Raw genomic sequence first — 111,772 nt, forward strand, 5'->3', positions numbered from 1 at the left:
TGCGTGAGATCCTTCGGGATCAGTGACGCTTGTGACCTTTGGCCAGGTTGCTGCCGACGCCGCCGCCCAGGGCGCCACCCAGGCCTGCGCCGATGGTTGAACCGGTCTTGCCACCCAGGCTGTTGCCGATCACCGAACCACCGGCAGCGCCAACGCCACCACCGATGGCAGCGCTGGTACGGTGGCCTTTCTTGGCGGCAACCGCACTGCCGGCTGCGCCAGCGACACCGGCACCAATCGCGGCACCGGTGCTGCCGCCCATGCTCTGGCCAACGACGTTACCCAGTGCGCCACCCAGGCCACCACCAACGGCGGCAGTGCCGTCGCCGGCCATTGCACCTTGAGCAACCAGAAGACCCAGAACCAGAGCAGGCAGTGTGAAACGCATGACAGAAACCTCAAAAAATAGGGATGAAACTCAAAGGGGCGAGATTGAATGCTTTAGAGGAGACAAAGTCCAGACATGCGCGCGCTCAACCTCGTTATAGGCGACGGTTGGACAGCAATTTCGGGAAAGGTTTTATCGCAGGCAAAAAAAAGCCCGCTGGGGAACGGGCAGGGTGTTGCTTCTAACGGATGAGTTGAGCCTACGTAGGGCCTTGTGAAAAGTTTGTGAAAATAATCCAGATTAAATATTCGTTCACATTCAGGGCACAAAAAACCCCGTTCGATGACGGGGTTTGCTCGCGGGTACATTTACTACTGCCTGGCCGACTCCCTTAGCTTGGGCAGGAATTTCCCCTTCAACACTCGACAAGCCTTGGTCTTGATCTTGAGGACCTTGACCTGGTCTTCGCCGAAGCTGGCCACGTACTCCGTCTGGCCGCACTGAACGTAGTTGTTGATCGGATATTCTGCGCCGTCGTCTTCGATATACGGTTCAGTCATCGCTTCACCCCTCTCAAAAGCGGGATCGACACCGGCAAGCCCTTTGCACGAAAAATATCGATCACCAAGGATTTTGAGACTAGCCGGTCATTAACGGACTTGTAGTTCGGATCAGCGAATGCCCGACGAATGGGCAGGAACTTTCACTTCAGTCTGACTGCCGTTCCGGATACAAAAACCACCACCATGCCGCCCTTTCCTGATGGCATGCTGATCTGATAATCGAGCCCCACCACCGCATCCGCCTGCAGTGCCCGCGCTCGCTCCCTGATCTCGTCGGTGACCTGGCTACGTGCCTCTTGCAACGCCCGCTCCAGGGTCTGGGAACGCCCGCCGAAAATATCCCGCATACCGGCAAAAAGGTCGCGGACAAGGTTGACGCCCTGCACCGACTCGGCGCTGACGATGTCCAGGTAGGCGGTGATGTGGCGGCCTTCGATTGTGTGGGTGGTCGTCGTGATCATGGGATGTCCTTGTTGTGCAGGTCGGATCTGGCCGTGCCCCCCCCGGACAGATCGATCGAATAGCGTCAGAGCAACTTCACCAGTACCGCAGTGACGGTGGCTACCGTGCCAATCAGTCCGGTGGCCACCGCCACCGGATACCAAAAGGTTTCACGGGTCATCTTGCCCGCTTCGGCGTTCAGCTTGCGCTGTTCAGCCATCAGCTTGACGATTTCCACATGAACCTTTTCGAGTTCGGCCTGCTTCATGGTGAATTCCTGCATGGCGGGTACCTTTCCATCCTGGAGTGGGCGCGTTGGGTGCGGTCATTTATTTTGCACCCGGAAAACATAAAACCAATACCCTTTTCCAAGACGACCTGTTTCAAGTAGCAAGTCCCTATGAAAGCAGTTATCCACTCGACTCTCCAGCATGACGTCCTACACGCCGAGCTCATTTCCTACGGGAATTTAGGAATTACCTTTGCTCGGTTATCTGTCGCAGTTGCGCGGTGTATATGTAAATGACACGCCCAAAAACACAAAACCCCCGGCTTCTCTCGAAACCAGGGGTTCTGTTTACATCGAATTTGGCGGTGAAGGAGAGATTCGAATTAATCGACCTTTTCGACCAGCAACCGCCGTATTCCGGGGCTTTCAGCGTGCATAGTAGTACAATCGAGTAGTACAATCCGCTGTACCACTCCCCTCCCCGCGGCGCTCACATGGCAGACAACCTCATCCAGAAGGCAGGCGAATCCACTTGGTATGTCCGGCTGCAAGTCCCGGCGGATGTACAGCACAAGCTCGGCGCCAAGGTGTTGATCAAGTCACTGAAGACCGGGCTACGGAAGGTAGCCATGGATGCACGCCTGCCCATCCTCGCTGAATGGAAAGCACAGATTGCAGCGGCACGAGCTGCCAAAGCAGCAGCACGCGAGCAATGGCGTCAGGAAGTTGCTGATAAGAGTACGGCACTGGATGCACGGGTCGACTCCGAGCTGCTCAAAGCGATCAAGAACCCACCGAAAGGTCTTGGTGGTAGTGAATCCGAAATCATGGCTCGAAGTGAGCAATTGGAGCGCGAGAAAGTTGCATTTCTACGGGAGCTTCAAGCGCTTGAAGTGGAAGGTGCGAAAGGGCTGACAGGTGAAGTAATCAAACTGTTCGAGTCAAACCCTCCCGTCTCAATGGTGGATGCGGTACAACGTATCGCCGGGCTTACTCGCAATGTAACCGTGCAACTGGCCGAGCATCGCTATGGCCTCAGTTCTGCTGAGATAGCCGAAGCCAACACCATCACGAGCGAGCCATCCAGCTACAAACCAGCATCGCCCATCACCAATGCACGAGTGAAAGCCTTCCGAGAATTCAGGGAAAGCCGTGGCGGCGCCCCGAAACATGTCGATCAGCAAGTGGTCAAAATGGAGAGGCTGGCGGCCTTCCTGAAGAAAGAGGGGCTACCCCTCAACTTCGACACGGTGGACACATGGCTCAAGTCATTGAATCGCGCCCCAGCGACGCTAAGTCAGCACCTCATGGCGGGCACTGCGTTCTGGAATTGGGCGATGAAATATGACGCGGCATGGCGCGTGGAATACAAAGACAAGGTGAACCCATTCAAAGGGCACGATCTACCACAAGGCGGTGGCTCTGAGATTGCCGGACAAAGCAGGGAAAAGTACACCCGAGACGACACCCTCAAGTTGCATCAAGCCGCTCTGGATAACAAAGACAAGCCGCTGGCAGACCTCATCGCACTTGGCTGGTACACCGGGGCCAGGATCGAAGAACTCTGCAAGCTCAGCAAAGACAGCGTGATCACTGTCGATGGCATCCGGTGCTTCGACTTCCCGAAGAGCAAGAGCAAGGCGAGCAAGCGTGTGGTGCCAATCCATCCGAGTCTGCTATCCACCATTGACCGCCTGTGCGAAGAAACCACTGACACTTTCCTGATCCCCACCAGCTCACACGACCACTACGGCAAACGCTCCCATGCGATATCCAAGGCGTTTGGTAGATTGCGTACAGCAGCAGGCTTCAGCAGGCTCCATGTCTTCCATAGCTTCCGACATACCGTAGTCACGGAACTGGTCAGGGCGGACGTCTCAACCCCCTTGGCAAAGGAATTGGTTGGGCACAGAGAAGGCTCAGTGACGCATGACGTGTATTCGAAGGGTTCAAGTACAGCTCAGAAGCTGGCAGCGATCTCCAAACTCCCATCACTAGACCAACCCCGCGCCAGCACCTCTGACGAACCCCAATGATTACGGGGGAATGACGGTGCACCGCTGCGCTGAATTAGTAGCCTAATATGTATACCGGAGGGGCACCCTCGCACTCAGCGAAGGGTGAACACACAGCGGAGCTGTAGACAGGGATACACGTAGAAGGGATCAACCGAAAGCGCACGCTTTCAATCGTACCCAGCGTAGGACGTAGCACCATCGATCTTCGATCAGACGAACATCCATTAACAATCATCCACAATCCGCTTCGCTTCTGCCTTCTCTTGTCTGGAGTGTGCACACCCGAATGCGTGAGCATTCAACAGGACTACCGGTGAGCGAAGCTCAAGGCAGGATCAACCTTAGGTTGTTGTGATGATGATTAATGAATGTCTTCTCCTACTCAACGTGTTCTGTCGTGAACTCCGTTCACTGGGAATCCAGTCGTTAGCTCACGCTAACCGTGCATACCGCCTACAGCTCACGCTGTACGTGCACCACTCTGCGAGCGATCCCCTACGGTATACATATTAGGTCGTTAATTCTGCGCAAAGGGTGCCCATTTGCACCCCGTGTTTGCTGGACGTTGCACGAGTGCTCGGCGCAGCATTTTGCTCCAGGGCGAAGGTGTGACGTGATGGCAGCCAGCCATTGCAGCCGGTAACATGCCCCATTCACCTAGAAGGAAATCAGCATGAAGGCATGGATTGGGGCGGTTGCACTGGTAGGGCTTCTGGCGAGTGGCTCAGCAACAGCGGCAACAGCGGCAACAGGGAATGAGCTGCTTCAATGGTGCAAGAACGTGCTATCAAACAAAGAGGCGGAATCCACCAGTTACACTGCCGGGTACTGCACCGCAGTCGTAGTGACCGTTGGCGATCTGGTGAAAAGCATTAACCACGACCTAGGGCCAAAACTCCAAATCTGTGTTCCCAGCGGAGTGAGCAATGGGCAAATGGTGCGGGTACTGGTGAAGTATCTGGAAGCGAACCCGGAGAAACTCCACATCAACGCTACCGCGCTAACCATCTTTGCAACCCAACAAGCATTCCCCTGCAAGAGCTGACCAAAACCGCTTTCCCACAGGATTCATGCCGCCCTCCACGGAAACGGCAGGATCGACTATGCCTGCGGCGATCACACCAAGGGCAAGAACTAGCTCCAGGTCAACTGCGTGACGTCATGGCACGGTGCCTATCCACGGGGTAAGCTCTAGTTACTACGGCTACAGCGAAGGACGCGACATGACGAAACGTCAGCTGCAGAAGACTGGGAAGATGCACATTCACATCCACAACGACATCTCCAACACGGCTAACTACCTCAGAACACGTATCGAGGAAAAGGAAGCAATCGGGGACCGTAGCTACATTGCCCTAGACATCACCGCCTGCCTTGTCATGCTGGCGTTCACCTTCGAATCGAGGCTCAACTTCATTGGCGAGCAAAAGGTGGATGGCTTCAAGGAACGACGAGTCTTCGACACGAAGTTGGCGAAGGTGCTGGAGGCACTGGAATTGAAACCGGACTTCTCGATTCGCCCGTACTCTACGATTCAGGAACTGAAGGACTTCCGTGACACCATCGCACACGGCAAGCCTGAAACCGTCGTGATAGATGAACTGGTGGACACTGATCCGGGGGCCGATTTTGACGTTTTCGAGCTTAAAGGGGCGTGGGAAGGTTTTCTAACAACCGACTTCATGCGGCAGTGTTCCGAAGACATCGATTCAATCTGGAAAGAATGGCTGGCAACAGCAAAAATCGATGTGCATCAAACGATCACCCACGGCGAATACAGCATCACACAGCTAGAAGAACCCTCGGTCTTCAGTGGGTGATTGGCAGGCACCTTTTTTTCCACAGAATCCATGCAAGTCAGGCAAATTCGAATCCCTCACGAAACATCCCAGGCCAAACCAGTGACGCGATGGCATCCAGCTATTGCACCCGCTAATATGCCCTCTCACTCAAAAGGAAGACAACATGAAGGCATGGATTAGCGCGCTGGCAGTGTCGGCGACACTGGTGAGCGGTCAGGTAATGGCAGACGGAAACCAGTTACTAAGATCGTGCAAGGCGATGCTTGCAGCAGCAGATAATCCAAGAGTCAGCACTGGGGTGAGTGAACTTGAACTAGGTCAATGTATCGGATTAACGGAAGGTGCCAGAAACACAATGCTTGTTTTGAATCCAAGCCTCAGCCGGGACATGCAGACTTGCTTCCCTGCAACTGGAATTCAAAATGGTCAAGGCATACGGATCGTTATCCAATACCTTGAAGCACACCCCCAGCTACTGAATGAGGACGCCTCCCTCCTTGCCGTACTTGCATACAAAACGGCGTACCCCTGCAAGGGCTGACTGACCACAAGTCTCTTTGCCACAGAATCCATGCCCCGCGCCGCTAGAGCAGTGCAACTCTTGAGGCGATCGAGATTTTCCGGCTGAAAATAATGATGAGGCTCCCCCGGCGTGTCGTACTGCATCCAGCGAAGACGGGCACTGTCCACACCGGGCGAGCAAGGAGATTGTACGAGATTTGCTCAGAAACCGCCGAAGCGCTAAGCAGCGTGCACGCCGCCTCACTGAAAACCCACGAAAAATACAAATAATAACAACTCTCATTTGAAAGCTGTATGAGACGTCATGGGTTGCCTTCTGATTCGCCCGAGATACTTCCATCTGGGTCAAATGTATGACAAACCACCGCAGAACGGACCCTCAAACGACTTACAAAGATGTTTCTTTCGAAGGGAACTCAAGTCCCAGGTTCTTCATCACTCGGCTCACTTGAATTGAAGACCAATTACCACCCCGGCTTGTGGTAATACCCTTGCCATTGAGGCAATCAGCAACCTGCTGAAGTGTGCGACCACCCTTGCGGATACACAGGTCTATCGGATCACGCACCGACTCTTGCCACGAATTCACACGCTGTTGAATAGCCTCGCTAGCCTTGGCCCGGTTGGCCTCGGTACGACCTTTCTCCAGTGCCTCAGTACGGCGGGCAATCTTTTCGGCAGACTGGCTATCACCTTCATCAGCACGCTTCTGGAGAGCTGCTAGAGCTTCCTTGGTTCGGTTGGCGATGAACTCCCGCTCCTGCTGGGCCAGTGCTGCAAACAGATGGAGTTGGAAAGAGTTGGCCGTGGGCATGGTTGCCACTTTGAACTCCGTCTCTTCCATCAGACGGGCAATGTGGTGAACGGAACGAGACAGCCTGTCGAGCTTGGCGACTACCAACAGTGCACCCATCTCCTTGCACGCTGCTAGTGCCCTCTTCCCTTCCGGGCGATCCTCGATTGCCAACTTACCCGACACTACATCCACGAACTCACCAACGATGTTCCAGCCATTCTGCTTGGCTGCACGGTCGATGTACTCACGTTGAGCCTCAAGACCCAAACCCGACTCACCCTGCCCTTGACTGGAAACACGGCAGTAGCTCACTACGTCGATGGTGTTGGTGGTCATGTCTTGACTCCTAGAAGTGCATCTGGGAACCAATATAACAGACTATGATCGGTCGTTCTAGGTTTGTTATACCTGTGTTTCACTTCGACAAAACTTCTACATAGAACGTCCATACACCGATAACGAAGAGAACGATACCGGCGATTTTCGCAACACCTGTATCCCAGAATCCCCACCGCTTCCACCATGGACGTTTGGCTTCCTCTTCCTGCCTCAGAACGTGAGCAGCCTGTACACGCATCAGCTCCACCAAAGGACTTGGCTCAACAACCACTTCATGGACAGCAGCACGAGGAACATGCAGGTCGGTACAAATCTCGTACGACAAAATGGCAGCGTTTCTAGCCAGTTCTTCATGTTGAGCACTCAATTCCGCCATCCGCATCGCATCGGTTAGCACGTTGTTTGGTGATGCGACTGAGCCTGCTGGTTTGCTCGAATCTGAAATCATCGTCATTGCACACCTCCCATGGGGCCAATCCCCGGAAGCCACAGTTGCACACAAACTTTGATCCAGCAAGATAAAAGTGATTGACTATTGCAATGATTCGTGCATTACAAGCATCTACAAGCGCTTACTTGTAGATAAATGGCGTTTGGTTGCTGAAATCAAGCTTGGAACGCAATTTAACCTCCTTGCGTGCGATCACAAGGCCCGACTAAGACCGCTGCCACCATAGAGGCCCGTAGAATGCAGGCTCCAGCCATGGGCACCCTCTTCGCTCCAGGTCATCACTGTGACAGTGCTAGAGGTTTCGGTAAGGTTTCGGGCAGTTAACTGAAGGTTTCCGTGGGCCCTGCTATTCTTGAACCACCACACCCCCCGAGGGCTGAGACATGGACCAGCTTCTGCTCTACATGTTCATCTACCGTACTCTCATCGTATTGGCGGGAATCCTGAGCATCTACTGGGGATACAAGTTGTTCTACGTGATGAAGCTCAAACAGGGAGAGTTCAAAGTTAAAACAGGTGAGAACTATGAAGTGAGTATGAGCGATGTCGCTCCCGGTGTTTTCTTTGCACTATTCGGGGCTGGAATCATCATAGTCTCTCTAATCAACGGAATAACGGTAAAGCCTGCCCATCACAAAGAGGTAGAAGAAGCGGCCTTCATGCAGGAGGTTCCCACCAGCATTGAGACAATTGAAGTGGATGCCCCTCCAGAGCCGGACAGCAACCCTCCAGTGGATAAATGAATCTCAGGGACACCGTGTATGAATGGCTGGCAGCGGCTATGGGTTGTGGTTTGTCTGGTGATATCTGCCTTCACGGCATACCTCACGTACGACAACCTCCCCTCAGAGGAAAAGGTGACGTCGTTCCACACTCTGAGACTTGGTTGGCTGCAAGACGATTTGAAGCGTTTAACCGAGAAAGCGAGCAACAAGCCCGGACCATGGAATAACTTCGGGGAAGAAACAGTCGAGGGTGTCCGAGTGAAAATGCAGGAGGAAGACAATCTCTACAAAAAGGAACTTGCCGAACTTCCCGCTCAAAGACGCGACTACATCACCACCGCTTTCATGTTCTGTTTTGGCTTCAGCGTGAGTCTGTATGTCGCTGGCTGGGTGATTGGGTGGATATACCGAGGCTTTCGCCCTAAACGAGCGTAGCACGCATGGAACTCCGTTCCCCTCACCTTTGTATGTCCACTCAAATTGGCTACAAGCCACGAAATACAAGGGCTGCGGCAATAACGGTTAGTACAACCGTATCTTACCCGGTAAGTTTGTTTCTTTTAGACTGGCAACAGAAAGCCCCACCATTGCTGGCAGGGCTAAGTCGGTTGAATCAGTACGGTGCTGTAGTTGTGTATGTGTGCCCGATGCTATCCGTTCGGATTGCCCACAATGGAATGCTGATTGGCATGTAATCGCCAATGCGTTCAAATCCAAATGGAGTCTCGTGCACGTCCGAATCAACTTCGAGAGTGCGAGTGTTCCGAAGGATTAGACCATCAAACACCCCCTGCACATCTGCTACATCACGACCGTGGAGAAGATCGAACAACGCCTGTTCTTCACCCTCTTCCACATCCCATGATTCCCTGGGCCCCTTAGATTCGTGAACGGCCAGGAATTGGTCAGACAAAGGTTTCAACTCAGGTCGGAACTGTGCATGGCGGTCCAACTCAAGACGTAACACGCCGAAAGACGAGTGAGCCGTTCTTTTGATTCCAAACTCACGCACCAACCTGTGCTCCATCTCAGCACGAAGTTCCTCCAACTGCTTACCCTTCATTGTTTCGATAGCACCGATGTGAACAGCATGCTCCGGGATTGTTGCATCCAAGTTGTCACGCAGCCAAACAAGATTTTTCTGACGGTCTGTTGGCTTGATGTTGGCCAACTTCACAGTAGCAGCAACAACATCTTCACCCAAGTAAGCAATCAGTCGGTCAAGCACTGCACCATCCGGCTCATCTTTATCAACAGAATGGCGAGGATCAATGCTTGTTCGGCTGATGTACTTGCCAGCTCCGTAGTGTTTCACTCCGTGAGCCCTGTTCAACCCCGTAGGACTGATTACCAGATTCTCGGCATGTAACAGACCAAGTGTACGAGCGCCCTTCACAGCGGCAATATGAGACATCTCGAAGTGGTCGACATCGCCATATTGGTTCACACGGAAAGCCTGTTTGTAGAGCTTATTCAACTCAGCAAGGGACTCAGGCATATGACCGTGGAAAATATCGAGTGTCCCTGCCCGCTTACTCTCTTTTACACCCCAGTAGAAGAATGCTGATCGACTTGCATCATTAACATTTTTAGACTTTCGTTTTGCTGCCTTAGCTGCCTTTTGACATTCGGGAGTGCAGAACACTTTCGTAGCACTGGTGGTTCGGAATCGTTCCTTACAATGCCCACATGTTGGGCGGCGCTGTGTCTTAGCAGGTTTCTTTGGTGTTGCTGACTTCATTGTTTGCTCCATCGCGGTTAGCAGGTTGTTTAGGATTGGTTAGTGTGTATGTGTGGCGGCATCGACCAGAGCAGAAGACTTCTAGTTTGACTGCTGCGAATACGTGGCTGCAGTTTCTGCATGTGCAGGTTTTCATCTGTGGTTATCCGTTTGTTGAGATGGCTACATCGCCATTTGGGTGAAAGACGCAGTACCGTTGCTCACCTTCCGAGTTGAAAACCTCTTCAACGACAAGGCGTCTACGTGTACTGCCGATTAGTTCCATTGCTGCTGTAAGGGCTTCGCCCCGTGTGTAATATTCCATTGGCTTCATTGCAGGATTCTCCTGAGTGGGGTATGTCCATGAAAAAACCTCTCTTGCCCTTACGGGCCGTGGCTTAGACGGGAATGCGGTTAGCACAATGCTACCCTAGGGCGATGATGGTGAATGTTGCGTCTAACGGAAGAGTCTCAGCATATGGCTGGACGCTCTTATTCTGACGAACCGTGTAATCACAACTTGTTGCGGTAATGTTGGCTAGCTCGAAACTTGAAGTGTGGTTAGCAGAGATGCCTTCCAGAAACCCCAGGAGCTTCGGTGGCGTAGTTAAACCCTTATCGCCATAGCTGATAGTGCCTCTAGCGTAAGTTGGCCCGTTTGGGGCTTCTATGTCGCCTATTACTGGCACTGTGATTCGGAATAGAATCGGGTTACTGTCAGTGCCAGTTAGAGCATGAAAATAGCCCATCTCGGCAGCTTGAAGTGTGCCGAATCTGGCAAGTGCTCGGTACAGGTCATCGACCGTTACATCTATTACTGTTTCATATGTCATGTGTAATTCCTTGTTTTTAATGTGGTGTTATTTGGTTTCACTGTGTATAGCTTTGCTGACTTCACGTTGAACTGCCGTCATGATGAATGACTTCATCTGTTCTCGCTCATCAGCAAACTGCTGCTGTAACTCGTTGCGGTGCTGTTGCAACAATCGACCGGTGTGATCAGTGGTTTTATCAAAGATGTAGGCGGTCGTAACGAACATGCTGGTGACTTGTATTGCAGCGATAACAACCATCGTTTTAATTAAAGAGCTCACCGACTAGCACCGTAGCTACGCCCTGACTGAACATGTCCGTCTAGGTGAGCTTGAACCAAATCATGGAACAACTTGCGACCTGTACCGCGATACAACAGAGACTCTGTGTAATTCCCGGTCGTCTTGTATTCGGACAAGAAACTAAACGCAATCTCCGTAACCACAAGTGGACCACCCACAGCAAACAGAACACCGCCTTCAACTTTCACCCAAACGGATGTGTATTGAGAGACGCTAGACATCAAACGCATACGCTCCCTGAGAGCCTTGTTGAGCTTGCGTGGGCTGAAGTTACTCGAAGCTGATAGCCGGTATACGCTTCGGTACGGATGTTCATCTAAGCGGCTTAGGTGATGCTGTAGACTCATTACTGTTCTCTCTCTGGCAAGACGAGAACCCAACTATTCGCCGGGAACCCATACATGGTTGCGGGAAGTTGGAAGCTGTACGACATATGCTCTGGATATTCCATGTTGTAAGCCGTGACAGCCTCCGTGATTTGTTTATCTGTGTAATCTGCCGAAGACATCACCAACGTGATCAACTTGCCGTCATCCCTCACTGACTTAGCAATTGGTGCACGAACATCAACTGGTAATTGATTTGCCCACTGCAACAGCGGGTTCGTCGAATCGTATTTTCGCATCAGGATTTCCGTACATCTGTCCAACATTACTTGCCTCCTTTCAGTGCTGCACGAACTTCAGCTTCCAGCTCAGCCTCAAGTGCTTCGTCTGCTGCCCTTGCAGCTTCCTCACGTTCTTTCAACACTTGGGCCTTACGTTGGGCTACGGTGTTGGCAATGAGTGCTTCATTGGATTTTTCAACTCTTGCACGCAGTGCTGCTTCCGCCTCCTTGAACTCTTCTTTCAAATCAGCCTGAATCAATTCATCCGACTTAATGAGGTGCACCACATACACGTTAGATGTGTCGTTATTGATTGCGATGTCACTACGCTTCCAGCCTTGCGACTGTTTTTCGATAACTAGGTCAATCACCGCCTCAACACCGTAGACTTTGAACTCTACCAGTGGACCACGGAAGAACTTTGATGGGACATTGCCGTACTTATCGAACTCGCCAGTGAAGTACGAACCATAATGCTCAGGGCGTGCCATATACTCACGCTCAGCGATGTCTCTTGCTTCTTGCAGGTCAGCTTTCGATACGACTTTCAATACTTGTTGTTTCATGCTTTGTTTCTCCATAGATGTTGTGTTGCCCGAATGATGGGCGATAGGATGCCAAAGCCAGGAATAGGCTGTGATATGGCGATATTGGTTGTTTGGGGCCTTGTATAATGCGGCCTACAGCGGTGCAAAACAGCGACCCTGTACCCTAGGTAGGGGTAGGTGTTTTTACGGGCGTTTAACCCAATGATTCCAAGAACGCTGGTGACACATTCGCCAGCTCACCAACAGACACAAGAGCACCATTGCGGTTATTCCTGCCTGCTAGTTTGAAAAACTTGGTTAGTACCGCGTCGGATACTTTGATGAAGCGGAAGGTGGCACTGTCAGACGATGGCTCTGTTGAGCTGACGACGTTAACAATCAGGGATGATGCTGTGTGAATCACGATGTAGTTTGACATTGGTATTCTCTCTCATGTTGTGGGTTGCCCTCCTTTTGGACGTAGTTGAATGTGTGTTAACGCGACTTACGTGGGTAGTACAGGTCGATAACTCTGATGTGAACGCCCAGAGCGTCGGCAATCTCGCTGGCAGTCATCTTGTGGCAATGCCTGTAGATAAAGGTTCTAATCTGCTCGGCAGTCGCTGCTACACGCTGCTTTTCAACTGATGTCATCTTGTAGTTCCTCCGTTGGTGGTTGTGGGTTGATCGTATTGAGGTTGATTAACTTACGTTTCTTCGAACGGTGATACTCCTTGTTGCATGTCTGCGAACAGTACAACGCTCGCTGGGTCTTACTTGGGAATGGCGTGCAGCAGTGTTTGCACAGCCGAATTACTACGGCCATATGTTCTCCTATGGATGAGTTGTGATTGGGTATGTGGGGTGGAACGGAATTGCGGATAGAAAAAACGGCTAGGAAGATGGGGGTCTTCTAGCCGTCTCAAGTACATCTATGTCTTTGGTTCGAGGTGTTGCGAAGTTGTGCCGCTGGTAGATTAAGCCTTAACACTTGCGGCGTAGCGTCGAGGTACGGCACCACCCGCCTCTACCAAGTTTGTAGCCATGTCACCGGTTGGACACTGGAGCCCTCCACCAAATGGATTAGGGCGGCTGTTCGGTCTGTGGAAACGCCAGTCACCGAACGGAGCGGGGTCGGATCTCTCCAACCACCCCTCCTGCACTAATTATACCACACACTGGCTATGTGTCAAGCACTATTTGCACATTAATGCAACATCTTTTTAGCTATTAGAAGCCAATCTTTGATAGCTAAAATGATGAAACCCATTCCCTGCTTGGCTTGTAGGCGATTCTGGTGTAGCCAACCACCGCACATTACCTGACGAACGGTAGATGCAGGGCAAAGCACAGACCGTGACACGGCTGGGGGCGTGATCGGACTAACGGTAGGGATCTGGGAGATGCTTGGGGTATGCGAGGGAGAAACGGCAACGCCCTTTGGATAACGGAGCGCCGGAAGGCGGGATGTGATGAGTGGTACAACCGAGTGGTACAATCGGAAATGAAAAAGCCCCGCAAACCATTGATTTGCGGGGCTTTTCAGAATGTGGCGGTGAAGGAGAGATTCGAACTCTCGATACAGTTTCCTGTATACACACTTTCCAGGCGTGCTCCTTAAGCCACTCGGACACTTCACCGTATCTCTTCAAACATGTTCTGTCTGTCGAGGCGCGCTAATGTAGTCGAAAGCTTTTCTGTTGGCAAACATTTTTTTGAGAATTTTCATGCGCTTAAGGCGCTTGGGTGTTTTTGGTTGCCCAGGGTAATGGCAAACCGGCCAATCTCCGGCCTGGCACCCCACCTCTATATAGCAGGCGGTACGCGGCAGGCGTGCCGGGTGACGCTGGCCGAGCGGGTAAAGGGTGACTGGCGAGTCAGTCATGGCGCTTTACCTTGCCGATGGCGGTGAGTAACTTCTGCCCTACTTTATTGAAAGGATTAGCGTCATGAGTGAGTTGATTACCTACCACCTCGAAGACGGTATCGCGACCCTGACCTTGAGCAACGGCAAGGTCAATGCCATCTCTCCGGACGTGATTGCGGCGTTCAACGCTGCGCTGGATCAGGCGGTGACTGATCGCGCGGTGGTGATCATTACCGGTCAGCCCGGGATTCTGTCGGGCGGGTACGATCTGAAGGTGATGACCTCCGGCCCCAAGGAAGCGGTGTCGTTGGTGACATCCGGCTCGACGCTGGCCCGTCGCCTGTTGTCGCACCCCTTCCCCGTCGTCGTCGCCTGCCCTGGGCACGCGGTCGCCAAGGGTGCGTTTCTGCTGCTGTCGGCGGATTACCGCCTGGGTGTCGATGGCCCCTTCAGTATTGGCCTGAACGAAGTGCAGATCGGCATGACCATGCACCACGCCGGTATCGAGATTGCCCGCGATCGCCTGGGCAAATCGGCCTTCCAGCGTTCCGTGGTCAACGGTGAGATGTTCAACCCGCAAAGCGCCGTGGCTGCCGGTTACCTGGACGTCGTGGTCGCGGCCGAAGAACTGCAAGGCGCGGCGCTGGCGGCGGCTCGCCAGTTGAAGAAAATCAACATGATTGCCCACAAGAACACCAAGTTGAAAGTGCGCAAGGCGCTGCTGGAAGCGCTGGACAACGCGATCATTCTGGATCAGGAACATATGGGCTGAGCCCGATGTTGCAGTAACCTAGGAGCCCGACCGTTGTGTCGGGCTTTTGCGTTGAAAAACGCTGGGAGCGCTCTAAGACCAGTCTGACCCGTCAGTCGGAAACATGTGCTCAAACATCGTCTATCTCCCGCCTGTATAGTGGCAATTGCCGAAAACAGTGCACATCCGTACACTGCGCCACCTTTTGTCCCGGTGGGGCCTGCAAATGCTCTTTGCTTTACGTATGTCATTGATGGCCCTGCACTTTATCGTGGCGGGTGTGCTGGGCGTGGTGCTTGGCCTGTGTCGCCCGTTCAATCCGGACAACAGCCGCCTGTGCGCGCGCCTCTATGCGTGGCCGGCGATGTGCATCTTGCGCCTGCGGGTAAAAGCCGACGTCGGGCCGTTGATGGACAAACCCGACAGCTGCGTGATCATTGCCAACCATCAGTCCAACTACGATTTGTTCGTGTTTGGCAATGTAGTACCCCGCCGTACCGTGTGCATCGGTAAAAAGAGCCTGAAATGGGTGCCATTGTTCGGTCAGTTGTTCTGGCTGGCCGGCAATGTGCTGATAGACCGTGGCAATGCGCACAAGGCGCGTCAGTCGATGTTGACCACCACCCATACCCTGCAAAACGAAGACACTTCGATCTGGGTTTTCCCGGAGGGCACACGCAATCTGGGCGAAGAGCTGTTGCCGTTCAAAAAAGGCGCTTTCCAGATGGCCATCGCGGCCGGGGTGCCAATCGTCCCAGTGTGTGTCAGCAGTTACGTCAAACACATGCGATTGAACCGCTGGCGCAGTGGGAAAATTCTGATCCGTTCCTTGCCGGCCATTCCTACTGCGGGATTGAGCCTGGATGACATGCCCATGTTGATCGCCCAGTGCCGCGAGCAGATGCGCGAGTGCATCGATTCGATGGATCGGCAGCTGCAGGCTGCTTAATACGCAGTGTGTCTCGACAAACCCATCGACTGGACGGGCGCCTTCGCCGGCAAGCCGGGCTCCTACAAGATTTCACTGACTCCCGGTAGCAGACAAGGCTAAGCTGAACGCTGCCAAGAAGAAGTGAATCAACATCATGGGTAGAGTTGTTGCTGCTGCCGTTTACAGCGCTGGTAAGAAAGTCACCAATATCACCCTCGACGAAGGCGCCGCCTGGGCTGCGAAGCCGGGGCACTTCGTCTGGATCGGCCTCGAAGAGCCGAATGAAGAGGAACTGTACAACCTGCAACGCCAGTTCAACCTGCATGAACTGGCCATTGAAGACGCCCTGGAAAAACACAGCCGCCCGAAGCTGGAAACCTTTGGCGATGCGCTGTTCATCGTCACGTATTCGCCCATCATGGAAGATGGCAAACTCAAATTCATCGAGACGCATATCTTTGCCGGCAACGGCTACATCATTACCGCGCGTAACGGTCATTCGGCGTCCTACGCCTATGTAAGGCAGCGTTGTGAGGCGCGTCCGTTGTTGCTGGAGCACGGGGAAGATTTCGTACTCTATGCCATCCTCGACTTCGTCATTGAAAACTACCAGCCGATGGGCGAAGCCATCCATGCGCAAATCGACGAGCTGGAACGCAACGTCATGTGCAGTTCACTGAACGAGCGCGACATTCAAAAACTCCACAGCCTGCGCCGCGATGTATTGCGCTTGCGCCGGTTCGCGGCGCCGATGGTGGAGATCGGTGAAGAACTGCAAAAGCTGAACTTCCCCTTCATCGACAAGAACATGCGCCCGTACTTTCGCGATGTGCAGATTCATGTGACGCGGCAGATGGAAGACCTGACGACCCTGGCGGACATTGCCAGCCAGACCATCGAGGTCGGGGTCTTGCTCGAGGCCTCACGCCAGAGCGTAGTGCAGCGCAAGTTCGCGGCCTGGGCGGCCATCCTGGCGTTCCCGACGGCGGTGGCGGGGATCTACGGGATGAACTTCCAGAACATGCCGGAGTTGACCTGGCATTACGGATATTTCGGGGTTCTGGGATTTATTGCGGTGGGGTGTGTGGGGTTGTGGGCGAGCTTCAAGAAGTCGGGGTGGTTGTAGGCGAGACCGAGGCGTTCGTGAGAATCGCGGTAGGAGCTGGCTTGCCAGCGAAGGCGACCGGCCTGACACACCGCGTTGCCCGGTTCGCCGGCAAGCCAGGCTCCTACACGGTTTCTGGCTTGTGCGCCACAAAACGCATCATCCACTCGGCGACGGTCGTGCCGTGGTGGTCATGCTCCAGGCTGGCCATGCCTTTGGAATAAATCTGCTCGCCCAGCGCCTGCTGGCGAATTTCCAGCAAGGCCCGGGAATAGTCGTGGATGAATTCCGGATGCCCCTGGAAGCACAGCACCTGATCGTTGATGTGGTAGGCGGCGAACGGACAGAAATCGCTGGAGGCGATGACCGTGGCGTTTTCCGGTAGCGAGGTAACCTGGTCCTGGTGACTGATCAACAGGGTCAGCTCTTCGCGCACCGGGCTCATCCAGGGCGCCTTGGCGGCCAGTTTGTAGTTATGGGTGCCAACGCCCCAGCCCTGGGTCGCACGTTCGCTTTTACCGCCCAGCAGCAGCGCCAGCAACTGGTGGCCGAAGCACACGCCCAGCAGCTTGTCGCCGCGCTCGTAGCGCTTGAGCAAGTAGGCCCTGAGGGTTTCGATCCACGGGTCGGTGCCAAAGGAATCGGCCTTGCTGCCGGTTACAAGGTAGGCGTCGAACGTCAGGTCATCGCCGGGATACTCGCCCTGCATCACGTTATAGACGGTGAAATCGGCGGCGATGGGTTGCTGCGAAAACAGGTGTTTGAACATCTGCCCGTAGCCCTGATATTGGTCAACCAATTCCGGACGCAGGATGTCGGTTTCCAGAATGCAGATGCGTAACGACATAAAAAATACCTGACACATGATGGGAATAATGCACACCCCAGAGCCTGCCTTGAAACACCGTGACAAGGCAAGCCCCGCAGTGTGTCACTTATCCCTAAAACGCCTCCCCTTTGGCGGCTTTCTCCAGCAGCAGCGCGGGCGGTGCAAAGCGCTCGCCGTATTGCCCGGCCAGATACTGGGCGCGGGCGACGAAGTCCTGGACCCCGTACTGATTGATGAACTGCAGTGCACCGCCGGTCCAGGCGGCGAAGCCGATGCCGAAGATCGAGCCGACGTTGGCATCCGCCGTCGAAGTCAGCACGCCCTCCTCCACACAGCGCACGGTCTCGATGGCTTGCACGAACAGCAGGCGATCGCGCACATCCTTTGGCGAAATCTGCCCGTCGGCCTTTTCGAAACGGGTTTTCAGTTCCGGCCATAGATGTTTTTGGCCACCCGCCGGGTATTCATAAAAACCACAACCGGCGGCCTTGCCCGGACGCTTGTACTCGTTGAGCAGCAAGTCGATCACGGCGTAGGCCGGGTGTTCGATCAGCGCCTTGCCTTCTGCCTGCAAGTCTTTGGCGGTTTGCTGGCGGATATGGCTCATGAGGCCGAGGGAAACTTCGTCGGAGATCGCCAGTGGCCCGACCGGCATGCCGGCCTTGCGCGCCTCGGTCTCGATCATCGCCGCGCAAACCCCTTCACCCAGCATGGCAATGCCTTCATTGGTGAAGGTGCCGAACACCCGAGAGGTGAAGAAACCGCGACTGTCGTTGACCACAATCGGGGTTTTCCGGATCTGCAGGACGTAATCGAATCCCCGAGCCAGGGTTTCGTCGCTGGTGCTGGCGCCCTTGATGATTTCCACCAAGGGCATTTTTTCCACGGGGCTGAAGAAATGCAGGCCGATGAACTTGCTCGGGTCCGGCACCGCCGTGGCCAGGCCACTGATCGGCAGGGTCGAAGTGTTGGAGGCAATCACCGCATCCGCACCCACCACTTGTTGCGCGGCCAATGTGACCTTGGCCTTCAACTCACGGTCCTCGAACACCGCTTCGATGATCAGGTCGCAACCCGCCAGTTCGGCATCGTTGTCGCTGGTATGGATACGCGCCAGCACGGCTTCACGTTGCTCGGTGCTGATCTGCCGGCGTGCCACCTTCTTGTCCAGCAACGCCGCTGAGTGCGCCTTGCCCTTCTCGGCCGCCGCCAGGGTGATGTCCTTGAGCACCACATCGATACCGGCCGACGCGCTGACAAACGCGATGCCCGCCCCCATCATCCCGGCGCCGAGCACCCCGACTTTTTTCGTCACATAAGGCGCGAAACCTTGAGGACGCGAACCGCCGGCATTGATTTCGTTGAGCTGGAACCAGAAGGTGCCGATCAGGTTTTTCGACACCTGGCCGGTGGTCAGCTCGGTGAAGTAACGGGTTTCGATCAAGTGCGCCGTGTCGAAATCCACCTGGGCGCCCTCCACCGCGGCGCAGAGGATTTTCTCCGGCGCGGGCAGTGTGCCCTGGGTTTTGCTGCGCAGGATCGACGGCGCAATCGCCAGCATTTGCGCGACTTTCGGGTTCGCCGGTGTGCCACCGGGAATCTGATGGCCCTTCACGTCCCAGGGCTGAACCGCCGCCGGGTTGGCAATGATCCAGCTGCGCGCCTTGCTCAGCAGTGCCTCGCGATCCACCGCCAGTTCATCGATCAAGCCCGCCTGCAAGGCCTGCTGCGGGCGAATCTTCTTACCTTCGAGCAGGTACGGCAGGGCCTTTTCAATGCCCAGCATACGCACCATGCGCACCACCCCGCCGCCACCCGGCAGCAGGCCGAGGGTCACTTCCGGCAGGCCGAGTTGCACCGAGGGATCGTCCAGCGCGATGCGGTGATGGCAGGCCAGGCAGATTTCCCAGCCACCGCCCAACGCCGCGCCATTGATCGCGGCGACCACGGGTTTACCTAGGGTTTCCAGGGTGCGCAGTTGGCCCTTGAGGGTCAGCACCATTTCGTAGAAAGCCTTGGCCTGTGGTTTGCCGACCTTGATCAGCTCATTGAGGTCGCCGCCGGCAAAAAAGGTTTTCTTGGCCGAGGTGATGATCACCCCCGCGATGTCGTCCTTGTCGGCCACCAGGCGGGCGACACACTCGGCCATGGCCTCGCGGTAGACCGCATTCATGGTATTGGCGCTCTGGCCCGGCATGTCGACGGTCAGGACGACGATCCGGTCCTGGCCCTTTTCGTAACGAATGGCTTGGTTCATAGACAGGTTCCTTGAAGTCCGGGCTCAGAGGCGTTCGATGATGGTGGCAATGCCCATGCCGCCGCCGACACACAGGGTCGCCAGGCCATAACGCAGGTGCCGGGCTTGCAGCTCATCGAGCAGCGTGCCGAGAATGGCGCAGCCTGTTGCGCCCAACGGGTGGCCCATGGCAATGGAACCGCCGTTGACATTGACCTTGTCCGGGTCGATGGCCATGTCCTTGATGAACTTCAACACCACCGAGGCAAACGCTTCGTTGACCTCGAACAGGTCAATGTCTTCGACCCGCAGCCCGGCCTTGGCCAACGCCTTGCGGGTGGCCGGCGCGGGGCCGGTGAGCATCAGGGTCGGGTCGGTGCTGGTGACCGCCGTGGCGACGATCCGCGCCCGCGGCTGCAGGCTCAACGCCAGGCCCTTGGCTTCGGAGCCGATCAACATCAACGCCGCGCCATCGACGATTCCGGAACTGTTGCCGGGGGTGTGGACATGATTGATCCGCTCCACCTGGCTGTAGACCCGCAGCGCGGTGGCGTCGAAACCCATTTGTCCGATCATTTCGAAACTAGGCTTGAGCTTGCCCAGGCCTTCCAGGGTCGATTCGGCGCGGATGAATTCATCATGATCGAGCAGGATGATGCCGTTCTGGTCCTGCACCGGCACCAATGACTGTTTGAACGAGCCATCGGCCCGCGCCCGCGCGGCTTTCTGTTGCGAGTGCAGCGCGTAGGCATCGACGTCCTGACGGCTGAAGCCTTCAAGCGTGGCGATCAGATCGGCGCTCACACCCTGGGGAATGAAATGGCCGTGAAGGTTGGTTGCCGGGTCCAGCGCCCACGCCCCGCCGTCGCTGCCCATGGGGACTCGCGACATCGACTCGACGCCGCCGACCACCACCAGGTCTTCGAAACCGGAACGGACTTTCATCGCCCCCAGGTTCACCGCCTCCAGCCCCGAGGCGCAGAAACGATTGATCTGCACACCGGCCACGCTGACGTCCCAATCCGCCACCTGGACCGCGGTCTTGGCGATGTCGGAGCCTTGATCGCCAATGGGCGTCACGCAACCGAGCACCACGTCATCGACCTGGCTGGTATCCAGGTCGGTTCGCTGTTGCAGCGCCGTGAGCAACCCGGCCACCAGGCTCACCGGCTTGACGCCATGCAAGGCACCGTTGGCCTTGCCTTTGCCACGGGGCGTACGTAACGCGTCGAAAATGAAAGCTTGGGTCATGACGTCCTCGAACCGCAATGCAGGTGAGAAAAATACAGCCCTCACTGTTGGCCCATGGCGTCATGGATTCAATGACCGCAGCGCTCACAGGCATTGACGCTCACGCTCAGACGGACGGTCATCCCGCAGCCGGTGAACCGGTTCAGGACACGCAGGTGTCTAGCAAAAGGCCGCCCAAGAAGCTGGCAATAGGCCTCATGCCTTTTTAATAGCATCTTGTGAGAACACCATACTAAATGGATCTAAACCAAGCGTGACGCGGGCTCTAAGGTGAAGGTGTACGAAGTTGTCGTCGGGTTTTGCCGAGGCGCTCGTCCTACAGGAAGTGCAGCGTTTGCCGTCAGGAGATGTGCAGGCAGGCATCAGGAAATAACAAAAAAAAGGCGGTCAGCCATGTTCAAACAATCGAAAGTTCGTCAAGCCGGGCTCATTCTTTTCGCCACCACTCTGTTGTTGATTTTGCCGAACCTGACCAAGGTGATCGGATAGTCGTTCTTTGGAAAACGGCGCAAGATGTTTTATCGCCAAGTAAAAATGTGACTGGCTTCCTTCCCGGGCCAGCGTGGCTGTGCCAACCTTTGCGGCACTTCCACGACAGGGATGGCGATCATTTGAAAACGCTCATTGTGTTCGGGGCCCTGCTGCTCAGTACGCCTCTTCATGCCGCACAGCTGAACCTGGAGCTGGGCGCGAACAGTCGCACGTGGCAAACCGAGGAGCTGCTCAAGCACCCTCAGGTGCAGACCATCAACATCAGCAATGACGTGTCCTACAAGCGTGACATGGCCTACCGCGCCGTGCCGCTGGCCGCGCTATTGACCGACATCAAGCCTGACGACCACCTGCAAGCCGTGGCGCTGGACGGCTTTGCCGCCGAACTGGCGGCCGCCCCGCTGCTCAACACCCAGGGCGCGCGTGCCTGGCTGGCGATCGAAGACCCCGCCAAGCCATGGCCACCGCTGGCGGAAGGCAAGCACAGCGCCGGGCCGTTTTACCTGGTCTGGACCGATCCGCGGGCAGGCAACATCAGCCCGGAACAATGGCCGTTCGAGGTCGCCAGCATCAAGCGCATGGCCCCCGTGGCCGAGCGCTTCCCTGCCCTGCTGCCGGATCCTGCGCTGAAGGCCGATGACCCGGTGAACCAGGGTTTTGCGCTGTTCCAGAAAAACTGCCTGGCGTGCCATCGCTTGAATGGCGCCGGGGATGCGCAGTTCGGCCCGGACCTGAATATTCCCTTCAACCCCACCGAGTATTTCGGCGCGGATTTCCTCAAGCGCTATATCCGCGACCCGCAGAGTTTGCGCCAATGGCCCCAGGCGAAGATGCCGGGGTTCTCGGCCGAGGTGTTGCCGGATGAGGATCTGGGGATGCTGGTGGGGTATTTGCAGCATATGGTCGGGCGCAAGGTAAAACCCTGAACACCTTGTAGGAGCCCGGCTTGCCGGCGAAGGCGTCCGATAGACTGGCGCAATGTTCAAGGACGCCTTCGCCGGCAAGCCGGGCTCCTACAGGAGAAGGCGGCCGATAGTCTGGCGCAATGTTCAAGGACGCCTTCGCCGGCAAGCCGGGCTCCTACAGGAGAAGGCGGCCGATAGTCTGGTGCAATGTTCAAGGACGCCTTCGCCGGCAAGCCGGGCTCCTACAGGAGAAGGCGGCCGATAGTCTGGCGCAATGTTCAAGGACGCCTTCGCTGTAGGAGCTGGCTTGCCAGCGAAGGCGCCCGGAAGACTAGTGCAATGTTTAAGGACGCCTTCGCCGGCAAGCCGGGCTCCTACAGGAGAAGGCGGCCGATAGTCTGGCGCAATGTTCAAGGACGCCTTCGTTGTAGGAGCTGGCTTGCCAGCGAAGGCGCCCGGAAGACCAGTGCAATGTTCAAGGACGCCTTCGCCGGCAAGCCGGGCTCCTACAGGGTGTGCAGCTGATTACTGTTGTTGCACCGAGATGACCGGTGCGGGCATCGGGGATACAAACACCTTCGCATGCATCTGCTCACACCCACCCCCGCGGCGCATGCCGCGCACCGGGCAGGCGTCCAGGTAATCCAGGCCCACCGCCAGTTTCAGGTGCCGCTCCGGTCGCGCCAGTTCATTGGTCACGTCGAAGCTGTACCAGGCGTCATCCAGCCAGGCTTCGGCCCAGGCATGGCTGGCCAGGTGTTCGCTGTTTTCGCTGTACAGGTACCCCGACACATAACGCGACGGGATGCCCAGGCTGCGCGCGCAGGCGAGGAATGCGTGGGTGTGGTCCTGGCACACGCCTGAACGCCCGGCGAAAGCCTGCGCGGCGCTGGTGTCCACTTCGGTGGAGCCCGGTGTGTAGGTCATGTGCTGGTTCAGGCCGTGCATCAAGTCGATCAGCGCCGTACGATCGCGGCGCTGCTTGCATGCCTTGTCGGCGAAGGCGCGCAGTGCCTGGTCGGCCTCGGTCAGCCGGGTGAAACGCAGGAACGGCAAGGCCGACTGGCTCTCGTGCTCAGCCTCGCGCAGCTCGTCGATGTCGACCTGGCCACGGGCGCCGATGATGATCGCCTCGTGGGGCTCGTCCATGGTCAGCACATGCAGGATGTTGCCGAACGGATCAAGTTGCGCGCGCACTGGCCGCGGCAGATCCAGCTGCCAGCTCAGCACGTGCTGGCGCTCGCTGTCGTGGGGGGTCAGCCGCAGGTACTGGATGCTCGCCCGCACCTGATCCTCGTAGTGATAGGTGGTCTCGTGGCTTATGGAAAGTCTCATGCAGCCTCCAGGTAGGAACTGTGAATGGCATTGCCCAGCTGGCGCACCAGCGGGATGAACTCGGTGAGCCAGGCATGCAGGCCTTCGTCGAGAATTTCGCTGATGCCGGTGTAGCGCAATCGCGCATCGATCTCCGCCGCCAGGCGCTGTGCCGGGCGGCCGTTGGCCCCCGGAAGCTGGGCGAGGATCTGGTCTATTTCTTCGGTGCAGGCGCGCAAAGAGCGCGGCACATCGGCGCGCAGCAGCAGCAACTCGGCCACATGCCGCGCACCGGGTGCGTCACGGTAGATCTCTGTGTAGGCCTCGAAAGACGACAAGGCCCGCAACAAGGCGCTCCACTGGTAGTAGGCGTGGGCCGTGCCGTCGCTGACCGCTTCGGCCTGGTCGCCGGCCATTTCATAGCGGGCATCGAGCAGGCGCAGGGTGTTGTCGGCGCGTTCGATGAACGTCCCCAGGCGAATGAAGCGGAACGCGTCATTGCGCATGATGGTGCCGTAGGACGCACCACGGAACAGGTGGGAACGCTCCTTGATCCACTCGCAGAAACGGCTCATGCCGTAGCGGCTCAGGCCCTGTTGGGCAATGCCGCGAATCTCCAGCCAGGTGGCGTTGATGTTTTCCCACATGTCGGCGGTGATGCGCCCACGCACCGCATGGGCACTGGCCCGTGCGGCGCCAAGGCAGCTGTAGATGCTCGCCGGGTTCTCCGCGTCCAGGGCAAAGAAATGCAACAGCCGTTCGGCATGCAGCGCGCCGTGGCGTTCGAGGTAATCATCCAGGGTGCCGGTGATCAGCAGCGGCATGGCCAGTTCGTGCAGGCCGTCGCCGCGGCCATCCTGCGGCATCAGCGACAGCGAATAACTGATGTCGAGCATCCGTGCGAGGTTTTCCGCCCGCTCCAGGTAACGCGACATCCAATACAAATCCGAGGCAGTTCTACTTAACATGTCAGGCTTCCTTCATTCCTCGACCACCCAGGTGTCCTTGGTTCCGCCGCCCTGGGAGGAGTTCACCACCAGGGAGCCTTCGCGCAGGGCGACACGGGTCAAACCGCCGGGTACGACCCGGGTTTCGCGGCCAGACAATACAAACGGACGCAGGTCGATGTGGCGTGGTGCGATGCCGCTTTCGACAAAGGTCGGACAGGTCGACAAAGACAGCGTCGGCTGCGCGATGTAGGCATGGGGCTTGGCGATGATGCGCGCGCGGAAGGCTTCGATTTCCGCTGCGGTGGCCGCCGGCCCCACCAGCATTCCGTAGCCGCCGGAGCCCTGGGTCTCCTTGACCACCAGCTCTGGAAGATTGGCCAGAACGTGGGAAAGTTCAGATGGATTACGACACTGCCACGTGGGCACGTTCTTCAGGATCGGTTCTTCGTCCAGATAGAAACGGATCATGTCGGTGACGAACGGATACACCGATTTGTCGTCCGCCACCCCGGTACCGATGGCGTTCGCCAACACGACATTGCCGGAACGATAGGACGACAACAGCCCCGGCACGCCCAGCATCGAGTCGGGATTGAACGCCAGCGGGTCGAGGAACGCATCGTCGAGTCGGCGGTAGATCACGTCGACGGCTTTCGGTCCGTCGGTGGTGCGCATGAACACCTTGTCGTCACGCACGAACAGATCCGCGCCCTCCACCAGCTCGACGCCCATTTCCCGCGCCAGGAACGCATGCTCGAAGAATGCGCTGTTGAAGCGCCCCGGTGTCAGCACCACGACACTCGGGTTATCGATCGGGCTGGAGCTTTTCAGGGTGTCGAGCAACAGGTTCGGGTAATGGTCGATCGGGGCGATGCGCTGGGCCGCAAACAGCTCGGGGAACAGGCGCATCATCATCTTGCGGTCTTCGAGCATGTAGCTGACGCCGCTGGGTGTACGCAGGTTGTCTTCGAGCACGTAGTAGGTGCCGTCACCGTCGCGCACCAGGTCGACGCCGGAAATGTGCGAATAGATATCCCGGTGCAGGTCGAGCCCCTGCATAGCCAACTGGTATTGCTCGTTGGCCAGCACCTGCTCGGCGGGAATGATCCCGGCCTTGATGATGCGTTGCTCGTGGTAGAGGTCGGCGAGGAACATGTTCAGCGCCTTGACCCGCTGGATGCAGCCGCGCTCGACCACCCGCCATTCACTGGCGGGGATGCTGCGCGGGATGGTGTCGAAGGGAATCAGGCGCTCTGTCCCCTGCTCATCACCGTAGAGCGTGAAGGTAATCCCGGCGCGATGAAACAACAGATCGGCCTCGCGTCGCCGTTGTGCCAGAAGCTCGTCAGGCGTTTCGGCCAGCCAACGGGCAAACTCCCGATAATGCGGGCGGACCTGGCCGCCGGCATCGTACATTTCATCAAAATAGGTGCGGATCATGCCGTACTCCTTGTCACCCGGACATCCAGGCCTTCGCAAGGCCCGTGCCATCGGCAGAAACGCTTAGATTTCAATCGGTTGGATATTCACTACGCGAGCACCGCACCAATCCTGTGCGGCAAATGCCCCAACCTGACTGCCCCCGCTTCATTGCAAGGCGTTGTTGTCGCCCATCACTAGCATATTCTGTAGGAGCCGGCTTGCCGGCGAAGGCGTCATTAGGTCATGCGGCGTTCTTCGGGGACGCCTTCGCCGGCAAGCCGGGCTCCTGCAAAACCGTGTGGAATTTCCATCGGCACAAACGAAAACGGCCAACCCGAAGGTCAGCCGTCATTGCCGAGTGTCACTGTTCATAAGATTATGCGAGTCGCCCTCGTACCTCCTGTTTCACACCCCAGCCTTCGATGATACCGCCCAGAGGCTCTACCACTGCCTCGAAACCCTGTTCGAAATCGCCGATGTCGTCGTAGGTCGCATACATGACCTTGCACAACTCCAGCGCCCAAGCGCCATCGTCGCGCACACTGACTTGCGCATCCAGGGATTCACCACGGTGGAAATGTCCTGCCGCCCTGCGTGCCCGCTCCTCGTCCGGGAAAATGGCGTAGAACTCGATGGGATGGAACCGGGAAAAGTCGAAACCGCCTTCTTTCATGCGGCGCAGCACACTGCTGCTGATGTCTTCTTGATAGGCTGTGCTCATGAAACGTCCTCCTCAAACTGATGGATAGACTTTCCGTACTCCCTGGGTGCGCGACCCAGAGGGTACGCACGAATCGACAACCAGATGTCGATGGGAAACAAGCATGGAGCTGACAAGACCAGACCTTAGCGATCCATTCGCTGATCTCGATTGCAGAGTAGCCCCAAGATAGAGGCGCTGCCAAGGCCTGGTTTTACAGCAGTCAAGGACAAGAAGTGGTTCAGATGGGGGTAATGCTGCGGATTTCGATACTGTTCTGGGTTTTCAGGTTTTTTACGCCTGCATCGCTGGTTCGCCCCTCCAGATCATTCAGATCCAGTTCGGCGGCCACAGGAAGGAGCCGTTCCTTGATGAGTCTGGCGGCCTGCTCGTGATTCGGGCACTCGTCGCACTCGAAGACTTCGTCGATTACTTCACCATGATCATCCACGAAAGTGACTTTCCACTTTTGCATCGGTGCCTCCTCGATAAAACCCATGAATGGGCCTACATCTATCTCGACCTTGGACGCCGGGCAAATGTTCCGGCGAGTGTTCTTTCGTCAGACGCGTACATTTCCTCGCGGCCCTGCGATGGCCCAGATGATCAGGCCCAGAACCGGCAGCAACAGGATCAACAGCACCCAGAAGATCTTCATCCCGGTCTCGGCGCCGCTTTTGAGCACGTTGATGATTGCCCAGATGTCCAAGGCAAGAATGATCAGGCCAACCAGGCTATTGAACGTGGAACCCATGATGACGCTCCCGAAGAGTGGTATGCCCTCATAGGATAGACGGCCCTGACCAGGGTTCCTTTTTTTTGACAGCTTTACCGATTCAGACGTGGATCGCCACTTTCAAGGCTTCCAGCGAGGGGGTGGCGGCGATGCCGACTTCGGCGCACAGCTCCAGTACCCGTGGCACGGCATTGCCGTAGACCAGGACCACTTGCAGTTCATCATCCAGCAACTGGCTGAAGTTCATCAGCGTGTAACCGCCGTTTTCCTTGTTCAGGCTGCTCATCTGCACCTGGATGCGATTGAGCGCGGTCAGGGCTTCGGTCTTGGCCAGCTGCTTGGGTTTGAGATTGAACTCCACCCCCGGGCCGAACGAGGCAACGATCTGGGCAAACAGGTCCATGTAGGTGTCGGCCTGGAACAGCACGGTCTCGGGCAGGCTGCCAACGACCACCCACTCACCCAGCGGGATCGGGAAAGTGTCGTCGTAGTTGATGTCCGGGTTGGCGCTCAGGAAAGCCGCTGGATCAGCGTAGGCCTGGGCCGCTTCGTCAGCGACTTTCTCGATTTCGTCATCGCCCATGCACCCGGAGCTGATGTTGCTGATGAGTTCGATGAGTGCGGCTTTCATGGGGGCGGATCCTGTAGCAAGTAATTTTCTGGGCGCGAAGGATAGCGCATTACGCCCGGCGATGGCGGCGAGCAAACATTGCTCGTGATCTTGACCCACATCAAGCGATCAGCCTACGAGTAGCGGCACAATAATGGCACCTTGCCAAAACTGTTTCCGCTATCAGAGAAGACCTCCATGGGTGCCTGGCTTAGCAACATCTCGTTGAAGTACAAATTCTGGGCGGTCAATGCGGTCGCCTTCGTCACCACGCTCCTGCTGGTGTTTTATGCCGTGCACCTCGAGCAACAGGCCCGCAGCCATGCCGCCCAGGCATCGGCCCAGGCTCAGGCGCGACTGCTCGCAGACTGGCCTGCCGGGCAGCCGCTGCCCAAGGCAGAGCATCTGCTGACTTTCGATCAGGGCCAGGCACCGATGCTCAACGGCCAGCCGCTGCAGGCACTGGCCGATGCCAACGGTTGGGTCGAGCTCAATGCGCTGCCGTATGTCGGTGACAACCTGCCGATCGGCGCCGAAGTCTTCACCCGCGAGGATGGCCAGCGGGTCGCGCTGATTGCCCATGGCCCAAGCCTGGCCCAGGTGTTTGGCGAGCGTTTCGCCAACTATGCGGTGGCGGTGTTCATCCTGATGCTGGCGATGCTTGGCGCCTCACAGTTGTTGATCCGTTTTTTGCTCAGCCAGCTCAATACCTTGAAGGACGTGATGCTGCACGTCGAAAAAACCGGCGACCTGTCGGCCCGCGTCCCGCTGACCTGCAGCGACGAAGTCGGGCAGATGGCCAACGCTTTCAACGCCATGCAGGCCGGTTACCAACGCGTGGTCGGCACCGTCGCCAGCACGGTCCGGCAACTGGACGACGGTGCCGCACGCCTGGCCTCGAGCATGAATGAAGTGCGTCACGGCATGCTGGGCCAGCAGAGCGAAACCGATCAGGCGGCGACGGCCATCAATGAAATGACCGCCACCGTCTATCACATCGCCCAGCACGCCGGTGCCACCCGCGACCTGTCGCAATCGGCCGACACCCTGGCCGGCAGCGGCCAGGAAGTGGTGATGCGCGTGCAGCGATCGATTGCCGGGCTGTCGACCGGGGTGCAGCAGACCGCCGAGATGATCCAGCGCCTGGCCGAGGACAGCCAAAAGATCAACGGGGTGGTCAATGTGATCCACAGCATTGCCGAGCAGACCAATCTGCTGGCGCTGAACGCGGCGATCGAAGCGGCCCGGGCCGGTGAAATGGGCCGTGGATTTGCGGTGGTCGCCGATGAAGTGCGCAACCTGGCCAAGCGCGTGCAAACCTCCACCGATGAAATCACCGTGATGGTGTCTGCTTTGCAATCGGGCACTCGCGATGCGGTGGACTTCATGCAGGAGAGTTCATTCAAGGCCGACGAATGCGTACAGCAGGCGCAGGAGGCCGGGGCCGCGTTGGCGCAGATCACCGGGGCGGTGGCGCAGATGCGTGAAAGCAACACCCAGATCGCCGTGGCGGCCGAGCAACAGAGCCAGGTGGCCGAAGAGATGAACCGCGCGGTGGTGAGCATTCGCGATGTGACCGAGAATACGGTGCGCCAGACTGTCAGTTCGGCAACCACCAGTGACGAGCTGGCGGCGTTGGCCGGTCAGTTGAGCAAGGCGATCGGGCAGCTCAAGCTGTAACGGCCAACATCGAGAATGCCCATGATCGCTATCGCTTCGATAGCCAAGCTTGATTCGCCGCCTGCAATGACCGGGCCTATCCTTGATTCATCAGTTCAACATGGATCGAGGATCAGCATCATGGGTAAACGTCACCCCAACCTTCCCGCCTGGCAATGGCGTGCCTACCCGAACAATCACCAGCACCCGACCAACCTGGTGCTGCACCTGATCGCCGTGCCGTTGTTCATCGTCGCGTTCCTGCTGATCGTCACCGGGGTGTTCGGCCTGAACCTGGCGAACTTCGCCATCGGCATCATCGGCGTGATCGCCGCACTGGGTTTGCAGCGTCACGGCCATACCCTGGAGCTGCAAGCCGCCGAGCCGTTCAGCGATCGTAAGGATGCGGTCTCGCGCCTGCTGGTCGAGCAGTTCCTGACCTTCCCGCGATTTTTTCTCAGCGGCGGCTGGTGGCGCGCCTGGCGGGAGCGCCACCGTCGGCACTGATCAGGCGAATTGATCAGGCGAACACTGTCACCGTCTGCCGGCTCATGGCAATCAACCGCCCCTCCTCGTCCCACAGCTTCGCCGCGGCATGGCCGTAGCCGTCGGCGGCATGTTCGGTTTCAACCAGGTACTTGCACCAGTCCAGAGTGCTAAGCGCCAGTAACGGCTGGACGAATTCGATGGTCCAGGTCAGCGTGCTGCCCATCGCCGGTTGCTTGAGGAACGGCATCAGGGCCGGTGGCCAGGCATCGACCAGCGCGAGGATATGGGCCTCGGTGACCGGCTCCTCCTTCACATCGCCGCGCAAGCGCACCCAGCCGCCCATCTGACGGGATGTACTGCCGGAAAACGGCAGCCCGCCAACACTCCAGCGCATCGCCAGATGCTGCATGAATTGCGGGACCACGCCCTCGATGAAAGGCAGTTCCTGGCAGTCCTCCCAATGCTTCATCTCTGGCGCCGGTTCTGCCTTTACCTTCACTTGCGATGGACGCGAAGCGCCGAAGCTGCCCTGGACCAGGGTCACCACCTGGCCCTTCTGCATCGCCCGGCCCAGCACCTGGCTGACGGCCTTGCCCTCGCGCAGTACATCGACTTCAAAACTGACCGGCACGTCGGGTTCGACCGGACCGACAAAGGTGATCGCCAGCGAGCGCACCGGCCGGTCCGCCGGCACCTGGGCGCGCATGGCTTCGTATTGCAGAGCGGCCACCAGGCCGCCGAAGCTGGCGCGCCCTTGTGCCCATCCGGCCGGGATCGACAGTTCGCGTGGCTGACGGCGGACAGCGTCGAGCAGATCGCAAAAGCGCATGAAGACCTCAAGAAAAGGATAAAGATGAGGGGATCTTAACCAGCTCACGGAGGCTGTACAGTGCCTATTCCGGTCAAATTGACTGACAGATGAGCCGTCTGTGCCCCTGTAGGAGCGAGCTTGCTCGCGATGGACGTTAACGATAACGCGTTCATCCTGAATGTACGCGGTGTCCTTGAGTCCATCGCGAGCAAGCTCGCTCCTACAAAGGGGCCGTGGGGGTTTCAGGATTTGAAGCAGTCGGCGCTGAGCTTGTCCAGGACGCGGTCGGCGCGCTGTTCGGCCTTGGCCATGGTGGTTTGCCAAACGGCGACACAAGGCTGCAGATCCGCCTCCTGCTCGGCCATGGCCAGCCATTGCACACAGTCATGCCAGTCCCCCAGGGCCCCCTGGGCTGCTTTCAAGCGGGGCATGGCGGCCTTGGGCAGGCGATCCAGTTCGGGATAGGCGTCGATGCCGTAACGCACACGCTTGATCAGCAGGCGCAAACGATGACGGTCATGGGCGGGATCGTGCAGGGCGCTGTCGAGTTTCTTCCACTGCTTGTCCAGGCGTTTTTCGATGCGCTTGACGAGCCCCTTGAGCAACCCCTGGCGTTGGGCGGCGCGCAGGAATCGCGGGAAGGCATCGAGGATCATCAGCAGCTGCGCCAGCTCATTACTGGTCGCCACCGCGGGATAAGCCTTGGCCATTTGCGCCATGCGTCGCTGCGCGGCTTGCGGTTGATCGTGCTCCAGCAAGTAGGCCGCCATCACTTCACGATCGCGCAATGGCGTGGTCAAGTCACCAACTGCGGACGCCGCCACTTCCAGCTGCTCGACGCCGGGCAAGCCACGCAAGGGCCGCAACAGGCTGCGCAACCGGCGCATCGTGGTGCGCAAGTCGTGCAAGGCCTCAGGGTCGGTATGGGCACTCAAGCGTGCCTGACAGGCCAGCAGACGAATTTCCAGGCCCAGGACGCGGGCGACCAGCCGGTTGATCATGGGATTTACTCCGTAAACAGCTGCAAGCTGCAAGTTATAAGCTGCAAGCGAACTCACTTGCAGCTTGCAGCTTATAACTTGTAGCTGCTTCTATCGCCCCGCGCGCGATTCACGAATATAGAAACGCGCCTTTTCGGCCTTTTTCGAGCAGCCCTCGAAGCCTTCGAATTGCTGCTGGGTCTTGGCCGCGGTCAGCAGCGACAACGCCTTGGAGTAGCTGACGGTACCGGCGAAGCCTTCGGCCTTGGCCAGGTCCAGCTCTCGCCACGCGGCATCGAGCTGGCTGCCGCAGCTGTCGCGATAGGCGGTTTTGCCGGCACAACCGGCCAGTGCCAGGGCAATCAGTGGCACACAGATCCAGGCTTTCATTTCTTACACCTCAAAGATAGGAAAACAGTCATGCAGGTAGGACGGTCTGGCGGGCAAAAAGTGCCGTCCATCGCCAACGCAAACCCTGCGGCGGGAGAATACCCATCAGCCGCCATGGAGTGTCGAAAAAACGACCCATTCGCGCGACCGAACGACCTGCCGATTGAAGCGGGCCCCTCGAAGGGTGCATTGTTGAACCATTCAAACGAGGGCGATCAATGAAAAAGCGTGTCGCACTGGTGTTGGGCTCGGGTGGAGCCCGGGGCTATGCCCATATCGGCGTTATCCAGGAAATCGAACGGCGTGGCTACGATATCGCCTGTATCGCCGGTTGTTCCATGGGTGCGGTGGTCGGCGGGATCTACGCCGCCGGCAAACTCGATGATTATCGCGACTGGATCGAGAGCCTGGATTATCTCGACGTGCTGCGCCTGGTGGACGTCAGTTTTCGTCTAGGGGCGATCCGCGGGGAAAAGGTCTTCGGGCAGATCCGCAAGATCGTGGGTGAAATCAATATCGAAGACCTGCGCATCCCCTATACGGCGGTGGCCACCGACCTGACCAACCAGCAGGAAATCTGGTTCCAGGAAGGCTGCCTGCACCAGGCCATGCGTGCCTCGGCGGCCATTCCCAGCCTGTTTACGCCGGTGATGCAGGGCAATCGCATGCTGGTCGATGGCGGCATCCTCAACCCGTTGCCGATCGTGCCGGTGGTGTCGAGCCATTGCGACCTGATCATCGCGGTCAACCTCAACTCCACCAACCAGCGTCACTACCAGTTGCCGGTGATCCAGCGCCCGGCCGCGTTCAAGACCCGCTTCGACAGCCTGATCAATTCCCTGGGTTCGAAGATGCCGTTCCGGCGCAAGCAGGCCGAGCAATTGCTGCTGCTGGAGAAGGAAGCGCTGTTGGCCGAAGCGGCGGAGATCAACCCTTGGGTCGAGTCGGCCAAGCCTGACTCGCAACAACCGGCGGCCGCGCCCGAGCAGGACGGCGCGCCGAAATCGGCCACAGGGTCGTTCATCATCGACAACGTGGGGCCGGCGTCCCTGCTGGACTTGATCAACCAGAGTTTCGAGGTGATGCAGACCTCGTTGGCGCAATACAAGATTGCCGGGTATCCGCCGGACATCCTGATCAACGTGCCGAAGCGGGTGTGCCGGTTTTTCGAGTTCTACAAGGCGCCGGAGTTGATCGCGCTGGGGCGGGAGATTGCGCGCGATACTTTGGACCGGTACGAGAATGAGCGGGATTCCTGAGGTTCTTGGGTGAATGTGCGGGCCTCTTCGCTGGCAAGCCAGCTCCTACAGGGATCTCAGCGTCCTCTGTAGGAGCTGGCTTGCCAGCGAAGAGGCCCCCACAGGCAACACAAAATCAGAGACTGCCCTCACTCAATAACCGATACCCCACCCCCGCCTCGGTCACGATGAACCTGGGCTGTGTCGGGTCATCCGCCAGTTTCTGGCGCAGGTGCCCAACCACGATCCGCAGGTAATGCGTGTCTTCGGTATGGGTCGGCCCCCAGATGTCCTTGAGCAATTGCTGCTGGGTGATAACCCGTCCGGGATGCCGTGCCAGTTGCGCCAGCACCGCGTATTCCTTGCGGGTCAGCGCGACTTCGCTGCCATCGAGCAAGACCCGGCGATAGGCCAGGTCCACCATCAGCGGGCCGAAGGACAGCGCCGCTGGCTGGGTTTCGCCCACCGGCGCCTGGCGCAGCAGCGCACGAATCCGCGCCAGGAATTCCTGGATGCCGAACGGCTTGGTCACGTAGTCATTGGCGCCGCCATCCAGCGCCTCGACTTTCTGCCCTTCAGCGGCCCGCACCGAGAGCACCAGCACCGGCACCGTCGACCACTCGCGAAACTCGCGCAACACCTGTTGGCCGTCCATGTCCGGCAAGCCGAGGTCGAGCACCAGCAAGTCCGGCTTGTTCAAGGCCGCCTGTGCCAGGCCTTCGGTGCCGGTGCCGGCCTCCAGTACCTTGTAGCCTTGGGAAACGAGGCTGATGCGCAGGAATTTGCGGATCTGCGGTTCGTCGTCGATGACCAAAATGGTCGCGGTCTGGCTCATGAATTCACGTCAACACAAAGAAGTGGCAAGAGAGTAGCGCACGCACGATCAGGCTTCACCCTCATATCCGGGCTGCGCCTGCAGCGGCAAGTGCAGGGTGATGCAGGTGCCGCGCCCTTCGATGCCGTCGGCGACGCTGATCCGCCCGCCATGGGCACCGACCATGCCCTGACAGATCGCCAGCCCCAGCCCGGTGCCCTGCCCGCCCCGGTCGCCACGGGCGGCGGTGTAGAACATGTCGAAAATCTTCGCCCGCTCGTCCTGCGGAATCCCCGGGCCTTCGTCGCTCACCGAGAAAAACAGCTCGGTGTCGTCCGCCCCGGCACGCAATTGCAGGCGCCCATGGGCGGGGGAAAACCGCGCGGCGTTTTCCAGCACGTTGACCAGCGCCTGTTCGATCAGCGCCGCATGCACGAACAGCAGCGGTAGCTCCCCCGGCACTTCAGTGCTGACCTGCAACGGCGCCAGCACCGCGCGCAGGCGATTGAGCGCACTGCCGACGATGTCCGCCGGTGACACCCAGTCCCGCGCCAGCTTCAACGCGCCGTGACCGAGGCGGGTCATGTCCAGCAGGTTCTGAATGTAGCGATCGAGGCGTTCGGCTTCATCGCGGGTGCCTTCCAGCAGTTCACGGCGATCCTCCAGTGGAATGGCCTCGCCGAGGGCCAGCAGGCTGTCGATGCTGCCGCGCATGGAAGTCAGTGGCGTGCGCAGATCGTGGGACACCGACGCCAGCAAGGCACTGCGCAGTTGTTCGGTTTCGCCGTGCAACCGCGCGGCTTCCAGGTCATCGACCAATTGCGCGCGGGCCAGTGCCTGGGCCAGCGGCTGGCTCAATGCGGTCAACAGACGCCGACGCTGGCCGCTCAAGGTCTGGCCCTCTTTCGCACACACACCGAGCAGCGCCAGCGGACCGTCCTCCACCGACAAGGGCCACCACCACCAACGGCCGAACGGTAAAGTCCCGGTGCCCGCGCCCGCCGGTTGATCGTGCTGCCAGGCCCAATCGGCGGCGGCGCGTTCGGCTTCGGTGAATTCCAGCGGGCCACCGGTCTCGACTTTCCAGCCGCTCTGGCCATCGCGGTTGAGCAGGCACAGTTGCACATCGCTCCAGCCGTTGAGGTGCTGGGTCGCCGCGCTGACCACGGCCTGGCGGTCGGTGGCGGCGGTGAGTTTGCGCGACAGGTCGAGCAGTTCGCTGGTCTCTTCCTGGGTGTCACGCAGGGCCTGCAATTGCCGGCGCTGGCGCGCCGCGAGGTTGCCGGTGAGGGCCGCCATCAGCAGGAAGAACAGCAAGGTCAGGACGTCTTCTTCGCGCTGGATGCTGAAGGAAAAATTCGGCGGAATGAACAAAAAATCGTAGGTCAGGAACGACAACGCCGCACAGGCCAGTGCCGGGCCCAGACTGCTGCGCACCGCCACCAGCAACACGGCGGCGAGGAACACCAGCGAGATGTTCGGCAACGGCAGCACGCTCGCCACCGCCCAGGCCAGGGCAGTGGCCAACACCGTCGCCACCACAGCCAGGGCGTAGTCGAACCAGACCAGCGACTGCATTGAGCGCTGGCGTGGCTGATGCTGTTCATGCTCGGTGTCGAGCACGTTGATTTCCAGCCCGCGGGCGTTGCGCAGCAAGCGCGCCGCCAGGCCGCCACCAAACAGGCGACGGCGCAGGCGCGGCCGCGACTGGGCTACCAGCACCAGGCTCGCGCGGCGTTCGGCGGCGTGCTGGATCAGGGTTTTCGCCACCTCGCCAGCCCGCAGCAGCACCACTTCACCGCCGAGGCGTTCAGCCAGTTGCTGGGCACTTTGCAGGCGCAGGCGCGACTGCTCGTCACGCAGGCTGCCGTTGTCCACATGCACCAGGCTCCACGGCAGATGCCGTCGCTGGGCGACGCGGCTGGCGTGACGCACCAGGCGCTCGGCCTGGGCATCGCCATCGACGCCGACCAGCAAGCGACCACGCACCGTGGGCGCCGCCTGCCCCATCTGGCGATAACCCTGGGTCAGGTCGTTGTCGACCTGGGCGGCGGCCGTTTGCATGGCCAGTTCGCGCAGGGCGGTGAGGTTGGTCTGGGAGAAAAACGCATCGATCGCCGCCCGCGCCTGCTCCGGCACGTAGACCTTGCCGTCGCGCAGGCGCTCGAGTAATTCCCGTGGCGGCAGGTCGATCAGCAGCAGTTCGTAGGCTTCCTGCAACACCCAGTCCGGCAGGGTTTCGCGCACCTGCACGCCGGTGATGCCGCGCACCTGATCATTGAGGCTTTCCAGGTGCTGGACGTTGACCGTGGTGTACACGTCGATGCCGGCGGCGAGCAGTTCCTGAATGTCCTGCCAGCGCTTTTCGTGTCGGCTGCCGGGGGCGTTGGTGTGGGCCAGTTCGTCCACCAGCACCAGCCTTGGCTTGGCCGCGAGCAGACCGTCGAGGTCCATTTCCTCGAGCTCCACGCCACGGTATGACGAGCGCACCAACGGCAGTTGCGGCAAGCCGCCGAGCAACGCTTCGGTCTCGGCGCGGCCATGGGTTTCGACCACGCCAGCAATGACTTTCACGCCCTGGCGCAGTTGGCTGTGGGCGGCTTGCAGCATGGCGTAGGTCTTGCCTACACCGGGCGCGGCGCCGAGGAACACCTTGAGCCGGCCACGGCCATCGCGGGGCAGGTCTGCTAACAGCGCGTCGGCGCGGCCGGAGTCGCTCATTTGTCTTTGCCTTGTTCGATTTGGGATTTGGGTGTGGCCTCAAAAGATCGCAGCCTGCGGCAGCTCCTACAGGGGATCGGCGGACACCTGTAGGAGCTGCCGAAGGCTGCGATCTTTTGATTTAGAGCTTTTCCAGCGCCTGATTCAACTCAAGCACATTCACCACGGGTGGGCCCACCAATGGCCGCTCGATGTGCGCATCCAACAGATTCTGCAGGGTCGCCACCGGCAGATTGCGCGCTGTCGCGACACGCGCCAGTTGATAGGCAATCGCGGCCGGTGGCAAGTGCGGATCGAGGCCGCTGCCAGAGGTGGTGAGCATTGCCAGCGGTACCGGCCCCTGCCCTGGGACCTGGAGTTTGTTGGCATCGTCGATCACCCAGGTGGCCAGGGCCGGGTTGCTCGGCGACAGGTTGCTGGCGCTGCTCGACACGGTGGCAAAGGCACCGGCCGATGGCCGTGGGTGGAACCAGGCGTCGCCGACGAAATCCTGGGCGATCAGCGTTGAGCCGCGAACCTTGCCGTCGGCATCGCGCACCAGGCTGCCATTGGCCTGGTCCGGGAAGGCGACCTGGGCCACGCCGGTGACCACCAGGGGATAGGCGACGCCGGTGATCAGGGTCATCAGGACCAGCAGGCTCAGGGCCGGGCGTATCATTGTGGACATTTCAAAATCCTCGAATTCGGCGAAAAAATACAGCGTCCAGTCAGGTGGACCGTGTCGCATTCTTCGCGAGCAAGCCCGCTCCCACAGGGGAATGCATTTCAAATGTGGGAGCGGGCTTGCTCGCAAAGCGGTGCATCTGGCACCCTGCTAAGGTCAAACCAGATGCAACGCCGTCAACAGCATGTCGATCGCCTTGATCCCCACGAACGGCACCAGAAGCCCGCCCAGCCCATAGATCAGCAGATTGCGTCGCAACAACGCCGCCGCACTCGCCGCCTGCACCCGCACACCACGCAGCGCCAACGGGATCAGCACCACGATGATCAGGGCGTTGAACACGATCGCCGAGAGAATCGCGCTCTGCGGGCTGTGCAGCTGCATGACGTTCAACACGCCCAGTTGCGGGTAGATCGCGGCGAACAGGGCCGGCAGGATGGCGAAGTACTTGGCCACGTCGTTGGCGATGGAAAAGGTCGTCAGCGCGCCGCGGGTCACCAGCAGTTCCTTGCCGATCTGCACCACGTCCAGCAGCTTGGTCGGGTCGCTGTCGAGGTCGACCATGTTCGCCGCTTCGCGCGCCGCCTGGGTGCCGTCGTTCATCGCCATGCCCACGTCCGCCTGGGCCAGGGCCGGGGCGTCGTTGGCACCGTCGCCACACATGGCCACCAGGCGCCCGTCGTTTTGCTCGTGGCGGATGCGCGCCAGTTTTTTCTCCGGCGTGGCTTCGGCCAACACGTCGTCCACGCCCGCTTCAGCGGCAATCGCCGCGGCGGTCAGCGGGTTGTCGCCGGTGACCATGACCGTGCGGATCCCCAGTTTGCGCAGCTCGGCGAAACGCTCGCGGATGCCCGGCTTGACCACGTCCTTGAGGTGGATCGCGCCGAGCAGTTTGCCGTCGGCGCAGACCAGCAACGGGGTGCCGCCGCTCTGGGCGATCTTGTCGATTTCACGGGACAGCGCCGGCGCCAGCTCTGCGCGCTTGAGGCCCACGAACGCCAGCAACGAATCCACCGCACCCTTGCGATACACGCGACCCTGATAGTCGACACCGGACAGGCGGGTTTCGGCGCTGAACGGCACGGCTGTCAGCAGTTCGGCGGACGGCTCGGCCTGCGGATGAAGGCCGCGCAAGTACTCGACGATGGACTTGCCTTCAGCGGTGTCGTCGGCCAGGGACGCGAACAACGCACCCTCGGCCAGTTCCTTGCTACTCACACCCGGCGCGGCATACACCGCCGAGCAACGACGGTTACCGAAGGTGATGGTGCCGGTCTTGTCCAGCAGCAGGACGTGCACGTCCCCCGCCGCCTCCACGGCGCGACCGGACTTGGCGATCACGTTCAGGCGCACCAGGCGGTCCATGCCGGCGATACCGATGGCGGACAACAGGCCGCCGATGGTGGTCGGGATCAGCGTGACCAGCAAGGCCACCAGGAACACCAGCGGCAGGCTGCCATTGGCGAAGTGGGCGAACGGCTGCAGGGTGACCACCACCAGCAGGAAGATCAGGGTCAGGCCGATCAGCAGGATGTCCAGCGCCACTTCGTTCGGGGTTTTCTGGCGCTTGGCGCCTTCGACCAGGGCGATCATGCGATCCAGGGTCGACTCGCCGGGATTGGCGGTGATCTTCACCAGCAGCCAGTCAGACACCAGGCGGGTGTTGCCGGTCACGGCCGAGCGGTCGCCACCGGATTCACGAATCACCGGCGCCGATTCACCGGTGATCGCCGCTTCGTTGACCGCCGCGATGCCTTCGATCACCTCGCCGTCGCCGGGGATCATCTCCCCCGCTTCGACGCGCACCACATCGCCCTTGCGCAGGTTGGCGGCTGGCACTACCTGAAAGCTGCCGTTGCTGGTCCTGCGTCGGGCGCTCAAGCCTTCGCTACCGGCCTTGAGGCTGTCGGCGCGGGCCTTGCCGCGACCTTCGGCCAAGGCCTCGGCGAAGTTGGCGAACAGCACGGTGAACCACAGCCACAGGGCAATTTGCGCGGCGACGAAGGTCGGCACCGCCGTGTCGGGAATGAAGCACAGCACGGTGGTCAGGATCGCCGTCAGTTCGACCACCAGCATCACCGGCGCACGCTGCAATTGCCGTGGGTCGAGCTTGACGAACGCTTGCACCAGCGCCGGGCGCCAGAGAGCCGAGATAGCAGTTTTTGGTTGTTCCGGCGCCTTGACGACGGCGGTTTTGCTTACAGGCATATTCATGATGGATTCCTTAGAAGCCCATGCTCAGATGTTCAGCAATCGGACCCAGCGCCAGCGTCGGCAGGAAGGTCAAACCACCCACCAGCAAGATGGTCACGGTCAGCAAGGTCACGAACAGCGGACCGTGGGTCGGGAAGCTGTTCTGGCCGATCGGTGCGGTCTTCTTCATCGCCAGGCTGCCGGCCAGGGCCAGCACCGGCAGGATGTAGCCGAAGCGACCGATCAACATGCCCAGGCCCAGCATCAGGTTGTGGTACGCCGTATTGGCGCCGAAGCCAGCGAACGCCGAACCGTTGTTGGCACTGGCCGAGGTGTAGGCGTAGAGCAATTGGCTAAACCCATGGGCGCCGGGGTTGCTCACCGAGGCCACGGGCCCTGGCAGGCTGGCGGCAATCGCACCGAGGACCAGCACGCCGATCGGCATGACCAGCAGGGTCACCACCAACAGTTGCACCTCGCGGGCCTGCAGTTTCTTGCCGAGGTATTCCGGGGTCCGGCCGATCATCAGGCCGGCGAGGAACACTGCGATCAGCACGTTGAGCAACATGCCGTAGAGGCCGGCACCGACGCCGCCGAAGATCACTTCGCCGACCATCATGTTGACTAGCGCGACCATGCCGCTGAGCGGGTTGAGGCTGTCATGCATGCCATTGACCGAACCGTTCGAGGCCGCCGTGGTGGTCACCGACCACAGCACCGTGGCGGTGGTGCCGAAACGCGCCTCCTTGCCTTCCAGCGGAGCGGTCTGTTCGACGGCGACGTTGGCCAGGCTCGGGTTGGGCTGGTACTCGGCCCACAGCGAGGTCGCGCCGCCGATCAGGAACAGGGCGAGCATGCAGGCAATGATCGCGCGGCTCTGGCGCAGGTCCTTGACGTAATGGCCGAAGGTGAACACCAGCGCGACCGGAATCAGGATGATCGACGCCACTTCGAACAGGTTGCTCCAGGCCGTCGGGTTCTCGAACGGATGCGCCGAGTTGACGCCGAAGAAGCCACCACCGTTGGTGCCCAGTTGCTTGATCGCAATCTGGCTGGCGGCCGGCCCCAGTGGGATGACCTGATCGACACCCTGCATCGTCAGCGCATTGACGTACTGCGCGAAGGTTTGCGGCACGCCCTGCCAGACCAGGAACAGCGCCAGCAGCAGGCACAGTGGCAGCAGGCCGTAGAGGGTGGCGCGAGTCATGTCGACCCAGAAGTTGCCCAGCGACGCCGTGGATTTGCGACCGATGCCGCGGCACAGCGCTACCAGTACCGCCAGGCCGGTGGCGGCGCTGACGAAGTTCTGCACGGTGAGGCCGACCATCTGGCTCAGGTAGCTCAGGGATGCTTCGCCGCTGTAGCCCTGCCAGTTGGTGTTGGTCATGAAGCTGACGGCGGTGTTGAACGCCAGCGTCCACTCCTGGCCGGGCAGGTTTTGCGGGTTCAGCGGCAAGTGGTCCTGGAACAGCAGGATTGCGAACAGCAACAGGAAACCCGCGAGGTTGAAGGCGAGCAAGGCCAGGGTGTACTTCTGCCAGCTCTGTTCGACCCGGGGATCGACGCCGGCCAGACGATAACAACCGCGTTCCACCGGACCAAGGATGGGCGTCAGCCAGGTGCGCTGGCCTTCCATGACCCTGTAGTAGAACCGCCCCAGGAACGGTGCCGGGACCAAAACCAGCGCGAAAAACGCCAGGATCAGCCAATAGTCATAACTGTGCATAGCCGCTCCTAGTTCCGGTCTGCGCGCAACAGCGCAACCAACAGATAAATGAACAGTCCCACTGCCAGCAGCAGTGACACTCCGTCCAGAACGCTCATGGAAGTTCTCCGTGTTACGGCGTATTGCCGCGTGTGGAGGTATTGTCGGCAGGGAGGCTGTAAAGGAACGAGAGCGAGGGGGCGCGCGGGGTATAAAGAAAGCGTAAAGACTGGGTTTATGGCTTGGTTACTGCGTTGTTCTGGCTGGCCCCTTCGCGAGCAAGCCCGCTCCCACAGGGGGAATGCGTTCACCCAGACACTGCAAAAACCCTGTGGGAGCGAGCTTGCTCGCGATGGCGGCATGACAGGCAACATCGCAGGTGTGAAACAGGCATAGAATGGAACCACTGCGAAATCCAATCGCTCAAAGTGGTATGCACGTTCGGCAAGCGAAACCCTCGCCCGCCGACCGGCTTTCAAGGAGGTCCCATGCCCTGGTATGCCTGGTTGATTCTGATAGTTGCCATTGGCTCTATCGTTGGCGGTCTGATGATGCTGCGTGACACCGCCCACAAGGTTGAGCTGACCGATGAACAGCGCAAACGCGTCGCCGAACGCAATGCGGAAATGGACGCCAAGGAAGCGCAGGACCGCTAGCTGCAAAATCGTCCGAAGTCCTTCGCGGCATTCGGACGATTTTCTGCCGTTACTCCCGGTTCAGGTCAACGAGCAGCGATCGAAGAACCGCTCGCGCCCCAGCGCCATTAACGCTGCGCGCTTGTGTGGAAAGTCGAATTCCTTCTCGCAGTAAAATCCCTGTCCCTGCATGTGCCCGATCATCTTCGCGTTGTCGGCACGGGGCTCGGCGACGACCCGTTGGGTACGTGGATCGTCGAGAAACAGGTAGTGCACCAACGCCGACAGCCAGCTCGCTACCTTGTGCGGCCCACGATGATTTTCTTCCCCCACCAGCATATGAATGCCACGGTCGTGATCACCTGCCTCGTAGAACGGCGCGATGCGGTCTTCCTTGGCCCAATACGCTTCGAAGTAGGCAAAGGGCTGATCGTCGAAACAACCGATCAAGGTCAGGGTATGGGGATCGTCCTGGAGTTTGCCCAGGTACTCTTGATGCTGTTCGAGACTGCCCTGCTCCTGCCAGAAATTCGCCACTCGAGGGCTGTTCTGCCAGCGATTGAAACGCGCAAGATCCTCGTCGATGTCCACTGTACGCAGGGAAATCCAGGCCCCCAGCCTGGCATCGAAACGCCGATACACCTCGCCCCGTGGCTTCGGTGGGCGCAACGGGTGACGCTTGCCGCCGCTGAATACCATCTGCTGTGGGTAACAGCCCGTCAGCGACTGACCCAGCCACGGCTGCGGCAACTGCCAGAACAGCGTGCGTTCGCAACGGAACTGGCCGACCGTTTCGGTAGACACCAGCAATGCGCTGAGCAACGCTTCAGGTGGCGCTTCATCGAGTTGCCAGACCAGTCGCTGGCAAGCAGGGTCACGGGCGAACAACCAGTAACACGCGGCCCAGATGGCCCGGCTGTCGGGGCGTGGAACGCCCTCGTGCAATTGCAGCAGCAACTCGGGCGCGCGGGTCAGGTGTAGCTGGATCAGCGACTGGCCTTCAAGGCTGAGGCTCAGCCCCGTTTCGGTTTCATCGGCTACGAGACGGCTGCCGTTTGGTAAAGGCAGGACATTCGGATTGGACATGGGTCGGGCTCACGATTCGTCGACAGGTCAACGTTTGACGTGAGCCAAGCCGGAAAATTTAAGCGATACACGACTTACGGTGCCCCGCTCAGTTAGCCCGCGCCGGCAAGACCGCAATTTTGTAGGGGTCGAAAATCTTCAGCATCTGGCCATTGTCCCGCAACCCTTGCAGCAACTTGCCGAAGGCCTCCCCGCTGATCGGCGCGGCCGGCCGCAGAATGGCGTAGTGGTGATAGATCTGGTCGACGCGCTCGGATACCAGCAACTCGCTGGCGACATGCTGGTTGCGCAGAAAGTAGTCGCTCAGGTAGGACCGTGTGACCAGGGCGACATCGGCGCGCCCACGCAGCACCATCAGCAGGTTGCTGTCATGGGAGTAAGTCGACGTGGCGTTGTAGTGAGTGGCGAGATACTTGGGGTCGGCATTGAAGTTGGCGAACTCGTAGTGGTAGCCGCTGAACAACGCCAGGCGCTTGCCGCTGAGGTCGCTGAAGTAACTTTGCTGGCGCTCCGGCAAGCGTTGGGCGACGAAGATTTCGGCATCTTCCAGGCCCATGTCGACGCTGGTGTGGGGAATGTCCTTCCAGCCCCAATTGGGGTTTTCGAAGATCGCCATGTCCACCCGGCCTTGCTTGAAATCGCCAAAACGACGGGGAATGGAGGTGGGTACCAGCACGAACCGGTAGTCGCTTTGCAGGGTGTTGAGGGCCTCGACCAGTTGCGGCAACAGGCCGGTGTCGGCCCCGGATTCAGGGCGCACCGTGTAGGGTGGAAAGTGTGCGGCACCGATGCGCACCAGTTGTGCAGCCTGGGTCGGTAGAACCGATAACGCCGCGACCACCGCCAGTAAAAACCGCGAAGCCGTCCGAATTGGCGAAGACATCAAAACAACCCACTCCCGAAGTACTGCATCAATGCATTCAAGCTAGGCGGTTTCGCCCAGTTAGCCAGTTTCCTGCCGACCCGCACACCCGCCTTACTTGCCCTCCAGCACCAGGATCAAGGCCTCCTCCGCCAGTTGATCCAGGCTCATGCTGCCACCGGCACGAAACCAGGTGGTGGTCCAGGACAGCGCCCCGGTCAGGAAGCGCCGGGTGATAAACACATCGCCGCGGATAAAACCGGCGCTCTTGGCTTGACCCAGCACCTGCAGCCAGATGTCTTCATAGATATCGCGCAGCGCCAGGACCTGGGCCTGGCCCTCCTCGGACAGCGATCGCCATTCGTAAACCAGCACGGCCATGGCTTCGCCACTGCCGCCCATGATCGACTGCAATTCGCAGCGGATCAGCGCCAGCACCCGCTCGCGCACGTCGCCCGTCTCGGCGATGGCCGCCCGCATCAACGCGGTGTTGTAGCGAATGGTCTCCTCCATCACCGCCCGCAGGATCTCGTCCTTGCTCTTGAAGTGATGAAAAATGCTCCCCGACTGGATGCCCACGGCACCGGCCAGGTCGCGCACGGTCGTGCGTTCATAGCCTTTGTGGCGAAACAGGTGGGCCGCCACTTGCAGCAACTTGCCACGGGCGCTGTCGGGGTCGGTCAATTGCCCGCTGTCGACCAACTCGCGCATGACGCTCAAGGCTTTTTGCTCATCCACCCGTTCTCTCCTACAGTCGATCAGTCCAATGCCACGCTCCCCGCGAAAACATTGGGGTTGCGCTGGCAATTTAAGCAACTGGCGACGACCAAGCAAGCGCTCGGGAAGAAGATAGTTCAGCCGTTTACAAACCAAGCGCTTGCTTGGTAGTCTCGAAGCAATGTTGCCGGAGGTGGTTATGGAGTTGATTGCGCCAAGAACGATTCGCATCGGCTGCGCCAGCGCCTTCTGGGGCGACACCTCGACCGCCGCCGAGCAACTGGTGGAAGGCGGGCACCTGGACTACCTGGTCTTCGACTACCTGGCCGAAATCACCCTGTCGATCATGGCGGGCGCGCGGATGAAAGATCCCCAGGCCGGATACGCCACTGACTTCGTCGAAGTCCTCGGGCCGCTGCTCTCCCAACTCGCCGAACAAAAGGTCCGCGTGATCAGCAATGCCGGCGGCGTCAATCCCCAAGCCTGTGCCGCGGCCCTGCAAGCGGCCTGCGACAAGGCCGGCGTCACCCTGAAGATCGCCGTCCTGCTGGGCGATGACCTGCAACCGCAATTCAAGCAGCTAGGCAGCCAGGGCATTCATGAAATGTTCAGCGGCGCCCCCCTGCCGCCAATGTGTGTCTCGACCAACGCCTACCTTGGCGCGCCCGGCATCGTCGAAGCCCTGCGCCTGGGCGCAGACATCGTGATCACCGGGCGCGTGGTCGACAGCGCCGTGGTCAGTGCCGCGCTGGTGCATGAGTTCGGCTGGTCGTGGCACGACTACGACAAACTGGCCCAGGCGGCGCTGGCCGGGCACATCATCGAATGCGGCGCGCAATGCACCGGCGGCAATTTCACCGATTGGCGCGATGTGCCCGACTACGAGCACATCGGCTTTCCCATCGTCGAAGTCAGCGCCGACAGCCAGTTCATCGTCAGCAAGCCCGAAGGCAGCGGCGGATTGGTCACGCCCCTGACCGTGGGCGAACAGATGCTCTATGAAATCGGCGACCCACGGGCCTACCTGCTGCCCGACGTGGTCTGCGATTTCACCCAGGTCCGGCTCGTGCAACAAGGCCGAAACGCAGTCCGGGTCCACGGCGCAAAAGGCTTGCCGCCCACCGCCCAGTACAAGGTCAGCGCCACCTACCCGGACGGTTTTCGCTGCACCGCCAGTTGCCTGATCGCCGGCATCGATGCGGTGGACAAGGCCCGGCGTGTCAGTGAAGCGATCATCAACAAGACCTCGCAGATGTTCAGCCAGCGCGGCTGGGCGCCCTACAGCGAGGTGAACATCGAACTGCTTGGCAGCGAAGCCACGTACGGCCCCCACGGCCAGCGCCAGGACAGCCGCGAAGTGGTGATCAAGCTCGCGGTGCGCCATCCGCACAAACAGGCGTTGATCCTGTTCTCCCGGGAAATCGCCCAGGCCGCCACCGGCATGGCGCCGGGGCTGACCGGGATCGTCGGTGGCCGGCCGACGGTGTATCCGCTGATCCGCCTGTTTTCGTTCCTGATCGACAAAACCGCCTGCACGCTGGACATTGATCTCATGGGTCAGCGCCACCCCTGCGCCCTGCCCGCCCTCGATGTGCTCGACAGCGCCGAATTGCCGGTACCGTTCGAACCACCCAGGCCTTCGGGCCCGGCCGACGCCAGCGTCGCCCTGGTCAAGCTCGCGGTCGCCCGCTCCGGTGACAAGGGCAACCACAGCAACATCGGCGTCATGGCCCGCGATCCGCAGTACCTGCCGTGGATCGCCGAAGCCCTGACCCCGGAGGTGATCGTCGACTGGATGAGCCACGTCCTCGACCCGATCCACGGGCGCGTCGAGCGTTGGTACTTGCCCGCCACCCACAGCCTCAATTTCCTCCTGGAAAACGCCTTGGGTGGCGGTGGCGTGACCAGCCTGCGGATCGATCCGCAGGGCAAGGCGTTCGCCCAGCAGTTGCTGGAAATCCAGATTCCGGTGCCCCAGCGCATCGCCGACCAGGTCAACTAGAGGATTGCCGCCATGACCTACGATTCGATTTTCAAAGCCGATGTGTTTGCCGGCCAGACCATCATCGTCACCGGTGGCGGCAGTGGCATCGGCCGCTGCACCGCTCACGAACTGGCGGCCCTCGGCGCCCATGTGCTGCTGGTCGGGCGCAAGGCCGACAAGTTGAAAACCGTCGCCGCCGAAATTGCCGAAGATGGTGGCAGGGCTGACTGGAGCACTTGCGATATCCGCGAGGAAGAAGCGGTCACGCATCTGGTCAGCGAACTGATCCGCAAGCACGGCCCGATTCACGGCCTGGTCAACAACGCCGGCGGCCAGTACCCGTCACCACTGGCCTCGATCAACCTGAAGGGTTTCGAAACGGTGATGCGCACCAATCTGCTGGGCGGCTTCCTGATGGCCCGGGAAGTGTTCAACCAGTCCATGAGCAAGCACGGCGGCGCCATCGTCAACATGCTCGCCGACATGTGGGGCGGCATGCCCGGCATGGGCCACTCGGGCGCGGCGCGCTCGGGCATGGACAACCTGACCAAGACCGCAGCCTTCGAATGGGGCCACGCCGGGGTCCGGGTCAACGCCGTGGCGCCGGGCTGGATCGCGTCCAGCGGCATGGACACCTACGAAGGTGCGTTCAAGGCGGTGATTCCGACCTTGCGTGAACACGTGCCGCTTAAGCGCATCGGCACCGAATCGGAAGTCAGCGCGGCGATCGTGTTCCTGCTCAGCCCGGGCGCGGCGTTCATCAGCGGCAGCACCCTGCGCATCGACGGCGCGGCCAGCCTCGGCGGGCGGGCGTGGCCGATCCACAAGGCGACCCACAGCGAGTCGTACAACGGCTTCCACCGCGCGTACCTGCCTGATGTGCTCAAGGACAAGGAATAAGCCATGCCGGTGATTCAGTCGCAACTCGACCCCCACGGCGAACCGTTCGCCCGCCACCGCGCGGCAATGCTGGTTGCCGTCGAGCAGCTGCGCAGCCTTGAACAGACCCTGCTGGACAAGGCGGCCGAGGCCAGACCCAAGTTCGAAAAACGCGCGCAGTTGCTGCCTCGCGAACGCCTCAACCTGTTGCTCGACCCTGGTGCGCCGTTTCTCGAACTGGCCGGCCTGGCCGGCTACAAGCTGCACGACGACAAGGACGGCAGTGCCGCAGGCGGTGGCCTGATCGCCGGGATCGGTTACGTGTCGGGTGTACGGGTACTGGTGGTGGCGAACAACAGTGCGATCAAGGGCGGCACCATTTCCCCCTCGGGCCTGAAAAAGTCCCTGCGCCTGCAACAGATCGCCATGGAAAACAAACTGCCGGTGATTACCCTCGCCGAGAGCGGTGGCGCCAACCTCAATTACGCGGCGGAGATTTTCGTCGAAGGCGCGCGCAGCTTTGCCAACCAGGCGCGCATGTCGGCCATGGGCCTGCCGCAGATTACCGTGGTCCACGGCTCGGCGACGGCCGGCGGCGCCTATCAGCCGGGGCTGTCGGACTACGTGGTGGTGGTACGCGGCAAGGCCAAGCTGTTTCTGGCCGGCCCGCCGCTGTTGAAAGCGGCTACCGGCGAAGTCGCCACTGACGAAGAACTGGGTGGCGCCGAGATGCACGCGCAAACGGCCGGCACCGCCGAATACCTGGCCGAGAACGATGCCGACGGTGTGCGCCTGGTGCGCGAGATCGTCAGCCTGTTGCCGTGGAATGCGCGCCTGCCGATGTTGCCCGCCAGGCAATGGCAGGAGCCGCTCTACCCCATCGACGAATTGCTCGGCCTGATCCCCGATGATCCGAAAAAGCCCTACGACGTGCGCGAGATCGTCGCCCGCATCGCCGACGGCTCGAACTTCCTCGAATTCAAGGCCGAGTTCGATCAGCAGACCGTCTGCGGCCAACTGAAAATCCAGGGCCACGCCTGCGGGTTCATCGGCAACAACGGGCCGATCACGCCCAAGGGCGCGAGCAAGGCGGCGCAATTTATTCAGCTGTGCGACCAGAGCCAGACGCCGCTGCTGTTTTTCCACAACACCACCGGATTCATGGTCGGCACCGAATCGGAGCAGCAAGGGGTGATCAAGCACGGCGCCAAGATGATCCAGGCGGTGGCCAATGCCCGGGTGCCAAAACTGACCGTCGTGGTGGGCGGTTCCTATGGCGCCGGCAACTACGCGATGTGCGGGCGTGGCCTGGACCCGCGTTTCATCTTCGCCTGGCCCAACAGCCGCACCGCCGTGATGGGCGGCGCCCAGGCCGGCAAAGTGCTGCGCATCGTCACCGAGGCCAAGCAGGCCAAGGACGGCCTGGTGCCCGACCCGAAGATGCTCGACATGCTCGAACAGGTCACTGCGCAGAAACTCGACAGCCAGTCCACGGCGCTGTATGGCAGCGCCAATCTGTGGGACGACGGCCTGATCGACCCTCGGGATACCCGGACCCTGCTCGGTTACTTGCTGGATATCTGTTTTGAGGCCGAGGTGCGGCCGCTGCAAGCCAACAGTTTTGGTGTAGCCCGGTTCTAATCAGGAGAACAACAAGAATGATCTTCACCCAGGAACACGACGCATTGCGTCGCACCGTTCGCCAATTCGTCGATCACGAGATCAATCCCCACGTCGAGGAATGGGAAAAGGCCGGGCGCTTTCCGATCCACGAGATTTTTCGCAAGGCCGGCGACCTGGGGCTGCTGGGCATTTCCAAACCGGAAAAATTCGGTGGCATGGGCCTGGACTACAGCTACTCGATCGTCGCCGCCGAAGAGTTCGGCACCATTCATTGCGGCGGCATTCCCATGTCGATCGGCGTGCAGACCGACATGTGCACCCCGGCCCTGGCGCGCTTCGGTTCCGATGAGTTGCGCAATGAGTTCCTGCGCCCGGCCATCAGTGGAGAGCAGGTTGGCTGTATCGGCGTCTCCGAAGTCGGCGCCGGCTCCGACGTGGCCGGCTTGAAAACCGGCGCGCGCAAGGACGGTAACGATTACGTGATCAACGGCAGCAAGATGTGGATCACCAACTCGCCGAGCGCCGACTTCATCTGCCTGCTGGCCAACACCTCGGACGACAAACCCCACGTCAACAAATCGCTGATCATGGTGCCGATGAACAGCCCCGGCATCAGCCTCAGCTCGCACCTGGACAAACTGGGCATGCGCAGTTCGGAAACCGCCCAGGTGTTTTTCGACAACGTGCGGGTGCCACAGCGCAACCGCATCGGCCATGAAGGCGCCGGGTTCATGATGCAAATGCTGCAGTTCCAGGAGGAGCGCCTGTTCGGTGCGGCCAACATGATCAAGGGCCTGGAGTATTGCGTCGACAGCACCATCGAGTACTGCAAGGAGCGCAAAACCTTCGGCAGTGCGCTGATCGACAACCAGGTCATTCACTTTCGCCTGGCCGAACTGCAAACCGAGATCGAGTGCCTGCGGGCGCTGGTGTATCAAGCCACCGAGCAATACATCAAGGGCCAGGACGTCACGCGCCTGGCGTCGATGGCCAAGCTCAAGGCCGGTCGCCTGGGCCGCGAGGTCAGCGACAGTTGCCTGCAATACTGGGGCGGCATGGGCTTCATGTGGGACAACCCGGTGGCCCGCGCGTATCGCGATGTACGCCTGGTGTCGATCGGCGGCGGCGCGGACGAAATCATGCTGGGGATCATCTGCAAGCTGATGGGCATCCTGCCGGGGAAAAAGCCATGAGCACCCTGCCGGCTTGCCAGACCCTGCTGCTCGAATTGCACAACGGCGTGCTGCACATCACCCTCAATCGACCGGACAGCCGCAATGCCATGAGCCTGCAGATGGTCAGCGAACTGCGTGCGGTGCTGGCGGCGGTGCACGAGGACCGGGGGATTCGGGCCCTGGTGATCGGCGGTGCCGGCGGGCATTTCTGCGCCGGCGGCGACCTCAAGGACATGGCCAAAGCGCGCGCCCAAGGCACGAGCGCGCACCGCGATCTGAATCGGCTGTTCGGTGCGTTGCTGCAAGAAGTGCAGCACGCGCCGCAGGTGGTGATCACGGTGTTGCAAGGCGCGGTGCTTGGTGGCGGTTTCGGCCTGGCCTGTGTCAGCGACATTGCCCTGGCCGATCACCAGGCGCAGTTCGGCCTGCCGGAAACCAGCCTCGGCCTGTTGCCGGCGCAGATTGCGCCGTTCGTGGTCCAGCGCATCGGCCTGACCCAGGCACGCCGCCTGACACTGACGGCGGCACGTTTCGATGGCACCCAGGCGCGGCGGATGGGGCTGGTGCATTTTGTCGAGCACGATGCCCAGGCGTTGGCCGAACGGCTCGATGAGGTGTTGGCGCATGTGTTGTGTTGTGCGCCGGAGGCGAATGCGGCGACCAAGAAATTGTTGCTGGCGAGTGCGGGGCAGCCATCGGATGAACTGCTGGATCAGGCGGCCGAGTGGTTCAGCGAGGCGGTGACCGGGGCTGAAGGCGTCGAGGGGACCCTGGCCTTTGTGCAAAAACGTAAGCCGGGGTGGGCCTCTTAAAAGCTTCGCTGGCAAGCCAGCTCCTACAAGGGTCTGTGAACGCCACCGCCCCCTGTAGGAGCTGGCTTGCCAGCGATGGGGCCGTCACATTCACCGCAAAAACCCAGGGAATAAAACATGCCCGGATTCAACAAAATCCTGATCGCCAACCGCGGTGAAATCGCCTGCCGCATCCAGCGCACCGCCCAGGCCCTGGGCTACCGCACCGTCGCCGTCTTCAGCGATGCCGACGCCGACGCCCTGCACGTGCACATGGCCGACGAAGCGGTGAACATCGGCCCGGCTCCCGTGCAACAGTCCTACCTGAACATCCCGGCGATCATCGACGCGGCCCGACGTACCGGGGCCGACGCCATCCACCCGGGCTACGGTTTCCTCTCGGAAAATGCCGGTTTCGCCCGTGCCTGCCAAAACGCCGGCATCACCTTCATCGGCCCCAGCCCCGAAGCTATCGAGCTGATGGGCAGCAAACGGCTGTCGAAACTCGCCATGCTCGACGCCGGGGTCCCCTGCATCGCCGGCTATCAGGGCGCCGAGCAGGACGATGCGACGCTCAGCCGCGAAGCCGATCGCATCGGCTACCCGCTGATGATCAAGGCCAGCGCCGGCGGTGGCGGTCGCGGCATGCGCCTGGTGCACGATGCCGGCGATTTGTTGGCGCAGATCCGCACCGCACGCTCCGAAGCGCTGCATGGATTCGGCAGCGATGAACTGATCCTCGAACAGGCGTTGATCGACCCGCGTCACGTCGAGGTTCAGCTGTTCGGCGACCAACAGGGCAACCTGATCTACCTCGGCGAGCGCGACTGTTCCATCCAGCGCCGTCACCAGAAAGTCATCGAGGAAGCGCCCTGCCCGGTCATGACCGCCGAACTGCGCCAGGCCATGGGCGAAGCGGCGCTCAAGGCCGGTCGCGCGGTCAACTATGTCGGCGCCGGCACCGTGGAATTCCTCTTGGATGCCCGCGGGCAGTTCTATTTCCTGGAAATGAACACCCGACTGCAGGTAGAGCATCCGGTCACCGAACTGATCACCGGGCTGGATCTGGTGGCCTGGCAACTGCAGGTCGCCGAAGGGCTGCCGCTACCGTTGCGCCAGGAGCAGGTGCAACTCAGCGGTCACGCCATGGAAGTGCGCTTGTACGCCGAAGACCCGGCCCAGGACTTTGTCCCGCAAACCGGGCGCATCGCCCGCTGGGAACCGGCGCTGCAGAGCGGCGTGCGCATCGACCATGGGCTGATGGAAGGACAGCAGGTCAGCCCGTTCTACGATTCGATGCTGGGCAAGATCATTGCCCACGGCGCGACCCGTGAAGAAGCCCGGCGCAAGTTGCTGCGGGCGGTGCAGGACAGCGTCCTGCTGGGCCTGCCGAGCAACCAGCGTTTGCTGGCCGGCCTGCTGGAACATCCGCAGTTCATCAGGGGCGAATTCAGCACCGGGTTCATTACGACGCATTTCGCCGAACACCCTTGCCTTCAGGCCCCTGTACCCCGCGCTGAAGAACTGGCGATTGCCGCGACGCTGTTCCACCACGGGTCGGCACGGATTCATCCCGCCGCGCTGGCCGGTTGGCGTAACAACGCCAGTGTGCCGCTGCACTACCACATCGGCTTGGGGGATCAGGACTGGCCCGTGCAACTCAACGCGGTACCGGGGCAGCCCTACCGGATTCAAATCGCCGCACAGGTGCTCAACCTGACCGTTATCCAGTGCGACGGTCGCTGGGTCACCCTGGACATCGACGGCATCCGCCAGCGTCATGCCTACCTTCTCGAAGGCGAGCAACTCTGGCTATTCACTCGCCCCGGCAGCCTGCAACTGGTGGATCGCACCCAAGCGCCGGTCTGCAGCCAGGCCAGCATCAGCTCCGGCACCCTCAAGGCGCCCATGGACGGTGCGGTCATCGACGTGCTGGTCAGTGAAGGCAGCCAGGTCAGCAAAGGCCAATTGCTGGTGGTGCTGGAAGCCATGAAAATGGAACACCCACTCAAGGCGGGTATCGACGGCGTGCTCAAGCGCTTGCAGGTGCAGGTGGGCGACCAGGTGAAAAACCGGCAGATTCTGCTTGAGGTCGAATAAGTCGCTAGGCGTAACCGCCGGGTTTGGCTACGCTCAAGCCCTATCAGCACGCGGATACCGGGAACCCTGCGATGCCTCACTGGTTGGTCATTGATCTGGAAGCCACCACCGATGAGGGTGGTTGGCCCATAACGGAAATGGAAATCATCGAAATCGGTGCCACCCTGGTGGATCGCAAAGGCCGCGAGCTGGATTCCTTCCAGCGTTTCGTGCGCCCGTTGCGGCGCCCTCTGTTGACGCCGTTTTGCCGGGAGCTGACGCACATCACCCAGGCCAACATCGATGCCGCACAGCCCCTGGCCGAGGTCTGGCCATCGTTCGAGCGCTGGTTGGGCCAACATCACACGCGGCTTGAAGGCTGGGTCAGCTGGGGCGACTACGATCGCAAACAGTTGCTCCAGGAATGGCAGCGCCTGCCTTTCGACAGTGCGTTGAGCAACGTGCCGCACATGAATCTCAAGCAACGCTTCGCCAAGGCCCGGCGCCTGGAACGACCGCTGGGGCTCAACGGCGCCTTGCAACTGGCGGGAATGCAGTTCACCGGCCAGCAACACCGGGCGCTGGAAGACGCGCGCAATACCGCACGCCTGTTGCCGCTTGTCCTGCCGCTCTAGAGAGGTGACGAGTCCTTGGGCCTTGTGCATACTGGCCGGCCCTTTTAAGCCCTTTTCGAGGAATCGCCCATGTTTAAAGTCAACGAGTACTTCGACGGCACCGTCAAGTCGATCGCCTTTGGCACTGCCGAAGGCCCAGCGACCATCGGCGTCATGGCCCCGGGCGAATACGAATTCGGCACCAGCCAGCGTGAAATCATGCACGTGGTCTCCGGCGCCCTGACCGTCAAGCTCCCGGACAGCACCGATTGGGAAACCTTCGCCGCCGGCAGCCAGTTCAACGTGCCCGCCAACAGCAAGTTCCAGCTCAAAGTGGCGGTCGACACTGCCTACCTGTGCGAATACCGCGGCTAAAACCCCGGGTTCACTGCGAAAAGACAATGCCCGTGTCCATCGACACGGGCATTTTTCGTTGAAGGGCGTTTATTCGAGGATGGTGACCGGCATGCCGACTTCGAGCCGGCCATTACCGTCGTTGACCAGATTCTGCCCAAACATCGCACCATCGGCTTCGCTACGGTACTTCTGCAAGGTGGCAAAGGGTTCGCGGCCAGCGTCACGCTCGCCGGTTTGCGGGTCGACGGTTGTCATGATGCAGCGTGAACAGGGCTTGACCACCCGGAACTCGACATCGCCGATGCGCAGGCGCTTCCAGCCATCCTCGGCATACGCCTCGCTGCCCTCGATGACCAGGTTGGGCCGGAAACGCAGCATCTCCAGCGAGCGGCCGACGCGTTGCGACAGGTCATCCAGCGATGCCTGGCCAATCAGCAACAGCGGGAAGCCATCGGCGAAGGCGACCTGATCGTCGTCCTTGCCATAGCCCGAGGCGGTGGTCCGTGCGCGATCCAGTGGCACCTGCACCAGGCGCGTCGGCTTGCCGATGAACCCACTGACCCAGGCGCCGGCCGCGTCGCCGGCATCGGGCACGCGCAAGCTGTCACGCCAGATGGTCACACCGCGCAATTGAGCATCGCTGGTGGGCAAGGCGACATCGATCGGCGAATGGCCGGGGGCGCTGAGGGTCAAGCCACCCTCGGCATTCCACAACGCCGACAGCTGGCTCATCTGCGCGACCGCGCGTTGGGTCAGGAAGCGTCCGCTGGCTTCATCCACCAGCATCCAGCGTCGATCACCGTCCAGCCCCAGCTTGTCGAGGCCGACCTGTTGCAGGATCTCGCCTTTGCCGGATTTCAACGGATAACGATACAGCGCGCTCAGACGCAACATGGCCAGCTCCCTGACGGACAAAAACGCCACCCTATACGAGCTTGATCAGCGAATCAAAGGTCTCCGCCCCTGTAGGAGCTGGCTTGCCAGCGAAGGCGTCCTTGAATATTGCATTGACCTTTCGGGCCTCTTCGCTGGCAAGCCAGCTCCCACAATGTTTAGTGTTGGGCATTCGTCCTCGGATCAGGCCGGCACTGCATCGCGCATCAAACGCTGTCGCACCACATCAACCAGCTTGTCCGGCTGGAATTTGGAGAGGAAGTTGTCACAGCCGACCTTCTTGACCATCGAGTCGTTGAAGCTGCCGGACAGGGACGTGTGCAGCACCACATAAAGGCCGCGCAGTCGCGGATCGTTGCGGATTTCGGTGGTCAGGCGGTAACCGTCCATTTCCGGCATTTCCGCGTCGGTGAAGACCATCAGGAGTTTGTCGGTCATGTTGACGCCGGTGTCCGCCCAGGCCTTGAGCATGTTCAGGGCCTTCAAGCCATCGCTGGCAATGTGCATCTTCACACCCAACTGCCCCAGGGTATCGCGCAGTTGCGTCAGGGCCACATTCGAGTCATCCACCAGCAACACTTCGCGGCCACGGGCGCGTTCCAGCACCGGATCCTCGAGTTTTTCCCGGGAGACCTTGGCGTTGTAAGGCACGATTTCGGCGAGGACTTTCTCGACGTCGATGATCTCCACCAACTGGTCATCGACCTTGCTGATCGCGGTCAGGTAATGCTGCCGGCCGGCACTGCTGGGCGGTGGCAGGATCGCTTCCCAGTTCATGTTGACGATGCGGTCCACCCCTCCGACCAGGAAGGCCTGCACCGAGCGGTTGTACTCCGTGACGATGATCGTGCTGCCAGGGCCTGGCACCAGCGCACGCATGCCGATGGCCTGGGACAGGTCGATGACCGGCAGGGTCTGGCCGCGCAGATTGACCACGCCGCACACGAACGGATGCCGCTGGGGCATCAGGGTCAGCTTCGGCAGTTGCAGGACTTCCTGCACCTTGAACACGTTGATCGCGAACAATTGCCGCCCGGCAAGCCGGAACATGAGAATTTCCAGGCGATTCTCACCCACAAGTTGCGTACGCTGGTCTACCGTATCGAGAATGCCGGCCATCTATGACTCCTGGGGCTTTTGCGGATGAATTCACTGGATAGAGGGTTATCGGCTGTTTTCGCCGGACCTTGACCCCTTGGCAAATGCCACGCGCGGGGATTGATGTCACATTAACATCATGCTTTACTGATCCTGTAATTTCATCTATTGCATGCTTTTCGCCGCGACCATCATTTGCGCGATTGGTTCCGCCCTGTAAGGGATTCCCCTAGCAACAATCAGGTGCAACCTGATATTCGCAATATCCAATAGCCATTAATGTGACGCCATTCTCATTGCATGAATGGAGTCGGGCATTTGTCTGCGATCGCAAACCAGTGGCCAATCAACCTTTCAAGCGTTCAGCCCGCACTTGAGCCGTCCAGAGCGCGAACTCAAGACACCCTCCTCATTTGACATGACGTTGTGGAGACAAGCATGCCGAACAATCGTAAAGAGTGGGCAAAGCGCATTCCCGAGTTTCTCGTCGAGGCTGAAACACTCCTGGCCAGGACCGAGGAGTGCCTGAGTCATCTGCAATTGATCAGCAATGACCCGGACGCCATTGACTGCATGCTCAGCACCCTGCTCAAACTGGCGTGCAAGGCAGATGCCCTCGCCCTCGCGGCCGTGTCAGAGTTTTCATTGCACATTCATGGCCTGCTCAATCACGCACACAACCACATGGCACTGCACGATGAGGCCCTGGATGCGCTCAAGGACTGCCTGACGCTGATCGCCTGGCAACTTGAACTGATCGACCAGAAAACCGGGCAGCTCAGCCTCGATGAAACTGAACAGGCCTCCCTGATCGAAGCCTTCGCGTTCCAGGTCGGCCAGAGTCAGTTTCGCCCCCCGGTTGATTCCAGGCCGTACACACTCGTTTCTTATTCGCAGCGCCAGGCTTAACTTTGCGCAAGTACGTCAAGCTGCGAATAGATGACTGCATCACAACTTGTGCGGACTCATGTCGCAATTGAATACTTCATATCTGCTAACGACACCTCGAAACAAGTAACTATTGCTTGTACAAGTATTCGTCTGTCTGCGCCGATTTTTATTGGATCCAAATAATCGTGGCCTAAACGGTGTTCCCACCTTCCTGGGCGCTTTCTCCTGTCCTCCTGGACATCTAATCACAAGCGCGACCAACGGTATTCGAAGTGCTATTATGCCGCCCATTAGTTGACGTCAATTAACGGCAACGCGATTGCAGACAACTCAGCTAAAAAATTCAGGTCTGATTTCTTATACAAGACCGTGGTTTTCTTATACAAAAAACCGTTGAAGTCGAAAGCTGACATAAAAAAATCATCGATCTGTCAGCGAACGTGACCGATCGGCCCGCAGCGAACATCCATTGGCTCCATCCGCTATGTACGCCAGCCTCAATTCAATCGCCAAATGGCCACCCTCCCCAGATAACGCACGCCGGTTCACGCTGTTTCTATGCGCCGGCTCGACACTCGGCAGCCTGCTGGTCTACGGCCTGTCCACGCGTTTGCCGCTGGGTCTGCTGGCGCTCGATCTTGCTGCGCTGGGCTGCGTCTGGATGCAATACCGCCTGTCACGCAAGTCGATCAAGTTCCAACCTCAGGAGCTGGCCGAACGGATGCTGCAAGTCCAGGAAAACGAACGCCATCGCCTCAGTCGGGAATTGCACGACGACATCGGCCAGTTGCTGACCGCGGCAAAACTTCAGAGTGACTGGCTCAAGCGCAGGATGCCCGAAGACCTGCAGGGGCAATGCTCGGCGCTGTGCGACACGCTGGATGAAACCCTCGCCAAGGTTCGCGATGTATCGGCCATCCTCAACCCCCGACAACTGGCCAGCCTTGGGCTGGAAGCCAGCCTGCGGGCGCATTTGCTCAAGACGCTGAGCAACACCCCGGTGCACTGGAGCCTGGAGTGCCAGCAACGACTGACCGGCATCCCGGAAGAAATGGCAGTGGCGGCCTTTCGCATCACCCAGGAGGCCGTCACCAACATGCTGCGCCATGCCGATGCGCAAAACCTGCTGGTCTGCCTGCAGCGTTTGCCCCAAGGCCTGGCATTGCTGATCAGTGACGATGGCCTCGGTTTCGCGCCGGCCACCGATCCGGGGCGTGAAGGACAACGCGGCATGGCCGGGATGTCGGAACGGATCAAACAACTGGGCGGCACGCTGACCGTGACCAGCCAGCCAGGCAAAGGCACCCAAATCGAAGCCCTCTTCCCATGGGCACCCCGTGAGTTCGAACGGGCCAATACGAATAAGGTTATGCATTGACTTGTAACTTGCTTCTGGTGGATGACCACTCGCTGATCAGGGCTGGCGTGCGCGCCCTGGTGCTGGACCTTCCTGGCTATGCGGTTGTCGGCGAGGCCAACGATGGCTCGCAGCTGCTCGAAATGGCCCAGCGACTGTCGCCGGATATCGTGCTGCTGGATATTTCCATGAAGCAGACCGGTGGCCTCGAAGCCTTGCAACTGCTCAAGCGGGTCCGTCCGCACAGCAAGGTGCTGATCCTGTCGATGCACACCGACCCGGCACTCATCATGCAAGCCCTGGAATCCGGGGCCCATGGCTATTTACTCAAGGACACCACGGCCACCGAACTGGAACAAGCGCTGGAAGCCTTGCGTAACAATGAGCGCTACCTGAGCCCGGCCATCGCCCATACCGTGATCACCCAGGCGTTGAACCGGACCCAGAACAGCCCGGCGGCCCCGGCAGACTCGCACAACCTGACAGCCCGTCAGCTGGAAATCCTGCGGTTGATCGTGCGTGGCAAATCCACCCGGGAAATCGCCAACGGCCTGGGCCTGAGCGTCAAGACCGTGGAAACCCATCGCTCGCAAGTCATGAAGCGCTTGCAGATATTTGACGTGGCCGGCCTTGTCTTGTTCGCCGTGCGCGAGCAGATCATCAGTCTGGACGACTGACAGCTCCAGCCCTGCTCAACAAGGGTGACTGCTCGGGCAAATGCACCCGCAGCGCCGCCGGCCGAGCCGAGAACCGCAGGCTGTCACCCTCGAGCGGTTCGCCGTCAAGGTTGATGTAGAGGCCCTCAGAGGCCTTGATCTCAACCCATGGCAGGCGGGCGCGGACGAACATGCTATCGAGTCCGAAACCATCGGCCAGCAGGTTCTTCAAGGTGCCGACCAGCTCCTGCGGTGCCGGCAGAATGCTGATGTCGAGCAGCCCGTCGTCCGCCAAAGCCTCTGGGCAGAGCACATGCCCACCACCCGCCTGTCGACCGTTACCGATCCCCAGCGCCAGCAACTCGCCACTCCAGTGAAAATCAGGCCCCTGCAATTCACCATACGCCGCATGCAGCTCACTGAAACGCGTCAAGCCGGTGAACAGATACGCCGCACCACCGAGGACTTTCTTCAGTTCTTCGGAGGTATTGGCCGTGACCTGGCTGCCAAAACCACCGGTGGCCATATTCAGGAACACCTGGCCACCGACTTCCCCCAGGTCGATGGCGCTGGGGGCAACGTCCAGCAGCGCCAGTGCCTGATCCGGCTCCAGCGGCACACCGGCAGCACGGGCAAAATCGTTGGCGGTGCCCAGCGGCATCAGCACCAGGCTGGCCTCCGGCGACTGGCCGGCCATGGCTTCGGCAATATCGCGCAAGGTGCCGTCGCCGCCACCGGCAATGATCCGCCGATAACCCGCCTCCAGCGCTTCGCCCACCAGCCGTTGCGCATCCCCGGCTTCCCAGGTCAGGCGCACAGCCAGGTCCCAGCCTTGTTCACGCTTTTCCTCGACGGCGGCCCGAACCGCTTCGTTGAGCGCCTGCTTGCCATGCAGAATCAACAGTGCCTTGCGTTCGCTCATTGTCGTCACTCCCCATCATTGAAGGCGTATGGGACATGTGACCTCACCACCATCCTGAAAAGTCGCAAAAAAATGAATTATTTACGCTTGAGTCCAATAAGGAGAATTTTCTTACAAAACGTGAGGAATCGGCTCAATTGACCAGAAATGGCGATTGGTACACTTTTGTGTCAGCGGTTTTCAGTCATCAGCAGGACAGACACAAGGATGTGCAATGCAACGACATGACATCAGGTCACCGGTGATGCCGGTGGTGCGGCTCGCAATGAAACGGGCCGATCATCCAGCTGAACTCGTCAGCAGTGCAAAATCCAGTGGAGAAGTTCCTATGCAACCTCGCGTCAACGAGCTTGAGACACACCTCGAAACCCTGCGAGGCGATCTGGAAAGGATTCGCAGTGACGTCAGGTCAATCAGGCTCAGGCTTGCCTATTCGGTGGGCGGAACAGTCGTTGTCCTGGGGCTGCTGGGCTGGATCGCCAACAGCCGTTTCGACCAGGTCGTCTCACTGCTGCTGGCTCATTGATCTACCATGGACGCAAAACCCGGCTCAATCGACCGGGCTTGCGTCACCGCGTGGCCCAGATCAGCTCAATACTTCGCTCAGCGGAATGAAGTAGACGCTGTCACCTGCCACCAGCGTGCGCTCCTCCATGACCTCGACCAATCCATCGGCCCACGCGGCGCTGCGCAGCACACCGGAACTCTGATTGCGGTAGATGATGGCCTGGCCGTTCTCCAGGCGACCGCGCAGGTACTCGCGTCGATTGCCGGCCTTAGTCCAGTCGAACCCTGCAGGCACTTGCACCTTCAGCGGCTCCACCTCCTGCACACCCATGCGGCGCAGCAGGTAAGGCCTTGCCAGCAAGGCAAAGGTCACCAGGGTCGAGGCTGGATTGCCCGGCAGGCCGATCACCGGCACGCTACGAAAATGGCCGAAGGTCAGGGGTTTTCCGGGCTTGATGGCCAGTTTCCACAGCGCCAGCTCGCCCTCTTCTCGCAGGGCCATGCCCAGGAAGTCGGCCTCCCCCACCGATACGCCACCCGTCGAGAGAATCAGGTCGACATTCCCCAGCTCGCCCAGGCGCGCGCGCGTGGTGTCCAGGTCATCCGGCAGGATCCCGGCGTCGATCACCTCGCAACCCAGGCGCTGCAACCAGCTGCAGAGCAACACACGGTTGCTGTTGTAGATCTGCCCCGGCCCCAGCGGCTGACCCGGCTCGATCAGTTCATCCCCGGTGGACAGCACCGCTACGCGAACCTTGCGGATCACCGCAAGCTCGGCACACCCCAGCGAGGCGGCCAGACCTTGCTCGATCGGCCCCAGCCGCGTGCCCGCCGGCAGGATCAGTTCACCAACGGTGGTTTCCTGCCCTTGTGGACGAATGTTCTGCCCGATGGCCAGGGACTCGGTGAAACGGACACGTCCATCCGCCTGGACTTCGGCGTTCTCCTGCATCTCGACGCAATCGGCACCCGGCGGCACAGGTGCGCCGGTAAAGATTCGCGCGCAGGTGCCCGGCGTCAAGGCAACAGGGGCCTGGCCGGCAAAGACTTTCTGACTGACCACCAGCGGCTCTGCGTTCCAGTCAGCCACGCGCAAGGCATAACCATCCATCGCGCTATTGGGCCACGGCGGCAGATCGAGGGACGACAGCAGATCCTCGGCCAGTACCCGCCCCTCGACCTGCGCCAACGGCAAACGCTCGCGCTCTACAATCCGTGAGGCGTCGGCCATTTCCAGCAGACGCGCCAGGGCTACCTCGACCGGCATCAGGGTCCCGGTCTTGCCCGGCTTACCCGCGGGATTCACAGGGTGCCGCCTGTTTCAGGTGAGTCACGAAATTGCACGGGCGATGGCGCGAATCCAGCTGCTCGCCAAGAATGCCATCCCAACCGGTGCGCACCGCATTGGTCGACCCCGGCAGGCAGCACACCAGCGTGCCGTTGGCCAGGCCGGCCAAGGCGCGGGACTGGACGGTCGATGTGCCGATGTCCGCCACCGATATCTGGCGGAACAGTTCACCAAAACCATCGACTTGTTTGTCGAGCAGGCAGCTCACTGCTTCCGGCGTGCTGTCACGACCGGTGAAACCGGTGCCGCCGGTGATCAGCACCACCTGTACGACCTCGTCGGCGATCCAGTTGGCAACTTGCGCGCGAATCTTGTAGAGGTCATCTTTTAGCAAGACCCGGCAGGCCAGGTTGTGTCCGGCAGCCGTCAGGCGGTCAACGAACAGCTGGCCTGAGGTATCGGTTTCCAGGGTACGGGTATCGCTGACCGTCAGCACCGCGATGTTGAGCGGCGCGAAAGGTACATCAGCCTTGGCTTTCATAGGCTCGTCCAGTTGTAGGAGAAACAGCCCGGTGTTATATCACAGCGACCTCATTTTTCGCCGCCCCCATGGAGGCCTGCCATGACTTCGAACCCAGCGTTGCCACCCTGCTCCATTTTGCTCCTGGCAGGCGGCCGCGGCCAGCGCATGGGCGGCCAGGACAAGGGATTGCTGGAATGGCACGGCGAGCCGTTGATTGCACATCTGCATCGCAAGACACGTGCGCTGAGCGATGACCTGATCATCTCGTGCAACCGGAACCTGGAAAAGTACGCGCCCTACGCCGATCAATTGGTCCATGACGACGAAGGCGATTTTCCGGGGCCATTGGCGGGCATTCGTGCCGGTCTCAGAGCGGCCCGTCACAATCATCTGCTAGTCTTGCCATGTGATGTCCCGCGCATTGACCAGGCACTGCTCAGCAGCATGCGCGAAGCCGCCAGCCAGCATCCGGACAAACCCTTGATGCTGCGCCATGACGGCCACTGGGAGCCGTTGCTGTGCATTATTCCAGTGGCACTGCGCGCTGATTTCGAAACGGCCTGGAAGGAGGGTGAACGTAGCCCGGGTCGACTGATGCGCCAGCTGGGTGCTACTGCGTTGCAGTGCCCCGACAACGATCCGCGCCTGGCAAACCTCAACACGCCCGAACTGTTAAGTACGTCAGACACTGTGTCAGACTGAGTACCAAGGAACTTGCGCGCGCTGTTTACGTCTCAAGCCCAGCAACCAAAAGAATTCATTTTTTCGGAGACACTTCCATGACTCAACGGACCCTGGCCACTTTCATGCTTGCACTGGGCCTCGCTACCCTCGCCGGTTGCGCATCGCCCACTGTGATCACCTTGAATGACGGTCGCGAAATCCAGGCCGTCGACACGCCAAACTACGACCAGGATTCGGGCTTCTACGAATTCGAACAGCTGGATGGCAAGCAGACCCGCATCAACAAGGATCAGGTTCGTACCGTCAAAGAGTTGTAATCTTCGCGGCGACTACCGGATACATGAAAATGCCCCGACTGGTCGGGGCATTTTTATTCGCCTCTGGAAAACCCTCGCTAAGGGTTCGGCTCATTGTTCAGTTTATCCACGCGTGCCAGTGCCTGCGTGGCCTCGGTGATGCATTTCTTGTCGTCGTTGGCGGCCCGGGCCGATTCAGCGCTGGCCTGCATCCGCTTGATTTCCATGGTGGTGTTTTCGGACGTGGCCGGCAGGCTGGTGACCTTGTCCTTGAGCTCCTGGAGCTTGATGGTGCACAGGTCGCTGTCTGCGGCGAATACGGGAGAGGCCAACAGGGCGGCGCAAATCAACATTCCGGCGAAAACCGTGCGTTTCATGAATATCTCCTTGCATGGGAGGTATCGAACGCCACAGGCGTGGCGCCTGATCAAAAGACTGCAGGCCTGGGCATAAATTCGATTTTTTTGAATGCCCTGCTCACCACAGCAACGTGATTGCGCTCTCGAACTCCCGGCCCTCACCCGTCACCGGGTCTACAAATTTCAGCCCCTGGGCCAGCAGTTTCAGCGGGTTGGCATAGTCATCTTCCACGTCCTTGAGCACCCGGGGATAAAACGGGTCGTTGCAAATGCTGGCGCCCAGGGCGGTCATGTGCACCCGCAACTGATGTTTCTTGCCCGTCACCGGATAAAGCCCATAGCGCCAGAGGTCGCCGTTCTTTTCCCGGACTTCCACAGCCGTCTCGGTGTTGCTGGCGCCCGGCCCTTCCTGCATGCGAAAGAACGGCTCGCCATCGATGAGTCGGCTCTTGTGCACCAGTGGAAACGTCAGGTCAGGTAATGCCCGGGCGATAGCCTCGTAGCGCTTTTCGATCTGCCGCGAAGGAAACAGCGACTGATACGCCGAACGGCTCTGCGGGTTGGCGGAAAACAGCACCAGACCCGCGGTATGCCGGTCGATGCGATGCAAGGGCACCAGGTGCGGGTTGTCCAGGCGACGGATAAGGCGACGCAACAAGGTCTGTTCGACGTACTCACCCGCCGGGGTTACGGGTAGAAAATGCGGCTTGTCCGCCACCACCAGATGCTCATCTGCGTACAGGATCGACTCGACCACCGGGATCGGTTTTTCGTCAGGCACTTCGCGAAAATAGTGAATCCGCAAGCCTTCCCTGTAAGGCAGGTCAAGGGCAATGGGCGCGCCCTGCCCATCGAGGACGCGACCGCGAGCGATTCTGTCCAGCCATTGTTCACGACTGATGGCGCTGAAGTGCTCGCACAGGCAATCGAAAACGGTCTGCCACGGGCCAGGCGGCAGGTACAGCGTGCTGGCCTGGCTGTGTGCAGCAGAAAATGCTGAAGTGGACATACAAAAGCTCTTACCTTGAATGCAGAGCGGCATTATCCAACAGCAGCGCAAACGAACCTAGCGCAGAATCCTCACGCCGGTATCTGCGCCGCCTCGGTGTACTCCTTGAGCCAGCGCAGCACGTCGACCGCCTCCCAGCGACCCGGGTCATACAGTGCATACAACAAACCCTGATAACCCACGACATCCAGCTGGCGGTGAAAGCCCGCGCGCTGGAACAAGGCTTCGATTTCGGCAAAGCAGGTATTGAAATGCAGCTTGTTGAAGGGCGTTTTTCCTTCCGTCACCAGGCCGTCCAGGCGCAATTCGGCGACGGCTTCGCGTACCACATCCACCGACATGCGATTAACGCTGCTTTTCAATTGTTCGACATTGACCACGACTCATCCCCCCTCACGCCCGGAGTTGCCCCGCTCAACGCCAAAAATCAACGGCAGCAGGACAGCAATCCGGATAACTGTATGCGCATACAGTATCCGAATAGCGTCGATTAAGCCAAGGGGATCGGCTCTAAAGTTCGACGGGCGGAACCTGTCCACCCACAAATCCGTTTAACCCAGGAAGGCAACCACTTCGTCGGCACTGAAGGGCCAACCCAGTTCCGCGCCGGTATCGACCCGACGCAACACCGGGATGCGCAGGCTGTAGGCGGCGAACCAGGATTCGTCGTCAGCGATGTCCACCAGTTCCACCAGCAGGCCACGCTCGACAAACTCCATCAACATGGCTTCGGCCACTTCACAGAGATGACACCCGAGAGTGCCGAACAGCTGACATTCAGGAAGCATGAGCGCTCTACCAAGAAATTGAGTGCTTATTCTAGGCCCGCCCTGAAATGTCGTCGAGCCAATGAACCACGGCTAATCCTGGCTGACGGCGCCGATCTTGTGCACCGACAAGTCCGCGCCGTAATACTCTTCTTCCTGGCTCAGGCGCAAACCATGGAATGCCTTGATCACGCCATACACCGCAAAACCACCGGCCAGCGCCACCACCACACCCAGTGCCGTGCCGATCAACTGGCTGACGATGCTCACACCACCCAACCCGCCCAAGGCCGCCTGGCCGAAGATACCGCAGGCTATCCCGCCCCAGACGCCACACAGACCATGCAGCGGCCACACGCCCAGCACGTCATCGATATGCCATTTGCCTTGTGCGGCCGTAAAGCACCAGACAAACAGCGCCCCGGCAATGGCACCGGTGACCAGCGCACCCACCGGATGCATCAGGTCGGAGCCAGCACAGATTGCCACCAGACCGGCCAGCGGCCCGTTGTGCAGAAAGCCCGGGTCATTGCGCCCGACGATCAGCGCCGCCATCGTGCCGCCGACCATGGCCATCAACGAGTTCACCGCAACCAGCCCGCTGACCCCTTGCAGGGTTTGCGCACTCATCACGTTGAAGCCGAACCAGCCGACAATGAGAATCCACGAGCCCAACGCCAGGAACGGAATGCTCGACGGCGCGAACGCCACCAGCCGCCCTTCGCGATAACGCCCATCGCGTGGCCCAAGCAACAGCACCGCCGCCAGCGCCAGCCAACCGCCCATGGCGTGAACGACAACGGAACCGGCGAAATCATGGAAGCTGGCGCCAAAGCGCTCCAGCAGCCAGGCCTGCAGACCCAGGTTGCCGTTCCAGATCATGCCCTCGAAGAAGGGATAGATGAACGCCACAATCAACGCTGTCGCGCACAATTGCGGAACGAACCGGGCACGCTCGGCGATGCCCCCGGAAATGATCGCCGGGATCGCCGCGGCAAAGGTCAGCAGGAAGAAAAACTTCACCAGGCCATAGCCGTGATCGGCGTTGATCACGGCCGCCGGTTGCATAAAGGTGACGCCGTAGGAAATCCAATAGCCTATAAAGAAGTAAGCCAGTGTGGAAACGGCGAAGTCGCTGAGGATTTTCGACAGGGCATTGACCTGGTTTTTTTGCCGGACCGTCCCGACTTCCAGGAACGCGAAGCCGGCGTGCATGGCCAACACCATGACCGCACCGATCAGGATGAACAATGTATTGGAGCTATGGACCAGGGTGTCCACAGCGCTTTGCAGATTTTCCATGGATTTGGCAGACCTTAAGGCTGAAAAAAAGCACCAAAGCAGTTCGCGCGGGCAATCCATGCACCAAGTTGAGACTTGTCGAATCGAACAGGTCTCTCCCGATGAACCGTTTTGAAGCACAGGGTTCATCAAGGCCAATCACGACCGGGACATTTGCGCGGGTTTTGATTGTTTGAGTTAAGGTTTTACTGGAATCTTGCCCAGCAACAGCGCAACGGCGCGAGCCGACGCACCACGACACAGCAAAAGTTGTACCAGTCATTTGTACTGAACCTTCGCACAAGGCTCATACTCGAACGATTCAGACGCCACTTATGGAGATCACCAATGGCCAGCATCAAGGCAAAGACTGCTCAAGAAATCCTGATGAGCGATTTTCAGACACTGGTCAGCGATACCGAACGGTTGCTGGAACACACCGCCTCCCTGGCCGGTGACCAGGCCGATGAATTGCGCGACCAGATCCACGACAGTCTGCTGCGTGCAAGGGAAACCCTGAAACTGACCGAAGACTCCCTGCGCGAACGCGGCAAGGCTGCCGTGACCGCCACCGAGGACTATGTCCAGGCCAACCCATGGCAATCGGTCGGTATTGCCGCCGGCGTGGGTTTCCTCATTGGCTTGCTGGCAACCCGGCGCTGATCATGGCGATCGATGAAATCGGCTCGTCCGGGACGGGCGCCAGTTCCTCACCGCGACGCCTCGGCGCCGCCGTTCTTGGGTTGCTGCACAGTCACGTCGAACTGTTCGGTATCGAATTGCAGGAGCAAAAGGCCCGCACCGTAAGCCTGTTGCTGTTTGCCGGCCTGGCACTGGTGTTCGCGTTATTGTTGTTGGTTGGGCTGTCGACACTGGTGTTGATCGTGTTCTGGGACACCTATCGCCTGCCCGCCATCATCTCACTGTGCGTGTTCTACACCCTTGCCTGCGTGTTCTGCGGGATACGCCTGAGAGCGGCAATCTTCGATGAATCCTCGCCCTTCCATGGCACTCTGGAAGAACTGGCCAATGATCGGGAGCGCCTGCTGCCATGAACCTGCCTGAACTGCCTCGAAACAGCTCACGCACGGAAATGCGCAAGGCACTGATCCGCCTGCGCATGGAAATGCATCGCCAGGAAATCCGCCACGAATCCGGGCAACTGCTGCAACCCCTGCATCGGCTGCGTGGCATGGGCCAGAACCTGCACGATGGGTTCGGCATCAAGCATGCACCGCTGTGGGGCGTGGCGGCCGTCACCCTGCTGGGCTTCCTGACCGGCAAGGGTACCCGCAGCGGCGCAGGCCTCGGCAGCCTGACCCGGCTGATCCGCCTCGGCACCACGCTGGGGCCTCTGGTCAAGCTGGTCATGCAAGGCTCTTCGCGTAAACACTGACCCTGTCAGTATCTGGCTACATTCTTGCAGTAACCGCAGGATCGAACCTCTCTATCGAGGGGTTCGATCCTGCGCGCCTACCCGGTGACCAGGCTTTATCCAACAACAAGATCCATCCAAGGAGGCCTTGTGATCGACGGGCAACCGCTCGCCTGCTTTCAGCCGTTCATCGATACCGCCACCGGCCGTATCGCCGGCGTGGAAGCCCTGGGTCGACTGCGTCAGGCCGACGGCCAACTCGCCTCGGTGGGGCCGCTGTTCGCCGACCCCCGCACCAACGCCGTCGCCCTGCGTCGCCTCGACCGTCAGCTGCGCGATAACGCCCTGAGTCGCCTGCACGAAGCGCCTGGCGACTGGTTTCTCAGCCTGAACATTTCCCCCCGCTGGATCAGCCGCCTGCGCCCGGACCAACCCTTGCCAAGTCTTGGTCAGCTGCAAAAGCACGGAATAGATCCGCAGCGCATCGTTTTCGAAATTACCGAACTGGGTGGCGACATCCAGCGCCTGGCACAGGTAGTGGCGCGTTACCGGCAAGCCGGCGCACGCATTGCCATCGATGATTTCGGCGCCGGCTACTCCCAGCTCGATCGGGTACTGGCGCTGCAGCCAGACATCCTCAAACTCGACATGCGCCTGTTCCAGGCAGCCGCGTTGGGCGGCCCCAGCAGTGACGTGGTCAAGGCGCTGGCACAAATGGCGGAAAAAACCGGGTGCTGGATCATTGCCGAAGGCGTGGAAACCGAAGCGCAACTGAATTTTGCCCTGGAGTGCGGCTCACGTTATGTCCAGGGGTTTCTGTTTGCCCGGGCACAAGCGGATTTCTTTGCCGCCGATGCCTTCGTCGAGCGCTTTGCCCACCTGCGCCAGCGCTATGTGCAGCAGAAGTTGGCCGAACGCGGTCGCCTGATGATCATGCGCCAACAACTGGGCGAACTGATGGCGATCCTGCAGCACTGGGCACAGACTTGCGCGCCCCTGAGTGCCCTGCCACAACTGGATGCCTTTCCCTGGCTGCTGCGTTTCTATCAGTGCGACCGTCACGGCACGCAGTTGACGCCCAACCTGGAATGGCGCAACAACGGCTGGGTCGCCGACAACCGCTACCTGGGCCATAACTGGTCCTGGCGCCCGTATTTCTATCACCTGCTGGCGCAGGGTTGTGAGGAGCCGCAGCTGACCCTCTCCAACACCTACCGCGACGCCACCAGCAATCAGTACTGCCTCACCGCCGGACAATTTTTCGACAACGGCGAACGCCTGCTGCTCATCGATATCGACGCGGTCGGGCTGTAGTGACGCTTGCAGGCAGCGTTGCGAACCGGGAAGCTAGCCGATCAGTCCCCTGACGGAGCGAACCAGCCTTGGATTGGCCTACCCTGCTTACCCGCGAACGCCTCGGAAAGCCCCTGCACAGCCCGGAAGAACTCGGCCGCAGTCCTTTTCACAAAGACCATGACCGCATCATTTTCTCGGGGGCGTTCCGCCGTCTGGGGCGCAAGACCCAGGTTCATCCCGTGCACAGCAACGACCATATCCACACGCGCCTGACCCATTCGCTGGAAGTCAGTTGCGTCGGCCGCTCACTGGGCATGCGCGTCGGCGAAACCATCCGCGGCGCCCTGCCCGACTGGTGTGATCCCAGTGACCTGGGGATGGTGGTGCAATCGGCCTGCCTGGCCCATGACATTGGCAATCCACCCTTCGGCCATTCCGGCGAAGACGCGATCCGGCACTGGTTCCAGCAGGCCGCGGGGCGCGGCTGGCTGGACGCGATGAGCGAAGCGCAACGCAATGACTTCCTCAACTTCGAAGGCAACGCCCAGGGCTTTCGGGTCCTGACCCAGCTTGAATATCACCAGTTCGACGGCGGAACCCGGCTGACCTATGCCACCCTGGGCACTTACCTGAAGTATCCATGGACGGCCAGGCACGCCGACTCGCTGGGGTACAAGAAACACAAGTTCGGTTGCTACCAGAGCGAACTGCCGCTGCTGGAGCAGATCGCGCAAAAACTTGGCCTGCCGCAACTGGAGGAGCAGCGCTGGGCGCGCCATCCGCTGGTGTACCTGATGGAGGCCGCCGATGACATCTGCTACGCCTTGATCGACCTCGAAGACGGCCTGGAAATGGACTTGCTGGAGTATGCCGAAGTCGAGTCGCTGTTACTGGACCTGGTGGGCGACGATCTGCCGCAAACCTATCGCCTGCTCGGCCCGCAGGATTCGCGGCGGCGCAAACTGGCGATCCTGCGCGGCAAGGCCATCGAACACCTGACCAATGCCGCGGCCCGCGCCTTTGTCGAGCAGCAGGATGCGCTGTTGGCCGGCACCCTGGCGGGTGACCTGGTGGAGCACATGCACGGCCCGGCCAAACGCTGCGTGCTCAATGCCAAGGACATGGCGCGGCAGAAGATCTTCCAGGACAAGCGCAAGACCCTGCATGAGATCGGTGCCTATACCACCCTGGAAATTCTGCTCAATGCTTTCTGCGGTGCGGCACTGGAGCAGCACAACGGTCGAACGCCGTCCTTCAAGAGCCGGCGGGTGCTCGACCTGCTGGGCAACAATGCACCCGATCCGAACGGCCCTCTGCACAACTCGTTCCTGCGCATGATTGATTTCATCGCCGGCATGACCGACAGCTACGCCAGCCACATGGCCCTGGAAATGACCGGTCGTTCCAGCCACTGACGACAAGCGATAGATCAGCCATTACCCCCTCGGTAATGGCCGATCAGTCCTGAAAATCCAAAAACATTCAAGCAACACCGAATCCCCCTACAACGCCTGTCGAGTGCACTGATCGAATGCGCGGCGGCTGTCGGGAAACAATCACGCCTATCGTTCCGACAGAAGAAGCGTGAACACCATGATCAACGACAATCTGCGCATCATGCTGGTGGAGGACCATCCGTTTCAGCTCAGGGCCACCCAATGTCTGCTCGAGAGTTACGGCTTCACCCACTTGACCACCAGCGATTGTGCCAGGAGCGCCTTGCACCACATGCTCAGCGCCGAGCAGCCCTTCGACATCCTGTTATGCGACCAATGCCTGCCCGACGTTTGCGGCATCGACCTGATATCAATCGCCAGCCACCAGGGGCTGATCAAGCAGGCCATACTTTTAAGCAGCCTGACATCCAATGAACTGGGCGAACTTGAAAATCTGGCCCTCGTCAATGGACTGCCATTACTTGGCTGCTTGATCAAACCATTAAAACAGTGCGAGCTGAGATACTTATTGAAACTGATACCGTCACCCTGCAACCAAGCGCCTTTAAAAAGTGTGTAACCCCCATATCACCACCCTGCTCCCAATAACTAAACAGCAACATCTTTTGTGGCAACTTACCAAAAAATACCGGTTGACACGTAATCCATTTCCTTTTCGCATGTAGGAACATTCCTATATTGCTACGACAGACCCGTCAGTTCATACGTCCCCCTAACTATCTGAGCTAAGGTGCGCGCTTTATCCGAGCTCGCAGGGATTTGATTATGAACTCCGTTTTTATTGTCGACGATCATCCTGTCATCCGCCTTGCCGTTCGCATGTTGCTGGAACACGAGGGCTACAAGGTCGTCGGTGAAACCGATAATGGTGTCGATGCCATGCAGATGGTGCGTGAATGCATGCCTGACCTGGTCATCCTCGATATCAGCATTCCCAAACTGGATGGCCTGGAAGTGCTTGCCCGTTTCAACGCAATGAGTACACCCCTGAGAATCCTGGTATTGACTGCACAATGCCCGACATTATTCGGTATCCGCTGCATGCAATCCGGTGCCTCGGGTTATGTATGCAAACAGGAAGATCTAAGTGAGCTGGTGAGCGCCATCAAAGCGGTACTGTCCGGTTATAACTACTTTCCCAGTGAAGCCTTGAACCCTGCCCGTGGTGACGAAGCGCGGTGCGCCGAACTTGAACTGTTCAAGTCAGTCAATGACCGGGAACTCATGGTATTGCAACTTTTTGCCCAGGGTCGCAGTAACAAGGAAATCGCCAAAGGCATGTTCCTGAGTAACAAGACCGTCAGCACTTATAAAAAACGACTCATGCAGAAACTCAAGGCCAAATCCCTGGTTGAACTCATCGAGATGGCAAAACGTAACGCGTTAGTGTGAGGCACAGAATGCCCAGCCGCTTGAAGGACTATCTGCTGATCATGTCCACGGGCTTGTGCCTGTGCACCGAGCTGTACGCCGCGCAGGAGCATGAACAATACGCCTTGCTCAGTCGTTCAGCGCCCCTGCACCTGGAAGTCCAGCTGGATCAATCACAACGACAATGGGTCGAGGGTAAACGTGAGCTGATCCTCGGCACCTCGGCACCCGACTACCCCCCTTTCGACCTGACCAGCAGCGGCCGTGAATATGAAGGGTTTACCGCCGACTACGCGGGCATACTCGGCGAGGCCCTCGGCCTGCCCGTCAAGGTTCAACGCTTCGCCTCCCGGGGAGCGGCGATCGAAGCGCTCGAAAAAGGCGAGGTCGACCTGCTGGGCACCGCCAACGGATTCGAAGCGAACAATGACGACATCGCGCTTTCCACACCCTATGCGGTCGATCAACCGGTGCTGGTGACACGTGAAGGCGAAACCCGGCCGCTCAATGATGGCCTGGCCGGTTTGCGGCTCAGCATGGTGTATCACTACCTGCCCCTGGAGGAGGTCAAGGCCCTTTACCCGCAGGCAATCATCGACGCCTACCCGTCCTACCAGAACGCGATCAATGCAGTGGCTTTCGGCCAGGCCGATGTTTTTCTCGGCGACACCATTTCAACCCATTACATGATCAACAAGGGTTATCTGAACAACATTCGCATGGCCAGTTTCGGCAAGCACGAAGCCCATGGTTTCAGCTTTGCCGTGCACAGGAACAATCCTCAACTGCTCGCCATCATCAATACGACGCTCATGGCCATCCCCGCCAGCGAACGGGAAAACATCGCCAAACGCTGGAGCGCCGGGAGCGATATCCTGCTCACCGATCAAAAACTGCAGCTCAGTTACAGTGAGGAGCGCTGGCTGGCGCAACATCCAGTGGTCCGGGTGGTCGTCAATGAGGCCTATGCGCCGCTGACGTTTTTTGACAGTGCCGGTAACTTTCGCGGGATTGCCGCGGATTTGCTTGAGCTGATCAGATTGCGCACCGGCCTGCGCTTCGACATTCAGCGCAGCCGTAGCGACAGCGACATGATCAAGCGAATCAACACCGATCAAGCCGATCTGATCGCCGCGATGCTCCCTAGTGCACAACGGGATACCTTGCTGAACTTTACCCGCCCGTACCTGCAGAACTCCTATGTCCTGCTGACACGCAAGGCGCACGACAGTCCGACAAACCTTGCACAGCTCAAGAACAAAAGCCTGGCCATTGCCAGCGGCAACCCGCTTATGGACTATCTGCGCAGCGAGTTCCCGCAGATCAGGTTGATCCAGACCCCGGACGCGTTCAGCGCCGTGGAAATGCTCGCCGAAGGCCGGGTTGAAGGAGCGGTGAATTCACTGGTGATCGCCAACTACTTCATCGCCTCGCAACTGTTCGAAACCGAGTTGCAAATCAGCACCACCATAGGCACCCAGCAGGCGGCGTTCTCCCTGGCAACGGGGCGCGAGGCCAAGGAACTCAATGACATCCTCAACAAGGCACTGTTGAGCATCGCGCCGCAGGAGCTGGGCGTCATCAACAGTCGCTGGCGCGGCTATTCGGCCTCCTCGCAAAACACCTGGCGCCAATATCAGCGGGTGTTCTATCAGATCGTGATCGGCGCCGGCTTGCTGTTGCTGATCTCCGTGACCTGGAACGCCTACATGCGGCGCCAGATCAACCAGCGCAAGGCGGCCGAACGAGCGCTGAACGATCAGTTCGAGTTCATGCGTTCACTGGTCAACGGCACACCTCACCCGATCTATGTGCGTGATCGTCAAGGACTGCTGCAAAGTTGCAACGACAGCTACCTGCGCGCCTTTAACGCAAAACGCGAAGACGTGATCGGCAAAAGCGTGATCCAGGGCACCATGAGCAACGCCTTCGAAGCGCGCGAGTACCAGGCCGATTACCAGCGTGTGGTGGCCGAAGGCACGCCGATGATCCTTGACCGTGCGCTGCACATTGGTGGTCGCCGATTGACCATCTATCACTGGATTCTTCCCTACCGCGACTCGAGCGGTGAGGTGCAAGGCATCATTGGCGGCTGGATCGATATCAGCGAACGGCGGCAGTTGTTCGATGACCTGCGGTGCGCCAAAGAGCGCGCCGACGAAGCCAACCGGGCCAAAAGCACGTTCCTGGCCACCATGAGTCATGAAATCCGCACCCCGATGAATGCCGTCATCGGCATGCTCGAACTGACGCTCAAGCGCATCGAACAACACCACCCGGATCGTCCCGCCATTGATGTGGCGTACCACTCGGCAAAGGACCTGCTGGAACTGATCGGGGACATTCTCGATATTGCCCGCATCGAGTCCGGGCACCTGAGCCTGAACCCGGAACGGGTCAACCCGGAGGAAATCGTGGCGTCGGTGGCGCGTATCTTCGATGGGCTGGCCCGGCAAAAGGGACTCGAGTTGCAACTGCAATTCAACCCGGCCAATCCGGCTATCGACGTGTTGCTCGATCCCCTGCGCTTCAAGCAGGTGTTGTCGAACCTGGTCAGCAATGCCATCAAGTTTACCGAGCACGGCCAGGTCAGGATTATTGTGACCCTGGACCTGAGCAACGAGGCTGACCGGGCGCACATGCTGTTGCTGGTCGAAGACAGCGGCCCGGGGATCAGTCATGAGGATCAGCAACGCCTGTTCGAACCTTTCGCTCAAGCCGCCAATACCGGGCAGTCGGCACGGGGCGGTGCCGGGCTTGGACTGGTGATCAGTCGCAGCCTGTGCGAAATGATGAACGGCAGCCTGCAGTTGAGCAGCCAGCCGGGCGTCGGTACCCGGGTAAGGATTTCGTTGCCGTTATCCACACTGCCTCGCGACTCCAGGGCGCAAACCGCCGAGCCTCCCATCTACTGCGCCACAATCCCTTTGAATGTGCTGGTGGTCGACGACCACGCGGCCAATCGCTTGCTGATGTGCCAGCAGCTTGAGTTCCTGGGTCATCGATTCAGCGTCGCGGCGGACGGCCAGGCTGGATTGGACGCATGGAAATCCGCCGCCTTCGACCTGGTGGTCGCCGATTGCAACATGCCAGTCATGAATGGGTATGAACTGGCCCAGGCCATTCGTCGACACGAACGACACACTCAACAGCCGCGCTGCACCCTCCTGGGCTTTACCGCCAACGCTCAGCCGGAAGAAGTTCAACGCTGCAAACAGGCCGGGATGGACGACTGCCTGTTCAAGCCCCTGTCCCTGGCCGCCTTGAGTCAATGGGTCACGGGCATCAAGGGAATAAAGGAAATCAAGCCCAGGGTCGTGGCCCCGGCCTTCAGCCTGCAAGGCTTGCATTTGTTGACGGGGGGTGACCCGGCGCTGGACCTGCGCCTGCTGACCGAACTGTTGAACAGCAACCGCCTGGATCGACAGGAACTGCTGGCACTGTCCGACACCCCGGACCCGCAGGCCTTTCTCGACATAGCCCATAAAATCAAGGGCGCCGCCCGAATCGTTCAGGCCACCCGGTTGATCGACAGCTGCGAGGCGCTCGAAGCCACCTGCCATGAGCGCTTCTCCCCTGAGAACGTTGCCAAATACTGCGACGCCGTGGAGCGTGCCCTGCTCGAACTGGAACAGGCATTGCTGCAACAAATCGGACAAAACGACAAAGGCACAATACCCGAGCCTTAACTATGCTTGGACCCGGAGCAGTGTGTTAACCATCACGGAGTGACCTGCATGCCCAGCCCACTGCGCCCGGATCAACGGCGATTTCCCCTGCACGTTCATATCAGCGTGATGTTCACTTTGCTGCTGTTGCTGACCGGGGTCGTGCTGGGCATTTTCCACTACCGGCAAACCACTCAGATCATTCTTTCGAGCAGCGAAAAGCTGTTCAGTCGAATCGAGCAGGATGTGCGCCTGGACCTGCACGCCACCTATGAGCCGATTCGGCATCTGTTGAGCCTGTTGCGGCACAACCCCGCAGCCCAGGCCCTCGACCTGCAACAGCGCCTTGCGCTGCTCCAGCCTTTCAGCCAGTCGCTCAAGGACAACCCCGACCTGGCTTCGTTGTACCTGGGATACGACAACGGTGACTTTTTCATGGTTCGCCCGCTGCGCACGCCAGACCTGAAAGCGCTGCTCAAGGCCCCGGATACCGCGGCCTACCAGGTATGGAGCATCGAGCGAAACAGCAGCGGCCAGGTGCATTCGCAATCCTTGTTTTTCGATCAGGACCTGACGCTCCTCGGTCGTCAGGACAATCTCGACGAAACCTATGATCCGCGTAGCCGGGCCTGGTTCACCAGTGCCAGCCAGGATGTCGACCAGATCACCACCGAACCCTACGTCTTTTTCTCGACCCACCATGTCGGCACCACCTTGGCACGGCGCAGCGGCGAGCATGCGGTGATCGCTGCCGACCTGACCCTGGCCGAGCTCTCGGCCACCTTGGCCAAACATGTGGTGACACCGGCGACCGAGATCGTCCTGTTCGATGCCCAGGGCAATGCCATCGCTTATCCCGACAGTCGTCGCCTGATCGTCGACGATCAAACCGCCCGCCTGGCCAAGGCCGCCGACCTGAGTCCCGCGCTGAAAACACTGCTCGACAGCCCCGGGGCCGGCAATCGCCTGACGGCCATGGGTCGTAGCTGGATCGTTGCCCGCAGCAGCATGCAGGAAGGCGGCCCCCAGGGGCTGCAACTGGCGACGCTGGTACCGGAAGATGAATTGCTCGCCGACGCCTATCGCATGCGCTGGCAAGGCGCGCTGATTACCCTGGCGACCCTGTTGTTGTGCGTGCCATTGGGATGGCTGACGTCCAGGATCCTGGTCAAGCCCCTGCGCGCCCTGGTGCAGGAGGCGGATGCCATTCGCAGCTTCGATTTCAATTTTCCCGCCGCCCGCCGCTCTCCGGTGCTCGAGGTCGACCAGTTGAGCCTGTCCATGGCGCGCATGAAAGACACCCTGGCGAGCTTCTTCCAGATCACCGACAGCCTGAGCGCCGAGACCCGGTTTGCCCCATTGCTGCAGCGGGTGCTGTTTGAAACGGTCAGGATTGGCCAGGCCCAGGCCGGCCTGATCTACCTGCGCGAAGGGGATGGCGATCTTATGGAACCCCAGGGCCTGGTGATCAACGACACGGCACAAGCCCTGTCTGCATTCCAGCTCAGCGCGCACGGACTTCATGATGCGCACAGCCCCGCCTGGCTGCAGCAGCTATCGACGGCCGATAACGTCGTCTCCCACCTGGGCTTCGAACAGGCGGGCGACCTGCAGAAAGTCCTGCTGGCAATGGCCTGTCCCCGGGTTCACCTGATCGGCATCCGCTTGCACAATCGTCACAACGAAACCGTGGGCCTGCTGGTGTTTCTGCTGGCCGACAGCGGCAACCAGAGCGACCTGGACAAACTGCGTCCCGACCGCATCGCGTTCCTGCAGGCGGTATCCGGTGCGGCCGCCGTGAGTATCGAAAGCCAGCGCTTGCAAGACCGGCAAAAACAGCTGCTGGACGCCTTCATCAAACTGCTGGCCGGCGCGATCGATGCCAAGAGCCCCTACACCGGTGGCCATTGCCAGCGAGTCCCGGCCCTGACACTGATGCTCGCCCAGGCCGCGGCCGCCAGCCAGGACCCGGCCTTTCGCGGCTATCAGCCCACGGACGATGAGTGGGAGGCGCTGCACATCGCCGCCTGGCTGCATGACTGCGGCAAGGTGACGACGCCTGAATACGTGGTCGACAAAGCCACCAAACTGGAAACCCTGAACGACCGTATCCACGAAATACGCACTCGCTTCGAAGTGCTCAAGCGCGATGCCTGGATCGACTATTGGCAAGCCATCGCCCAAGGTGGCGACGAGCAACAGCTGGCGCAACAGCGCGATGCCAGCCTTAGGGCGCTCGATGAGGATTTCGCCTTCATCGCCCACTGCAACCTGGGCGGCGAGGCAATGGCCGAAGCTGACCTGCAGCGTTTGCGCAGCATCGCGCAGCGCACCTGGACGCGAACCCTGGATGACCGGCTGGGTGTTTCCTGGGAAGAAAACCAGCGCCAGGCGCGTACGCCGGCACCCACGCTGCCGGTCCGCGAGGCGTTGCTGGCGGACCGGCCTGAGCACCTGTTCGAACGCGCCGAAGCCGAATTGATTGCCGAGGACAACCCCTGGGGTTTCAAGCTCGATGTCCCGCGCTACAAGTACAACCGCGGCGAGCTCTACAACCTGAGCATAACCCGAGGCACCTTGACCTCTGAGGAGCGCTACATCATCAACCACCACATGGTGCAGACGATCCTGATGCTCAGCCAACTGCCCTTCCCCGAACACCTGGGCAATGTCGCGGAGATCGCCGGCGGCCACCACGAAAAAATGGACGGCACGGGTTATCCGAAACGCTTGAAGCGTGAGCAGATGAGCCTGCCGGCGCGGATGATGGCGATTGCCGATATCTTCGAGGCGCTGACCGCCGCCGACCGCCCCTACAAGAAAGCCAAGACCCTGAGCGAAGCGCTGGGCATCATGGCCAACATGTGCCGGGATGCGCACATCGACCCGCAGTTGTTCGAGCTGTTCATCAACGCACAGATCTATCTGCAGTACGCCCGGCGCTTCCTCGATCCAGGGCAGATCGATGCCGTGGATACCTCAAGCCTGCTGGTCAAGGCAGGCTTGAAAGGCTGATCAGCAGTCGGTCAGGCGCATGAAGATAGCCGCCAGCTGCTCGATACCGGCCTGATCCTGCGCGGTGAAACGCGCCAGTTGCGGGCTGTCGAGGTCGAGTACGCCGATCAGGCGACCGTCCTTGACCAGGGGCACCACCAGTTCGCTGTTCGATGCACTGTCGCAGGCGATATGCCCGGCAAACGCGTGCACGTCTTCGACGCGCTGGGTCTGCAAGGTCGCCGCCGCCGTGCCGCACACACCCCGACCGAACGGAATCCGCACGCAGGCGATCTGCCCTTGAAACGGGCCCAGCACCAGCTCTTCGTTACGATTGAGGTAGAAGCCGGCCCAGTTCAAGCCCTCGAGCTGATTGAACAGGAACGCCGAAAACTGCGCGGCGTTGGCAATGAAATCGCGCTCGTCCGCCAGCAAGGATTCCAGCTGCGCGTGCAGCATGCCGTAGCCCTCGAGGCCCTGGCCGCTGTTTTGTAAATCGATCATGCCTTGTGCTCCAACAGTTTGAGCCCCACCCAATAGCGGGCAAATTGATACGCGCAACGTCCGTTGCGATTGCCCCGCCCGGTGGCCCAGCGCACCGCGAGGATGTCCAGCTCTTCGGTGCGTTGCCACGGCAGGCCGGCCTTGTCGGCCAACTGGCCGATCCAGTGCTCGACCACGTTCAGGAAGTGCTCCTGGGTGAACGGATAGAACGACAGCCACAGGCCGAAACGGTCCGACAGGGCGATCTTGTCTTCCACCGCCTCGCTGGGGTGCAATTCGCCATCGACGCGTTTCCAGTTTTCGTTATCGCTTTCCTTTTCCGGCACCAGGTGGCGACGGTTGGACGTGGCGTAGAGCAACACGTTGTCCGGCGCCTGTTCGAGCGAACCGTCGAGTACGCTCTTGAGTACGCGATAATCGCCTTCGCCCGACTCGAAAGACAGGTCATCGCAGAACAGCACGAAACGCTGCGGCAGCCTGGCGATCTGCTCGACCACCCGCGGCAAGTCCGCCAGGTGATCGCGCTCGATTTCAATAAGGCGCAGACCGGCCTGGGCGTGCTCGGCCAGCAAGGCGCGCACCAGCGACGATTTACCGGTGCCGCGCGAACCCCAGAGCAGCGCATGGTTGGCCGGCATACCATCGAGGAACTGGCGGGTATTACGCCCCAGTTGCTCAACCTGGCGATCGACGCCGATCAGGTCGCTCAGGCGCATGTCCAGGCTGACCTGCAGCGGCAGCAGAAAACCGCTGCGCCCCTCGCGCTGCCAGCGCGCAGCCAGGCAATGGGTCCAGTCGATGGCTTGCCGAGGGGTGGGCAGCAGCGGTTCGATACGGGCCAGAACGGCATCGGCACGTTCAAGAAAAGCATTCAATCGGGAATCCACGTCTTCTCCTCGGGCACGTTCACAGTAATGATGGCGATACAGACACGACATATAGCGTTCGATGAACGGTCAACCGCCCTATGGCAGGGCTCATGGGAACACCCTGCATGATCGACTATGCTTGAGCAGCGAAGGAAAACGGAAGTGATTCAGCACCCCATGGATATCAAGTTCACCAACCGCCTGTCTTACAAACAGGCGCGGCTCACCGTGCTGGTCGGTTTCGTCCTGGGTATGCTGCTCAGCGTGCTGCAAATAGGCATCGATTATGCCAGTGAAGACGCCTCCATCAACCGTGAAATACTGTCTCTGCTCGAAATCAGCCACAACCCCGCCTCGCGCATCGCCTACAACATCGACGCCGAACTCGCCCAGGAACTGACCCTGGGCCTGTTGCGCTCGCCCGCGATCATTGGTGCGAAACTGACCGACAACAACGGCAATATCCTGGCCAACGTCAAGCGTCCCGGCCTGCAAAGCGGCTATCGGGTATTGAGTGACCTGCTATTCGGGGCCAATCGGCAGTTCGAAGACCGCCTGTACCTGGATCATTTGCCCGACGAATCCCTGGGCACCCTGCAACTGGACGTCGACACTTACTCATTCGGTTACCGCTTCCTGCGCCGGGCCGAGGTCACCCTGATCAACGGTTTCGCCCGCAGCCTGCTGCTGAGTGGCATCCTCCTGGCGTTGTTCTACGTGATGCTGACCAAGCCGTTGGTGCGGGTCATCCGCGAACTCAGCGGCCGCGATCCGCGCAGTTCGGAGCCGACTTCCCTGGAATGCCCGGCGGGACACGCCAACGATGAAATCGGCGTGCTGGTGAAAGTTGCCAACCAGCAATTCGAAAACATCGCCACCGAAATCCAGCAGCGACGTAACGCCGAAAACCGCCTGACCGACTATCTTGCCCAGCTGGAAAACATCGTGTCGGCGCGCACGACCGAGCTCAAGGCCATCAATGCCCGGCTCAGTCAATCCAATCAGGAGCTGGAGGTCGCTCGCAGCACCGCCCTGGACATGGCCGAAGCGCGCTCGGTGTTCCTGGCCAACATGAGCCACGAAATCCGCACGCCCCTCAATGGCCTGCTGGGCATGATCGCGCTGTCGCTGGACGGCCCGCTGAATGCCGAGCAACAGCAACAGCTGGCCATCGCCCATGACTCGGGCAAAGTCCTGGTGGAGTTGCTCAACGATATCCTCGACCTGTCGAAATTCGACGCCGGCCAACTCGAACTCGAACACATCCCGTTCGACCTGGGCTCGCTGGTCGAAGACACCGCCAACCTGCTGTCGCAGAACGCCGCGCCGAGTGTCGAACTGACCTGCCTGATCGACCCGGACTTTCCTGCGCTGGTGCTCGGCGATCCGACACGGGTGCGGCAGATCGTCAGCAACCTGCTGTCCAATGCGCTCAAGTTCACCCGTTTCGGCCGGGTCGATGTGCGCCTGTCGACCTATAAGGATGGCGTCAGCATCGAAGTCTGCGACACGGGCATCGGCATCCCGCGGGAGGCTCAGGTCAAGATCTTCCAGCCCTTTACCCAGGCGGGTGCCGGGATCACCCGACAATTCGGCGGCACCGGCTTGGGCCTGGCCCTGACCTATAACCTGTGCGAAGCCATGCAAGGTCGCCTCACCATCAGTTCTGAAGCCGGTTTCGGCAGCCAGTTCTGCGCGCAACTGCCGCTGCCCAGTCATACCCGGGCACTGGCCCCGCCCCCCCTGCAGGGCAAAATCGTGGCAATTACCGCCGCCGGCAGCGGCCTGGCGGAACTGCTGAAAAGTGTATTGCCTGGTTGGGGGCTCGATTATCAACAGCGCACGATCGATGACTCATTGCTCGGACTGGACCCCGATGTGCTGATCACCGATTGCCCCGAGTGCCTGTTCAACCTGCGCCCCACCATCCGCGCGCCGATCCTGCTGGTGACCGCTTACGGCAGCTTCCTGCCCAGCGAAGAGGCCAGCGCCCTCGCCCCCTTGCAGCAGCAGGCCCGTCCTTTGGCACGCAATGCGCTACACCAGACCTTGCAGCGAATCCTCCTGGTGCAAACCGACACCCCCAGCGATACCCGGGTCGATGCCACCCTCGCGCAGCGCCGGGCGCGGGTGCTGCTGGTCGAGGACAACCCGGTCAACCAGTTGGTGGCCAAGGGCATGCTGGGCAAACTCGGTTGCGACGTGATCGTCGCCGCGCACGGCGCCGAAGCGCTGGATCAACTGGAGAGCCGCGATTTCGATCTGGTGCTGATGGACTGCAACATGCCGGTCATGGATGGCTATGAGGCCAGTCGGCAAATCCGTCGCAGCGGTCGCTGGCCGCAGTTACCCATCGTCGCCCTGACCGCCAACGCCATGTCCGAAGAGCGCGAACGCTGCCGTGCGGCGGGCATGAGCGACTACCTGGCCAAACCTTTTCGTCGAGAAGAGCTGGCCGCCCTGCTGGATGTGTGGATACCGGCTACGACAGCGCCTTGATCTGCCCCAACAAGTGATCCAGGCCGTCGCGCAGCTCATTCAGGCGATCCAGGTCCACGCCGCTGTCGCACAACAGGCGGGCCTTGAGCGGGCCGACCTGATCACGCAGCGCCGTGCCCTGGGGCGACAGGCTCAGGTGCACCTCCCGCTCATCCCGCGCCGAGCGCTGGCGCTGAACCAGCTGCAATTGCTCAAGACGCTTGAGCAACGGCGTCAGCGTGCCGGAATCCAGCGCCAGGCGTTCGCCCAGGGCCTTGACCGTGGGCTGCTCCGGGGCTGTTGCCTGCCATTCCCACAACACCAGCATCGCCAGGTACTGCGGGTAAGTCAGGCCCAACTGATCGAGCATCGGCTTGTAGGCGCGAATCACCGCCCGGGACGCGGCATACAGTTTGAAGCAGAGCTGGCTGTCGAGGCTCAGCGAATCAACGGACAAGGTGTTCATTTGAGCAGGGCTTCGATCTCGCTGCTCAAGTCCTGCGGCTTGGTCGCCGGCGCGAAGCGCTTGACCAACTGGCCGTCCTTGCCGATCAGGAACTTGGTGAAGTTCCACTTGATACCCTGGGAACCGAGCACACCCGGTGCACGCTTTTTCAACTGCACGAACAGTGGATGAGCGCCGTCGCCATTGACTTCGATTTTCTTGAACAGCGGGAAACTGACTCCGTAGTTGAGCTCGCAGAACTCGCTGATCGCCCCTTCGTTACCCGGCTCCTGCTTGCCGAACTGATTGCAGGGAAAGCCCAGCACCACCAGGCCCTGGTCCTTGTAGGTCTGCCACAGCTCTTCAAGGCCTTTGTATTGCGGGGTGAAGCCGCATTTGCTGGCGGTGTTGACCACCAGTACGGCTTTGCCAGCGTAATCCGCCAGGGTTTTCTGTTCGCCCTTGATGGTGGTGCAAGGGATGCTGAGGAGATTGTCGCTCATGATTGGGGTGCTCTAAATGGGGGGTGATTTGACAAACATAGCGAGCAATTGAATTGTGTGCAATGTAATTAATCGAGCGCCAAACCTGTAGGAGCCGGCTTGCTGGCGATCGGCACGCCGCGGTGTGTCAAATCCACCGCTATCGCCAGCAAGCCGGCTCCTACAGAGAATCGAGGTGATTTTATTCGCGGGGTACCAGGTCCAGGCACACGGAGTTAATGCAATAACGCAACCCGGTCGGCGGCGGGCCATCGGGGAATACGTGGCCCAAATGCGCGTCACACTTGGCGCAGACCACTTCGGTACGGATCATGCCGTGACTGACATCACGGATCTCGACCATCGCACTGTCACCGATCGGCGCGTAGAAACTCGGCCAGCCGCAGCCGGAATCGAACTTGGTCCTGGAGTCGAACAACGGCTCGTTGCAACAGATGCAATGATAGACACCATCGGTCTTGGTGCCGTTGTACTTGCCGGAAAACGGGCGCTCGGTGCCCTTGAGCCGGCAAACGTTGTACTGCTCGGGATCGAGCATGGCCTTCCATTCTTCCAGGGATTTTTCCAACTTTTCCATCATCACACCTCAGCAGCTGAAAAAGCCCGATCTGTACCTTTTCCACGGATCGGTCGGCACGTATGATTGCGCCTCGTCAAACGCCAGTCTGGCAGCCAGACCACGCGCATTCAAACGGATTTATGGGTGCTGCCTCTCAAGGCGCCAGGCCTGTGTGATAACGCAGGTTTCCCAGCACGGTTGTCCACACGCCGCCTGGATCGTTCATTTTCGGGAACACATCGCCATGCAGGTCAGCAAATCGAACAAGCTCGCCAACGTCTGCTATGACATTCGCGGCCCAGTGCTCAAGCACGCCAAACGCCTGGAAGAGGAAGGCCATCGCATCCTCAAGCTGAACATCGGCAACCCGGCGCCCTTTGGTTTCGAAGCGCCGGACGAAATCCTCCAGGACGTGATCCGCAACCTGCCGACCGCCCAGGGCTACAGCGACTCCAAGGGCCTGTTCAGCGCGCGCAAGGCCGTCATGCAGTACTACCAGCAAAAGCAGGTGGAAGGTGTCGGCATCGAGGACATCTACCTGGGCAACGGCGTTTCCGAGCTGATCGTGATGTCGATGCAGGCCCTGCTCAACAACGGCGACGAAGTGCTGGTACCGGCTCCCGACTACCCGTTGTGGACCGCCGCGGTGAGCCTGTCGGGCGGTAACCCGGTGCATTATCTGTGCGACGAGCAGGCCAACTGGTGGCCGGACCTGGCCGACATCAAGGCCAAGATCACCCCGAACACCAAGGCCCTGGTGATCATCAACCCGAACAACCCGACCGGTGCGGTGTATTCGAAAGAAGTACTGCTGGGCATGCTGGAACTGGCCCGCCAGCACAACCTGGTGGTGTTTTCCGACGAGATCTACGACAAGATCCTCTACGACGATGCTGTGCACATCTGCACCGCTTCGCTGGCGCCGGACCTGCTGTGCCTGACCTTCAACGGCCTGTCCAAGTCCTATCGAGTGGCCGGTTTCCGTTCCGGCTGGATCGCCATTTCCGGACCGAAACAACACGCCCAGAGCTACATCGAAGGCATCGACATGCTGGCCAACATGCGCCTGTGCGCCAACGTGCCGAGCCAGCACGCGATCCAGACCGCGCTGGGTGGCTACCAGAGCATCAACGATCTGGTGCTGCCGCAAGGGCGCCTGCTGGAACAGCGTAACCGCACCTGGGAACTGCTCAACGACATTCCCGGGGTGAGCTGCGTCAAGCCAATGGGCGCGCTATATGCCTTCCCGCGGATCGACCCGAAGGTCTGCCCGATCCACAACGACGAAAAGTTCGTCCTCGACCTGCTGCTCTCCGAGAAGCTGCTGGTGGTGCAAGGCACAGCCTTCAACTGGCCATGGCCCGACCACTTCCGCGTCGTGACCCTGCCGCGCGTCGATGACCTGGACATGGCCATCGGACGCATCGGCAATTTCCTCAAGTCCTACCGCCAGTAAGCGGCCTGTCACCGTGCGATGGCGGAAACATCGCACGGTGATTCATTCTGCAACACATGATTACGTCCTACCCATGACTGCTGCCTCGATGCCTGCGCAATGACACATTGCCTGGTCACGTCGAGTAACCACGGGCACCCAGCCGTCGGTGGCCTGACAAACAACTTCGCCGTCCCACGTCGGAAATGCCCTGCAACCAGCTACGCTTTTGCTGTAGGACACAGTTTGAAATAGTCACTTGGTTGAATACCCCGGTGCAGCACCTTATATACCCCGCAGTACGCTACATCTTTAGCATGAGGAGATTTCTACAACCATGATGCGCATCCTGCTGTTCTTGGCCACTAACCTGGCGGTCGTGCTGATTGCCAGCATCACCCTGAGCCTTTTCGGCTTCAACGGGTTCATGGCGGCCAATGGGGTTGATCTCAACCTCAATCAGCTGCTGATTTTCTGTGCGGTCTTCGGTTTCGCCGGTTCCCTGTTCTCGCTGTTCATCTCCAAGTGGATGGCGAAGATGAGCACCAGCACCCAAATCATCAGCCAGCCGCGCACGCGTCACGAGCAATGGCTGCTGCAAACGGTCGAGCAACTGTCCCGCGAAGCCGGGATCAAGATGCCCGAAGTCGGGATCTTCCCGGCCTATGAGGCGAACGCCTTTGCCACCGGCTGGAACAAGAACGACGCACTGGTCGCCGTCAGCCAGGGCCTGCTGGAACGTTTCTCGCCGGATGAAGTGAAAGCCGTCCTGGCCCACGAAATCGGCCACGTGGCCAATGGCGACATGGTCACCCTGGCGTTGATCCAGGGCGTGGTGAACACCTTCGTGATGTTCTTCGCACGGATCATCGGCAACTTTGTCGACAAGGTGATCTTCAAGAACGAAGAAGGCCAGGGCATTGCCTACTACGTGGCGACCATCTTCGCCGAACTGGTCCTGGGTATCCTGGCCAGCGCCATCGTCATGTGGTTCTCGCGCAAACGCGAATTCCGTGCCGACGAAGCCGGTGCCAACCTGGCCGGCACCGCCGCGATGATTGGCGCGCTGCAACGCCTGCGTGCGGAACAGGGCCTGCCGGTGCACATGCCTGACACCTTGAACGCCTTCGGCATCAACGGTGGCATCAAACAGGGCTTCGCCCGCATGTTCATGAGCCACCCGCCGCTGGAAGAGCGCATCGACGCACTGGCCCGTCGTCGCGGTTGAGCGTTTGCGAAGTAAACAAGAAGGCCCGCAGTGATGCGGGCCTTTTTTTGTCTGCTGATTTATGCGGTGCTATCAGGGCCCCTTCGCGAGCAAGCCCGCTCCCACAGTTGACCGAGTCATCAAGATGAATGAGGTCTCCTGTGGGAGCGGGCTTGCTCGCGAAGGGGCCGGCACTGGCGATACAACCTATCAGCTGGAAACCCGATACACCCGCTCCTCAAGCCGCGTAACGCCTGCCTCCAGAAACTTCCCGCTCTCGCTCAGCACATCCTGGTCTTCGAGGATTTTTAGTGTCCACGCAGCACCGAACAACCGCTGCACCTCTTCATCGAGCACGGCAAACGGCGGACCGGGCATCTGCGCCTGGTCGTAATCCAGCGTGATCAACAACCCAAGCGCATCCTTCGGCACAATCCGCGTCAGGTGCGCGGCGTATTGCTCACGCATGGGCGGCGGCAGCGCAATCAGCGCGGCGCGGTCGTAAACAGCGGCGCAATCGGCCACATCACCAGCCGTCAGGTCGAAAAAGTCACCGCACCACAGCTCGATCGAGCCTGCCCGATAGACCTTGAACGGGCCCTGCTCACTGACATCAGGGTCGAAATGGTGCTCATTGAAGAAGTCCTCGATGGCCTTCTCCGACAACTCGATGCCCAACACCTCATGGCCTTCGCGGGCGAGCCACAACAAATCCAGGCTCTTGCCGCACAACGGCACCAGCACGCGAGCGCCGTCCTCCACACCCAACTGCGGCCAAAACCGTTGCAGATAAGGATTAACTTGCGGCAAGTGAAAGCCGATCTGATTCGACGCCCACTTCTTGTGCCAAAACTCCGGCTGCATAAATAACCCCGAAAATTCGATCAAAACACCCTAAAACTTATATTAGATTTAGATCAATGATCTGACAGAAGATGACGCCATCTTAACTCCCAGGAGCTCATCCATGTTCCCCAGCCTGTACATATCCCATGGTTCGCCGATGCTGGCCCTGGAACCGGGCGCCAGCGGACCGGCCCTGGCTCGCCTGGCCGCAGAGATGCCCAGGCCGGATGCCATCGTGATTGTCTCCGCACACTGGGAAAGCGATGAACTGCTGGTGGGCGGCAACCCGCAGCCGGACACCTGGCATGACTTCGGCGGTTTTCCAAAGGCTTTGTTCGAGGTGCAATATCCGGCTCCTGGTAACCCCGGGCTGGCCGAACAGGTGGTCGAACTGTTGCGCGCCAGTGCCCTTCCCGCCCGCATCGACAGCACACGACCGTTCGACCATGGCGTCTGGGTGCCGCTGTCGTTGATGTATCCCCAGGCCGACATCCCGATTGTCCAGGTTTCACTGCCTACTCGAGGCGGCCCGGCCTTGCAGGCCCGTGTGGGCCAGGCGTTGGCCGGCTTGCGCGAACAGGGTGTGCTGTTGATCGGTTCCGGCAGCATCACCCACAACCTGCGAGAGCTGGACTGGCATGCCGGCCCGGAGAGTGTCGAACCCTGGGCCCGGGAATTTCGCGACTGGATGATCGACAAGCTCGCGGCAAAGGATGAGGCCGCCCTGCACGACTATCGCCGGCAGGCACCGAACGCCGTGCGCAACCATCCCAGCGATGAACACTTGCTGCCGTTGTACTTTGCCCGCAGTGCCGGCGGCCAATTCAGCATTGCCCACCAGGGGTTCACCCTGGGCGCGCTGGGCATGGACATCTACCGTTTCGGATAGGCCCGCAGTGACCTGGGTCAGGCCACATCAACCCCGACATGAATCGCATCATGGCGCCAGAACTCCAGGTCACAATCGATCAGCCGCCCGTGCTGGTCGTAATTGACCCGGGCGATGCGCAATCCGGGACTGCCCACCGACACCCTTAAAGCGGCCGCCGCGTCTGCCGACAATGCCGTCGGCACGATCTCGAAGCGCACCCGCCCGTAGTGCAGGTCGTAGTGCCGCGCATACAGCTCGGTGATCGACTGATTCAGGTCGAAATCCAGAATCCCCGGAAAATACTGCGGATTCAGATAGTGCTCCACGTACAGCACCAGTCGCCCATCAATACGCCGCGAACGACAGACCTGAATCACGCTCGACAACGCCGGCAGCTGTAACCAGGCACAGATCGCCGCCGATGCCGGCAACAATCGCGCCGAAATGACCTCGGTGGACGGCACCCGCCCCTGGGCGCTGACCATGGCGTGGAAGTGACTGCGCTGCATCAGGTTGTAGGCCAGGCGCGGCGGCGACACGAACCAGCCACGACGCTCCTCGCGATAGATCTGGCCTTGGGCTTCGAGCTGCAACAATGCCTCGCGCACGGTAATGCGCGTGGTCCCGAACAACTCACTGAGCTTGCGTTCGGCTGGCAACTTGCTCCCGGGCGCCAACAGCCCCTTATCGAGCTGCTCCTGGAGCACCTGGCCTATGGCTGTCACCGCTTTTGTTGCCTCATCGCGCATCAACGTTACCTATCTGGACTAGACCAGCACTCTTTGGGGGCGCAACCGCTGGAAAAAACGGTTCTTTCAAGATCCTGCAAGCGTAGGCAATGCAGATGACCGAGAGATGACACAGCCGCCCGACGGTCATCCCGACAACGTGCAAGACATCGGCCAAGTCCCTTGTGTTATGGGGCTTCGCCCATGGTCTACGCTTACTTGGCACCCGCCGATACCGGGCAAATAAACGTCCGCCGGGGCGACGAACGACATCAAAGTGTCATCGAGCCGCCTTAGATTGGCTCAGGTATTGCTGACCTAGACCAACACAATCGCAATCGCAGCGTTGAAAACGCCCATAGGAGCTTCGGAATGAAACAGCTTTTCCTGGCATCACTGTTAGGCTCGACCATTGCCATGTGCACCGCCGCCATGGCGGCTGATGATTTGAAAACTCTCGAGGCCGCTGCGAAAGCGGAAGGCGCCGTCAACAGCGTCGGCATGCCCGATGACTGGGCCAACTGGAAAGGCACCTGGGAAGACCTGGCCAAGAAGTACGGCCTGAAACACATCGACACCGACATGAGTTCGGCCCAGGAAATCGCCAAGTTCGCCGCCGAGAAAGACAACGCCAGCGCCGACATCGGCGACGTCGGGGCCGCCTTCGGCCCGATCGCGGTCAAGCAAGGCGTGGTGCAACCCTACAAACCCACGACCTGGGATCAGATCCCGGACTGGGCGAAAGACAAGGACGGCAACTGGGCACTGGCCTATACCGGCACCATCGCTTTCATCGTCAACAAAAAGCTGCTGCACGGTTCCGAAGTGCCAACCAAGTGGGCTGACCTCAAGACCGGCAAGTACAAGGTTTCCATTGGTGACGTAAGCACCGCGGCCCAGGCTGCAAACGGCGTTCTGGCCGCGGCACTGGCCAACGGCGGCGACGAGAAAAACCTTGAGCCTGCGCTGTTGCTGTTCGCCGACATCGCCAGGCAAGGTCGCCTGTCGATGTCCAACCCGGTGATTGGCGCCATGGAAAAAGGCGAGATCGAAGTCGGTGTGGTCTGGGACTTCAACGGCCTGAGCTACAAGGCCAAGATGGCCAACCCGGATGATTACGTGGTGCTGATCCCGTCCGACGGCTCGGTGATTTCCGGCTACACCACCATCATCAACAAGTACGCGAAGAACCCTAACGCGGCCAAGCTGACCCGCGAGTACATCTTCAGCGACGCCGGCCAGATCAACCTGGCCAAGGGCAATGCGCGTCCGATCCGCGCCGAACACATCACGCTGCCGGATGACGTAAAAGCCAAGCTGCTGCCGAACGAGCAGTACAAGAAGGTCACGCCGATCAAGGACGCGGATGCCTGGGAAAAAACCTCCAAGGCCCTGCCGCAGAAGTGGAACGAAGAAGTCATCGTCGAAATGAAATGACGCGATAGGTCCCATTTGGGGATCTGATGGAGATCCAAATGTGGGAGCGGGCTTGCTCGCGAAGGCGGTGTGTCAATCGACATCAATGTCGAATGTCAGTCCGCCTTCGCGAGCAAGCCCGCACACAGTGGACCGAGTGAATTTCCAAATACTGTTTCCCGGAGTGTTTGCCCCCATGAAACACAACGTCATCCTGGTCGTGCTCGACGGCCTCAATTACGAAGTCGCGCGTCACGCCATGGGGCACCTGCAGGCTTACGTCGGCGCAGGACGCGCAGCGCTCTACAAACTGGAGTGCGAGTTGCCGGCCCTGTCGCGACCGCTCTACGAATGCATCCTGACCGGCGTCAAGCCGATCGACAGCGGCATCGTTCACAACAACGTCTCGCGCCTGTCCAACCAGCGCAGCATCTATCACTACGCCACCGACGCAGGTCTCAAAACCGCAGCCGCGGCTTATCACTGGGTCAGTGAGCTGTACAACCGCTCGCCCTTCGTAGCGTCCCGGGATCGTCATACCGACAACCCCGACCTGCCGATCCAGCACGGGCATTTCTACTGGAGCGATCACTATCCCGACTCGCACCTGTTCGCCGACGCGGAAAACCTGCGCTTGATTCACGCGCCGAATTTCCTGCTGATCCACCCGATGAACATCGACGACGCCGGGCACAAGCACGGCCTCGACACCCCGCAGTACCGCAACAGCGCGCGCTTTGCCGACATCTACCTCGCCGACTACCTGCAAGGCTGGCTCGACGCCGGTTATCAGGTGCTGGTGACCGCCGATCACGGCATGAACAACGACCGCTCCCACAACGGCCTGCTGCCCGAGGAACGCGAAGTGCCGTTGTTCGTACTCGGCGATGCCTTCAGCTTCAATGCCGACGCGGCGCCGAAACAGATCGACCTCTGCGGCACCGTCTGCGAACTGCTGGGCGTCCCCCACGACAAGCCCGTGTGCCGGGAGCTGCTCAAGTGACCTCCATGACTCGCGGCAAATGGCTGGCAGCCCTGTGCCTGGTGCCCTTCGCCCTGTTCTTCATCGTGTTCGAAATCGCCCCACTGACATGGGTCATCATCAACAGCCTGGAATCGGAAGAGTCCGGTTGGGGCATTGCCAACTTCACCAAGGTCTTCAGCTCGAAGTTCTACCGGCAGGCGATCCAGTACAGCCTCGAGATCAGCTTCTGGTCCAGCGTGTTCGGCATCATCATCGCCGTGCTCGGTGCCTATTCCCTGCGCCGGGTCGACTCCAGGCTGCGCAACTTCGTCAACGCCTTCGCCAACATGACCAGCAACTTCTCCGGCGTGCCGCTGGCCTTCGCGTTCATCATTCTGCTGGGCTTCAACGGCAGCTTCACCATCATGCTCAAGCAGGCCGGGATCATTCAGGACTTCAACCTGTACTCGAAAACCGGGCTGATCATCCTCTACACCTACTTCCAGATTCCCCTGGGCGTGCTGCTGCTCTACCCGGCCTTCGACGCCCTGCGCGAAGACTGGCGCGAATCCGCCGAGCTGCTCGGCGCCAACGGCTGGCAGTACTGGCGGCACATCGGCCTGCCGGTGCTGACCCCGGCGCTGCTCGGCACCTTCGTGATCCTGCTGGCCAACGCCCTCGGCGCCTACGCCACGGTGTACGCCCTGACTACCGGCAACTTCAACGTGCTGACGATCCGGATCGCCGCGATGGTCTCGGGTGATATTTCCCTGGACCCGAACCTGGCCAGTGCCCTGGCCGTGGTGCTGGTGGCGTTGATGACCCTGGTGACCATCGTCCATCAACTGCTGCTGAAGAGGAGCTACCATGTCTCGCGCTGAACTGGGGCCTGCCGGCGTCTACCATCGGGTGGTGGTCTACCTGCTGTTTGCCATCATGTTGCTGCCGCTGGTCGGCACCTTCATCTATTCGATTTCCAGCAGTTGGTCGGCCACCATCCTGCCCAGCGGTTTCAGCATCAAATGGTACGTACAACTGTGGAGCGATCCGCGGTTCCTGAGCGCTTTCGGCCAGTCGCTGCTGGTCTGCGTCGGCGCACTGGTTCTAGCGGTGGTACTGATCCTGCCGCTGCTGTTCGTGGTGCATTACCACTTCCCCAGACTCGATGCGCTGATGAACATCCTGATCCTGCTGCCCTTCGCCGTGCCGCCGGTGGTGTCGTCGGTGGGCCTGCTGCAGCTCTACGGTTCCGGGCCGTTCGCCATGGTCGGTACGCCTTGGATCCTGATCGGTTGCTACTTCACCGTGGCGCTGCCGTTCATGTACCGCGCCATCACCAACAACCTGCAAGCGATCAACCTGCGCGACCTGATGGACGCCGCCCAACTGCTCGGTGCCAGCACTTTTCAGGCAGCGTTCCTGGTGGTGCTGCCGAATCTGCGCAAGGGCCTGATGGTGGCGTTGCTGCTGTCTTTCTCGTTCCTGTTCGGTGAGTTCGTGTTCGCCAACATCCTCGTCGGCACCCGTTATGAAACCCTGCAGGTCTACCTCAACAACATGCGCAACAGCAGCGGTCATTTCACCAGTGCGCTGGTGATTTCCTATTTCCTCTTTGTGCTGGTCTTGACCTGGATCGCCAACATCTTGAACAGGGACAAAAGCGAATGAGCTATGTCAGCGTCCAACATCTGCAAAAGAATTACGCCGGCACCACGGTGTTCAACGACATCAACTGCGAAATCCACAAAGGCGAATTCGTCACCCTGCTCGGCCCGTCCGGTTGCGGCAAATCCACCCTGCTGCGCTGCATCGCCGGGCTGACGCCGGTGGATGGCGGCAAGATCCTGCTCGATGGCGTCGATATCGTCCCGTTGAGCCCGCAAAAACGCGGGATCGGCATGGTGTTCCAGAGTTACGCGCTGTTCCCCAACATGACCGTGGAACAAAACGTCGCGTTTGGCCTGCGCATGCAGAAGGTCAACGCCGGCGACAGCCACAAGCGTGTCGCCGAGGTGTTGCAGCTGGTGGAACTGAACGACTTTGCCAGCCGTTACCCGCACCAGTTGTCGGGCGGCCAGTGCCAGCGTGTCGCCCTGGCTCGTTCATTGGTCACCCGCCCGCGCCTGCTGTTGCTGGATGAACCGCTGTCGGCCCTGGATGCGCGGATTCGCAAGCACCTGCGCGAACAGATCCGTCAGATCCAGCGCGAGCTGGGCCTGACCACGATCTTCGTCACACACGACCAGGAAGAAGCGCTGACCATGTCCGATCGCATTTTCCTGATGAACCAGGGAAAAATCGTACAAAGCGGTGACGCCGAAACCCTGTACACGGCACCGGTGGACGTCTTCGCCGCCGGTTTCATCGGCAACTACAACCTGCTGGACGCCGCCAGCGCATCCAAGCTGTTGCAACGGCCGATCAACCACCGCATCGCCATTCGCCCGGAAGCCATCGAACTGAGCCTGGACGGCGATCTCGACGCCCAGGTGCGCAGTCACAGCCTGCTGGGCAACGTGATTCGCTACCGCATCGAAGCCCGTGGCGTGGAGCTGGTGGTGGATGTGCTGAACCGCTCGGCGTCCGACCTGCATCCCGATGGTCAGCGCCTGGCACTTTCCATCGATCCGACCGCCCTGTGTGAGGTAGCCTGATGCCTTTGCTGACGTTGAAGAGAGAGTTGCACTGATGGCCCTGGCAATTTTTGATCTGGACGAAACCCTGATCCACGGCGACTGCGCCTCGTTGTGGAGTGAGCAAATGGTCCGCCTCGGCTGGGTCGACGGCGAATCCTTCCTGCGTCGCGACAAGGAACTGATGGACGCCTACGGCAGGGGGCACCTGGCCATGGAGGACTACATGGCCTTCAGCCTGGAACCCTTGATCGGCCGTACCCCCGCGGAAGTCGAGCACCTGGTCGGCCCGTGGGTGGAAGATTTCATCGAACCGATCATCTTCAGCGACGCCACCAAAACCATCGCCGCCCACCGCAAGGCCGGCGACCGGATCCTGGTGATTTCGGCCTCGGGCACGCATTTGGTGAGGCCGATTGCCGAACGTCTGGGCATCGACGAGATTCTCGGGATCGAGCTGGAAGTGGCGCACGGGGCCTATACCGGCAAGACCGTCGGTACGCTGACGTATCGCGAAGGCAAGATCACCCGGCTGCTGGAGTGGCTGGATGCGGAGGAGGAGAACCTGGAGGGCGCGAGTTTCTATTCCGACTCACGCAATGATTTGCCGTTGCTGCTGAAGGTGGATTTCCCGCATGTGGTCAATCCCGATCCGGTATTGCTTGAGGAGGCGGAAAAATCCGGCTGGCCGATCCATAACTGGAAGTAAAAGCAAAAGATCGCAGCCTGCGGCAGCTCCTACAGGAGAATGCGATCCCCTGTAGGAGCTGCCGCAGGCTGCGATCTTTTCAGGCCCAACCCGATATCAGCTCAGGCTCTCGTCAATCACCAACACCAACTTCCCCGCCACCGTATTACTCGCCAACTCCGCAAACGCCGCTTCGGCATCCTTGATCGGGAAGGCCTTTGCCAGCTGCGGGCTCAAGCGTTTATCGGCAAACAGCGGCCAGACATGCTGGCCCAGATCCCTGAACAGATCCGCCTTGAACTGATCGCTACGACTGCGCAGGGTCGAGCCCAGCAACTGCACGCGCTTGGCCAGCACCTGCGCCAGGTCCAGCTTCGCTTCACGCCCCCCCATCAAGCCGATCAGAACCCAACGGCCATCGGCCGCCATCAGTTTCAGGTTCAGCGCTGCGTAGTTGCCACCCACCGGGTCGAGGATGACGTCGAACGGCCCCAGGTCGCGCAGGCTGTCCAGGTCGTCAGTGCGCACCACGCCGCCCTGGGCGCCGAGCGCTTCACAGTAGGCCAGGCGCTCGGCAGAGCCGACACTGACCCAGCACGGATTGCCGAACGCCTTGCAAAGCTGAATGGCAGCTGAACCGATTCCACTTGCTCCGGCGTGCAACAGCACTTTTTCACCCGGCTTGAGTGCCGCCAGTTGAAACAGGTTCAGCCAGACGGTGGCATAGACTTCCGGCAGCGCGGCCGCTTCGGCCAGTGACATTTCGTCGGGAACCGGCAACACATGCCGCCCGTCGACCACCACCTCCTCGGCCATCCCGCCCCCGGCCAGCAAGGCGCAAACCCGATCGCCCACCTGCCAGGACGAGCCCGGGCCCACCTCGCTGATCACCCCGGAACACTCGAGCCCAAGCACTTGGCTGGCCCCCGGCGGTGGTGGATAAAGGCCTGCCTTCTGCAACAGATCGGCGCGATTGAGACCCGCTGCTGCCACTCGAATCCGAACTTGCCCCGCATCACACGCAGGACTGGGCTCTTCATCCCACACCACTTGACCGTCAACGCCTTGCAATGCTTTCACAGTGCCTCCATAGTGAGTCTGGACTGAGCCCGAAGCTGTAGCGCCGGGCTTTTTGCATTATGCGACCGGCCCATGTGGAACCGGCGACTTCAAAGACGGCCTAATATGCGTTATCAATTGTCCCCGCGTCGAATCAACATGAAGCGTTTGTTCCCCAGCACTGCCCTCGCCCTTTTCATCGGTATCGGCCTGTTGCCGATGTCCGGCAATACTTTCGCAGCCAATAGCTGGGACAAGCTTCAGCCCGACCGTGACGAAGTCATCGCCAGTCTGAATGTCGTGGAACTGCTCAAGCGCCACCACTACAGTAAGCCGCCGCTCGATGACGCGCGCTCGCTGATCATCTACGACAGCTACCTGAAACTGCTCGACCCGTCGCGCAGCTACTACATGGCCAGCGACATCGCCGAATTCGACAAGTGGAAGACCCAGTTCGACGACTTCCTCAAGAGCGGCGACCTCAACGCCGGGTTCACCATCTACAAGCGCTACCTGGACCGCGTCAAGGCGCGTCTGGACTTTGCCCTTGCCGAGCTGAACAAGGGCGTCGACAAGATCGACTTCACCTCCAAGGAAACCTTGCTGGTCGACCGCAAGGATGCCCCTTGGCTGAAATCCACCGCGGAACTCGACGACCTGTGGCGCAAACGCGTCAAGGACGAAGTGCTGCGGCAGAAGATCGCCGGCAAGGACTCCAAGCAGATCCAGGAAACCCTGACCAAGCGCTACAAGAACCAGCTGGCGCGCCTGGGCCAGACCCGTGCGGAAGACATCTTCCAGGCGTACATCAACACCTTCGCCATGTCCTACGACCCGCATACCAACTACCTGTCGCCGGATAACGCGGAAAACTTCGACATCAACATGAGCCTGTCCCTCGAGGGCATCGGCGCCGTGTTGCAGAGCGATAACGACCAGGTGAAAATCGTGCGCCTGGTGCCGGCAGGCCCTGCCGACAAGACCAAGCAGGTCGCACCGGCCGACAAGATCATCGGCGTAGCCCAGGGCAACAAGGAAATGGTCGACGTGGTCGGCTGGCGCCTGGACGAAGTGGTCAAGCTGATCCGCGGTCCGAAAGGCACCATCGTGCGCCTGGAAGTGATCCCGGCCAGCAATGCACCGAACGACCAGACCAGCAAGGTCGTGCCGATCACCCGCGAAGCGGTGAAGCTTGAAGACCAGGCGGTGAAGAAGTCGGTCCTCAACCTCAAGCAGGACGGCAAGGACTACAAGCTCGGTGTCATCGAGATCCCGGCCTTCTACCTGGACTTCAAGGCCTTCCGTGCCGGCGATCCGGATTACAAGAGCACCACCCGCGACGTCAAGAAGCTGCTGACCGAGTTGCAGAAAGACAAGGTCGACGGCGTGGTCATCGACCTGCGCAACAATGGCGGTGGCTCCTTGCAGGAAGCTACCGAGCTGACCAGCCTGTTCATCGACAAGGGCCCTACCGTGCTCGTGCGTAACGCCGACGGCCGCGTCGATGTCCTCGAAGACGAAAACCCGGGTGCCTTCTACAAAGGCCCGATGGCGTTGCTGGTCAATCGCCTGTCCGCCTCGGCCTCGGAAATTTTCGCCGGTGCCATGCAGGACTACCATCGCGCGCTGATCATCGGCGGCCAGACCTTCGGCAAAGGCACCGTGCAGACCATCCAGCCGCTGAACCATGGTGAGCTCAAGCTGACACTGGCCAAGTTCTACCGGGTTTCCGGGCAGAGCACCCAACATCAGGGCGTACTGCCGGACATCGATTACCCGTCGATCATCGACACCAAGGAAATCGGCGAAAGCGCCCTGCCCGAAGCCATGCCGTGGGACACCATCAAGGCGGCGATCAAGCCTGCGCTCGACCCATTCAAACCGTACATCACCCAGCTCAAGTCCGAGCATGACGTACGCACGGCCAAGGACGCGGAGTTCGTGTTCATCCGCGACAAACTGGCCCTGGCGCAGAAACTGATGGCGGAAAAAACCGTCAGCCTCAATGAAGCCGAGCGTCGTGCCCAGCACGCCGATATCGAAGCCAAGCAGCTCGCCATGGAGAACATCCGTCGCAAGGCCAAGGGCGAAGAGCCGCTCAAGGAGCTGAAGAAAGAAGACGAAGACGCTATCGCGGCCGAGGACGACAAGACGAAGCCGGAAGACGATGCCTACCTGAGCGAAACCGGGCGCATCCTCCTGGATTACCTGAAGCTCAATACCGCGGTCGCCAAGCACTAAGCTGATGGCAATTTAATGCTGACGCTCCCCGGAGCGTCATCAAACAGTCATCATTCTGTCGTGAAATAACGGACCGGTAGCCCTCTTGCACCCAAGAGCGCTCCGGTCCTTTTTTTTCGCCAGAGATCGCCATGACCACAACCGAACAGCTGAGTGCCTTGAGTTCCATACTGGCTCAAAGCGGTTTGCACAGCCTGTTCCAACCCATCATCTGCCTCTCTGAACGACGCATCCTGGGCTACGAAGCCCTGAGCCGCGGCCCCTCCAACAGCCCGTTGCACTCTCCTGTCGCCCTGTTCGCCGTCGCCCGCCAGGCGGGTCGCCTGAGCGAACTGGAAATCGCCTGCCGGCAGAGCGCTTGCCGGCGCTTCAACGAACAGAAGCTGCCCGGCAAACTGTTCCTCAACGTCTCCCCGGAATCATTGCTCGAAGCGGCCCACCAGCCGGGTCGCACCTTGCAGCTGCTGCAGGATTTCGGCATCGCACCGAACCAGGTGGTGATCGAACTCACCGAGCAGACCCCGACCGACGACTTCCAGCTGCTGCACACCGCCTTGCATCATTATCGGGCCATGGGCTTTTCCATTGCCCTGGACGACCTGGGCGCGGGTTACTCAAGCTTGCGCCTGTGGTCCGAACTGCGCCCCGACTACGTGAAGATCGACCGCCACTTCATCGACGGCATCCACCAGGACGCCCTCAAGCGCGAGTTCGTAGGCTCAATCCTGCAGATCGCCAAAGCCTCGCGGTCCCAGGTGATCGCCGAAGGTATCGAGTTGCCGGAGGAACTGGCGGTATTGACTGAAATGGGCATCGACCTGGTCCAGGGCTATCTCCTCTGCCGTCCCCAGGAGCATCCACCGCGCGATGCCCGCACCTTGATGCCCCGGCGCGACAGCAGCGCCGTGGTGCTGGGCGACGACGGCAGCGACCTCAGCGCCCTGCTCAACGATCAGCCCGCCGTGCCCCGCGACACCCCGACCGCCACCGTGCTCGAAGCCTTCCGCCGCCAAGCCAACCTGAACTCCCTGGCGGTGCTGGACGAGCACGACCAGCCCTGCGGCATCGTCCATCGGCACTCGCTCTCGGACGCCCTGCTCAAGCCGTTCGCCACCGACCTGTTCGCCCGCAAACCCATCAGCCGCCTGATGAGCGACGACTTCCTGGCTGTCGAGATCAGCCAGTCGCTGCAACAGGTCAGCCGACTGATCACCAGCCGCGCCCGGCAACGCATCGAAGAAGACTTCATCATCACCCTCAACGGCCATTACCTGGGACTGGGCCGGGTGATCGACGTGCTCAAGCTGATCACCGAACTGAAAATACAGCAAGCACGCTACGCCAACCCCCTGACCCTGCTGCCGGGCAACGTACCGATCCAGCAATGCCTCACACGCCTGCTGCAACAACAGCGCGAATCGATAATCTGCTACGTCGACATCGACAGCTTCAAACCCTTCAACGACATCTACGGCTACGGCCGTGGCGACGAAGTCCTGCTGTGCCTGGCCCAATGCCTGAACGACCGCATCGACCCCTCCCGCGACTTCGTCGGCCATATCGGCGGCGACGACTTCCTGCTGGTACTGGGCCCGGACGACTGGCGCAAACGCTTGAACCAGCTGCTCGACGACTTCCACAGCCAATGCCGACGCTTCTACCGCAGCGAACACCTGGAAGCCGGCTGCTTCACCGCCCCCAACCGCCAGGGCGTGCGCCAGGAGTTTCCCTTGTTGTCGCTGTCTATCGGCGTGGTGCATTTACACCCGCAGGCATGTGGTCAGCTGGATGCGAGCCAGTTGGCGGAGATGGCTTCGCAGGCTAAGCATCATGCGAAGAATGTGCAGGGGTGGAGCGTGCATGTGATTGATAGCATGGCGGGGACGGGGCGATTGCATTCGAACTGACCACCGATTTCATCGGTTCATCATGTGTCGCCTGGTTATTTACCCCCCCCTCTCTACAAACCATGGAGAAATGAATCGGTTGCAGCGCCCCTACCTGACTATGCTGAATAGCGGTCATTTTGATGTTCCGGCCAACGGCGAAATCTAGGACAGGCCTGCTTCAAGGGTCAATCCTGCTTATCAATACAGGACTCAACATGGATAAATCACGCTATTGGCTTTCTGGTTTGGTCATGAGCGCAATGATGCTCAATGGCTGCGCTTCCAAGGTCACTGAAGTAGACCAGTACTCTGGGTACCTGGATCGTTATGATGTTTTGCAGCCGTCGGTTTCTGCCACAGGCGCGTCGACACTGCGCTGGGTTTCCCCAGGCTTTAGTCCTGCGGCATTTGATACGGTGAACTTCGATGGGTTGGAATTGTTTCCTGCGCCCACGGCGACGGATCGCATAAACATGCAGGCATTCACGCAACTTCAACAGACGACCAACCAGGCTGTTGTTAGCGCATTGTCAAAGCGATACAGGGTATCCAATACCTTGCAGCCCCTGCCCCCCAATGCACGTCCTTTAGTCATGAGAGCTGCCATTACCGGCGTGAACGCCTCCAACGAAGGCATGAAGTGGTATGAAATCATTCCCGTAGCGGCAGTGGTGGGAGGTGTCAGTGCCGCCACCGGACACCGCGATCAAGACACCGAGTTGTATGTAGAGGCAGTCTTGCTCGACCCGGCGACCAACGAACCGGTAGCGAGAGTCGTGCGCAAGGTATTTGGAAACAAACTGGAAAATGCTTCAACGCCAATCAAGGCTGAGGATTTTACGCAAGCAATCAATGGATTGGGCGCCGACTTGAGTGCGTTCGTTCATTAGTAGTTAGAAAAGTCTGCGCATCACGGCGGTGGTCGGGCAGGACCACCTGGCCGCTAGCTCCAGCAACTCACTAGAAACGCCCACTCAGGCCAGAAACGTGAATACGGCAGCCTAGTCAGCCATCAGGTTTACATGGACTGATAAGGGGACTGATAAGGGGACGGATTTATTTTCCCATCCCTTTGTTGGAAAAATAAATCCGTCCCCTTTTTCGCTTTTTCGTTGTTTTCGCTGCTTTTTCGCTGCTTTTTCGCTTTTTCGTCCAGTTCACGAAAACCGCCACAAATTGAAGGAAGTTTCCGAGGACCTTACCCAGAAAATTCGCCCAATAAAAAGCAACGAGGCACGAGGTTTCCCTCACGCCACCTGTGCGTATCGAAAAATAAACGAATTACTGCGAAGAACCGCCAGCATCCAACTCTTTAAGTTTGATCTCGGCCAACGGATGCCCGGCCTTGGCAGCCATCTCCCAGAACCGCGCCGCTTCCGCCGGGTCCGGCGCCTTGCTCGGGCTCCCAGCCAGGCTGATCACGCCCACTTGGTAGGCTGCCTTGCCATCACCGGCCAATGCGGCCAGACGTAACAGGCGGACACCCTCTTCCCGCGCTCCCAGGCCGACGCCACGAAAGGTCAGGATGTGCCCATAGAAACTCTGCGCACCGACATCGCCCAGGTTCGCCATACGTGCGAACTGCCCCTCCATCCAGCTCCAGCCGCGGGGCAGGCGCACGAACCAGGGCCAGTGGAACAACCGGCGGGCCAGCCAGTAGCCGGCCCGTGCCTTGAGCTTGAGAAACACTCAGGCCTCCGCCGATTCGGGGTACTCGTATTCGAACACGCGAACCACTTCCGAGGCGTGCCAGGAGGCGGCGGCGACGCCGTCGGATGGGCCGGAGAAACGGCCCAGGCGCTCGACGCATTCAAAGAAACCGGTGCGTGGCAAGCGGCTGGCGCCCTGGCTGATCACCAGCGAGCTGCGCAGTGGCTGTTCGGCCTTGGCGTCCAGTGCGGCCAGGTGTTCGAGCGCGGCGGTGAGGGTTTGCATGGCAGGCGTCGGCAGCTGCAAGCGCTCCAGCAAGGCGCGGTAGGTCAGGAGATGGCGCTGTCGGCGCGCCTGGTCCAGTTCGCCTAACAGACCGTCCCAATGTTGACGACTGATGCGTACGCTCACGATTCATCCCTCCACCCTGGCACCGTCAATTCCCAGGCCAGGCTGCGGCGAATCGCGGCGTCGGGCAGACGCTCGCCACTTTCGATCATGGCCAGGTATGACGGGCTGATGCCTACCGTGCGGGCCAGCGCCTCGATGGCGATGCCCTTCCCTTCGCGCAAACTGCGGAGTTGATCCAGACCTGGAAGAATGGGGTCCGGGGTGGTCGCGAGCGGCGCCGGGGCCGGACGCGACGGTGCTTCGTTGATGCCTGCTGCTTTGAGTAAAGCCTGATACTGAGCCCATGGCAGAACCGCATATTCGGGCTCGCCTTCGCGTGTAATTATCTGAATATCCATGACTACCCCGTAGGACAAAAACACTTAGCGAGTCGGCACTTTTCCCTAGAAGTGTAATCCTAACAGCGGCCAAGGTCGCGGGGGCTATCTATCTGCGGCGCAGACTGGACCAAATCAGGACTTTTTCGGTCCTTGAAGCTTCAGTTTCTCAGGGGTATCGGGCAGGCGCTCGACCACGGCGAGCTTTTCCGGCACTTGGCGTTTGCACCAGGCGCGGAAGGCGTTGAGTTCATCATCGAGGACTTTCATCAGCCAGGCCAGCACGGCGATGTCGTCGATCATGCCGAATAGCGGCAGAAAATCAGGAATGGCATCGACCGGGCTGAGAAAGTACATCAGGCCGGCAACGACCGAGATCAGTGCCTTGGGACTTATGGCGCGGTATTCACCGCGCCAATAGGCCAGGCACAGTGCCTGCAACAGGCGCAGATCGTCCTTGAGTTTGCCGAGCCGGTTGCCTTGGCTGGCACTTTTACTGGCCACCGCGAACAGCAAGGTCGGCAAGCGCCCACGGGCGAGCAGGCGTCCGGCCAAGGGCAGGAAACGAGCAAAATTCCAGGGTGCTTTCATGATGCCTCCGGCAAGAATGTTATCCACACAAATTGTGGATAACCTTGTGAACAGAGCCACTTTTCATGGCTGAAAGGCCCGTTTCATAAGGGCTTAACTCAGATCGGGCGTTTTTTGCCCATCTAAAAAATCCTAATATTTCATTGACTTGGAGGTCTGCCGAAGGTTAGGGCCGGCCCCCACACTGTCTATGACTTCAGCATGCGGCAACTGTTCGCTTTGTTTACCATGCAGCACCAGATGCAACAACGCCCCGCATGAGCGAGGCGTTGTTGTCAAAGCAGACGCGAATTACTTGGCGGCGTCTTCTTTTGCTGGATCCTTGATGGCCAGCAGTTCCAGGTCGAACACCAGCACCGAGTTGGCCGGGATCGCCGGGCTTGGGCTTTGCGCGCCGTAAGCCAGTTCGCTAGGAATATACAGCTTGTACTTCTCGCCGACGTGCATCAATTGCAGGCCTTCGACCCAACCCGGGATCACACCGCTGACCGGCAGATCGATCGGGCTGCCGCGCTCGACGGAGCTGTCGAAAACGGTGCCGTTGGTCAGCTTGCCGGTGTAGTGAACGGTCACTACGTCAGTCGGCTTAGGCTGGGCGCCATCGGCTTTCTTTTCCACTTCGTATTGCAGGCCGGAAGCGGTGGTCACGACGCCAGCTTTCTTGGCGTTTTCTTCGAGGAATTTCTTGCCGGCGGCTGCCGACTCTTCGCTCATCTTGGCCATGCGCTCTTCGGCACGCTTTTGCAGCGCGGCGAAGGCTTCGACCAATTCTTCATCCTTGAGCTTCTGCTCTTTCTTGCCGACCGCATCTTCGATGCCCTGGGCGACGGCTTTGGAGTCCAGATCGTCCATGCCTTCCTGAGCCAGGCTCTTGCCCATGTTCAGGCCAATTCCGTAGGAAGCTTTTTGCGCCGGGGTTTTCAGCTCTACGCTGGTTTGCGAGTCGCAACCCGCAAGTACCAGGCTAACCAGGGCCACCGCCGCCGCCAACCGATGCTGTTTCATGCTATTTCCTTGTTCATGCGCCTAAAGGGCAATCGAGTAAAGTCGCGAGCTTATCAGGCGGCCACGACCAATGGCTACCGGCATGAGAGCCGCAAACCGGCGATAAGTTCAGGTGTTTAAACGCATTTGGACCTGTTGACGATGAAACTTCTGTCATCTTGCGTTCAGGGAGGCCGAACATATGGCGTAATGGCCTCTTGCCGCCTACCTGGGGCTGAGGCATAACGGAAGAAAAGATCGACAAGGATGGTCTACGTGCGCCTCTTGCTCCGTTTGTTGGGCCTGATTGTGGCCCTGGTGGCCCTCGCCCTGGCCGTGGTCCTCTACTACGTCGCCAACCCGAAACTGCCGCGCCACGCGGCCGCGCAACAGGTGCACTACCTGGATCAATGGAGCGCCGAAGAGCGCCAGCGCTACTATTTCACGCCCCAGGGGACCCAGGTCAAGGGCTTGCGCTACGACTGGTTCACCGCCCTGGAACTGCCCTTTTCGCAGCAACGATTCGCCGCCCCCGAGTACCTCGCACGCTTCGGTTTCCTGATCGATCCCGCGCAGAAAGCCACATCGGACAACCCCGGCAACCTGCCCGCGGGTTTCGCCCGGCATCAGAATCCGGGCAGTGCGGATACATTTCTGGATATTACCTGCGCTGCCTGTCATACCGGTGAGCTGCGCCTGAAGGGTCAAGCCGTGCGCATCGACGGCGGCGCCGCGCAGCATGTGTTGCCCTCCAGCGTGCCGACCCTGCAGGGCGGCAGTTTCGGACAGGCTCTGGTGGCGAGCCTGGTTTCCACTTACTACAACCCATGGAAGTTTGAACGTTTCGCCCGCAAGGTCCTGGGCCCCGACTATGAGGACGGCAAGCAGCCTCTGCGCGAAGCCTTCAAGGGCTCCCTCGATACCTTCCTCAAGGTGGCCTGGAACGACACCCATCGCGGGCTGTACCCGACCGAAGAAGGCCCCGGGCGCACCGATGCGTTCGGGCGCATTGCCAATGCCAGCTTCGGCGATGCGATTTCCCCCGCCAACTACCGCGTGGCCAACGCCCCCGTCGACTACCCACAGTTGTGGGACATGTGGACGTTCGACTGGGTGCAGTGGAATGGCTCGGCGCAGCAGCCCATGGCGCGCAATATCGGTGAAGCCCTGGGCGTGGGCGCCACGCTGAACTTTTTCGATGGCAACGGGCAGCCACTCAAGGGCGACGATCGTTATCCCTCCAGCGTCCGGGTGCGTGACTTGCACCTGATCGAAGAAACCCTGCAACGACTCAAGCCGCCAGCCTGGCCGGAAGACTTGCTAGGCGTGGTCGACAAACCGCTGGCCGCCAAGGGTCGCGTGCTGTTCACGCAGAACTGCGCCGGTTGCCACGTACCGCAGGTCATCCCCAGCGAGGGGCGGCCGGTGCAACAGCTGAAAATGCTGCCCGTGCACGTGATCGGCACCGACCCTGGCGCCGCCAACAATATCGCCGATCATCGCTTCGACCTGACGGCCTTGCAGTGGGACCCGGCCGAGCTGGCGCAACTGGACGTACAACTGCATCCCACCCCCAGCGAACCCCTGGACCTGAGCCAGCTGTCGGTCGCCAGGGGCCTGGCCTACGTCACCGCTTTCGTTGGCAACCGCGCCTATCGCGAGGCCGCCATCACGCCCGCCGAGCGCGCGGACATGGATGGCTTCGGCCTGCCGATCGGGGTCCAGGAATTGCGCGTCTATAAGGCCCGGCCCCTGGCGGGCGTATGGGCGACGCCGCCCTTCCTGCACAACGGTTCGGTGCCGAGCCTTTATCAATTGCTTTCGCCCCAGGACGAACGCGCCACGACCTTTTACAAAGGCACCTTCGAGTACGACCCGAGGCACCTGGGCTATCGCATCGAAGCCTTCGAAAATGGTTTTGTGTTCGACACGCGCATCACCGGTAATCACAACAGCGGCCATGAATTCCGCGCCGGCAAAAGAGGCAACGGCGTGATCGGGCGCTTGCTGCAACCCGAAGAGCGCTGGGCGTTGCTGGAGTATTTGAAAGTCCTGGGCGGCCCTCTGGAGACGCAATTGCCATGAAAATTCTGTGGATGCGCCTGGGCGCCTTTCTCGGCAAGACCCTGCTCTGGTTGCTGGGCCTGGGCGTGCTCGGCTGGGCAGTGGCCACGGCCTGGTTCGCCTGGCAACACCGCGGACCGGTCTCAAATCAGGAGCTGATTCCGGCCGGCGAAGCCGCGATGACCCAGGCCATCATCCAGACGGCGGTGCGCATCGTCGACCAGCACCGCGAAAGCACCCGTTACCTGCGTGACGCCCACGCCAAGGCACACGGCTGTGTGCAGGCCGAAGTGCAGGTGTTGCCGGAATTGGCGGGCGATCTGCGTCAGGGGGTGTTCAGCGAACCCGGCAAGACCTGGCAAGCGACGATGCGCCTGTCCAATGGCAACGCCTACCCGCAATTCGACAGCATCCGTGATGCTCGCGGCATGGCGATCAAGCTCCGCGATGTGCCCGGCAAACAGCTGCTCGGCGACCAAGCGGATCGAGCTGAACAGGACTTCGTGATGTTCAGTCATCCGAACTTCTTTGTCAGCGATGTCGCCGAGTACCGTCAGAATGTGGCCGCCCAGGCGGACGGCAAAAAGGCCATGGCCTTCTTCCCGTCCTGGGACCCGCGCAGCTGGCAGGTGCGCCATCTGTTTATCGCCCTGGCGACACTCTCCCCTGCCCCGGAAAGCCCGACGCGCACGACCTACTTTTCGGTTTCGCCCTACAAGTTTGGCGAGGCCAATGCCAAGTTTCGCGTGATGCCTGACCCTGACAGCTGCCCGGCCTACACCCTGCCCGCGCAGAATCAGAAGTTGCCGAATTTCCTGCGCAGCGCACTGTACCAGCAGCTATCGACCGATCGGATGCCCGCCTGCTTCGCCCTGCAGATCCAGCGCCAGGACGCGAGCGAGTACATGCCGATCGAAGACACCAGCATTGAATGGCAAGAGAGCGATGCGCCGTTCCAGACGGTGGCGCGGGTCAGGGTACCTGCCCAGGACTTCGACACGCCGGCGCAGAACCTGCAATGCGACAACCTGTCTTTCAACCCATGGTTCGGAATTGAAGCGCATCGCCCCATCGGCGGCATCAACCGCTTGCGCAAGGCCGTTTACGAGGCTGTCAGCGATTACCGTCACGACCGGAATGCCGGGGAAGACCGGCGCTAAACCCAAACGCCAGACAGCAAAAAGCCCGCACTAAGCGGGCTCTGTGTGGTGACCTGGCGTTCAGTGTTCCAGGTGACCGAATATGGCGCAGCGGACGGGACTCGAACCCGCGACCCCCGGCGTGACAGGCCGGTATTCTAACCGACTGAACTACCGCTGCGCGAAACGCTTGAAACGAATGGTGGGTGATGACGGGATCGAACCGCCGACATTCTGCTTGTAAGGCAGACGCTCTCCCAGCTGAGCTAATCACCCTTCGCTTCGTTACGGGACGCATTATGCCACAGGTTTTCGTAATGTGTTGATTTATTTGAAGTTTTTTTCAAATAAATCTGAAAACCGGTGAAACGACACAACCCGATGGAACAAGGTACAAACTTGAGGCAGAAAAAAACCCGCATCAGCGGGCTTTTCCGTGGTGACCTGGCGTTCAGTGTTCCAGGTTACCGAATATGGCGCAGCGGACGGGACTCGAACCCGCGACCCCCGGCGTGACAGGCCGGTATTCTAACCGACTGAACTACCGCTGCGCTAAACACTTGAAACGAATGGTGGGTGATGACGGGATCGAACCGCCGACATTCTGCTTGTAAGGCAGACGCTCTCCCAGCTGAGCTAATCACCCTTCGCTTCGGTGTGGCGCGCATTCTACGGAGCAGCCCTACCTCTGGCAAGCACTTTTTTAATTAATTTTCTGATGCCTTCCAAAGGCTTAGAGAAGGGTTGGCCTATGACCCGGCGAAGACAATAATGCCCCCCTTTGTATAAAGGAGAGACTCACCCCATGTGGTTCAAAAACCTGCTTATCTATCGCCTGACCCAAGATCTGCCTGTTGATGCCGAGGCGTTGGAGACTGCACTGGCCACCAAGCTGGCGCGTCCATGTGCAAGCCAGGAGTTGACCACCTACGGTTTCGTCGCGCCGTTCGGCAAGGGCGAAGATGCCCCGCTGGTGCACGTCAGCGGTGATTTCCTGCTGATCAGCGCGCGCAAGGAAGAACGCATCCTGCCGGGCAGCGTCGTGCGCGATGCCGTGAAGGAAAAGGTCGAAGAGATCGAAGCCGAGCAAATGCGCAAGGTCTATAAAAAGGAACGCGACCAGATCAAGGATGAAATCATCCAGGCCTTCCTGCCGCGCGCCTTTATCCGTCGCTCGTCGACCTTCGCCGCCATCGCGCCGAAACAGGGCCTGATCCTGGTGAACTCGGCCAGCCCGAAACGCGCCGAAGACCTGCTGTCGACCCTGCGCGAAGTGATCGGCACCCTGCCGGTGCGCCCACTGACCGTGAAAATGTCGCCGACCGCGACCATGACCGAGTGGGTCACCACCCAGAAAGCCGCGGACGACTTCTTTGTGCTGGACGAGTGCGAACTGCGCGACACCCACGAAGACGGCGGCATCGTGCGTTGCAAGCGCCAGGACCTGACCAGCGAAGAAATCCAGCTGCACCTGAGCACCGGCAAAGTGGTCACCCAGCTGTCGCTGGCCTGGCAGGACAAACTGTCGTTCGTCCTCGACGACAAGATGGTGGTCAAGCGCCTGAAGTTCGAAGACCTGCTGCAAGACCAGGCGGAACAGGACGGTGGCGACGAAGCCCTCGGCCAACTGGATGCCAGCTTCACCCTGATGATGCTGACGTTCGGTGACTTCCTGCCGGCGCTGGTTGAGGCGTTGGGTGGAGAAGAGACTCCGCAGGGCATTTGATTATCTGAATCGGCGGCGTTTGAAAAAAGATCGCAGCCTGCGGCAGCTCCTACAGGGGATCACATTCCAAATGTAGGAGCTGCCGTAGGCTGCGATCTTTTTTTGCAGTCAGCGTATGCTTAGCTCCCTAACGCTTTCATACAACAAGGATCAGGCCATGCGCGCACTGGCTGCATTAAGTCGTTTTGTCGGTAACACCTTCGCCTACTGGGTACTGATTTTCGCCGTCGTGGCGTTCCTGCAACCGACGTGGTTCATCGGCCTCAAGGGCGCCATCGTACCGTTGCTGGGGCTGGTGATGTTCGGCATGGGCCTGACCCTCAAGCTCGAGGACTTCGCCGAAGTCGCCCGCCATCCGTGGCGCGTGGCCTTGGGCGTAGTCGCGCATTTCGTGATCATGCCCGGTGTGGCGTGGTTACTCTGCCAGGCGTTCCATTTGCCGCCGGAAATTGCCGTCGGCGTGATCCTGGTCGGCTGCTGCCCAAGCGGCACTTCGTCGAACGTGATGACCTGGCTGGCCCGTGGGGACCTGGCACTGTCGGTAGCCATTGCCGCCGTGACCACCCTCCTCGCTCCACTGCTGACGCCGGCCTTGATCTGGCTGCTGGCTTCGGCCTGGCTGCCGGTGTCGTTCATGGAGCTGTTCTGGTCGATCCTGCAAGTAGTGCTGCTGCCGATCGTATTGGGTGTGGTTGCCCAGCGCGTGCTCGGCGACAAGGTTCGTCACGCGGTGGAGGTGTTGCCACTGGTATCGGTGGTGAGCATCGTGATTATCGTCACGGCGGTGGTGGCCGCCAGCCAGACGAAGATCGCCGAGTCGGGCCTGTTGATCATGGCCGTGGTCATGCTGCACAACAGCTTCGGTTACCTGCTGGGTTACTTCACCGGGCGCCTGTTCAAGTTGCCGTTGGCCCAGCGCAAATCCCTGGCGCTGGAAGTCGGCATGCAGAACTCCGGGCTGGGCGCGGCCCTGGCCAGCGCGCACTTCTCGCCGCTGGCGGCGGTGCCGAGTGCGCTGTTCAGTGTCTGGCACAACATTTCCGGGGCGCTGCTCTCGACCTATTTCCGCCGCATGAGCGAGAAAGAAGATCGGCGCACCGCGGCTGGGCAAGCGACTGACTGATACGTGAAAACTTGATCCCCGGGTTAATGCTGGGCACTATATTGCGCAAACGCGAGGACGACCTCGCGGCTCGATCGAGTCATTAACCTGGGGACGACCCCGTCAATCGATGGAGGTTTTCCTTGCCCTGGATCATTCTGTTTTTCGCCGGCCTGTTCGAAGTGGGCTGGGCCGTCGGCCTGAAATACACCGACGGTTTCAGCCGCCCTCTCCCCACTGCATTGACCGTTGCCGCCATGGCCGTCAGCCTCGGCTTGCTTGGCCTTGCGATGAAGGAATTGCCGCTGGGCACTGCCTATGCGATCTGGACGGGCGTCGGTGCCGTCGGCACGGTGATCGCCGGGATCATTCTGTTTGGTGAATCCATGGCGTTGATCCGGCTGGCCAGCGTGGCATTGATCATTGCCGGACTGGTGGGGCTGAAAGTCAGCGCCTGATACTTTGCTGCCCTTACGAAAAAGCCCGCCCCCTGGCATCAGGGGGCGGGCTTTTTCATGGGCGTCTACCGATCAGGTTTCGGCCAGTGCCATGCGCTCACGCGCCACCGGGGCTTTTTCGGCGTGTTCGAGCTGCATACAACGCTCGAGGAACAGGAACATATAGTCGTAGCTCTTGCACACGGCCTGGCGCAATTCCACCTGCAATGCCTGGCTCGGGTTCATCCCGGCCAGCGTGCAGATGATTTCCAGCGCTTCCCACGGATGGGCATCGTCGTACTGGGCATGCATCTTCAGCCACTTCATGGCCCGCTTGCGATCCTCTTCAGGGAACGCCGCCGCGTAGAGGCCGTTGGAACAGACCAGCGCCGACCACTCACCGGTCGCGCCTTCAATGGCGTAGTTGGTGGCGGCAATGGCCACGATCAGCGAGTCGGAGGAACTGGTGTGCCAGCACCAATGGCTCAAGGCGTGAAGCTCAGGGGCCACCTGCTGCGCCTGCAGATCTTCCAGGCTGACGCCGTGGGCACGGCTCCAGTTCACCCAGTAGTCGG

The 111,772-nt window shown here is 59.9% G+C and carries 114 protein-coding genes, 5 tRNA genes and 2 pseudogenes (1 of these 121 cut by a window edge); 56 read left to right on the forward strand and 65 right to left on the reverse strand.

The features are described 5' to 3' along the window. Window positions 1-19: 19 nt before the first annotated feature. From DKB71_RS24765 to DKB71_RS24780, 4 genes are all read right to left on the reverse strand, one after another. Window positions 20-388, reverse strand: a complete 369-nt coding sequence (locus tag DKB71_RS24765; RefSeq protein ID WP_047531564.1) for a hypothetical protein — start codon at window positions 386-388, stop codon at window positions 20-22. 311 nt (window positions 389-699) lie between these two features. Next, a complete protein-coding gene (locus tag DKB71_RS24770; RefSeq protein WP_274073157.1) occupies window positions 700-888 on the reverse strand; it encodes a hypothetical protein in 189 nt (62 codons plus the stop codon). 143 nt (window positions 889-1,031) lie between these two features. Further along, a complete protein-coding gene (locus DKB71_RS24775; RefSeq protein WP_408598038.1) occupies window positions 1,032-1,352 on the reverse strand; it encodes a YbjQ family protein in 321 nt (106 codons plus the stop codon). A 65-nt stretch (window positions 1,353-1,417) separates the two neighbouring features. Next, a complete protein-coding gene (locus DKB71_RS24780; protein WP_274073285.1) occupies window positions 1,418-1,600 on the reverse strand; it encodes a hypothetical protein in 183 nt (60 codons plus the stop codon). Window positions 1,601-2,055: 455 nt separating this feature from the next. Between DKB71_RS24780 and DKB71_RS24785 the strand changes: the two genes are divergently transcribed. The 4 genes from DKB71_RS24785 (at window position 2,056) to DKB71_RS24800 (ending at window position 5,922) form a co-directional block, all read left to right on the forward strand. Beyond that, on the forward strand, window positions 2,056-3,597 hold the full coding sequence (locus DKB71_RS24785) for a tyrosine-type recombinase/integrase (protein ID WP_408598040.1): 1,542 nt from the start codon (window positions 2,056-2,058) through the stop codon (window positions 3,595-3,597). A gap of 655 nt (window positions 3,598-4,252) precedes the next feature. Then, complete coding sequence (locus tag DKB71_RS24790) at window positions 4,253-4,624, forward strand: Rap1a/Tai family immunity protein (protein WP_408598042.1); 372 nt, start codon at window positions 4,253-4,255, stop codon at window positions 4,622-4,624. A gap of 178 nt (window positions 4,625-4,802) precedes the next feature. Next, window positions 4,803-5,399, forward strand: a complete 597-nt coding sequence (locus tag DKB71_RS24795; RefSeq protein WP_408598044.1) for a hypothetical protein — start codon at window positions 4,803-4,805, stop codon at window positions 5,397-5,399. Between the two features lie 145 nt (window positions 5,400-5,544). After that, on the forward strand, window positions 5,545-5,922 hold the full coding sequence (locus DKB71_RS24800; protein WP_408598046.1) for a Rap1a/Tai family immunity protein: 378 nt from the start codon (window positions 5,545-5,547) through the stop codon (window positions 5,920-5,922). Between the two features lie 369 nt (window positions 5,923-6,291). Here DKB71_RS24800 and DKB71_RS24805 read toward each other — a convergent pair whose 3' ends face one another. Continuing rightward, window positions 6,292-7,035, reverse strand: coding sequence for a recombinase family protein (locus DKB71_RS24805; protein WP_408598048.1), 744 nt, complete (start codon window positions 7,033-7,035; stop codon window positions 6,292-6,294). A 79-nt stretch (window positions 7,036-7,114) separates the two neighbouring features. After that, entirely contained in the window at window positions 7,115-7,492 is a 378-nt protein-coding gene (locus DKB71_RS24810; protein WP_408598050.1) for a hypothetical protein, read from the reverse strand. A gap of 380 nt (window positions 7,493-7,872) precedes the next feature. On the opposite strand from DKB71_RS24810, the gene DKB71_RS24815 reads away from it, so the two are divergent. Beyond that, window positions 7,873-8,232, forward strand: a complete 360-nt coding sequence (locus DKB71_RS24815) for a hypothetical protein (protein WP_408598052.1) — start codon at window positions 7,873-7,875, stop codon at window positions 8,230-8,232. 18 nt (window positions 8,233-8,250) lie between these two features. Beyond that, window positions 8,251-8,649: a hypothetical protein gene (locus DKB71_RS24820; RefSeq protein WP_408598054.1), complete on the forward strand. Its 399-nt coding sequence runs from the start codon at window positions 8,251-8,253 to the stop codon at window positions 8,647-8,649. A gap of 178 nt (window positions 8,650-8,827) precedes the next feature. Here DKB71_RS24820 and DKB71_RS24825 read toward each other — a convergent pair whose 3' ends face one another. From DKB71_RS24825 to DKB71_RS24865, 9 genes are all read right to left on the reverse strand, one after another. Next, complete coding sequence (locus DKB71_RS24825) at window positions 8,828-9,955, reverse strand: hypothetical protein (RefSeq protein WP_408598056.1); 1,128 nt, start codon at window positions 9,953-9,955, stop codon at window positions 8,828-8,830. Between the two features lie 404 nt (window positions 9,956-10,359). Next, window positions 10,360-10,767, reverse strand: a complete 408-nt coding sequence (locus DKB71_RS24830) for a hypothetical protein (RefSeq protein ID WP_408598058.1) — start codon at window positions 10,765-10,767, stop codon at window positions 10,360-10,362. A gap of 27 nt (window positions 10,768-10,794) precedes the next feature. Beyond that, window positions 10,795-11,028: a hypothetical protein gene (locus DKB71_RS24835; protein WP_408598060.1), complete on the reverse strand. Its 234-nt coding sequence runs from the start codon at window positions 11,026-11,028 to the stop codon at window positions 10,795-10,797. Window positions 11,029-11,395: 367 nt separating this feature from the next. After that, window positions 11,396-11,674, reverse strand: a complete 279-nt coding sequence (locus tag DKB71_RS24840; RefSeq protein ID WP_408598062.1) for a hypothetical protein — start codon at window positions 11,672-11,674, stop codon at window positions 11,396-11,398. 26 nt (window positions 11,675-11,700) lie between these two features. After that, the gene (locus DKB71_RS24845) at window positions 11,701-12,222 is read right to left on the reverse strand and encodes a hypothetical protein (RefSeq protein ID WP_408598064.1); all 522 of its coding nucleotides are present in this window, start codon (window positions 12,220-12,222) and stop codon (window positions 11,701-11,703) included. A 175-nt stretch (window positions 12,223-12,397) separates the two neighbouring features. Beyond that, on the reverse strand, window positions 12,398-12,622 hold the full coding sequence (locus tag DKB71_RS24850) for a hypothetical protein (RefSeq protein WP_408598066.1): 225 nt from the start codon (window positions 12,620-12,622) through the stop codon (window positions 12,398-12,400). Between the two features lie 56 nt (window positions 12,623-12,678). Next, a complete protein-coding gene (locus tag DKB71_RS24855) occupies window positions 12,679-12,837 on the reverse strand; it encodes a hypothetical protein (RefSeq protein ID WP_408598068.1) in 159 nt (52 codons plus the stop codon). An 896-nt stretch (window positions 12,838-13,733) separates the two neighbouring features. Continuing rightward, window positions 13,734-13,823, reverse strand: a tRNA-Ser gene (locus DKB71_RS24860). 8 nt (window positions 13,824-13,831) lie between these two features. Beyond that, on the reverse strand, window positions 13,832-14,068 hold the full coding sequence (locus DKB71_RS24865; RefSeq protein ID WP_408598070.1) for a hypothetical protein: 237 nt from the start codon (window positions 14,066-14,068) through the stop codon (window positions 13,832-13,834). A 64-nt stretch (window positions 14,069-14,132) separates the two neighbouring features. Here DKB71_RS24865 and DKB71_RS24870 point away from each other — a divergent pair, with 64 nt between their 5' ends. From DKB71_RS24870 to DKB71_RS24880, 3 genes are all read left to right on the forward strand, one after another. After that, complete coding sequence (locus tag DKB71_RS24870) at window positions 14,133-14,822, forward strand: crotonase/enoyl-CoA hydratase family protein (protein WP_274073141.1); 690 nt, start codon at window positions 14,133-14,135, stop codon at window positions 14,820-14,822. A gap of 205 nt (window positions 14,823-15,027) precedes the next feature. Continuing rightward, complete coding sequence (locus DKB71_RS24875) at window positions 15,028-15,750, forward strand: 1-acyl-sn-glycerol-3-phosphate acyltransferase (protein ID WP_274073140.1); 723 nt, start codon at window positions 15,028-15,030, stop codon at window positions 15,748-15,750. A 136-nt stretch (window positions 15,751-15,886) separates the two neighbouring features. Beyond that, entirely contained in the window at window positions 15,887-16,858 is a 972-nt protein-coding gene (locus tag DKB71_RS24880) for a magnesium and cobalt transport protein CorA (RefSeq protein ID WP_408598073.1), read from the forward strand. 103 nt (window positions 16,859-16,961) lie between these two features. Here the strand turns inward: DKB71_RS24880 and DKB71_RS24885 are convergent, their stop codons facing one another. From DKB71_RS24885 to DKB71_RS24895, 3 genes are all read right to left on the reverse strand, one after another. Continuing rightward, complete coding sequence (locus tag DKB71_RS24885; protein WP_408598075.1) at window positions 16,962-17,684, reverse strand: amidotransferase; 723 nt, start codon at window positions 17,682-17,684, stop codon at window positions 16,962-16,964. A 94-nt stretch (window positions 17,685-17,778) separates the two neighbouring features. Then, the gene (locus DKB71_RS24890; protein ID WP_408598077.1) at window positions 17,779-19,923 is read right to left on the reverse strand and encodes a 3-hydroxyacyl-CoA dehydrogenase NAD-binding domain-containing protein; all 2,145 of its coding nucleotides are present in this window, start codon (window positions 19,921-19,923) and stop codon (window positions 17,779-17,781) included. A 24-nt stretch (window positions 19,924-19,947) separates the two neighbouring features. Next, complete coding sequence (locus tag DKB71_RS24895) at window positions 19,948-21,153, reverse strand: acetyl-CoA C-acetyltransferase (protein WP_408598079.1); 1,206 nt, start codon at window positions 21,151-21,153, stop codon at window positions 19,948-19,950. A gap of 611 nt (window positions 21,154-21,764) precedes the next feature. On the opposite strand from DKB71_RS24895, the gene DKB71_RS24900 reads away from it, so the two are divergent. Continuing rightward, window positions 21,765-22,571 carry a c-type cytochrome gene (locus tag DKB71_RS24900; protein WP_408598081.1) on the forward strand — a complete coding sequence of 269 codons (807 nt, stop codon included), beginning with the start codon at window positions 21,765-21,767 and terminating at the stop codon, window positions 22,569-22,571. Between the two features lie 504 nt (window positions 22,572-23,075). On the opposite strand, the gene DKB71_RS24905 is transcribed toward DKB71_RS24900, so the two are convergent. From DKB71_RS24905 to DKB71_RS24935, 7 genes are all read right to left on the reverse strand, one after another. Further along, window positions 23,076-23,885 carry a transglutaminase domain-containing protein gene (locus tag DKB71_RS24905; RefSeq protein ID WP_408598083.1) on the reverse strand — a complete coding sequence of 270 codons (810 nt, stop codon included), beginning with the start codon at window positions 23,883-23,885 and terminating at the stop codon, window positions 23,076-23,078. Then, window positions 23,882-24,832 (reverse strand): alpha-E domain-containing protein, encoded by a 951-nt coding sequence (locus tag DKB71_RS24910; RefSeq protein WP_274073133.1) that lies wholly within the window; start codon window positions 24,830-24,832, stop codon window positions 23,882-23,884. The genes DKB71_RS24905 and DKB71_RS24910 overlap by 4 nt, the downstream gene beginning before the upstream one ends. A 12-nt stretch (window positions 24,833-24,844) precedes the next feature. Beyond that, complete coding sequence (locus tag DKB71_RS24915) at window positions 24,845-26,254, reverse strand: circularly permuted type 2 ATP-grasp protein (protein ID WP_408598085.1); 1,410 nt, start codon at window positions 26,252-26,254, stop codon at window positions 24,845-24,847. Window positions 26,255-26,612: 358 nt separating this feature from the next. Beyond that, the gene (locus DKB71_RS24920; RefSeq protein WP_007971898.1) at window positions 26,613-26,957 is read right to left on the reverse strand and encodes a ribonuclease E inhibitor RraB; all 345 of its coding nucleotides are present in this window, start codon (window positions 26,955-26,957) and stop codon (window positions 26,613-26,615) included. Window positions 26,958-27,177: 220 nt separating this feature from the next. Next, window positions 27,178-27,411: a hypothetical protein gene (locus DKB71_RS24925; RefSeq protein ID WP_408598088.1), complete on the reverse strand. Its 234-nt coding sequence runs from the start codon at window positions 27,409-27,411 to the stop codon at window positions 27,178-27,180. Between the two features lie 87 nt (window positions 27,412-27,498). Then, on the reverse strand, window positions 27,499-27,690 hold the full coding sequence (locus tag DKB71_RS24930) for a PLDc N-terminal domain-containing protein (RefSeq protein ID WP_008061810.1): 192 nt from the start codon (window positions 27,688-27,690) through the stop codon (window positions 27,499-27,501). A gap of 82 nt (window positions 27,691-27,772) precedes the next feature. Further along, window positions 27,773-28,303: a hypothetical protein gene (locus tag DKB71_RS24935; protein ID WP_408598090.1), complete on the reverse strand. Its 531-nt coding sequence runs from the start codon at window positions 28,301-28,303 to the stop codon at window positions 27,773-27,775. Between the two features lie 177 nt (window positions 28,304-28,480). On the opposite strand from DKB71_RS24935, the gene DKB71_RS24940 reads away from it, so the two are divergent. Both DKB71_RS24940 and DKB71_RS24945 read left to right on the forward strand, forming a co-directional pair. Then, window positions 28,481-29,962 (forward strand): methyl-accepting chemotaxis protein, encoded by a 1,482-nt coding sequence (locus tag DKB71_RS24940; RefSeq protein WP_408598092.1) that lies wholly within the window; start codon window positions 28,481-28,483, stop codon window positions 29,960-29,962. 120 nt (window positions 29,963-30,082) lie between these two features. Then, the gene (locus tag DKB71_RS24945) at window positions 30,083-30,448 is read left to right on the forward strand and encodes an Mpo1-like protein (RefSeq protein ID WP_274073128.1); all 366 of its coding nucleotides are present in this window, start codon (window positions 30,083-30,085) and stop codon (window positions 30,446-30,448) included. Window positions 30,449-30,461: 13 nt separating this feature from the next. On the opposite strand, the gene DKB71_RS24950 is transcribed toward DKB71_RS24945, so the two are convergent. The 3 genes from DKB71_RS24950 to DKB71_RS24960 all read right to left on the reverse strand — a co-directional run bounded on the left by DKB71_RS24950 (window position 30,462) and on the right by DKB71_RS24960 (window position 32,611). Then, window positions 30,462-31,259, reverse strand: a complete 798-nt coding sequence (locus DKB71_RS24950) for an acyl-CoA thioesterase (protein WP_408598095.1) — start codon at window positions 31,257-31,259, stop codon at window positions 30,462-30,464. A gap of 224 nt (window positions 31,260-31,483) precedes the next feature. After that, window positions 31,484-32,242, reverse strand: coding sequence for a CHAD domain-containing protein (locus tag DKB71_RS24955; protein ID WP_274073126.1), 759 nt, complete (start codon window positions 32,240-32,242; stop codon window positions 31,484-31,486). A gap of 90 nt (window positions 32,243-32,332) precedes the next feature. Next, window positions 32,333-32,611 (reverse strand): hypothetical protein, encoded by a 279-nt coding sequence (locus DKB71_RS24960; protein WP_008061821.1) that lies wholly within the window; start codon window positions 32,609-32,611, stop codon window positions 32,333-32,335. A gap of 218 nt (window positions 32,612-32,829) precedes the next feature. Here DKB71_RS24960 and DKB71_RS24965 point away from each other — a divergent pair, with 218 nt between their 5' ends. Beyond that, complete coding sequence (locus tag DKB71_RS24965) at window positions 32,830-33,870, forward strand: patatin-like phospholipase family protein (protein WP_274073125.1); 1,041 nt, start codon at window positions 32,830-32,832, stop codon at window positions 33,868-33,870. 115 nt (window positions 33,871-33,985) lie between these two features. Here the strand turns inward: DKB71_RS24965 and DKB71_RS24970 are convergent, their stop codons facing one another. The 6 genes from DKB71_RS24970 to kdpF all read right to left on the reverse strand — a co-directional run bounded on the left by DKB71_RS24970 (window position 33,986) and on the right by kdpF (window position 42,065). Continuing rightward, window positions 33,986-34,684 carry a response regulator gene (locus tag DKB71_RS24970; protein ID WP_408598098.1) on the reverse strand — a complete coding sequence of 233 codons (699 nt, stop codon included), beginning with the start codon at window positions 34,682-34,684 and terminating at the stop codon, window positions 33,986-33,988. Between the two features lie 48 nt (window positions 34,685-34,732). Beyond that, complete coding sequence (locus tag DKB71_RS24975; RefSeq protein ID WP_408598100.1) at window positions 34,733-37,384, reverse strand: DUF4118 domain-containing protein; 2,652 nt, start codon at window positions 37,382-37,384, stop codon at window positions 34,733-34,735. A gap of 121 nt (window positions 37,385-37,505) precedes the next feature. Then, window positions 37,506-38,051, reverse strand: a complete 546-nt coding sequence (gene kdpC / locus DKB71_RS24980; RefSeq protein WP_408598102.1) for a potassium-transporting ATPase subunit KdpC — start codon at window positions 38,049-38,051, stop codon at window positions 37,506-37,508. Between the two features lie 153 nt (window positions 38,052-38,204). After that, window positions 38,205-40,262 (reverse strand): potassium-transporting ATPase subunit KdpB, encoded by a 2,058-nt coding sequence (gene kdpB / locus DKB71_RS24985; RefSeq protein ID WP_408598104.1) that lies wholly within the window; start codon window positions 40,260-40,262, stop codon window positions 38,205-38,207. 10 nt (window positions 40,263-40,272) lie between these two features. Then, the gene (gene kdpA / locus DKB71_RS24990) at window positions 40,273-41,967 is read right to left on the reverse strand and encodes a potassium-transporting ATPase subunit KdpA (protein WP_408598106.1); all 1,695 of its coding nucleotides are present in this window, start codon (window positions 41,965-41,967) and stop codon (window positions 40,273-40,275) included. Window positions 41,968-41,975: 8 nt separating this feature from the next. Next, the gene (gene kdpF, locus DKB71_RS24995; RefSeq protein ID WP_007899818.1) at window positions 41,976-42,065 is read right to left on the reverse strand and encodes a K(+)-transporting ATPase subunit F; all 90 of its coding nucleotides are present in this window, start codon (window positions 42,063-42,065) and stop codon (window positions 41,976-41,978) included. Between the two features lie 369 nt (window positions 42,066-42,434). On the opposite strand from kdpF, the gene DKB71_RS25000 reads away from it, so the two are divergent. Then, window positions 42,435-42,602 (forward strand): DUF2897 family protein, encoded by a 168-nt coding sequence (locus tag DKB71_RS25000; protein ID WP_274073120.1) that lies wholly within the window; start codon window positions 42,435-42,437, stop codon window positions 42,600-42,602. A 60-nt stretch (window positions 42,603-42,662) separates the two neighbouring features. Here the strand turns inward: DKB71_RS25000 and DKB71_RS25005 are convergent, their stop codons facing one another. The 3 genes from DKB71_RS25005 to DKB71_RS25015 all read right to left on the reverse strand — a co-directional run bounded on the left by DKB71_RS25005 (window position 42,663) and on the right by DKB71_RS25015 (window position 45,267). After that, window positions 42,663-43,667, reverse strand: coding sequence for a GNAT family N-acetyltransferase (locus tag DKB71_RS25005; protein WP_408598108.1), 1,005 nt, complete (start codon window positions 43,665-43,667; stop codon window positions 42,663-42,665). 88 nt (window positions 43,668-43,755) lie between these two features. Beyond that, on the reverse strand, window positions 43,756-44,550 hold the full coding sequence (locus tag DKB71_RS25010; protein WP_408598110.1) for a substrate-binding periplasmic protein: 795 nt from the start codon (window positions 44,548-44,550) through the stop codon (window positions 43,756-43,758). A 93-nt stretch (window positions 44,551-44,643) separates the two neighbouring features. After that, window positions 44,644-45,267, reverse strand: coding sequence for a TetR/AcrR family transcriptional regulator (locus DKB71_RS25015; RefSeq protein WP_274073117.1), 624 nt, complete (start codon window positions 45,265-45,267; stop codon window positions 44,644-44,646). 178 nt (window positions 45,268-45,445) lie between these two features. Between DKB71_RS25015 and DKB71_RS25020 the strand changes: the two genes are divergently transcribed. The 9 genes and pseudogenes from DKB71_RS25020 to DKB71_RS25060 all read left to right on the forward strand — a co-directional run bounded on the left by DKB71_RS25020 (window position 45,446) and on the right by DKB71_RS25060 (window position 54,766). After that, the gene (locus DKB71_RS25020) at window positions 45,446-47,248 is read left to right on the forward strand and encodes an acyclic terpene utilization AtuA family protein (RefSeq protein ID WP_408598113.1); all 1,803 of its coding nucleotides are present in this window, start codon (window positions 45,446-45,448) and stop codon (window positions 47,246-47,248) included. Window positions 47,249-47,260: 12 nt separating this feature from the next. Then, window positions 47,261-48,130 carry an SDR family oxidoreductase gene (locus DKB71_RS25025; RefSeq protein WP_408598115.1) on the forward strand — a complete coding sequence of 290 codons (870 nt, stop codon included), beginning with the start codon at window positions 47,261-47,263 and terminating at the stop codon, window positions 48,128-48,130. Between the two features lie 3 nt (window positions 48,131-48,133). Further along, complete coding sequence (atuC, locus tag DKB71_RS25030) at window positions 48,134-49,750, forward strand: geranyl-CoA carboxylase subunit beta (RefSeq protein WP_408598117.1); 1,617 nt, start codon at window positions 48,134-48,136, stop codon at window positions 49,748-49,750. A gap of 17 nt (window positions 49,751-49,767) precedes the next feature. Beyond that, window positions 49,768-50,925, forward strand: a complete 1,158-nt coding sequence (atuD, locus tag DKB71_RS25035; RefSeq protein ID WP_408598119.1) for a citronellyl-CoA dehydrogenase — start codon at window positions 49,768-49,770, stop codon at window positions 50,923-50,925. Beyond that, the gene (locus tag DKB71_RS25040; RefSeq protein ID WP_408598121.1) at window positions 50,922-51,719 is read left to right on the forward strand and encodes an enoyl-CoA hydratase/isomerase family protein; all 798 of its coding nucleotides are present in this window, start codon (window positions 50,922-50,924) and stop codon (window positions 51,717-51,719) included. Before atuD ends, DKB71_RS25040 begins: the two co-directional genes overlap by 4 nt. A 117-nt stretch (window positions 51,720-51,836) precedes the next feature. Further along, window positions 51,837-53,304: pseudogene (locus DKB71_RS25045) on the forward strand (acetyl/propionyl/methylcrotonyl-CoA carboxylase subunit alpha); the annotation flags it as partial. A 134-nt stretch (window positions 53,305-53,438) separates the two neighbouring features. Further along, a pseudogene (locus DKB71_RS25050) lies at window positions 53,439-53,798 on the forward strand (acetyl-CoA carboxylase biotin carboxyl carrier protein subunit); the annotation flags it as partial. 71 nt (window positions 53,799-53,869) lie between these two features. Beyond that, on the forward strand, window positions 53,870-54,412 hold the full coding sequence (locus DKB71_RS25055) for an exonuclease domain-containing protein (protein ID WP_408598123.1): 543 nt from the start codon (window positions 53,870-53,872) through the stop codon (window positions 54,410-54,412). 69 nt (window positions 54,413-54,481) lie between these two features. After that, window positions 54,482-54,766 (forward strand): pyrimidine/purine nucleoside phosphorylase, encoded by a 285-nt coding sequence (locus DKB71_RS25060; RefSeq protein ID WP_045058110.1) that lies wholly within the window; start codon window positions 54,482-54,484, stop codon window positions 54,764-54,766. Between the two features lie 69 nt (window positions 54,767-54,835). Here DKB71_RS25060 and DKB71_RS25065 read toward each other — a convergent pair whose 3' ends face one another. Continuing rightward, window positions 54,836-55,642 (reverse strand): MOSC domain-containing protein, encoded by an 807-nt coding sequence (locus tag DKB71_RS25065; RefSeq protein WP_274073109.1) that lies wholly within the window; start codon window positions 55,640-55,642, stop codon window positions 54,836-54,838. A gap of 183 nt (window positions 55,643-55,825) precedes the next feature. Then, on the reverse strand, window positions 55,826-56,761 hold the full coding sequence (locus tag DKB71_RS25070) for a chemotaxis protein CheV (RefSeq protein WP_274073108.1): 936 nt from the start codon (window positions 56,759-56,761) through the stop codon (window positions 55,826-55,828). Window positions 56,762-57,178: 417 nt separating this feature from the next. On the opposite strand from DKB71_RS25070, the gene DKB71_RS25075 reads away from it, so the two are divergent. The 3 genes from DKB71_RS25075 to DKB71_RS25085 all read left to right on the forward strand — a co-directional run bounded on the left by DKB71_RS25075 (window position 57,179) and on the right by DKB71_RS25085 (window position 59,665). Next, window positions 57,179-57,649, forward strand: coding sequence for a hypothetical protein (locus DKB71_RS25075; protein WP_274073107.1), 471 nt, complete (start codon window positions 57,179-57,181; stop codon window positions 57,647-57,649). A gap of 466 nt (window positions 57,650-58,115) precedes the next feature. Further along, window positions 58,116-59,009, forward strand: coding sequence for a sensor histidine kinase (locus tag DKB71_RS25080; protein WP_408601154.1), 894 nt, complete (start codon window positions 58,116-58,118; stop codon window positions 59,007-59,009). After that, window positions 59,006-59,665, forward strand: a complete 660-nt coding sequence (locus DKB71_RS25085; RefSeq protein WP_408598127.1) for a response regulator — start codon at window positions 59,006-59,008, stop codon at window positions 59,663-59,665. The genes DKB71_RS25080 and DKB71_RS25085 overlap by 4 nt, the downstream gene beginning before the upstream one ends. Here DKB71_RS25085 and yegS read toward each other — a convergent pair. Beyond that, the gene (gene yegS, locus DKB71_RS25090; protein ID WP_408598129.1) at window positions 59,649-60,566 is read right to left on the reverse strand and encodes a lipid kinase YegS; all 918 of its coding nucleotides are present in this window, start codon (window positions 60,564-60,566) and stop codon (window positions 59,649-59,651) included. The two genes, DKB71_RS25085 and yegS, sit on opposite strands and share 17 nt — an antisense overlap. A gap of 214 nt (window positions 60,567-60,780) precedes the next feature. Between yegS and DKB71_RS25095 the strand changes: the two genes are divergently transcribed. Then, window positions 60,781-61,092, forward strand: a complete 312-nt coding sequence (locus DKB71_RS25095; protein WP_408598131.1) for a hypothetical protein — start codon at window positions 60,781-60,783, stop codon at window positions 61,090-61,092. 60 nt (window positions 61,093-61,152) lie between these two features. Here DKB71_RS25095 and glp read toward each other — a convergent pair whose 3' ends face one another. After that, window positions 61,153-62,340, reverse strand: coding sequence for a gephyrin-like molybdotransferase Glp (gene glp, locus DKB71_RS25100; protein ID WP_408601155.1), 1,188 nt, complete (start codon window positions 62,338-62,340; stop codon window positions 61,153-61,155). A 22-nt stretch (window positions 62,341-62,362) separates the two neighbouring features. Beyond that, window positions 62,363-62,902, reverse strand: a complete 540-nt coding sequence (gene moaB, locus DKB71_RS25105) for a molybdenum cofactor biosynthesis protein B (protein WP_008055114.1) — start codon at window positions 62,900-62,902, stop codon at window positions 62,363-62,365. 81 nt (window positions 62,903-62,983) lie between these two features. Here moaB and mobA point away from each other — a divergent pair, with 81 nt between their 5' ends. Together mobA and DKB71_RS25115 are read left to right on the forward strand one after the other, a co-directional pair. Next, a complete protein-coding gene (gene mobA, locus DKB71_RS25110; RefSeq protein WP_408598133.1) occupies window positions 62,984-63,586 on the forward strand; it encodes a molybdenum cofactor guanylyltransferase MobA in 603 nt (200 codons plus the stop codon). 77 nt (window positions 63,587-63,663) lie between these two features. Then, window positions 63,664-63,885: a YgdI/YgdR family lipoprotein gene (locus tag DKB71_RS25115; RefSeq protein WP_274073101.1), complete on the forward strand. Its 222-nt coding sequence runs from the start codon at window positions 63,664-63,666 to the stop codon at window positions 63,883-63,885. Between the two features lie 77 nt (window positions 63,886-63,962). Here the strand turns inward: DKB71_RS25115 and DKB71_RS25120 are convergent, their stop codons facing one another. The 5 genes from DKB71_RS25120 to DKB71_RS25140 all read right to left on the reverse strand — a co-directional run bounded on the left by DKB71_RS25120 (window position 63,963) and on the right by DKB71_RS25140 (window position 67,301). Next, a complete protein-coding gene (locus DKB71_RS25120; RefSeq protein ID WP_408598135.1) occupies window positions 63,963-64,241 on the reverse strand; it encodes a hypothetical protein in 279 nt (92 codons plus the stop codon). Between the two features lie 100 nt (window positions 64,242-64,341). Beyond that, on the reverse strand, window positions 64,342-65,232 hold the full coding sequence (locus DKB71_RS25125; protein ID WP_408598137.1) for a pseudouridine synthase: 891 nt from the start codon (window positions 65,230-65,232) through the stop codon (window positions 64,342-64,344). 71 nt (window positions 65,233-65,303) lie between these two features. Next, window positions 65,304-65,612, reverse strand: coding sequence for a transcriptional regulator (locus DKB71_RS25130; RefSeq protein ID WP_274073098.1), 309 nt, complete (start codon window positions 65,610-65,612; stop codon window positions 65,304-65,306). A gap of 171 nt (window positions 65,613-65,783) precedes the next feature. Then, window positions 65,784-66,020 carry a glutaredoxin family protein gene (locus DKB71_RS25135; protein WP_102700819.1) on the reverse strand — a complete coding sequence of 79 codons (237 nt, stop codon included), beginning with the start codon at window positions 66,018-66,020 and terminating at the stop codon, window positions 65,784-65,786. 72 nt (window positions 66,021-66,092) lie between these two features. Next, window positions 66,093-67,301: an ammonium transporter gene (locus DKB71_RS25140; RefSeq protein WP_408598140.1), complete on the reverse strand. Its 1,209-nt coding sequence runs from the start codon at window positions 67,299-67,301 to the stop codon at window positions 66,093-66,095. Between the two features lie 327 nt (window positions 67,302-67,628). On the opposite strand from DKB71_RS25140, the gene DKB71_RS25145 reads away from it, so the two are divergent. From DKB71_RS25145 to DKB71_RS25185, 9 genes are all read left to right on the forward strand, one after another. Continuing rightward, a complete protein-coding gene (locus DKB71_RS25145) occupies window positions 67,629-67,943 on the forward strand; it encodes a YqjD family protein (protein ID WP_008055105.1) in 315 nt (104 codons plus the stop codon). A 2-nt stretch (window positions 67,944-67,945) separates the two neighbouring features. Continuing rightward, a complete protein-coding gene (locus DKB71_RS25150; RefSeq protein WP_274073096.1) occupies window positions 67,946-68,335 on the forward strand; it encodes a phage holin family protein in 390 nt (129 codons plus the stop codon). After that, window positions 68,332-68,676 (forward strand): hypothetical protein, encoded by a 345-nt coding sequence (locus DKB71_RS25155; protein WP_274073095.1) that lies wholly within the window; start codon window positions 68,332-68,334, stop codon window positions 68,674-68,676. The genes DKB71_RS25150 and DKB71_RS25155 overlap by 4 nt, the downstream gene beginning before the upstream one ends. Before the next feature lie 129 nt (window positions 68,677-68,805). After that, a complete protein-coding gene (locus DKB71_RS25160; RefSeq protein WP_323607047.1) occupies window positions 68,806-69,969 on the forward strand; it encodes an EAL domain-containing protein in 1,164 nt (387 codons plus the stop codon). A gap of 68 nt (window positions 69,970-70,037) precedes the next feature. After that, window positions 70,038-71,366, forward strand: coding sequence for a deoxyguanosinetriphosphate triphosphohydrolase (locus DKB71_RS25165; protein WP_323607045.1), 1,329 nt, complete (start codon window positions 70,038-70,040; stop codon window positions 71,364-71,366). A 178-nt stretch (window positions 71,367-71,544) separates the two neighbouring features. Next, complete coding sequence (locus DKB71_RS25170; RefSeq protein WP_406591573.1) at window positions 71,545-71,967, forward strand: response regulator; 423 nt, start codon at window positions 71,545-71,547, stop codon at window positions 71,965-71,967. Between the two features lie 206 nt (window positions 71,968-72,173). Then, window positions 72,174-72,800 carry a response regulator transcription factor gene (locus tag DKB71_RS25175; RefSeq protein WP_274073047.1) on the forward strand — a complete coding sequence of 209 codons (627 nt, stop codon included), beginning with the start codon at window positions 72,174-72,176 and terminating at the stop codon, window positions 72,798-72,800. Between the two features lie 8 nt (window positions 72,801-72,808). Next, window positions 72,809-76,468 (forward strand): transporter substrate-binding domain-containing protein, encoded by a 3,660-nt coding sequence (locus DKB71_RS25180; RefSeq protein WP_408598144.1) that lies wholly within the window; start codon window positions 72,809-72,811, stop codon window positions 76,466-76,468. 48 nt (window positions 76,469-76,516) lie between these two features. Further along, the gene (locus DKB71_RS25185; RefSeq protein WP_408598146.1) at window positions 76,517-79,462 is read left to right on the forward strand and encodes an HD domain-containing phosphohydrolase; all 2,946 of its coding nucleotides are present in this window, start codon (window positions 76,517-76,519) and stop codon (window positions 79,460-79,462) included. Here the strand turns inward: DKB71_RS25185 and DKB71_RS25190 are convergent, their stop codons facing one another. Next, window positions 79,463-79,945, reverse strand: coding sequence for a GAF domain-containing protein (locus DKB71_RS25190; RefSeq protein WP_408598148.1), 483 nt, complete (start codon window positions 79,943-79,945; stop codon window positions 79,463-79,465). Then, the gene (locus DKB71_RS25195) at window positions 79,942-80,832 is read right to left on the reverse strand and encodes an ATP-binding protein (RefSeq protein WP_408598150.1); all 891 of its coding nucleotides are present in this window, start codon (window positions 80,830-80,832) and stop codon (window positions 79,942-79,944) included. Before DKB71_RS25195 ends, DKB71_RS25190 begins: the two co-directional genes overlap by 4 nt. Window positions 80,833-80,949: 117 nt before the next feature. Here DKB71_RS25195 and DKB71_RS25200 point away from each other — a divergent pair, with 117 nt between their 5' ends. After that, window positions 80,950-83,313: a response regulator gene (locus tag DKB71_RS25200; protein ID WP_408598152.1), complete on the forward strand. Its 2,364-nt coding sequence runs from the start codon at window positions 80,950-80,952 to the stop codon at window positions 83,311-83,313. On the opposite strand, the gene DKB71_RS25205 is transcribed toward DKB71_RS25200, so the two are convergent. The 3 genes from DKB71_RS25205 to msrB form a co-directional block, all read right to left on the reverse strand. After that, window positions 83,297-83,758: a MarR family winged helix-turn-helix transcriptional regulator gene (locus DKB71_RS25205; RefSeq protein WP_274073041.1), complete on the reverse strand. Its 462-nt coding sequence runs from the start codon at window positions 83,756-83,758 to the stop codon at window positions 83,297-83,299. The two genes, DKB71_RS25200 and DKB71_RS25205, sit on opposite strands and share 17 nt — an antisense overlap. Then, the gene (locus DKB71_RS25210) at window positions 83,755-84,240 is read right to left on the reverse strand and encodes a glutathione peroxidase (RefSeq protein ID WP_323607034.1); all 486 of its coding nucleotides are present in this window, start codon (window positions 84,238-84,240) and stop codon (window positions 83,755-83,757) included. Before DKB71_RS25210 ends, DKB71_RS25205 begins: the two co-directional genes overlap by 4 nt. A gap of 181 nt (window positions 84,241-84,421) precedes the next feature. Continuing rightward, on the reverse strand, window positions 84,422-84,817 hold the full coding sequence (msrB, locus tag DKB71_RS25215) for a peptide-methionine (R)-S-oxide reductase MsrB (protein ID WP_274073039.1): 396 nt from the start codon (window positions 84,815-84,817) through the stop codon (window positions 84,422-84,424). 226 nt (window positions 84,818-85,043) lie between these two features. Between msrB and DKB71_RS25220 the strand changes: the two genes are divergently transcribed. Together DKB71_RS25220 and htpX are read left to right on the forward strand one after the other, a co-directional pair. Then, window positions 85,044-86,255: a pyridoxal phosphate-dependent aminotransferase gene (locus DKB71_RS25220; protein ID WP_034151309.1), complete on the forward strand. Its 1,212-nt coding sequence runs from the start codon at window positions 85,044-85,046 to the stop codon at window positions 86,253-86,255. A 316-nt stretch (window positions 86,256-86,571) separates the two neighbouring features. Continuing rightward, entirely contained in the window at window positions 86,572-87,462 is an 891-nt protein-coding gene (gene htpX, locus DKB71_RS25225; protein ID WP_008059113.1) for a protease HtpX, read from the forward strand. Between the two features lie 189 nt (window positions 87,463-87,651). Here htpX and DKB71_RS25230 read toward each other — a convergent pair whose 3' ends face one another. Then, window positions 87,652-88,305 carry a thiopurine S-methyltransferase gene (locus DKB71_RS25230; RefSeq protein ID WP_274073038.1) on the reverse strand — a complete coding sequence of 218 codons (654 nt, stop codon included), beginning with the start codon at window positions 88,303-88,305 and terminating at the stop codon, window positions 87,652-87,654. 103 nt (window positions 88,306-88,408) lie between these two features. On the opposite strand from DKB71_RS25230, the gene DKB71_RS25235 reads away from it, so the two are divergent. Beyond that, window positions 88,409-89,176 carry a class III extradiol ring-cleavage dioxygenase gene (locus DKB71_RS25235; RefSeq protein WP_274073037.1) on the forward strand — a complete coding sequence of 256 codons (768 nt, stop codon included), beginning with the start codon at window positions 88,409-88,411 and terminating at the stop codon, window positions 89,174-89,176. Between the two features lie 17 nt (window positions 89,177-89,193). Here the strand turns inward: DKB71_RS25235 and phnR are convergent, their stop codons facing one another. After that, the gene (phnR, locus tag DKB71_RS25240) at window positions 89,194-89,907 is read right to left on the reverse strand and encodes a phosphonate utilization transcriptional regulator PhnR (protein ID WP_274073036.1); all 714 of its coding nucleotides are present in this window, start codon (window positions 89,905-89,907) and stop codon (window positions 89,194-89,196) included. 351 nt (window positions 89,908-90,258) lie between these two features. Here phnR and DKB71_RS25245 point away from each other — a divergent pair, with 351 nt between their 5' ends. From DKB71_RS25245 to DKB71_RS25270, 6 genes are all read left to right on the forward strand, one after another. Then, a complete protein-coding gene (locus tag DKB71_RS25245; protein WP_408598157.1) occupies window positions 90,259-91,323 on the forward strand; it encodes an ABC transporter substrate-binding protein in 1,065 nt (354 codons plus the stop codon). Window positions 91,324-91,498: 175 nt separating this feature from the next. Then, on the forward strand, window positions 91,499-92,305 hold the full coding sequence (locus DKB71_RS25250; protein WP_408598159.1) for an alkaline phosphatase family protein: 807 nt from the start codon (window positions 91,499-91,501) through the stop codon (window positions 92,303-92,305). 5 nt (window positions 92,306-92,310) lie between these two features. Then, the gene (locus DKB71_RS25255) at window positions 92,311-93,147 is read left to right on the forward strand and encodes an ABC transporter permease subunit (protein ID WP_274073283.1); all 837 of its coding nucleotides are present in this window, start codon (window positions 92,311-92,313) and stop codon (window positions 93,145-93,147) included. Beyond that, window positions 93,134-93,934: an ABC transporter permease gene (locus DKB71_RS25260; protein ID WP_274073033.1), complete on the forward strand. Its 801-nt coding sequence runs from the start codon at window positions 93,134-93,136 to the stop codon at window positions 93,932-93,934. Before DKB71_RS25255 ends, DKB71_RS25260 begins: the two co-directional genes overlap by 14 nt. After that, window positions 93,931-94,920, forward strand: coding sequence for an ABC transporter ATP-binding protein (locus DKB71_RS25265; protein WP_274073032.1), 990 nt, complete (start codon window positions 93,931-93,933; stop codon window positions 94,918-94,920). Before DKB71_RS25260 ends, DKB71_RS25265 begins: the two co-directional genes overlap by 4 nt. A 34-nt stretch (window positions 94,921-94,954) precedes the next feature. Next, window positions 94,955-95,608, forward strand: coding sequence for an HAD family hydrolase (locus DKB71_RS25270; RefSeq protein WP_408598162.1), 654 nt, complete (start codon window positions 94,955-94,957; stop codon window positions 95,606-95,608). Between the two features lie 96 nt (window positions 95,609-95,704). Here DKB71_RS25270 and DKB71_RS25275 read toward each other — a convergent pair whose 3' ends face one another. Further along, window positions 95,705-96,667: an NAD(P)H-quinone oxidoreductase gene (locus DKB71_RS25275; protein WP_274073030.1), complete on the reverse strand. Its 963-nt coding sequence runs from the start codon at window positions 96,665-96,667 to the stop codon at window positions 95,705-95,707. A 138-nt stretch (window positions 96,668-96,805) separates the two neighbouring features. Between DKB71_RS25275 and DKB71_RS25280 the strand changes: the two genes are divergently transcribed. The 3 genes from DKB71_RS25280 to DKB71_RS25290 all read left to right on the forward strand — a co-directional run bounded on the left by DKB71_RS25280 (window position 96,806) and on the right by DKB71_RS25290 (window position 101,666). Continuing rightward, window positions 96,806-98,887 (forward strand): carboxy terminal-processing peptidase, encoded by a 2,082-nt coding sequence (locus tag DKB71_RS25280; RefSeq protein ID WP_408598164.1) that lies wholly within the window; start codon window positions 96,806-96,808, stop codon window positions 98,885-98,887. Window positions 98,888-99,018: 131 nt separating this feature from the next. Further along, on the forward strand, window positions 99,019-100,794 hold the full coding sequence (locus tag DKB71_RS25285) for a bifunctional diguanylate cyclase/phosphodiesterase (RefSeq protein WP_408598166.1): 1,776 nt from the start codon (window positions 99,019-99,021) through the stop codon (window positions 100,792-100,794). A gap of 197 nt (window positions 100,795-100,991) precedes the next feature. Beyond that, entirely contained in the window at window positions 100,992-101,666 is a 675-nt protein-coding gene (locus DKB71_RS25290) for a DUF3313 domain-containing protein (RefSeq protein ID WP_408598168.1), read from the forward strand. Window positions 101,667-102,057: 391 nt separating this feature from the next. Here DKB71_RS25290 and DKB71_RS25295 read toward each other — a convergent pair whose 3' ends face one another. From DKB71_RS25295 to DKB71_RS25315, 5 genes are all read right to left on the reverse strand, one after another. Next, window positions 102,058-102,465, reverse strand: a complete 408-nt coding sequence (locus DKB71_RS25295; protein WP_406591445.1) for a sel1 repeat family protein — start codon at window positions 102,463-102,465, stop codon at window positions 102,058-102,060. Beyond that, the gene (locus tag DKB71_RS25300; protein ID WP_003223109.1) at window positions 102,466-102,837 is read right to left on the reverse strand and encodes a hypothetical protein; all 372 of its coding nucleotides are present in this window, start codon (window positions 102,835-102,837) and stop codon (window positions 102,466-102,468) included. Further along, window positions 102,834-103,175 (reverse strand): helix-turn-helix transcriptional regulator, encoded by a 342-nt coding sequence (locus DKB71_RS25305; protein ID WP_323607015.1) that lies wholly within the window; start codon window positions 103,173-103,175, stop codon window positions 102,834-102,836. The genes DKB71_RS25300 and DKB71_RS25305 overlap by 4 nt, the downstream gene beginning before the upstream one ends. A gap of 114 nt (window positions 103,176-103,289) precedes the next feature. Beyond that, window positions 103,290-103,745 carry a YkvA family protein gene (locus DKB71_RS25310; RefSeq protein ID WP_408598171.1) on the reverse strand — a complete coding sequence of 152 codons (456 nt, stop codon included), beginning with the start codon at window positions 103,743-103,745 and terminating at the stop codon, window positions 103,290-103,292. A gap of 291 nt (window positions 103,746-104,036) precedes the next feature. Then, complete coding sequence (locus tag DKB71_RS25315) at window positions 104,037-104,750, reverse strand: FKBP-type peptidyl-prolyl cis-trans isomerase (protein ID WP_008060887.1); 714 nt, start codon at window positions 104,748-104,750, stop codon at window positions 104,037-104,039. 255 nt (window positions 104,751-105,005) lie between these two features. Between DKB71_RS25315 and DKB71_RS25320 the strand changes: the two genes are divergently transcribed. After that, on the forward strand, window positions 105,006-106,814 hold the full coding sequence (locus tag DKB71_RS25320) for a di-heme-cytochrome C peroxidase (protein WP_408598174.1): 1,809 nt from the start codon (window positions 105,006-105,008) through the stop codon (window positions 106,812-106,814). Further along, the gene (locus tag DKB71_RS25325; RefSeq protein WP_408598176.1) at window positions 106,811-107,953 is read left to right on the forward strand and encodes a catalase family protein; all 1,143 of its coding nucleotides are present in this window, start codon (window positions 106,811-106,813) and stop codon (window positions 107,951-107,953) included. Before DKB71_RS25320 ends, DKB71_RS25325 begins: the two co-directional genes overlap by 4 nt. A gap of 83 nt (window positions 107,954-108,036) precedes the next feature. Here DKB71_RS25325 and DKB71_RS25330 read toward each other — a convergent pair. The 4 genes from DKB71_RS25330 to DKB71_RS25345 all read right to left on the reverse strand — a co-directional run bounded on the left by DKB71_RS25330 (window position 108,037) and on the right by DKB71_RS25345 (window position 108,578). Beyond that, window positions 108,037-108,113: transfer RNA gene (locus DKB71_RS25330), tRNA-Asp, on the reverse strand. Between the two features lie 19 nt (window positions 108,114-108,132). Continuing rightward, a tRNA-Val gene (locus tag DKB71_RS25335) sits at window positions 108,133-108,208 on the reverse strand. A 198-nt stretch (window positions 108,209-108,406) separates the two neighbouring features. Further along, window positions 108,407-108,483 (reverse strand) — tRNA-Asp (locus DKB71_RS25340). Between the two features lie 19 nt (window positions 108,484-108,502). Continuing rightward, window positions 108,503-108,578, reverse strand: a tRNA-Val gene (locus DKB71_RS25345). A 159-nt stretch (window positions 108,579-108,737) separates the two neighbouring features. Here DKB71_RS25345 and rdgC point away from each other — a divergent pair. The 3 genes from rdgC to sugE all read left to right on the forward strand — a co-directional run bounded on the left by rdgC (window position 108,738) and on the right by sugE (window position 111,218). Further along, window positions 108,738-109,658, forward strand: coding sequence for a recombination-associated protein RdgC (gene rdgC, locus DKB71_RS25350; protein WP_008060875.1), 921 nt, complete (start codon window positions 108,738-108,740; stop codon window positions 109,656-109,658). A 157-nt stretch (window positions 109,659-109,815) separates the two neighbouring features. Then, complete coding sequence (locus tag DKB71_RS25355) at window positions 109,816-110,781, forward strand: bile acid:sodium symporter family protein (protein WP_408598178.1); 966 nt, start codon at window positions 109,816-109,818, stop codon at window positions 110,779-110,781. A gap of 122 nt (window positions 110,782-110,903) precedes the next feature. Further along, complete coding sequence (gene sugE, locus DKB71_RS25360) at window positions 110,904-111,218, forward strand: quaternary ammonium compound efflux SMR transporter SugE (RefSeq protein WP_408598180.1); 315 nt, start codon at window positions 110,904-110,906, stop codon at window positions 111,216-111,218. A gap of 72 nt (window positions 111,219-111,290) precedes the next feature. On the opposite strand, the gene DKB71_RS25365 is transcribed toward sugE, so the two are convergent. Next, window positions 111,291-111,772 carry the 3' portion of a TenA family transcriptional regulator gene (locus tag DKB71_RS25365; protein WP_274073019.1) on the reverse strand. 313 nt of this gene lie beyond the right edge of the window, so the window shows 482 of its 795 coding nt (coding positions 314-795); the start codon falls outside the window, past its right edge; its stop codon occupies window positions 111,291-111,293.

Origin of the sequence: Pseudomonas sp. PLMAX (assembly GCF_046042685.1) — a bacterium.
Taxonomy (GTDB): Bacteria; Pseudomonadota; Gammaproteobacteria; order Pseudomonadales; family Pseudomonadaceae; genus Aquipseudomonas; species Aquipseudomonas putida_AE.

Excerpts from the sequence above, each read along its gene's own strand:
- DKB71_RS24765 (WP_047531564.1), bottom strand. The coding sequence starts at position 388 with ATGCGTTTCACACTGCCTGCTCTGGTTCTGGGTCTTCTGGTTGCTCAA.
- DKB71_RS24770 (WP_274073157.1), bottom strand. The coding sequence starts at position 888 with ATGACTGAACCGTATATCGAAGACGACGGCGCAGAATATCCGATCAAC.
- DKB71_RS24775 (WP_408598038.1), bottom strand. The coding sequence starts at position 1,352 with ATGATCACGACGACCACCCACACAATCGAAGGCCGCCACATCACCGCC.
- DKB71_RS24780 (WP_274073285.1), bottom strand. The coding sequence starts at position 1,600 with ATGAAGCAGGCCGAACTCGAAAAGGTTCATGTGGAAATCGTCAAGCTG.
- DKB71_RS24785 (WP_408598040.1), top strand. The coding sequence starts at position 2,056 with ATGGCAGACAACCTCATCCAGAAGGCAGGCGAATCCACTTGGTATGTC.
- DKB71_RS24790 (WP_408598042.1), top strand. The coding sequence starts at position 4,253 with ATGAAGGCATGGATTGGGGCGGTTGCACTGGTAGGGCTTCTGGCGAGT.
- DKB71_RS24795 (WP_408598044.1), top strand. The coding sequence starts at position 4,803 with ATGACGAAACGTCAGCTGCAGAAGACTGGGAAGATGCACATTCACATC.
- DKB71_RS24800 (WP_408598046.1), top strand. The coding sequence starts at position 5,545 with ATGAAGGCATGGATTAGCGCGCTGGCAGTGTCGGCGACACTGGTGAGC.
- DKB71_RS24805 (WP_408598048.1), bottom strand. The coding sequence starts at position 7,035 with ATGACCACCAACACCATCGACGTAGTGAGCTACTGCCGTGTTTCCAGT.
- DKB71_RS24810 (WP_408598050.1), bottom strand. The coding sequence starts at position 7,492 with ATGACGATGATTTCAGATTCGAGCAAACCAGCAGGCTCAGTCGCATCA.
- DKB71_RS24815 (WP_408598052.1), top strand. The coding sequence starts at position 7,873 with ATGGACCAGCTTCTGCTCTACATGTTCATCTACCGTACTCTCATCGTA.
- DKB71_RS24820 (WP_408598054.1), top strand. The coding sequence starts at position 8,251 with ATGAATGGCTGGCAGCGGCTATGGGTTGTGGTTTGTCTGGTGATATCT.
- DKB71_RS24825 (WP_408598056.1), bottom strand. The coding sequence starts at position 9,955 with ATGAAGTCAGCAACACCAAAGAAACCTGCTAAGACACAGCGCCGCCCA.
- DKB71_RS24830 (WP_408598058.1), bottom strand. The coding sequence starts at position 10,767 with ATGACATATGAAACAGTAATAGATGTAACGGTCGATGACCTGTACCGA.
- DKB71_RS24840 (WP_408598062.1), bottom strand. The coding sequence starts at position 11,674 with ATGCGAAAATACGATTCGACGAACCCGCTGTTGCAGTGGGCAAATCAA.
- DKB71_RS24845 (WP_408598064.1), bottom strand. The coding sequence starts at position 12,222 with ATGAAACAACAAGTATTGAAAGTCGTATCGAAAGCTGACCTGCAAGAA.
- DKB71_RS24850 (WP_408598066.1), bottom strand. The coding sequence starts at position 12,622 with ATGTCAAACTACATCGTGATTCACACAGCATCATCCCTGATTGTTAAC.
- DKB71_RS24855 (WP_408598068.1), bottom strand. The coding sequence starts at position 12,837 with ATGACATCAGTTGAAAAGCAGCGTGTAGCAGCGACTGCCGAGCAGATT.
- DKB71_RS24865 (WP_408598070.1), bottom strand. The coding sequence starts at position 14,068 with ATGACTGACTCGCCAGTCACCCTTTACCCGCTCGGCCAGCGTCACCCG.
- DKB71_RS24870 (WP_274073141.1), top strand. The coding sequence starts at position 14,133 with ATGAGTGAGTTGATTACCTACCACCTCGAAGACGGTATCGCGACCCTG.
- DKB71_RS24875 (WP_274073140.1), top strand. The coding sequence starts at position 15,028 with ATGCTCTTTGCTTTACGTATGTCATTGATGGCCCTGCACTTTATCGTG.
- DKB71_RS24880 (WP_408598073.1), top strand. The coding sequence starts at position 15,887 with ATGGGTAGAGTTGTTGCTGCTGCCGTTTACAGCGCTGGTAAGAAAGTC.
- DKB71_RS24885 (WP_408598075.1), bottom strand. The coding sequence starts at position 17,684 with ATGTCGTTACGCATCTGCATTCTGGAAACCGACATCCTGCGTCCGGAA.
- DKB71_RS24890 (WP_408598077.1), bottom strand. The coding sequence starts at position 19,923 with ATGAACCAAGCCATTCGTTACGAAAAGGGCCAGGACCGGATCGTCGTC.
- DKB71_RS24895 (WP_408598079.1), bottom strand. The coding sequence starts at position 21,153 with ATGACCCAAGCTTTCATTTTCGACGCGTTACGTACGCCCCGTGGCAAA.
- DKB71_RS24905 (WP_408598083.1), bottom strand. The coding sequence starts at position 23,885 with ATGAGACTTTCCATAAGCCACGAGACCACCTATCACTACGAGGATCAG.
- DKB71_RS24910 (WP_274073133.1), bottom strand. The coding sequence starts at position 24,832 with ATGTTAAGTAGAACTGCCTCGGATTTGTATTGGATGTCGCGTTACCTG.
- DKB71_RS24915 (WP_408598085.1), bottom strand. The coding sequence starts at position 26,254 with ATGATCCGCACCTATTTTGATGAAATGTACGATGCCGGCGGCCAGGTC.
- DKB71_RS24920 (WP_007971898.1), bottom strand. The coding sequence starts at position 26,957 with ATGAGCACAGCCTATCAAGAAGACATCAGCAGCAGTGTGCTGCGCCGC.
- DKB71_RS24925 (WP_408598088.1), bottom strand. The coding sequence starts at position 27,411 with ATGCAAAAGTGGAAAGTCACTTTCGTGGATGATCATGGTGAAGTAATC.
- DKB71_RS24930 (WP_008061810.1), bottom strand. The coding sequence starts at position 27,690 with ATGGGTTCCACGTTCAATAGCCTGGTTGGCCTGATCATTCTTGCCTTG.
- DKB71_RS24935 (WP_408598090.1), bottom strand. The coding sequence starts at position 28,303 with ATGAAAGCCGCACTCATCGAACTCATCAGCAACATCAGCTCCGGGTGC.
- DKB71_RS24940 (WP_408598092.1), top strand. The coding sequence starts at position 28,481 with ATGGGTGCCTGGCTTAGCAACATCTCGTTGAAGTACAAATTCTGGGCG.
- DKB71_RS24945 (WP_274073128.1), top strand. The coding sequence starts at position 30,083 with ATGGGTAAACGTCACCCCAACCTTCCCGCCTGGCAATGGCGTGCCTAC.
- DKB71_RS24950 (WP_408598095.1), bottom strand. The coding sequence starts at position 31,259 with ATGCGCTTTTGCGATCTGCTCGACGCTGTCCGCCGTCAGCCACGCGAA.
- DKB71_RS24955 (WP_274073126.1), bottom strand. The coding sequence starts at position 32,242 with ATGATCAACCGGCTGGTCGCCCGCGTCCTGGGCCTGGAAATTCGTCTG.
- DKB71_RS24960 (WP_008061821.1), bottom strand. The coding sequence starts at position 32,611 with ATGAAAGCCTGGATCTGTGTGCCACTGATTGCCCTGGCACTGGCCGGT.
- DKB71_RS24965 (WP_274073125.1), top strand. The coding sequence starts at position 32,830 with ATGAAAAAGCGTGTCGCACTGGTGTTGGGCTCGGGTGGAGCCCGGGGC.
- DKB71_RS24970 (WP_408598098.1), bottom strand. The coding sequence starts at position 34,684 with ATGAGCCAGACCGCGACCATTTTGGTCATCGACGACGAACCGCAGATC.
- DKB71_RS24975 (WP_408598100.1), bottom strand. The coding sequence starts at position 37,384 with ATGAGCGACTCCGGCCGCGCCGACGCGCTGTTAGCAGACCTGCCCCGC.
- kdpC (WP_408598102.1), bottom strand. The coding sequence starts at position 38,051 with ATGTCCACAATGATACGCCCGGCCCTGAGCCTGCTGGTCCTGATGACC.
- kdpB (WP_408598104.1), bottom strand. The coding sequence starts at position 40,262 with ATGAATATGCCTGTAAGCAAAACCGCCGTCGTCAAGGCGCCGGAACAA.
- kdpA (WP_408598106.1), bottom strand. The coding sequence starts at position 41,967 with ATGCACAGTTATGACTATTGGCTGATCCTGGCGTTTTTCGCGCTGGTT.
- kdpF (WP_007899818.1), bottom strand. The coding sequence starts at position 42,065 with ATGAGCGTTCTGGACGGAGTGTCACTGCTGCTGGCAGTGGGACTGTTC.
- DKB71_RS25000 (WP_274073120.1), top strand. The coding sequence starts at position 42,435 with ATGCCCTGGTATGCCTGGTTGATTCTGATAGTTGCCATTGGCTCTATC.
- DKB71_RS25005 (WP_408598108.1), bottom strand. The coding sequence starts at position 43,667 with ATGTCCAATCCGAATGTCCTGCCTTTACCAAACGGCAGCCGTCTCGTA.
- DKB71_RS25010 (WP_408598110.1), bottom strand. The coding sequence starts at position 44,550 with ATGTCTTCGCCAATTCGGACGGCTTCGCGGTTTTTACTGGCGGTGGTC.
- DKB71_RS25020 (WP_408598113.1), top strand. The coding sequence starts at position 45,446 with ATGGAGTTGATTGCGCCAAGAACGATTCGCATCGGCTGCGCCAGCGCC.
- DKB71_RS25025 (WP_408598115.1), top strand. The coding sequence starts at position 47,261 with ATGACCTACGATTCGATTTTCAAAGCCGATGTGTTTGCCGGCCAGACC.
- atuC (WP_408598117.1), top strand. The coding sequence starts at position 48,134 with ATGCCGGTGATTCAGTCGCAACTCGACCCCCACGGCGAACCGTTCGCC.
- atuD (WP_408598119.1), top strand. The coding sequence starts at position 49,768 with ATGATCTTCACCCAGGAACACGACGCATTGCGTCGCACCGTTCGCCAA.
- DKB71_RS25040 (WP_408598121.1), top strand. The coding sequence starts at position 50,922 with ATGAGCACCCTGCCGGCTTGCCAGACCCTGCTGCTCGAATTGCACAAC.
- DKB71_RS25055 (WP_408598123.1), top strand. The coding sequence starts at position 53,870 with ATGCCTCACTGGTTGGTCATTGATCTGGAAGCCACCACCGATGAGGGT.
- DKB71_RS25060 (WP_045058110.1), top strand. The coding sequence starts at position 54,482 with ATGTTTAAAGTCAACGAGTACTTCGACGGCACCGTCAAGTCGATCGCC.
- DKB71_RS25065 (WP_274073109.1), bottom strand. The coding sequence starts at position 55,642 with ATGTTGCGTCTGAGCGCGCTGTATCGTTATCCGTTGAAATCCGGCAAA.
- DKB71_RS25070 (WP_274073108.1), bottom strand. The coding sequence starts at position 56,761 with ATGGCCGGCATTCTCGATACGGTAGACCAGCGTACGCAACTTGTGGGT.
- DKB71_RS25075 (WP_274073107.1), top strand. The coding sequence starts at position 57,179 with ATGCCGAACAATCGTAAAGAGTGGGCAAAGCGCATTCCCGAGTTTCTC.
- DKB71_RS25080 (WP_408601154.1), top strand. The coding sequence starts at position 58,116 with ATGTACGCCAGCCTCAATTCAATCGCCAAATGGCCACCCTCCCCAGAT.
- yegS (WP_408598129.1), bottom strand. The coding sequence starts at position 60,566 with ATGAGCGAACGCAAGGCACTGTTGATTCTGCATGGCAAGCAGGCGCTC.
- DKB71_RS25095 (WP_408598131.1), top strand. The coding sequence starts at position 60,781 with ATGCAACGACATGACATCAGGTCACCGGTGATGCCGGTGGTGCGGCTC.
- glp (WP_408601155.1), bottom strand. The coding sequence starts at position 62,340 with ATGCCGGTCGAGGTAGCCCTGGCGCGTCTGCTGGAAATGGCCGACGCC.
- moaB (WP_008055114.1), bottom strand. The coding sequence starts at position 62,902 with ATGAAAGCCAAGGCTGATGTACCTTTCGCGCCGCTCAACATCGCGGTG.
- mobA (WP_408598133.1), top strand. The coding sequence starts at position 62,984 with ATGACTTCGAACCCAGCGTTGCCACCCTGCTCCATTTTGCTCCTGGCA.
- DKB71_RS25115 (WP_274073101.1), top strand. The coding sequence starts at position 63,664 with ATGACTCAACGGACCCTGGCCACTTTCATGCTTGCACTGGGCCTCGCT.
- DKB71_RS25120 (WP_408598135.1), bottom strand. The coding sequence starts at position 64,241 with ATGAAACGCACGGTTTTCGCCGGAATGTTGATTTGCGCCGCCCTGTTG.
- DKB71_RS25125 (WP_408598137.1), bottom strand. The coding sequence starts at position 65,232 with ATGTCCACTTCAGCATTTTCTGCTGCACACAGCCAGGCCAGCACGCTG.
- DKB71_RS25135 (WP_102700819.1), bottom strand. The coding sequence starts at position 66,020 with ATGCTTCCTGAATGTCAGCTGTTCGGCACTCTCGGGTGTCATCTCTGT.
- DKB71_RS25140 (WP_408598140.1), bottom strand. The coding sequence starts at position 67,301 with ATGGAAAATCTGCAAAGCGCTGTGGACACCCTGGTCCATAGCTCCAAT.
- DKB71_RS25145 (WP_008055105.1), top strand. The coding sequence starts at position 67,629 with ATGGCCAGCATCAAGGCAAAGACTGCTCAAGAAATCCTGATGAGCGAT.
- DKB71_RS25150 (WP_274073096.1), top strand. The coding sequence starts at position 67,946 with ATGGCGATCGATGAAATCGGCTCGTCCGGGACGGGCGCCAGTTCCTCA.
- DKB71_RS25155 (WP_274073095.1), top strand. The coding sequence starts at position 68,332 with ATGAACCTGCCTGAACTGCCTCGAAACAGCTCACGCACGGAAATGCGC.
- DKB71_RS25170 (WP_406591573.1), top strand. The coding sequence starts at position 71,545 with ATGATCAACGACAATCTGCGCATCATGCTGGTGGAGGACCATCCGTTT.
- DKB71_RS25175 (WP_274073047.1), top strand. The coding sequence starts at position 72,174 with ATGAACTCCGTTTTTATTGTCGACGATCATCCTGTCATCCGCCTTGCC.
- DKB71_RS25180 (WP_408598144.1), top strand. The coding sequence starts at position 72,809 with ATGCCCAGCCGCTTGAAGGACTATCTGCTGATCATGTCCACGGGCTTG.
- DKB71_RS25185 (WP_408598146.1), top strand. The coding sequence starts at position 76,517 with ATGCCCAGCCCACTGCGCCCGGATCAACGGCGATTTCCCCTGCACGTT.
- DKB71_RS25190 (WP_408598148.1), bottom strand. The coding sequence starts at position 79,945 with ATGATCGATTTACAAAACAGCGGCCAGGGCCTCGAGGGCTACGGCATG.
- DKB71_RS25200 (WP_408598152.1), top strand. The coding sequence starts at position 80,950 with ATGCTTGAGCAGCGAAGGAAAACGGAAGTGATTCAGCACCCCATGGAT.
- DKB71_RS25205 (WP_274073041.1), bottom strand. The coding sequence starts at position 83,758 with ATGAACACCTTGTCCGTTGATTCGCTGAGCCTCGACAGCCAGCTCTGC.
- DKB71_RS25210 (WP_323607034.1), bottom strand. The coding sequence starts at position 84,240 with ATGAGCGACAATCTCCTCAGCATCCCTTGCACCACCATCAAGGGCGAA.
- msrB (WP_274073039.1), bottom strand. The coding sequence starts at position 84,817 with ATGGAAAAGTTGGAAAAATCCCTGGAAGAATGGAAGGCCATGCTCGAT.
- DKB71_RS25220 (WP_034151309.1), top strand. The coding sequence starts at position 85,044 with ATGCAGGTCAGCAAATCGAACAAGCTCGCCAACGTCTGCTATGACATT.
- htpX (WP_008059113.1), top strand. The coding sequence starts at position 86,572 with ATGATGCGCATCCTGCTGTTCTTGGCCACTAACCTGGCGGTCGTGCTG.
- DKB71_RS25230 (WP_274073038.1), bottom strand. The coding sequence starts at position 88,305 with ATGCAGCCGGAGTTTTGGCACAAGAAGTGGGCGTCGAATCAGATCGGC.
- DKB71_RS25235 (WP_274073037.1), top strand. The coding sequence starts at position 88,409 with ATGTTCCCCAGCCTGTACATATCCCATGGTTCGCCGATGCTGGCCCTG.
- phnR (WP_274073036.1), bottom strand. The coding sequence starts at position 89,907 with ATGCGCGATGAGGCAACAAAAGCGGTGACAGCCATAGGCCAGGTGCTC.
- DKB71_RS25245 (WP_408598157.1), top strand. The coding sequence starts at position 90,259 with ATGAAACAGCTTTTCCTGGCATCACTGTTAGGCTCGACCATTGCCATG.
- DKB71_RS25250 (WP_408598159.1), top strand. The coding sequence starts at position 91,499 with ATGAAACACAACGTCATCCTGGTCGTGCTCGACGGCCTCAATTACGAA.
- DKB71_RS25255 (WP_274073283.1), top strand. The coding sequence starts at position 92,311 with ATGACTCGCGGCAAATGGCTGGCAGCCCTGTGCCTGGTGCCCTTCGCC.
- DKB71_RS25260 (WP_274073033.1), top strand. The coding sequence starts at position 93,134 with ATGTCTCGCGCTGAACTGGGGCCTGCCGGCGTCTACCATCGGGTGGTG.
- DKB71_RS25265 (WP_274073032.1), top strand. The coding sequence starts at position 93,931 with ATGAGCTATGTCAGCGTCCAACATCTGCAAAAGAATTACGCCGGCACC.
- DKB71_RS25270 (WP_408598162.1), top strand. The coding sequence starts at position 94,955 with ATGGCCCTGGCAATTTTTGATCTGGACGAAACCCTGATCCACGGCGAC.
- DKB71_RS25280 (WP_408598164.1), top strand. The coding sequence starts at position 96,806 with ATGAAGCGTTTGTTCCCCAGCACTGCCCTCGCCCTTTTCATCGGTATC.
- DKB71_RS25285 (WP_408598166.1), top strand. The coding sequence starts at position 99,019 with ATGACCACAACCGAACAGCTGAGTGCCTTGAGTTCCATACTGGCTCAA.
- DKB71_RS25290 (WP_408598168.1), top strand. The coding sequence starts at position 100,992 with ATGGATAAATCACGCTATTGGCTTTCTGGTTTGGTCATGAGCGCAATG.
- DKB71_RS25305 (WP_323607015.1), bottom strand. The coding sequence starts at position 103,175 with ATGGATATTCAGATAATTACACGCGAAGGCGAGCCCGAATATGCGGTT.
- DKB71_RS25310 (WP_408598171.1), bottom strand. The coding sequence starts at position 103,745 with ATGAAAGCACCCTGGAATTTTGCTCGTTTCCTGCCCTTGGCCGGACGC.
- DKB71_RS25315 (WP_008060887.1), bottom strand. The coding sequence starts at position 104,750 with ATGAAACAGCATCGGTTGGCGGCGGCGGTGGCCCTGGTTAGCCTGGTA.
- DKB71_RS25325 (WP_408598176.1), top strand. The coding sequence starts at position 106,811 with ATGAAAATTCTGTGGATGCGCCTGGGCGCCTTTCTCGGCAAGACCCTG.
- rdgC (WP_008060875.1), top strand. The coding sequence starts at position 108,738 with ATGTGGTTCAAAAACCTGCTTATCTATCGCCTGACCCAAGATCTGCCT.
- DKB71_RS25355 (WP_408598178.1), top strand. The coding sequence starts at position 109,816 with ATGCGCGCACTGGCTGCATTAAGTCGTTTTGTCGGTAACACCTTCGCC.